This is a genomic window from Thiospirochaeta perfilievii (assembly GCF_008329945.1).
In the GTDB taxonomy this organism is placed as follows: Bacteria; Spirochaetota; Spirochaetia; order DSM-2461; family DSM-2461; genus Thiospirochaeta; species Thiospirochaeta perfilievii.
The window spans coordinates 57,672-173,014 of record NZ_CP035807.1; the positions used below are offsets into that span (position 1 = coordinate 57,672).

General features: G+C 31.8%; 103 protein-coding genes and 1 other RNA gene (2 of these 104 cut by a window edge). 24 read left to right on the forward strand and 80 right to left on the reverse strand.

What is annotated here, in order from left to right; translation table 11 throughout:
- Positions 1-418, forward strand: partial view of a motility associated factor glycosyltransferase family protein gene (locus EW093_RS00270; RefSeq protein ID WP_149566460.1) — the 3' end only. 1,139 nt of this gene lie to the left of the window's left edge; only the last 418 of its 1,557 coding nucleotides appear in the window; its start codon lies beyond the left edge, outside the window; the stop codon is at positions 416-418.
- On the opposite strand, the gene EW093_RS00275 is transcribed toward EW093_RS00270, so the two are convergent.
- Together EW093_RS00275 and EW093_RS00280 are read right to left on the reverse strand one after the other, a co-directional pair.
- Complete coding sequence (locus EW093_RS00275) at positions 407-682, reverse strand: NADH-quinone oxidoreductase subunit NuoE family protein (RefSeq protein ID WP_149566461.1); 276 nt, start codon at positions 680-682, stop codon at positions 407-409. The genes EW093_RS00270 and EW093_RS00275 overlap by 12 nt on opposite strands.
- Positions 683-765: 83 nt before the next feature.
- Entirely contained in the window at positions 766-2,280 is a 1,515-nt protein-coding gene (locus EW093_RS00280; RefSeq protein ID WP_149566462.1) for a YifB family Mg chelatase-like AAA ATPase, read from the reverse strand.
- Between the two features lie 86 nt (positions 2,281-2,366).
- Between EW093_RS00280 and EW093_RS00285 the strand changes: the two genes are divergently transcribed.
- Together EW093_RS00285 and EW093_RS00290 are read left to right on the forward strand one after the other, a co-directional pair.
- Positions 2,367-3,215, forward strand: coding sequence for an MYG1 family protein (locus tag EW093_RS00285; protein WP_149566463.1), 849 nt, complete (start codon positions 2,367-2,369; stop codon positions 3,213-3,215).
- On the forward strand, positions 3,212-3,589 hold the full coding sequence (locus EW093_RS00290; RefSeq protein ID WP_187759762.1) for a RidA family protein: 378 nt from the start codon (positions 3,212-3,214) through the stop codon (positions 3,587-3,589). The genes EW093_RS00285 and EW093_RS00290 overlap by 4 nt, the downstream gene beginning before the upstream one ends.
- Here EW093_RS00290 and EW093_RS00295 read toward each other — a convergent pair.
- The 11 genes from EW093_RS00295 to EW093_RS00345 form a co-directional block, all read right to left on the reverse strand.
- Positions 3,586-4,443, reverse strand: a complete 858-nt coding sequence (locus EW093_RS00295) for a hypothetical protein (RefSeq protein ID WP_149566464.1) — start codon at positions 4,441-4,443, stop codon at positions 3,586-3,588. The genes EW093_RS00290 and EW093_RS00295 overlap by 4 nt on opposite strands.
- Positions 4,440-5,807 (reverse strand): COG3014 family protein, encoded by a 1,368-nt coding sequence (locus EW093_RS00300; RefSeq protein WP_149566465.1) that lies wholly within the window; start codon positions 5,805-5,807, stop codon positions 4,440-4,442. Before EW093_RS00300 ends, EW093_RS00295 begins: the two co-directional genes overlap by 4 nt.
- Complete coding sequence (locus EW093_RS00305; protein WP_149566466.1) at positions 5,801-6,397, reverse strand: penicillin-binding protein activator LpoB; 597 nt, start codon at positions 6,395-6,397, stop codon at positions 5,801-5,803. Before EW093_RS00305 ends, EW093_RS00300 begins: the two co-directional genes overlap by 7 nt.
- Before the next feature lie 71 nt (positions 6,398-6,468).
- Positions 6,469-6,765 (reverse strand): hypothetical protein, encoded by a 297-nt coding sequence (locus EW093_RS00310; protein ID WP_149566467.1) that lies wholly within the window; start codon positions 6,763-6,765, stop codon positions 6,469-6,471.
- 16 nt (positions 6,766-6,781) lie between these two features.
- The gene (locus EW093_RS00315) at positions 6,782-7,399 is read right to left on the reverse strand and encodes a hypothetical protein (protein WP_149566468.1); all 618 of its coding nucleotides are present in this window, start codon (positions 7,397-7,399) and stop codon (positions 6,782-6,784) included.
- Between the two features lie 2 nt (positions 7,400-7,401).
- Positions 7,402-8,073, reverse strand: coding sequence for a tetratricopeptide repeat protein (locus EW093_RS00320; RefSeq protein WP_149566469.1), 672 nt, complete (start codon positions 8,071-8,073; stop codon positions 7,402-7,404).
- Between the two features lie 15 nt (positions 8,074-8,088).
- On the reverse strand, positions 8,089-9,003 hold the full coding sequence (locus tag EW093_RS00325) for a sigma 54-interacting transcriptional regulator (RefSeq protein WP_149566470.1): 915 nt from the start codon (positions 9,001-9,003) through the stop codon (positions 8,089-8,091).
- A 64-nt stretch (positions 9,004-9,067) separates the two neighbouring features.
- On the reverse strand, positions 9,068-11,407 hold the full coding sequence (locus EW093_RS00330) for a 30S ribosomal protein S1 (protein WP_149566471.1): 2,340 nt from the start codon (positions 11,405-11,407) through the stop codon (positions 9,068-9,070).
- Positions 11,407-12,567: a pseudouridine synthase gene (locus EW093_RS00335; RefSeq protein WP_149566472.1), complete on the reverse strand. Its 1,161-nt coding sequence runs from the start codon at positions 12,565-12,567 to the stop codon at positions 11,407-11,409. Before EW093_RS00335 ends, EW093_RS00330 begins: the two co-directional genes overlap by 1 nt.
- Entirely contained in the window at positions 12,560-13,090 is a 531-nt protein-coding gene (gene scpB / locus EW093_RS00340; RefSeq protein ID WP_149566473.1) for an SMC-Scp complex subunit ScpB, read from the reverse strand. The genes EW093_RS00335 and scpB overlap by 8 nt, the downstream gene beginning before the upstream one ends.
- 2 nt (positions 13,091-13,092) lie before the next feature.
- Entirely contained in the window at positions 13,093-13,803 is a 711-nt protein-coding gene (locus EW093_RS00345; RefSeq protein WP_149566474.1) for a segregation and condensation protein A, read from the reverse strand.
- A 134-nt stretch (positions 13,804-13,937) separates the two neighbouring features.
- Here EW093_RS00345 and EW093_RS00350 point away from each other — a divergent pair, with 134 nt between their 5' ends.
- Positions 13,938-15,962, forward strand: coding sequence for an elongation factor G (locus EW093_RS00350; RefSeq protein ID WP_149566475.1), 2,025 nt, complete (start codon positions 13,938-13,940; stop codon positions 15,960-15,962).
- 51 nt (positions 15,963-16,013) lie between these two features.
- On the opposite strand, the gene EW093_RS00355 is transcribed toward EW093_RS00350, so the two are convergent.
- The 3 genes from EW093_RS00355 to EW093_RS00365 are packed head-to-tail and all read right to left on the reverse strand — an operon-like array spanning position 16,014 to position 19,612.
- Complete coding sequence (locus tag EW093_RS00355; RefSeq protein ID WP_149566476.1) at positions 16,014-16,406, reverse strand: hypothetical protein; 393 nt, start codon at positions 16,404-16,406, stop codon at positions 16,014-16,016.
- Entirely contained in the window at positions 16,399-18,840 is a 2,442-nt protein-coding gene (locus EW093_RS00360; protein ID WP_149566477.1) for a helicase C-terminal domain-containing protein, read from the reverse strand. The genes EW093_RS00355 and EW093_RS00360 overlap by 8 nt, the downstream gene beginning before the upstream one ends.
- A gap of 13 nt (positions 18,841-18,853) precedes the next feature.
- Positions 18,854-19,612: a hypothetical protein gene (locus EW093_RS00365; RefSeq protein ID WP_149566478.1), complete on the reverse strand. Its 759-nt coding sequence runs from the start codon at positions 19,610-19,612 to the stop codon at positions 18,854-18,856.
- A gap of 142 nt (positions 19,613-19,754) precedes the next feature.
- Here EW093_RS00365 and asd point away from each other — a divergent pair, with 142 nt between their 5' ends.
- Complete coding sequence (gene asd / locus EW093_RS00370) at positions 19,755-20,792, forward strand: aspartate-semialdehyde dehydrogenase (protein ID WP_149566479.1); 1,038 nt, start codon at positions 19,755-19,757, stop codon at positions 20,790-20,792.
- A complete protein-coding gene (locus tag EW093_RS00375) occupies positions 20,792-22,126 on the forward strand; it encodes an aspartate kinase (protein ID WP_149566480.1) in 1,335 nt (444 codons plus the stop codon). Before asd ends, EW093_RS00375 begins: the two co-directional genes overlap by 1 nt.
- Here the strand turns inward: EW093_RS00375 and EW093_RS00380 are convergent.
- Genes EW093_RS00380 through EW093_RS00395 form a run of 4 tightly spaced genes read right to left on the reverse strand, consistent with a single transcriptional unit; the run spans position 22,123 to position 24,353 of the window.
- Positions 22,123-22,830, reverse strand: coding sequence for a VIT1/CCC1 transporter family protein (locus EW093_RS00380; protein WP_149566481.1), 708 nt, complete (start codon positions 22,828-22,830; stop codon positions 22,123-22,125). The genes EW093_RS00375 and EW093_RS00380 overlap by 4 nt on opposite strands.
- Positions 22,827-23,390 carry a rubrerythrin family protein gene (locus tag EW093_RS00385; protein WP_187759763.1) on the reverse strand — a complete coding sequence of 188 codons (564 nt, stop codon included), beginning with the start codon at positions 23,388-23,390 and terminating at the stop codon, positions 22,827-22,829. The genes EW093_RS00380 and EW093_RS00385 overlap by 4 nt, the downstream gene beginning before the upstream one ends.
- 17 nt (positions 23,391-23,407) lie before the next feature.
- Entirely contained in the window at positions 23,408-23,875 is a 468-nt protein-coding gene (locus EW093_RS00390) for a chemotaxis protein CheX (RefSeq protein ID WP_149566483.1), read from the reverse strand.
- Positions 23,876-23,888: 13 nt separating this feature from the next.
- Entirely contained in the window at positions 23,889-24,353 is a 465-nt protein-coding gene (locus tag EW093_RS00395; protein WP_149566484.1) for a chemotaxis protein CheX, read from the reverse strand.
- Positions 24,354-24,471: 118 nt separating this feature from the next.
- On the opposite strand from EW093_RS00395, the gene EW093_RS00400 reads away from it, so the two are divergent.
- On the forward strand, positions 24,472-25,992 hold the full coding sequence (locus EW093_RS00400) for a SulP family inorganic anion transporter (protein WP_149566485.1): 1,521 nt from the start codon (positions 24,472-24,474) through the stop codon (positions 25,990-25,992).
- A 52-nt stretch (positions 25,993-26,044) separates the two neighbouring features.
- On the opposite strand, the gene EW093_RS00405 is transcribed toward EW093_RS00400, so the two are convergent.
- The 3 genes from EW093_RS00405 to EW093_RS00415 are packed head-to-tail and all read right to left on the reverse strand — an operon-like array spanning position 26,045 to position 29,821.
- Positions 26,045-27,781, reverse strand: coding sequence for a phospho-sugar mutase (locus tag EW093_RS00405; RefSeq protein WP_149566486.1), 1,737 nt, complete (start codon positions 27,779-27,781; stop codon positions 26,045-26,047).
- A 55-nt stretch (positions 27,782-27,836) separates the two neighbouring features.
- The gene (locus tag EW093_RS00410) at positions 27,837-29,126 is read right to left on the reverse strand and encodes a M18 family aminopeptidase (protein WP_149566487.1); all 1,290 of its coding nucleotides are present in this window, start codon (positions 29,124-29,126) and stop codon (positions 27,837-27,839) included.
- Complete coding sequence (locus EW093_RS00415) at positions 29,126-29,821, reverse strand: Bax inhibitor-1/YccA family protein (RefSeq protein WP_149566488.1); 696 nt, start codon at positions 29,819-29,821, stop codon at positions 29,126-29,128. The genes EW093_RS00410 and EW093_RS00415 overlap by 1 nt, the downstream gene beginning before the upstream one ends.
- 129 nt (positions 29,822-29,950) lie before the next feature.
- On the opposite strand from EW093_RS00415, the gene EW093_RS00420 reads away from it, so the two are divergent.
- Genes EW093_RS00420 through EW093_RS00440 form a run of 5 tightly spaced genes read left to right on the forward strand, consistent with a single transcriptional unit; the run spans position 29,951 to position 34,700 of the window.
- The gene (locus EW093_RS00420; RefSeq protein WP_149566489.1) at positions 29,951-30,913 is read left to right on the forward strand and encodes an ABC transporter substrate-binding protein; all 963 of its coding nucleotides are present in this window, start codon (positions 29,951-29,953) and stop codon (positions 30,911-30,913) included.
- Between the two features lie 2 nt (positions 30,914-30,915).
- Positions 30,916-31,791, forward strand: a complete 876-nt coding sequence (locus tag EW093_RS00425) for an ABC transporter permease (RefSeq protein ID WP_149569545.1) — start codon at positions 30,916-30,918, stop codon at positions 31,789-31,791.
- Positions 31,784-32,575: an ABC transporter ATP-binding protein gene (locus EW093_RS00430; protein WP_149566490.1), complete on the forward strand. Its 792-nt coding sequence runs from the start codon at positions 31,784-31,786 to the stop codon at positions 32,573-32,575. Before EW093_RS00425 ends, EW093_RS00430 begins: the two co-directional genes overlap by 8 nt.
- Positions 32,576-32,614: 39 nt before the next feature.
- On the forward strand, positions 32,615-34,207 hold the full coding sequence (locus EW093_RS00435; RefSeq protein WP_149566491.1) for a lytic transglycosylase domain-containing protein: 1,593 nt from the start codon (positions 32,615-32,617) through the stop codon (positions 34,205-34,207).
- A gap of 46 nt (positions 34,208-34,253) precedes the next feature.
- A complete protein-coding gene (locus EW093_RS00440) occupies positions 34,254-34,700 on the forward strand; it encodes an RpiB/LacA/LacB family sugar-phosphate isomerase (protein ID WP_149566492.1) in 447 nt (148 codons plus the stop codon).
- A 65-nt stretch (positions 34,701-34,765) separates the two neighbouring features.
- Here the strand turns inward: EW093_RS00440 and EW093_RS00445 are convergent, their stop codons facing one another.
- The 8 genes from EW093_RS00445 to EW093_RS00480 form a co-directional block, all read right to left on the reverse strand.
- Positions 34,766-35,794 carry a flagellar filament outer layer protein FlaA gene (locus EW093_RS00445; protein ID WP_149566493.1) on the reverse strand — a complete coding sequence of 343 codons (1,029 nt, stop codon included), beginning with the start codon at positions 35,792-35,794 and terminating at the stop codon, positions 34,766-34,768.
- 97 nt (positions 35,795-35,891) lie between these two features.
- Positions 35,892-36,389, reverse strand: coding sequence for a GerMN domain-containing protein (locus EW093_RS00450; RefSeq protein ID WP_149566494.1), 498 nt, complete (start codon positions 36,387-36,389; stop codon positions 35,892-35,894).
- Between the two features lie 5 nt (positions 36,390-36,394).
- Positions 36,395-37,417 (reverse strand): N-acetylmuramoyl-L-alanine amidase, encoded by a 1,023-nt coding sequence (locus EW093_RS00455; protein ID WP_187759764.1) that lies wholly within the window; start codon positions 37,415-37,417, stop codon positions 36,395-36,397.
- Positions 37,398-38,912, reverse strand: a complete 1,515-nt coding sequence (locus EW093_RS00460) for an ATP-grasp domain-containing protein (protein WP_149566496.1) — start codon at positions 38,910-38,912, stop codon at positions 37,398-37,400. The genes EW093_RS00455 and EW093_RS00460 overlap by 20 nt, the downstream gene beginning before the upstream one ends.
- On the reverse strand, positions 38,909-40,585 hold the full coding sequence (locus tag EW093_RS00465; RefSeq protein WP_149566497.1) for a class I SAM-dependent methyltransferase: 1,677 nt from the start codon (positions 40,583-40,585) through the stop codon (positions 38,909-38,911). Before EW093_RS00465 ends, EW093_RS00460 begins: the two co-directional genes overlap by 4 nt.
- Positions 40,546-41,232: a cytidylyltransferase domain-containing protein gene (locus EW093_RS00470; RefSeq protein WP_149566498.1), complete on the reverse strand. Its 687-nt coding sequence runs from the start codon at positions 41,230-41,232 to the stop codon at positions 40,546-40,548. The genes EW093_RS00465 and EW093_RS00470 overlap by 40 nt, the downstream gene beginning before the upstream one ends.
- Positions 41,229-42,194 (reverse strand): hypothetical protein, encoded by a 966-nt coding sequence (locus EW093_RS00475; RefSeq protein ID WP_149566499.1) that lies wholly within the window; start codon positions 42,192-42,194, stop codon positions 41,229-41,231. Before EW093_RS00475 ends, EW093_RS00470 begins: the two co-directional genes overlap by 4 nt.
- Entirely contained in the window at positions 42,169-43,626 is a 1,458-nt protein-coding gene (locus EW093_RS00480) for a spiro-SPASM protein (RefSeq protein WP_149566500.1), read from the reverse strand. The genes EW093_RS00475 and EW093_RS00480 overlap by 26 nt, the downstream gene beginning before the upstream one ends.
- 65 nt (positions 43,627-43,691) lie before the next feature.
- Here EW093_RS00480 and EW093_RS00485 point away from each other — a divergent pair, with 65 nt between their 5' ends.
- From EW093_RS00485 to xseB, 3 genes are read left to right on the forward strand one after another with little or no spacing between them, the layout of a single operon-like run.
- Entirely contained in the window at positions 43,692-44,177 is a 486-nt protein-coding gene (locus tag EW093_RS00485) for a hypothetical protein (protein WP_149566501.1), read from the forward strand.
- Positions 44,178-44,192: 15 nt separating this feature from the next.
- On the forward strand, positions 44,193-45,386 hold the full coding sequence (gene xseA / locus EW093_RS00490) for an exodeoxyribonuclease VII large subunit (RefSeq protein WP_149566502.1): 1,194 nt from the start codon (positions 44,193-44,195) through the stop codon (positions 45,384-45,386).
- Positions 45,383-45,589, forward strand: coding sequence for an exodeoxyribonuclease VII small subunit (gene xseB, locus EW093_RS00495; RefSeq protein ID WP_149566503.1), 207 nt, complete (start codon positions 45,383-45,385; stop codon positions 45,587-45,589). The genes xseA and xseB overlap by 4 nt, the downstream gene beginning before the upstream one ends.
- Here xseB and EW093_RS00500 read toward each other — a convergent pair.
- On the reverse strand, positions 45,568-46,026 hold the full coding sequence (locus EW093_RS00500) for a DUF192 domain-containing protein (protein ID WP_149566504.1): 459 nt from the start codon (positions 46,024-46,026) through the stop codon (positions 45,568-45,570). The genes xseB and EW093_RS00500 overlap by 22 nt on opposite strands.
- Positions 46,016-46,372 carry a hypothetical protein gene (locus EW093_RS00505; protein ID WP_149566505.1) on the reverse strand — a complete coding sequence of 119 codons (357 nt, stop codon included), beginning with the start codon at positions 46,370-46,372 and terminating at the stop codon, positions 46,016-46,018. The genes EW093_RS00500 and EW093_RS00505 overlap by 11 nt, the downstream gene beginning before the upstream one ends.
- Positions 46,373-46,606: 234 nt before the next feature.
- Between EW093_RS00505 and EW093_RS00510 the strand changes: the two genes are divergently transcribed.
- Positions 46,607-48,121: a PEGA domain-containing protein gene (locus tag EW093_RS00510; protein ID WP_149566506.1), complete on the forward strand. Its 1,515-nt coding sequence runs from the start codon at positions 46,607-46,609 to the stop codon at positions 48,119-48,121.
- Here EW093_RS00510 and EW093_RS00515 read toward each other — a convergent pair.
- From EW093_RS00515 to EW093_RS00525, 3 genes are read right to left on the reverse strand one after another with little or no spacing between them, the layout of a single operon-like run.
- Positions 48,118-48,381 (reverse strand): zinc ribbon domain-containing protein, encoded by a 264-nt coding sequence (locus EW093_RS00515; RefSeq protein ID WP_149566507.1) that lies wholly within the window; start codon positions 48,379-48,381, stop codon positions 48,118-48,120. The genes EW093_RS00510 and EW093_RS00515 overlap by 4 nt on opposite strands.
- On the reverse strand, positions 48,381-53,180 hold the full coding sequence (locus tag EW093_RS00520; RefSeq protein ID WP_149566508.1) for a SpoIIE family protein phosphatase: 4,800 nt from the start codon (positions 53,178-53,180) through the stop codon (positions 48,381-48,383). Before EW093_RS00520 ends, EW093_RS00515 begins: the two co-directional genes overlap by 1 nt.
- A 2-nt stretch (positions 53,181-53,182) precedes the next feature.
- A complete protein-coding gene (locus EW093_RS00525) occupies positions 53,183-56,485 on the reverse strand; it encodes a hypothetical protein (RefSeq protein ID WP_149566509.1) in 3,303 nt (1,100 codons plus the stop codon).
- 112 nt (positions 56,486-56,597) lie between these two features.
- Between EW093_RS00525 and EW093_RS00530 the strand changes: the two genes are divergently transcribed.
- Positions 56,598-57,947 carry a UPF0164 family protein gene (locus EW093_RS00530; RefSeq protein WP_187759765.1) on the forward strand — a complete coding sequence of 450 codons (1,350 nt, stop codon included), beginning with the start codon at positions 56,598-56,600 and terminating at the stop codon, positions 57,945-57,947.
- Position 57,948: 1 nt separating this feature from the next.
- Here the strand turns inward: EW093_RS00530 and EW093_RS00535 are convergent, their stop codons facing one another.
- Complete coding sequence (locus EW093_RS00535) at positions 57,949-58,839, reverse strand: ankyrin repeat domain-containing protein (RefSeq protein WP_149566511.1); 891 nt, start codon at positions 58,837-58,839, stop codon at positions 57,949-57,951.
- A gap of 57 nt (positions 58,840-58,896) precedes the next feature.
- On the opposite strand from EW093_RS00535, the gene EW093_RS00540 reads away from it, so the two are divergent.
- Both EW093_RS00540 and EW093_RS00545 read left to right on the forward strand, forming a co-directional pair.
- On the forward strand, positions 58,897-60,141 hold the full coding sequence (locus EW093_RS00540; RefSeq protein ID WP_149566512.1) for a hypothetical protein: 1,245 nt from the start codon (positions 58,897-58,899) through the stop codon (positions 60,139-60,141).
- The gene (locus tag EW093_RS00545) at positions 60,138-60,635 is read left to right on the forward strand and encodes an 8-oxo-dGTP diphosphatase (protein ID WP_149566513.1); all 498 of its coding nucleotides are present in this window, start codon (positions 60,138-60,140) and stop codon (positions 60,633-60,635) included. Before EW093_RS00540 ends, EW093_RS00545 begins: the two co-directional genes overlap by 4 nt.
- Here EW093_RS00545 and EW093_RS00550 read toward each other — a convergent pair.
- The 19 genes from EW093_RS00550 to EW093_RS00640 form a co-directional block, all read right to left on the reverse strand.
- Positions 60,625-61,170: a hypothetical protein gene (locus EW093_RS00550; RefSeq protein ID WP_149566514.1), complete on the reverse strand. Its 546-nt coding sequence runs from the start codon at positions 61,168-61,170 to the stop codon at positions 60,625-60,627. The genes EW093_RS00545 and EW093_RS00550 overlap by 11 nt on opposite strands.
- Before the next feature lie 28 nt (positions 61,171-61,198).
- Positions 61,199-62,197, reverse strand: a complete 999-nt coding sequence (locus tag EW093_RS00555) for a hypothetical protein (protein ID WP_149566515.1) — start codon at positions 62,195-62,197, stop codon at positions 61,199-61,201.
- A gap of 42 nt (positions 62,198-62,239) precedes the next feature.
- Positions 62,240-62,539 carry a hypothetical protein gene (locus EW093_RS00560; RefSeq protein ID WP_149566516.1) on the reverse strand — a complete coding sequence of 100 codons (300 nt, stop codon included), beginning with the start codon at positions 62,537-62,539 and terminating at the stop codon, positions 62,240-62,242.
- On the reverse strand, positions 62,536-63,090 hold the full coding sequence (locus EW093_RS00565) for a hypothetical protein (protein ID WP_149566517.1): 555 nt from the start codon (positions 63,088-63,090) through the stop codon (positions 62,536-62,538). Before EW093_RS00565 ends, EW093_RS00560 begins: the two co-directional genes overlap by 4 nt.
- Before the next feature lie 2 nt (positions 63,091-63,092).
- Positions 63,093-63,533 (reverse strand): hypothetical protein, encoded by a 441-nt coding sequence (locus EW093_RS00570; RefSeq protein WP_149566518.1) that lies wholly within the window; start codon positions 63,531-63,533, stop codon positions 63,093-63,095.
- Positions 63,534-63,577: 44 nt separating this feature from the next.
- A complete protein-coding gene (gene carB, locus EW093_RS00575) occupies positions 63,578-66,805 on the reverse strand; it encodes a carbamoyl-phosphate synthase large subunit (protein ID WP_149566519.1) in 3,228 nt (1,075 codons plus the stop codon).
- The gene (gene carA, locus EW093_RS00580) at positions 66,805-67,956 is read right to left on the reverse strand and encodes a glutamine-hydrolyzing carbamoyl-phosphate synthase small subunit (RefSeq protein WP_149566520.1); all 1,152 of its coding nucleotides are present in this window, start codon (positions 67,954-67,956) and stop codon (positions 66,805-66,807) included. Before carA ends, carB begins: the two co-directional genes overlap by 1 nt.
- 87 nt (positions 67,957-68,043) lie before the next feature.
- Positions 68,044-68,580 (reverse strand): adenine phosphoribosyltransferase, encoded by a 537-nt coding sequence (locus EW093_RS00585; RefSeq protein WP_149566521.1) that lies wholly within the window; start codon positions 68,578-68,580, stop codon positions 68,044-68,046.
- A 61-nt stretch (positions 68,581-68,641) separates the two neighbouring features.
- Positions 68,642-69,655 (reverse strand): tRNA (adenosine(37)-N6)-threonylcarbamoyltransferase complex transferase subunit TsaD, encoded by a 1,014-nt coding sequence (tsaD, locus tag EW093_RS00590; protein ID WP_149566522.1) that lies wholly within the window; start codon positions 69,653-69,655, stop codon positions 68,642-68,644.
- Complete coding sequence (locus EW093_RS00595; RefSeq protein WP_149566523.1) at positions 69,649-69,828, reverse strand: hypothetical protein; 180 nt, start codon at positions 69,826-69,828, stop codon at positions 69,649-69,651. The genes tsaD and EW093_RS00595 overlap by 7 nt, the downstream gene beginning before the upstream one ends.
- Before the next feature lie 62 nt (positions 69,829-69,890).
- On the reverse strand, positions 69,891-70,208 hold the full coding sequence (locus EW093_RS00600; RefSeq protein WP_223111626.1) for a rod-binding protein: 318 nt from the start codon (positions 70,206-70,208) through the stop codon (positions 69,891-69,893).
- A 73-nt stretch (positions 70,209-70,281) separates the two neighbouring features.
- A complete protein-coding gene (locus tag EW093_RS00605; RefSeq protein WP_149566525.1) occupies positions 70,282-70,653 on the reverse strand; it encodes a BTB/POZ domain-containing protein in 372 nt (123 codons plus the stop codon).
- A gap of 10 nt (positions 70,654-70,663) precedes the next feature.
- Positions 70,664-71,173: an OmpH/Skp family outer membrane protein gene (locus EW093_RS00610; protein WP_149566526.1), complete on the reverse strand. Its 510-nt coding sequence runs from the start codon at positions 71,171-71,173 to the stop codon at positions 70,664-70,666.
- A gap of 8 nt (positions 71,174-71,181) precedes the next feature.
- Complete coding sequence (bamA, locus tag EW093_RS00615) at positions 71,182-73,689, reverse strand: outer membrane protein assembly factor BamA (RefSeq protein ID WP_149566527.1); 2,508 nt, start codon at positions 73,687-73,689, stop codon at positions 71,182-71,184.
- A 19-nt stretch (positions 73,690-73,708) separates the two neighbouring features.
- Positions 73,709-77,959 (reverse strand): translocation/assembly module TamB domain-containing protein, encoded by a 4,251-nt coding sequence (locus EW093_RS00620; RefSeq protein WP_149566528.1) that lies wholly within the window; start codon positions 77,957-77,959, stop codon positions 73,709-73,711.
- The gene (locus EW093_RS00625; protein WP_149566529.1) at positions 77,943-78,623 is read right to left on the reverse strand and encodes a hypothetical protein; all 681 of its coding nucleotides are present in this window, start codon (positions 78,621-78,623) and stop codon (positions 77,943-77,945) included. The genes EW093_RS00620 and EW093_RS00625 overlap by 17 nt, the downstream gene beginning before the upstream one ends.
- Positions 78,620-79,018 carry an ExbD/TolR family protein gene (locus EW093_RS00630; protein ID WP_149566530.1) on the reverse strand — a complete coding sequence of 133 codons (399 nt, stop codon included), beginning with the start codon at positions 79,016-79,018 and terminating at the stop codon, positions 78,620-78,622. The genes EW093_RS00625 and EW093_RS00630 overlap by 4 nt, the downstream gene beginning before the upstream one ends.
- Positions 79,019-79,621 (reverse strand): MotA/TolQ/ExbB proton channel family protein, encoded by a 603-nt coding sequence (locus EW093_RS00635; protein WP_149566531.1) that lies wholly within the window; start codon positions 79,619-79,621, stop codon positions 79,019-79,021.
- Positions 79,618-80,694, reverse strand: a complete 1,077-nt coding sequence (locus tag EW093_RS00640) for a hypothetical protein (RefSeq protein WP_149566532.1) — start codon at positions 80,692-80,694, stop codon at positions 79,618-79,620. Before EW093_RS00640 ends, EW093_RS00635 begins: the two co-directional genes overlap by 4 nt.
- A 30-nt stretch (positions 80,695-80,724) precedes the next feature.
- Here EW093_RS00640 and tmk point away from each other — a divergent pair, with 30 nt between their 5' ends.
- Both tmk and EW093_RS00650 read left to right on the forward strand, forming a co-directional pair.
- A complete protein-coding gene (gene tmk, locus EW093_RS00645) occupies positions 80,725-81,336 on the forward strand; it encodes a dTMP kinase (RefSeq protein WP_149566533.1) in 612 nt (203 codons plus the stop codon).
- 7 nt (positions 81,337-81,343) lie between these two features.
- A complete protein-coding gene (locus tag EW093_RS00650; protein ID WP_149566534.1) occupies positions 81,344-81,946 on the forward strand; it encodes a hypothetical protein in 603 nt (200 codons plus the stop codon).
- Positions 81,947-81,978: 32 nt separating this feature from the next.
- Here EW093_RS00650 and EW093_RS00655 read toward each other — a convergent pair whose 3' ends face one another.
- The 16 genes from EW093_RS00655 to EW093_RS00730 all read right to left on the reverse strand — a co-directional run bounded on the left by EW093_RS00655 (position 81,979) and on the right by EW093_RS00730 (position 100,126).
- Positions 81,979-83,163 carry a sugar ABC transporter permease gene (locus EW093_RS00655; RefSeq protein ID WP_149566535.1) on the reverse strand — a complete coding sequence of 395 codons (1,185 nt, stop codon included), beginning with the start codon at positions 83,161-83,163 and terminating at the stop codon, positions 81,979-81,981.
- Between the two features lie 11 nt (positions 83,164-83,174).
- Positions 83,175-84,695: a sugar ABC transporter ATP-binding protein gene (locus tag EW093_RS00660; RefSeq protein ID WP_149566536.1), complete on the reverse strand. Its 1,521-nt coding sequence runs from the start codon at positions 84,693-84,695 to the stop codon at positions 83,175-83,177.
- An 84-nt stretch (positions 84,696-84,779) separates the two neighbouring features.
- Positions 84,780-85,898, reverse strand: coding sequence for a sugar ABC transporter substrate-binding protein (locus tag EW093_RS00665; protein ID WP_149566537.1), 1,119 nt, complete (start codon positions 85,896-85,898; stop codon positions 84,780-84,782).
- Between the two features lie 146 nt (positions 85,899-86,044).
- Positions 86,045-87,067 carry a substrate-binding domain-containing protein gene (locus tag EW093_RS00670; protein WP_149566538.1) on the reverse strand — a complete coding sequence of 341 codons (1,023 nt, stop codon included), beginning with the start codon at positions 87,065-87,067 and terminating at the stop codon, positions 86,045-86,047.
- The gene (locus EW093_RS00675) at positions 87,060-88,556 is read right to left on the reverse strand and encodes a response regulator transcription factor (RefSeq protein WP_149566539.1); all 1,497 of its coding nucleotides are present in this window, start codon (positions 88,554-88,556) and stop codon (positions 87,060-87,062) included. Before EW093_RS00675 ends, EW093_RS00670 begins: the two co-directional genes overlap by 8 nt.
- Positions 88,541-90,034 (reverse strand): sensor histidine kinase, encoded by a 1,494-nt coding sequence (locus EW093_RS00680; protein ID WP_187759766.1) that lies wholly within the window; start codon positions 90,032-90,034, stop codon positions 88,541-88,543. The genes EW093_RS00675 and EW093_RS00680 overlap by 16 nt, the downstream gene beginning before the upstream one ends.
- Positions 90,027-91,001, reverse strand: a complete 975-nt coding sequence (locus EW093_RS00685) for a sugar ABC transporter substrate-binding protein (protein WP_149566541.1) — start codon at positions 90,999-91,001, stop codon at positions 90,027-90,029. Before EW093_RS00685 ends, EW093_RS00680 begins: the two co-directional genes overlap by 8 nt.
- A 31-nt stretch (positions 91,002-91,032) precedes the next feature.
- Complete coding sequence (gene queA / locus EW093_RS00690; RefSeq protein WP_149566542.1) at positions 91,033-92,055, reverse strand: tRNA preQ1(34) S-adenosylmethionine ribosyltransferase-isomerase QueA; 1,023 nt, start codon at positions 92,053-92,055, stop codon at positions 91,033-91,035.
- Positions 92,030-93,022: a Holliday junction branch migration DNA helicase RuvB gene (gene ruvB, locus EW093_RS00695; RefSeq protein ID WP_246745127.1), complete on the reverse strand. Its 993-nt coding sequence runs from the start codon at positions 93,020-93,022 to the stop codon at positions 92,030-92,032. Before ruvB ends, queA begins: the two co-directional genes overlap by 26 nt.
- A 52-nt stretch (positions 93,023-93,074) precedes the next feature.
- Complete coding sequence (ruvA, locus tag EW093_RS00700) at positions 93,075-93,656, reverse strand: Holliday junction branch migration protein RuvA (RefSeq protein ID WP_149566544.1); 582 nt, start codon at positions 93,654-93,656, stop codon at positions 93,075-93,077.
- On the reverse strand, positions 93,649-94,131 hold the full coding sequence (gene ruvC, locus EW093_RS00705) for a crossover junction endodeoxyribonuclease RuvC (RefSeq protein WP_149566545.1): 483 nt from the start codon (positions 94,129-94,131) through the stop codon (positions 93,649-93,651). Before ruvC ends, ruvA begins: the two co-directional genes overlap by 8 nt.
- Entirely contained in the window at positions 94,132-94,845 is a 714-nt protein-coding gene (locus EW093_RS00710) for a YebC/PmpR family DNA-binding transcriptional regulator (protein ID WP_149566546.1), read from the reverse strand.
- A gap of 67 nt (positions 94,846-94,912) precedes the next feature.
- Positions 94,913-96,892, reverse strand: coding sequence for an adenylate/guanylate cyclase domain-containing protein (locus EW093_RS00715; RefSeq protein ID WP_149566547.1), 1,980 nt, complete (start codon positions 96,890-96,892; stop codon positions 94,913-94,915).
- A complete protein-coding gene (locus EW093_RS00720) occupies positions 96,889-98,835 on the reverse strand; it encodes an adenylate/guanylate cyclase domain-containing protein (RefSeq protein WP_149566548.1) in 1,947 nt (648 codons plus the stop codon). The genes EW093_RS00715 and EW093_RS00720 overlap by 4 nt, the downstream gene beginning before the upstream one ends.
- Positions 98,835-99,410 carry a histidine phosphatase family protein gene (locus EW093_RS00725; RefSeq protein WP_187759767.1) on the reverse strand — a complete coding sequence of 192 codons (576 nt, stop codon included), beginning with the start codon at positions 99,408-99,410 and terminating at the stop codon, positions 98,835-98,837. Before EW093_RS00725 ends, EW093_RS00720 begins: the two co-directional genes overlap by 1 nt.
- Positions 99,404-100,126 (reverse strand): phosphatase, encoded by a 723-nt coding sequence (locus EW093_RS00730; protein WP_149566550.1) that lies wholly within the window; start codon positions 100,124-100,126, stop codon positions 99,404-99,406. The genes EW093_RS00725 and EW093_RS00730 overlap by 7 nt, the downstream gene beginning before the upstream one ends.
- Positions 100,127-100,332: 206 nt before the next feature.
- Here EW093_RS00730 and ssrA point away from each other — a divergent pair.
- From ssrA to EW093_RS00745, 3 genes are all read left to right on the forward strand, one after another.
- Positions 100,333-100,719: a transfer-messenger RNA gene (gene ssrA / locus EW093_RS00735) on the forward strand.
- 155 nt (positions 100,720-100,874) lie between these two features.
- Positions 100,875-101,756 carry a tyrosine-type recombinase/integrase gene (locus EW093_RS00740; RefSeq protein WP_149566551.1) on the forward strand — a complete coding sequence of 294 codons (882 nt, stop codon included), beginning with the start codon at positions 100,875-100,877 and terminating at the stop codon, positions 101,754-101,756.
- 29 nt (positions 101,757-101,785) lie between these two features.
- Positions 101,786-101,995, forward strand: coding sequence for a hypothetical protein (locus EW093_RS00745; RefSeq protein ID WP_149566552.1), 210 nt, complete (start codon positions 101,786-101,788; stop codon positions 101,993-101,995).
- A gap of 11 nt (positions 101,996-102,006) precedes the next feature.
- On the opposite strand, the gene EW093_RS00750 is transcribed toward EW093_RS00745, so the two are convergent.
- From EW093_RS00750 to EW093_RS00785, 8 genes are all read right to left on the reverse strand, one after another.
- On the reverse strand, positions 102,007-102,936 hold the full coding sequence (locus EW093_RS00750; protein WP_149566553.1) for a hypothetical protein: 930 nt from the start codon (positions 102,934-102,936) through the stop codon (positions 102,007-102,009).
- A gap of 10 nt (positions 102,937-102,946) precedes the next feature.
- Positions 102,947-103,420 (reverse strand): hypothetical protein, encoded by a 474-nt coding sequence (locus tag EW093_RS00755; protein WP_149566554.1) that lies wholly within the window; start codon positions 103,418-103,420, stop codon positions 102,947-102,949.
- Positions 103,417-103,902: a hypothetical protein gene (locus tag EW093_RS00760; RefSeq protein ID WP_149566555.1), complete on the reverse strand. Its 486-nt coding sequence runs from the start codon at positions 103,900-103,902 to the stop codon at positions 103,417-103,419. Before EW093_RS00760 ends, EW093_RS00755 begins: the two co-directional genes overlap by 4 nt.
- Positions 103,903-106,968, reverse strand: coding sequence for a UvrD-helicase domain-containing protein (locus EW093_RS00765; protein ID WP_149566556.1), 3,066 nt, complete (start codon positions 106,966-106,968; stop codon positions 103,903-103,905).
- A complete protein-coding gene (locus tag EW093_RS00770; protein WP_149566557.1) occupies positions 106,961-109,444 on the reverse strand; it encodes a PD-(D/E)XK nuclease family protein in 2,484 nt (827 codons plus the stop codon). The genes EW093_RS00765 and EW093_RS00770 overlap by 8 nt, the downstream gene beginning before the upstream one ends.
- A gap of 137 nt (positions 109,445-109,581) precedes the next feature.
- Positions 109,582-112,680 (reverse strand): helicase C-terminal domain-containing protein, encoded by a 3,099-nt coding sequence (locus EW093_RS00775; RefSeq protein ID WP_149566558.1) that lies wholly within the window; start codon positions 112,678-112,680, stop codon positions 109,582-109,584.
- The gene (locus EW093_RS00780; RefSeq protein WP_149566559.1) at positions 112,677-114,485 is read right to left on the reverse strand and encodes a phospholipase D family protein; all 1,809 of its coding nucleotides are present in this window, start codon (positions 114,483-114,485) and stop codon (positions 112,677-112,679) included. Before EW093_RS00780 ends, EW093_RS00775 begins: the two co-directional genes overlap by 4 nt.
- Positions 114,479-115,343, reverse strand: the 3' portion of a protein-coding gene (locus EW093_RS00785) for a DUF6361 family protein (protein WP_149566560.1). 344 nt of this gene lie beyond the right edge of the window; 865 of the gene's 1,209 nt are visible here — the last part of the coding sequence; its start codon lies beyond the right edge, outside the window; the stop codon is at positions 114,479-114,481. The genes EW093_RS00780 and EW093_RS00785 overlap by 7 nt, the downstream gene beginning before the upstream one ends.

Consider the following 115,343-nt stretch of genomic DNA (forward strand, 5'->3'; position numbering starts at 1 on the left):
AATTTTATATGAGTATTCTAAGCATGCAGAAGAGTTATTACTAGGCTCAAATAGAGTATATGATTTAACAACAACAGGTATGACTTTAGGAGTACAACATGCAGACAAGGCAATTGTTTATAATGAAATAAATAAGAAAAAAGCCCCTTTAATTAACAACTATAACTCTAATATAAAGCAGTTAAATTATGGGGATTTATACAGGGATGAAGTGAATAAAATCCTATTTGCATTTAAGAAATTAAAAAGTTATCTTAATGGCTCAACAAGCATTGAAAAGGCAATTGAAAGCTTAACTGATATAAGCTACCTATTTGAGCACTATCCTGAAACTGAGCCTATTAAAATTATTACAGAGGTAAGTATAAAAAGATTATACTTCACTATATCTAGATATATTCGTTCCCTAGGAATTTAATAGATCTGATAATATAACACCTAAATCCTCTGCGGTCTGCATTACAAGAACTTCTCCATTAACAACAACCTTTGGAGCACTATTACACTTACCCATACATGGGACTGTTTCGACTCTAAATCGCTTATCTGGGGTTGTCTCCCCAGGTCCTACTCCAAGAATTGTAGTTACCATTAATAATATATCATCTGAGTTTTTTGAAGAACATGTCTCACCAACACATATTCCAATAACGTTTGTTTCTTTATATTTTTCTTTATCCATATTAATAATATAATAGATGTTTTGATATAGCGCTATAATTATAATTTTAAAGTTATCCTTTAAGATACACAATAATATTACTCCTAGTTAAAATAATAATCCTCATCCCCATATCTCCTGTATGTAAAACCTTCTAAAATATGTTTTTCACAAATATTAGCAGAACCATCGAGATCAGCTATTGTCCTTGCAATTTTAAGTACTGAGTGGCACCCTCTAGATGATAGAGATAGTTTGTTAGCCCCAGAAATAAAAGCCTCCTTTGTACTATCTTTTAATAAACAGTAGTTATCTACATCTCCCGGAGTAATTCTTGCATTACAACTATACTCCTTATCCCTAAATCTCTCTCTTTGAATATTTACAGCCCTCTCTACATTCTCTCTAATCTCATTAGAGTCTCTTCCCTTTACACCTAACATTTCCTTTGTAGAGATGGCATTAACAGGTATTCTAATATCTATTCTATCCATAATCGCCCCTCCCATCTTTTTCCAATACCTTCTTATCTCTTTCTCAGAGCACATACAAATTCCATCCTCTTTCCCAAGATTAGCACAGGGGCAGGGATTGGAGGTTGCTATTAGTCTGAAATTTGCAGGAAACCATGTGGATAGGGAAGCTCTATTTAAACTTATTTTCTGCTCTTCTAATGGTTCTCTAAGGCTCTGGATAATTGTAGTTTTATATTCTGCTATTTCATCTAAAAATAGATATCCGTTATGAGCTAATGAAATCTCCCCTGGTCTATTAAGTTTTCCACCCCCCACCATTCCTTCTAAGGAAGCTCCATGGTGAGGTCTCCTTATTGGAGGGGTATCAATAATTGCATACTCTGTTTTAAGCTTACCTGCTAAAGACCATATTCTTGTTGTTTCTAAGGCTTCATTTTTTGTCAAAACTGGAAGTATTGATGGTATTCTAGATACAGCTAGAGACTTCCCTACTCCTGGAGGTCCAAATAAAAGAAGATTGTGACCTCCTGAGACTGCTATTTCTATCCCTCTTTTTACACTCTCTTGTCCCATAATGTCAGCAAAATCAAGATTATCAATGATTTCTTTTTTTTTAATAATAGTATCTTTAAAATAATCTAATTTACCTAATATAACATTGTATGCATCAATTAAGCTTTCTACAGGGTAGATCTCTCCCTTACCAAGGAGTATAGCCTCTTTTAAGTTATCCTTTGGAATTATAAATTTACGAATACCAAAATCAAATGCCTTAGTAATTCCAGATAAAACACCATTAACCTTCCGAACTCTACCATCTAGAGTTAACTCTCCTAATATCAAATAATCATTTGTATTATTTTTATCCAACTCTAGACTAATTACTCTACAAGCAAAGGGTAGATCAAAACACGCCCCCTCCTTTCTCTCCCCAGCTGGGGCCATGTTTATAATTACCCTCCCTTTTGGAAAATCAAAACCACTATTTAATATAGCTGAGCGAAATCTAACCTTAGACTCTTTAACAGCTCCACCAGGAAGGCCTACAATATCAATACCAGGAAGAGATCTGGTAAAAATATTAATCTCAATTTGTACTAATTCCCCATCATAACCTGAGGAGGAGTAACTAAATATTTTCATAACTACCTCCCCTTATCCATAATATATTTTTTTATATTGATTCACTTTTACTTCAATAATTTATATAATTAGTTAAGGAGTTTTTATTGTTCTATAAAGTCATTACTCATAATGGGAAAGCGCATATAGATGAGTTACTAGGAATATCTCTACTATCTATTCATTTAAATGAGTTACCAACAGATATAATAAGGATTCATCCTGATGAGGCCTCTTTAATGTTAAAGAAGGAGACTATAGAGGAAGATATCTATTTTATTGATTGTGGATTAGACTATAACGCTGAAAAGAGAATTTTTGATCATCATCAATCCAAAGATTTGATGTGTTCAGCAGCTCTTATTTTTAACGAATTTTTCCCACACCTTAAGGATAGTAAACTTTCAAAATATATAAATTTAGTCTCCCTTGTAGATACTAAGGGACCAAATGCGTTAGATGACTACAAATTCAAAAGTGATACTGTTGATTATTTCAGCTTTCCCCAGGGTGTTATGCTACGTGAATTTGAGAATAATCCACTGCTAATTACCAAAATATTCTCAGATGGATTATTATCTATGATCGAGTTTGAAAATAAAAAAAGATTAGCATTGGAGTGGATTAATTCAGAAGGAAGTATCAAATTTTCTAATATAAATGGTATAAATATCTTAGAATACTTAAAAGTTCCACCCTACGAATTATCAAGTGCTGTTAAGTCTGCTGACGCTGATATTGTTGATGAAAAAAATATACATGTAATATATAGTTTTGATAAGGATAATCCTGAAGTAAGAACACTTTTTAGAACATTAAAAGCTGATTCTATTCTTGATTTTACAAAATCTATGGTTGATTACTCTCTGTTTTGCCATAGAGGTGGTTTTTTATTAAAGTTTATACCTAAAGATAATAATGAATGGAAAAATATAATTAGGGAGTCAATATTATGATTAATTATGTAAGTACTAAAAATGCACCAATGGCTATAGGTCCCTACTCCCAAGGAGTAATTAATAATGGTCTATTGTATACTTCAGGTCAGATAGCAATAGACCCTAAAACCCAGAAGTTTATTAATGGATCTGTGGAAGAACAAACAGAACAGGTTATAAAAAACCTTAAAGGTATTTTAGAAGAGTGTAATACTTCCTTTGATAAGGTAATTAAAGTGACTATCTTTCTTACCAATTTGGATAACTTTGACTTAGTTAATACTATTTATGGAGAGTACTTTAAATCAAAACCTGCTAGATCAACTGTCGAGGTAAGTGCACTTCCTAAAAATGCATTAATTGAAATAGAGTGTATAGCTACAATTAGCTAAGGAAGTAATTGCTTCAACGATTGTCTGATTTTTTTAGTAACACTATCCAAAATTAATTGATTTAATCCCTCTTCAGATAATTGGCTGTCTCTACCTTTAAAGGTTACTGATTTTTTTGAATCACCATAATAGTCTTCTAAATACAAATTTAGAGTCCAATACTTATTTATATAGTCATTTTTCAAGTTTGCTTCTTTTAATATTAATTCACCTCTAATAATTATTGATGAGTTTTCTGAAGTCCCATAACCTAATTGATGTAAAGTACTCTCAACCTCAGTTTTAAGAATACCATCAATGTCTCCTTTAAAATTAACAGTAAATATTAACTCATTGGAAACTGCAGCAATTTTTTGATTTAACAATGATATTGACATATTGTTAATAACTTTAATATCTTCCTTCACTGCAATGTTAATAATATCCTCAACATGCCTAATAAATGTAAGTCCTAACTTATACTCAGAATATTTATCAAGAATATTTGAAGCTCTATCTCCAGTCCTAATCTGTTTCTCAATTTCATTATTTAGATACTCTAACTTATTATCGAATATGCTTTTTAATTCGCTTTTTTTAATAGTGTATAAAAGATAATGATTATTAGATTTATCAATAAAATGCTTCTCTTTAGTGGGAGTAATATACTGGGATAAGTAGGAAGACTGCTCTTCTATTAAACTCTCTGCAGCTTCTAAGGATTCTCCATTTGAAATAAAAACTATGACTTTATTTTCAGAATAGAATAGAGATGGGTCAGAAAACCATAGTGGAGGTTTTGAACTACTTGTATTTGTAGTTACACATGAATTTAAAATTAGTAGAATTGTTATTAACTTTATATATTTTTTCATCTCTTCCTCATTAATGTAGATTCAAATAGATTTAAACTACCTGTCTTGATATTTTGGTTATTAAAACTCTCTTCAAATATTTCAATAAAGTTAGAGTTATAATATACAACTGAAATGTCGTGGAAACCAGGCTCTACTAATATCTCTAACCCTCTAACCTTAGAAGGTAGGTAACGGGAGCTACGTAGGTCTGAATTCTCTGTTACTTGCATAAAGATATCACCTAGTAAACCACTTAGAAGTCCAAAACCCTCACCGTAATTTTCAGTAATTGTATCCTCAGATATTTCAGATATAACTGCCTTAGAAATTGCTCTTAAAATTGTTTTCCCAACAATAACTGGTTGTTTTACTTTAAATGTCTCAATAGCAATATTATCTATATTTTCAATTAGGTCTAAATACCCATAACTTATCCCATCAACAAAAACTTCTACATAGGATACTGGATCATATAAGCTTTCTAAACGGGGAAATTGTAGTTTAAGGGAAAGATCACTAGTAACTCCACTATGTCTTATTGAGTGAAATCCAAGATAACTACTATTACTACCTAAACTAAGATAACCACCAGAACCATAAATAGCTAGGGTATCTGCTACCTTTTCAGGAGAATAACCACTAAATGAGAGAACATTAATAATTGCCATATCACTACTCTCTGTAGGTAGAGATGGTAAATTAAAGTTATATATTGACTCTTGATAGTTAAATGCCTTTATTAAATACTCTCTCTCAATTCTCGAATCATCATCTAACCCCGTTAACCTATAGGCAATGATACCAAGATATCTAGCTAAAACATCGTTATGAAAATTAAAATCAGCTGTTGGTATATCAACATCTTCACTACTATTAAGCTCTTCTAAAACCCCTTTATACCTATTTTCGAGGTTATCTAGTTTAAGGTTAACCTTTCTGACTTCTACAAGAGCAGACTCGAACTCTTTTAAGTGAAAATAGTTTAGTGCCTTGAAAATATTTATATATATATCTTCATAATCCTCACCAGAGTATGGTAGAGCGTTATCGTTTAAAACATTTGATAATATTCCCTTAGAAATACTTTTTGTAAATAGATCTTCAATTGAGTTTTCAGCTAGAGTAAGGGAGTCATTACTTTTACGATACTCCCCTGCTAACCGATATAGAATACCCTCTTCAATATAGTATAAAACACGATCTTTCTCAGAATAAACTCTTTCTTTAGTCTGTAAAAACTCATCTAAAGCCTTCTGGTTTTCACCAATACTTAATTGATAATCAACTTCTCTATAATGGGTTTTGTTTGTATACAGAGAAGTACAGGATGAAAAAAGAAGTATCAAAAACCAAAACAGTAAAAGTTTGGCCTTCTTTACCATTTAACTCCACCTAACTGAATAACTTTTTTATGTTTTTTTGAACCTATCCAAAGTTTAGTATTAGTCTCTAAATCAATTAATTCTAAATCGACCTGATAATATACAACTCTTGTTTTATCTACTTGATCTGTTATTGTAACTAAGTTGCCTATTAACATAATATCAGCCCCTGTCTCTTGGGCTAATCTTTTAGTAGACTCAAGGGATGAGTTTGATTGCTGGTCTTCTTTCTCATTTCGAATCTCTTCCCTTTCGTAACTTGAAGCAACTAGAGTAAATTTTCCACTATTAACAAGTTCTCTTTCGATATCTTTTACAAAAGATGTAATATTTATATGTTCAGAACTTCTATTTCGAATTGTTCCTACTATAAGAACAGGGGTTTTACCATACCTATCAACTAAATTTGATGTTATTGGTCTGTTAAGTAAGTCATTAATCATAGATTCAGATATTAATCTTGAATCTGTATCATTCCATCTACCACTTAAATCAGTATCAATATCTGAATCGATTCTTGTAACTCTATTTGTTGTTTGGCAACCTAGTAGTAGAAATATAGAAAATAATAAGGTTATAATTTTGTTCATTTATAGTAACTCCTAAAAATATATTATCTTATATTTAAAACAATTTCTATTAGAAAAAGTGTTACTAAAATTTAAAAATAACTCTCTGATTTGCTACCTCTTACCCAAATAACAATAAATAATAGGGATAAAAGAATACCAGGGATTGTAAATATTATGTTTTTTACTAATAAAGAGTTATGGGTTATTAAATTTAAAGGGAAAAACATTGCTAAGGTACCACCTAGAAAAGTTCCAAATGATGATATGATAAAAATAAGAATTAAGTTTATCTTTCTTGCACTCTTGTTTGTTATATATATTATAGCTGTAATTGATACAGCTACAATAAAATTGATTAATAAAATTTGTAAGGATAGCAATTCCACCTGTGGGTCTCCATTATTAGTTAGTTTGAATTTCAAAAGTATTTATATATTTTGGTAAACTCTCTATAGATTGTATTGTTCCATTACTAAAACTCTTTCCTATATTTATTACACAAAACTCTATAAAAACAGTTGATAAAGAATCATCTTCAAACTCATCTAAGTATTTACTACCATTATCATCGTCATAATTACCTATAAAATGAGGATAATCTTTATCGTTAAATCTTAACTTGTAAATAATACCATCACTTTTACTAATACACAACAAATTTTCATCACTGCTAAAAAGTATATCAAAGGTACCTTCAAGACCTAAATCTAACTCAGTACTATTAACTAAATCATTCAAATTATGAATAGTTGTTTCAATAAAACCAAGACTTTCAACATAGGCTTCAGAGTTACTAGATACATCGGATATTGTTAAATCTGTAAATTTACTACTACTACTATCTTTATTCTTTAAATAATATCTTGAGTACAAAATAAAGCTTGAAGTATCAGGCCAACTATCTAAATCAATTCTGAAGGTACTACCACTAATAATAGCACCTCCAAGATAACTGTATGTAGGAATACCACAACTTGTAATGAAAATAAAAATGATAATAAAAAAAGTTTTTTTTATCATCCCTATTTAATTGTTAACAACCTTGTTTTAGCTAGATTAGAAAGATTGTAACTCTGGTACTCAGCTACTAAAAGTTCATAGTTCTCAATTGCTTTAGTTAGGTCTCCCTTAGATTCAAAAAGTCTACCTAGATTAAAAATAGCCTCTGGAACATCTGGAGAAAGGTCAGCACTCTCTAAATCATTACTCTTGTATGTCTTAACTAAGTTTGTAAGAACTTCAATAGCTTGATCAACATTTCCTAACTCTTCATTACACATAGCAGCATTAAACATATATACAGATGCGGCCATATCCTTTGGGAAGTTAACGTATGCTTTAGTATAATACTCTAAGGCTTTCTCAAAATTCTTTTCATCAAAGAAATATGATGCTAATCTAGAATAAGCTATTACTTCCGCCTTTGTACCTTTATACTCTTCTATAAGCTTATTACCATAGGATACAAAAGCTTCTTTATCTCCATTGCTATTTAAAACTTCATCGTACATATTGTCTAACTCAGTTGTTGAATTAATCATCTCATTTATTTTATTTTGTGAAACTGTTGAGTAAACTCCAAATGCTATAATTAATACTACAGCTACAGATAAGACAGTTAATAAAATCTTTTTATTATTAGACAAGAAGTCTGATATTATCTGGTTACTATTTTTTTTTGTTGTTTCTTTCATAAAGTAAAAATCCTCTCATTCGTTATATAATTCTTTTATTAGTCTTGAAAGATAAGTTCTTTGTATGCCTAATATTTTTGAACTCTTAGTTATATTCCAAAAGTTACTATCAAGTACTTCTTTTATGTACTCTTTTTTAAAGTTCTTAATAGCTTCTTTTAAAGTATTCTTGGATATATTAACGTTATTATCCGAAGAAAGCAATAAATATTCTGAAGTAATTTCTTTCTTATCTGTTAGGGTAATTGCCCTCTCAATGCAATTTTTAAGTTCCCTTATATTACCAGGCCAATTATAGGCTAATAACTTAGATAAACTCTCTCTACTTAGAGTTCTATTTTTTCCATTTACACAAAACTCATTTAATAAATCATGAGCTATTTCTGGTAGAAACTCTTTTCTTTCCCTTAAAGGAGGAATGTCTAGGGAGAGTACATTAAGTCTGTAAAACAGATCTTTCCGAAGAAGACCACCATCTAATAGTTCATTGACATCTCTATTGGTAACTCCAATTATTCTACAATTAACTTTAACAGTTCTATTACTACCTAGTGGTGTAATTACACCCCTTTCTATAGCAGATAGAAGTTTTCCCTGTATATGTAGGGGAATCTCTCCTATCTCATCTAATATCAAAGTAGTATTACTAGCTAAGTCGAACTTACCCTTATAATCTTCCTCTGAATCAGTAAATGCTCCCTTTATTGAACCAAAGAGTTCTTTTTCTAGAAGATCCTCAGGGAATGCTCCTATATTTATTGTTACAGGAGGATTGTCTCTACCCTTAGATAATATATGTATAAAATTTGCAACAACTTCTTTACCAACGCCAGTCTCTCCAGTAATTAAGAGGTTTGCACTAGATCTAGCTATATTTTCTAGCTGTTCACATAAACATTCAGGTAAGTAAAGTTTACAACTCTCATCCATGGGTAATTAAAATCCTCAAAAAAAAAAGAGAGACAAAGTCTCTCTTTTAAAAGCTTTAAAATGGTTATTTTAATAAGTCACCTAAAGTATATGTACCATCATCCTGTGTTTCACCATCAAGATATTTAGAAATTTCTTTTCTCTCTTCATGCATTGTAACTTCTCTTACAGATAAAGATACTTTCTGTTTAAAGATGTTTACATCTGTTACAGCAGCTTTTAGTTTATCACCTTTATTAACAGCTTCTAAAGCGTCTTCATAACTAACTTCTTTTGATGTAGCAAGGTTAGATTTATGAATTAATCCTTCAATATTATTTCCTAATGAAACAAACACACCAAACTCAGCTTTATTAGTTACTTCACCTTCAATTATTGAACCTATTGGGTGATTATTTGCAAAATCTTCCCATGGGTTATTGTGTAGTTGCTTAACACCAAGTCTAATTCTTCTAGAATCAGCATCAATACCAACAATACAACACTCCATTTTTTCCCCAACAGTAAATACTGCAGAAGGTTTAGGTGTTTTGTTATCCCAAGTTAAATCCTCAACATGTAAGAATCCATCAATACCCTCTTCAACTTCAAGGAAAGCTCCAGCATTTGTAACTTTTTTAACTTCAAGTTCATGCTTCTCTCCACAAGGATATCTATCAATAATATCATCCCAAGGATTAGGTAAAACATGTTTAACACCTAAGGATATTCGACCCTCTTCAACATCAAAGTCAAGAATCATAGCATCAACAGGATCACCAATAGAGAATAACTCTTTAGGATGTTTAACTCTCTTAACCCATGATAATTCAGAGATATGAGCTAAACCTTCAACACCTGGAACTATTTCAATGAAAGCACCAAAGTCTGTAAGTTTTGTAACTTTACCACTAATAACATCACCAGGATGGAACTTATCTTGAAAAGTAACCCAAGGATCTTCAGTAAAGTGTTTTAAAGATAGATTTATTCTTTTTTCAGCTTCATCTAATCTAATAATTTTTAGTTCAACTTCATCATTTTTCTTAACAAAATCTTTTGGTCTAGAAACATGTCCCCAACTCATATCATTGATATGTAGAAGACCATCAAAACCACCAAGGTCAATAAATGCTCCAAAGGAAGTAAAACTTTTTACTTTACCTTTAACAATATCTCCCTCTTTTTTAGTTTCAAAAAACTCTTTTCTATTAGCTTCCATTCTCTCTTCTAAAAGTTTTCTTCTAGAAACAACAACATTAGCTTTCTTTTCACCATATAATTTCTCTAAAGAGAAATCTGATTCAATACCGATATATTTTTCTGGCTTATCTACTTTTACTATATCTGCTTTAGATATTGGCATAAAAGCAATAACATCACCACCTAAATCAACCTCAAATCCACCTTTAATAGATTTAACAATCGTACCCTTAACAGGAGTGCCATCATTGAATGCATTTTTAAGTTCCTTCCAAACGACTTTTAAATCCGCTTTTTTCTTAGAAACTACAAGTTCGCCATGTCGTCCTTCTTTCTTTACAATAACAACTGATACAATATCACCTAATTCAGGTGTTTTACCCGCAAACTCATTTAATGGTATTCTTCCTTCGGATTTATACCCTACATCAATAAAAACGTGATCTGAATCTATGTGTATTACTTGTCCATCGACAAGTTGTCCCTCTTCCATAGTATCTAGGGCTTTAAGGTACTCCTCTTGTAGATTTGTTTGATCCGCTTTAGCATCCATTTCTGTCATAACCTGTTCTATTCTCCCGGTTCCAATTAATTCATTTATCTTAGTAAATACTTTCGCACAAACTCCACCTATCGTCAAGTATGTTGTGTCAATATATTCTGCAGAGTTTGAAATTTTTAAACTTCCAACACCTTTATTCCTATCAATTTCATCTCTTTCTAAAATTGACTGGGTTATTTCTTCCAGACTTAAGTCGCTTAAACCTTGATCAAATCTACGTTTAGCTCTTACTTTAGCATCTGCATCAAAATAAAATTTTGCTTCTGCATCTGGGAAAACAACTGTTGTTATATCTCTACCCTCAATAACTAGGTCAAGGGTATCTCCAATTTTCCTGATCATGTTATTAACAATATTCCTAATCTCAACAATTGAAGATATCTTCCCTACTAACTTATCAACATCTGAACTGTGTAATTCATCATCAATATTTACATTATTTACGAAAAAATTTTCATTTTTTATTTCTACTTTTAAACTCTTAGCAAGAGCTATTATTTTTACATCATCATCAGGATCAATACTCTCTTCAATAACCTTAAATGTTATTGCTCTATAAAAATTCCCACTATTAAGATGAAAATAGTTGAGTTCTTTTGCTATCATCTCAGCTATTGAACTCTTCCCAACTCCTGCTGGTCCATCTATTGCAACTACCACTACCTTCTATCCTTCTTTTTAAAATCTTTTTTACCAGAGATATCCCTTGAGGAACTATTCTTAAAAGTTTTTCCATCCCTAGGCTTTTTTGTATAGGGATTTTTAGAGTCTTCTCTTCTATTTAAACCTCTACTATCTGAAGTTCTTTTTTGATAAGGTTTTTTAGAATTTTCATCTTTATTAAAACTTCTACTATCCGATGACCTCTTTTGATAAGGTTTTTTAGAATTTTCATCTTTTCTATAATCCCTAGAGTCAGCCCTATCAAGACTTCTCTTACCTGATGATTTTTTTGGAGCTCTCTTTTTTGGTGCTCTTTTTACTATAATCTCTTCTTTTACACCGTTTTCAATATCTTTTTTATCCTGAATGGATTTTAGTTGCTTTTCAACAGTTTTAACATGACTAATGCTTTTCTTTTTTAAAGGTGTATTAGACTCACCCTTCTCATCAGCGTCTTTTATTAGACTTTTAACTTCTCTTTCTGTTAATTTTCTAAAATGCCCAGAGTGTATACCTTTAAGCTCAACACTACCAATTCTAATCCTGTGAACTTTTTTAACAGATACATTTCTTGATAAAAAGACTTTACGCAGTTCCCTGTTTTTACCCTCTTCTAAAATAATATGAACACAACGAGTACCTTTAAACTCATAATCCTTCATTTTAAATCTTTCACCTAGAACATAGATACCCTTTTTAAACTCTTCCATAAGTTCCATTGGTATCTCATCTTTTGTTGTAACTACATACTCTTTCTCGATATGGGTAGAGGGATGGGTCATTTTCTTTGAAAAATCCCCATCATTGGTAAAAAATATTAGACCTGAAGTTAGGTAATCCAATCGTCCAACATAGAATAATCTATGTTTTATAACAGGTGTTAATAGGTCTATTGCAAGAGGTCTATCGTCCGGATCTGTAGTTGAACATAAAAACTTACTAGGTTTATGTAGGGCTATATAGATCTTCTCTTTTGCAAGTCCAATCTTTCTGCCATCGTACATAACAACATCACCCTCTTCTACTTTTGAACCAGGTGTTATGATAACTTTTCCATTAACAGATACTCTCCCTTGGGAAATGATCTCTTCGCATTTTCTTCTTGATGCTATCCCGCACTTGGCTAGATAGACTTGTAATCTTAATTGATCAGGCATTTAATTCAAATTTTTCCTTATCTTCATCTTTTAATTTTGGTAGGTCAGAAATACTCTTGAGGTTGAATAGTTCTAGAAACTCTTTTGTAGTTCCAAACATTGGGGGTTTCCCAGGTATATCCTTCTTTCCAACAACTTTTATAAGTTTACGTTTTTGTAAAAGACGAATCATACCATCAGCTGATACTCCACGTAAAATATCAATTTCAGCTTTAGTCATAGGTTGAGAATAAGCAATAATAGAGAGAGTTTCAAGGGCTGCCTTACTTAATTTCTCGTCATATTTTTTCCCATAAACTGCTTTTAATACTTCCCAGCTCTCTTTAGAAGGGGTTAGTAATATTTTATCATCAACATTATATAGGGATAACCCAGATGATTGATTACTATACCTCTCTTTTAAAGAGTTTAAAGAACTCTTAACATCTTCTATATTAATATCTATCTTCCTAGCTAACTCTTCTATAGATATGGGATCACTCTCTAAAAAAAGTGCTGCTTCTATCACTGCAACTGCATTCATAACTAATCTTCACCTCTTTTAAGTAGGATAGTCCCATACTGTTTATTTTGAAAAACCAACAACACTCGATACTTGACAGAGTCTAAAATTGCTAAGAAAGCACAAACAAACTCTAGTAGAGAGTGTTCATTTATAATTAGATCTGTAAAATAAAACTCATCTTGTTTCGATAATAACTCATCAATAAGTGTCAACTTCTCATTTATTGTAACTTCTTCATCTAGATTAACTATCTTTTCCCTCTCATTCACTTTTTTTATAGATTTATATGTTGTAATTAAATCAGATATTTCAATCTCTTCAAAAACATCATCATTATACATTATCTGTCTTTTTGGTCTAATTAGATCCTCTGTAATAACTCGTTCCTCGAATCGACCCTTCATAAGTTCTGATATTTTTTTAAACTTTTGATAGTCGATTAATTTAGCTACTAGATCCGTTCTTGGATCTTCAGCCTCCTCTTCAACATCAACCTCTACAGGAAGTAACATCCTAGATTTTATAAAGAGTAGAGTTGTTGCTAATAAGTAGAATTCTGAAAGATTTTCTAAGGATGTAGTTTTATTACTTTCTAGAATTTCTAAATATTGAATAGTTATCTCTGTAATTGGAATATCATATATATTTATTTCGCTTTTCCTAATTAAAAAAAGCAGTAAATCCAGAGGGCCTTGAAATTGATCTAGATTAAAAATTTCTTTTTGACTCATATTGTTTGGATTTTACATCTATTTCCATCTACATTCAATCGCTAGATTCCATCTTTGTAAAATAAAATGTTTGACCTGTTAAGAATAGGGTCTTAACATTATAATAATTAGTAAGAAAAAATCGGGAGGAATAAATGAGTTATGATTCTGCATCCTTAAGGAATGTAACAATTTGTGGACATGGTGATACTGGAAAAACATCTCTTTGTGAACAAATTTTATACAATGCTGGTGTTATAAAAAAAGCTGAAAGTGTCGATACAGGTAGAACTGTAAATGACTTTACAGAAGAAGAGATAGAAAGAAAAATATCTATACATACTTCTATTAGTAACGTTAACTGGAAAGATAAAAAAATAAACATTTTTGATACTCCCGGTATTTCGGACTTTACAGGTGAAGTAATATCTGCTTTTAGAGCAACAGAGTCTGCTGTAGTTCTCTTTGGTAGTCGATCAGGGGTTCAAATTGAAACAATAAAACTTTGGAGACAATTAGATAAAAGGAAGATGCCTAGAATAGCGTTTATTACTAAAATGGATAAAAAAAGAGCAGACTATTTTTCAGTAATAGAACAGATAAAAGAGTTTGGTGTTACCTGTATTCCTATAACAATTCCAATAGGTGAAGGAGATAACTATAAAGGGGTTATTAACCTATTAAATATGAAAGCTTATTTAAATAGCAACAATGGTGATGAGAATAAAGCTATTGATATTCCTGAAGAGTATATAACAATCTCAAATGAGTACCACAATAAAATGATAGAAGCCGCAGCTGAGGGTGATGATACATTAACTGAGAAGTTTTTTGAAAATGGTACTTTAGAGTTAGAAGATGTAAAACTTGGGTTAAGGGAGGGACTGTTTGAAAATAAATTCATCCCGGTATTCTGTGGATCTGTAGCCCAGAATTCAGGAATTACGCCGTTAATGGATTTTATAGCTATGGAGTCTCCATGTCCATTTAGAGTTGAAGAGCCATGTATAACTGGGGAAAAATCAACAATGATTACGCCTGATGGTGAGTTCTCTGGCATAATATTTAAAACTTCTATTGATCAATTTAGTGGAAAACTAAGTTATATAAAAAATATTACAGGAACCCTGACTCCTAACAGTGAGTATTACAACTCTAGGGAAGAGAAGAAGATAAAAATTGGTAAAATATATACAACTGAAGGGAAGCGACTTATTGAGTGTAACTCTTTAACTGCAGGGGATATTGGGGTTATTACAAAACAAGATCTACTAAAGACAAACGATACCCTCTGTTCACAAAACCATATAATACATTTTAGACCACTACAACTTCCCCAACCTATATACTCCCTTGCTATAGAAGCAGAGAAAAAGAAGGATGAGGATAAACTATCGGAACTTCTACACAGAGAAGCAGAACAAGATAAAACTTTTAACGTTGAGTTTAATCCAGAAACAAAGGAGAGTGTAATCTCTGGAATGGGAGAGTTACATTTGGAAATAATATTAGAAAAAATTTATAAATCCTCTAATATTCATGTAATAAAAAAAGAGCCTAAGATACCATATAGGGAGGCTATTTTATCTGCAAGTAGTGGTGAATATACATATAAAAAACAGTCTGGAGGACATGGCCAATACGGGAAGTGTGAACTTAAAATCTATCCATTAAACAGAGGTGAAAATTTTGAATTTGTTAACTCAATAAAGGGTGGAGTGATTAGCAAGGGATATATGCAGGGTATAGAAAAGGGTATAAAAGAGGCTATGGAAGAGGGCTTTTTAGCAGGATACCCGATTGTTGATGTAAAAGCTGAAGTTGTTGATGGAAAGGAACACGCTGTTGACTCATCAGAACTAGCATTTAAAATGGCTGCAAAGAACGCCTTTAAAGTAGCATTAGAGAGAGCAAAGGTAACTCTTTTAGAACCCTACCACAATCTAACTGTTTTTATTCCTGAGAAGTATATAGGAGATGTCTTATCTGATTTATCATCTAAGAGGGCAAAGATACAGAATCAAGAGAGTATTGGAGGTGGAATACAATCGATAATTGCCCAAGTACCCCAGGCTGAGGTGCTTAAGTATGCTATTGATTTAAAATCAATAACAAGTGGTACTGGTGCCTTTGAATTAGAGTTTAGTCACTATGAAAAGAGTAATAAGAGGTTAAACTAATTTAATATTTATGGAGGATATTATTCCTCCATTTTTATAATTATTTACTTTTTAGCCCGCAAAACCACCCTTTGCCATCTCTCCAATTAGTTTTGCGGCATCACCCATTATAGTTTGTGTTGAAAGTAGTTCACCTGCTTCAATTATCATAGATATTACAACTTCTTTGTCCCCAGGTGCTACTACTAAGTAACTAAATGTCACACCAGGAAATGTCTCACTTAAAACTAATAACTCCCCTTTAACATCCTCCTCCTCAGTAAGAAACAGAAAGACAAATCCATCATCCACAGGTTTAAAGGATACGGATTCTAGCTCAGCTTCTACACCTATACAGTCAAAACCAAAGATATCATTCTCTGTTTCAACTGCAGACATAAACTCGTCAGCCTCCTCCTCCGATGAAAACTTCACCCCTAAAAGATTTATTAATATATCACTCAAAATGTTCTCCCTCTTCAAAAAACAGTTCAGAATACTCCAATGTACTATTCCCATTATCCGCTACAAATCTGCATTGGGGTAATGAATTTAAAAAAATTGGGCCGTACTGCTTTTTTACACATCTAGAATCTAAAATAAAAACCATTCCCCAGTCACTTTTCCTTCTCATCAACCTACCAAAGCCCTGTTTTAATCTGGTAACTGCATCAGGGATTGATAACTCCATAAAAGGGTTTCCATTTCTCTGTTTACACCTATCCATCCTGGCTTTAATAATAGGGTCTGTGGGAACTCTAAATGGTAACTTTGTAATTATTACAACCTTTAGAGTTTCTCCAGGGGAATCAACACCTTCCCAAAAGGATTCTGTAGCAAAAAGTACACTAGAGATATCGGTTTTAAAACTGTTTAGCAGACGACTTCTATCATCATCACCCTGCCTATATACGGTTACTCCTAACCCTTCAAAAAATAATTTAAGACTATCATAAACCTCTTTTAATAACATATAGGAAGTAAAAAGTATTAAAGCACTACCATTTGTTATAGTAACTATTTTTTTTATATAATCCTGTAGATATTCTAAATAACCATTCTCGTTTGGTAAAGGAATATCAGTAGGGACTCCTAAAAATACTCTTTTATGATACTCAAACGGAGAGTCATAGACCCTCTCTATGAATCTATCCTCTACTACATATTGTAAACCAACTCTATTTTTCCAGAATTTAAAATTATTATTAACAGTAAGAGTTGCTGAAGTACAGATTACAGAAGAGTATGGTTCAAAAACTGCCTTGTTCATTAGCTTAGAGATATCAATAGGGGTTATAGAGTAATTAACAAAGAAGTCTCCCTTAGATGTTTTACTTTTATCCACCCAAAAAATCTCATCATTGTAGTCTATATAGCTTCTAAATTTTTCAAAAAAAGTGGCATAGGATTCTAACCTTGATTTCAAACGTGCTGTTTCAATATAAGCATCTAAATCATGAAACTCTTCATCTACCGATTTAAGAGCAGTAGCCAACTCAGAAGTAAGGGATAGTATGGATTTTTGTAAATTTAATGCTGGATTTAATATACCAAATATAAGCGAGTCTTTAGGTTCACCCTCTATATGTAAACTACTCCCTCCAGTAAAATCTAAACATAACTGATCTAAAGTATCAGCTTTATCCTTAATCTCATCTATTATAGGGACAACATCAGATAGTTTTGCAGCCTCATCTATATACTTATCTAGTTTAACAAGGGAACCGTATCTTTTCCCCATTTTTTTTCCAAGAAGTCTATTTAAATACTTAATAAGTGAGTACTTATTATATCTTTCTGAGAAAAAGCTAGTAGCACTATCCTCTATATTATGAGCTTCATCAAAAATTATTTTATAAAATGGAGGTAATACAGCGCTACCTTCAAACCCAGCCCCGTCTAGTCTCATTGCTAGATCCGCAAATAAAAGATGGTGGTTGACAACTATTATACCTGCAGTGGAAGCCTCTTTTCTAGCCTTCATAGAGAAGCATTTATTAAAATGGGAACATTTTATCCCTGTGCATGTCTCAGCATCACTATTTATTGAGTTCCAAATATCCCTTTCAGGCATAAATGTTAGATCACTTAAGCTTCCTGTCTTTGTTACTTTAGTCCACTCTTTTATCTGGTTTAACTGATGATCCTCATCCCTAAAAAGAGAATCATCTTCTAAAGCAGAGTAGAGTCTCTTATGACAGAGATAGTTTCCTCTACCCTTTACTAATACAGTTTTTAAATTACTACCTAATATTTTTTTTGCTAGGGGGATATCTTTCTCTACTAGTTGTTGTTGTAGATTTATAGTTCCTGTAGAGATAACAATTCTATCTTTATTAACTTCTGCCCATTTAATTGCAGGAATTAAGTATGCAAAGGATTTCCCTACCCCTGTTCCCGCCTCTGCTGCTAAAACACAGTCATGATTAAGAGCATATGTAATATCATTTAGAAGCCTAGATTGAGACTCTCTATATTCGTAGTTAACGTCTAATTTACTTAAAGGACCATCAGGTTCTAAAATATTAGTTAAATCATCTAATAACTCCCTATCCTTTAAAATAATAGGTTCAACAACTACATATACTTTTTCAACATCGTTATCAATAATATAAAAACCTATTCCATCGTTACCTAACATTGAAGCTACATTTAAGTCTGGACTTGAGGGTTTTAGCCCCCCTGAGGGATGATTATGTATAACAACATCTCCCTTCATCATATGAGGGAAAATAGCTGGAACAGAGTTTTCATCTCCCCTTGCTCCAACTTCAATTAGAGAGATTATCCCATCTTCATCAATTTTTCCTAGAAATAGGACCTCATTCCCCTGGGCATCTAAAATTGTCACTCTCATTATATCTATAACTGTATTTGTAAATTTATCTATGGTATTCACAAGAAGATGATATCTAATCTAGGATTAAATGTATATGTTTTTTACTCCACTCCTCAGTAAATCCAACAACAAAAACCATTTCCCCACTGCTATTTGTAGTCTCTATCTTGAATTTCCCACTACCCCATGCCTCATCATCTCCAACTTCTAATGGATTAAATAAGTTACCGGTATCCATGTCAAATATATCATTCTGAGCTAAAGTAGGACCAGAAACCCAGTAGATAGTATACTTATAGATTTTAAAAGTAGCATCAGGAATATTTGATGAGACTTGAAAAGTTAGATCAACAGGGTCTAAAACTGAAGTCTCATCAGTAGATATTTCCACTGAGAATGTTTCGTATTCTAACCCCTCAAAAACAATATCCGTTACTCTATTTAAATATACACATGGTGTACTTGAGAATACTCCATCAGTTGAGATTGAAAACCCTGTAGAATTATTAATATCCCCCTCATCTAATATGTAGGTTAATTGATTATTTGAACTTATTGTAAAATCCAAAAACTTATACTCAGCCCCTGTTAAAAGTGAAAGGTTAATTGCATAAGTACCTCCACTTTCTACTAATGGTATATCTACAGCATTAAGATACTCCTCTCCATCTTTTGTCAGAGTATAACTAACTGTAGGTGTATCTAAACCGGATATAAAGACCCTAGAAACATCTGATATAGTTATGTAACTATCTACAAGTTCATTACGAGTCTCCACATTACACCCTAATACAATTAAAATAATAAATGTGTAAAATACTCTATTTTTCATATAAACTCCTTCTTGCATTTTATAATATTTATTTTTTTATTGATTCAAAACCAAATCTAAATCGGATTATTGACAAAAGATATTTTAAAATGTAATTATTACTAATAAATTCTTGGGAAAAGAATCTTATTTGGAGTTAAATATGGAAAAAATACCTGTTGCTATTTTAGGAGCTACTGGAACAGTTGGACAAAAATTTATCTATCTACTAGAGAATCATCCAACCTTTGAAATTATTGAATTAGTTGCATCACCAAGATCCGCAGGAAACAGATATGTTGATGCATGTAACTGGAAACAGGATAGTCCAGTTAATGAGAAAATTGGTAACCTTGTTGTCAAAACAATAGATGACAGACTAGAGAGTAAAATTCTTTTTTCCGGTATGGATGCAAGTATTGCAGGGGAAGCTGAAACAAACTATGCAAATTTGGGACATATTGTTATTAGTAACTCTAAAAACCACAGAATGGATAAGGATGTACCGTTAATAATTCCAGAAGTAAATCCAGATCATTTTGATTTAGTTAAATCACAACCATATAAGGGTGGTATTATTACTAATTCCAACTGCTCGTCGATGTTTATAGCCATGGTTTTAGCACCTTTATATAAAAAGCTTGGTATAGAGTGGGTTCAAGTTTCCACTATGCAAGCTATTAGTGGCGCAGGATACCCTGGAGTATCTGCAATGGATATTTTAGGAAATATTGTTCCATTTATTGGTGGAGAAGAGGATAAAGTAGAGACTGAGTCCCAAAAAATATTAGGAAAACTAGTTAATAATCAGATAGAGGATGCGGAGTTTGTAATTTCTGCCCACTGTAATAGAGTACCTGTTTTTGATGGTCACACAGAAAATTTAACTATTAAGTTTAAAAAAGAGACTACTGTAGAAGAAGTAAAGGATATTTTATCTAACTTTAAAGGTATTCCACAGGAGAAAAATCTACCATTCGCACCTAAAAACCCAATTAAAGTTTTTGAGGAGAACGATCGCCCTCAACCAGCTAGGGATGCCCTATTTGATAAGGGAATGGTTACATCTGTTGGTCGGATTAGAGTAGACTCTATTGGTGATATAAAAATGACTATTATGGGACACAATACAATTAGGGGTGCTGCTGGAGCAGCAATCCTAAATGCAGAAACATATGTAGCTCTAGGTTACCTAGATTAATGATAGTTTTAAAATTTGGGGGTACTTCTGTAGGAAGTGCTCCTATGATTGATAACGCTATTGATATTACAGTAGATCAAATAAATAAATCCCCTGTTATAGTATCATCTGCTATGTCTAAGGTTACAAATTGGATTTTAGAGATGATAGATTACGCAAAAGTTAGTGATACTTCAAGGTGTTTTGAGATTTTTAATACTCTTAAAAAGAAACACTTAGATACATGTAACAGTTTTTTAACTAAAGATAACCTTAACAATGCTGTTGATAAACTGGACTTTTTATTTGATGAGATTGATTCTCTATTAAATAGTTTAATAATGTTAAAAGAGTGCTCTCCTAGAACTAAGGACACACTACTCTCCTTTGGAGAGAGACTTTCAACAACAATTATCTATTATAGATGTTTAGAACGAGGTATTAATACTGAACTTCTTGACTCAAGGGATTTTATCAAAACAGATAATAATTTTAATTCTGCACAGATAATTTTAGAAGAGTGTAATGCTCTTATTCCTAAATATATATTACCAGAACCTAATAAAATAGTTATTAGCCAGGGTTTTATTAGTTCAACATTAGACGGGGCAACATCAACCCTAGGTCGTGGTGGGTCTGATTATACATCAACAATTATTGGTTCAGCATTAAATGCTACTGAGGTTCAGATATGGACTGATGTTACAGGAATAAAAACCAGTGATCCTAGAATAATTAGTGGAACAAAAACAATTGAGCATTTAACATATACCGAAGCTGCTGAGCTGGCATATTTTGGAGCCAAGGTTGTTCATCCGGCAACAATTCAACCAGCTGTGAAAAAATCTATCCCTGTATGGGTTAGAAATACAAACGATAGACACTCATCTGGTACTAAGATAACAGAGAGTGTATTTGAAACTGGCTTAAAAGCCATCTCTGGTAAAAAAGAGGTGACAGTTGTAAATATTACATCATCTAAAATGTTAAATGCCTATGGTTTTTTAAGAAGATTATTTTCAGTTTTTGAAAAATATCAAACTCCTGTAGATCTTATATCCACATCTGAAGTATCAGTTACAATTACAATTGAGGATAAAAAGAATTTAGATTCTATTGTAGATGAACTATGTCAACTAGGAAAGGTTAAAGTTGAAGAGGATAAAAGTATAATCTGTTTAGTAGGACAGGAGTTATGGAAGGATTCTCTATTTATATCAAGAGTATTTTCAGTATTAAAAGATACTCCAATAAGGATGATATCCCTTGGTTCAAGTGATACAAATCTATCATTTGTTGTACCTGGTAAGGCTACAGATTCAACAATTCAACTACTACATAATGAATTTTTTTAATAGGGTATAAATATCCCAATAACATAGGCTACAGAGAAGGCAAAAAAACCAACTGCTAACATCTCTAAACCTGACTTTATCCAGTTAACACCTGTAACAAATCTTTTTAATGCTCCAGCTAAAAAGAGGCCACCAACTGTTACACTAGTTGAAATTTTAAATAACAACATACTGTCTAGATCTAATTTTACAAGTAGAAGGTATGGTAGTGTTGGGAAACATGCTCCCATAATAAAAGCTATAAAGATGATAATCGATGATTTAAGTTCAACACTATGATCAAGTTCTGTGACACCTAACTCGTCAATAACCATCTCTCGAACCCATTGTTCTTTATTTTTAACTAGCTCATTAACTACATCATCTAATAGTTTTCCTGTAAAACCCTTAGCTTGATAGATTTTTCTTAGCTCTTCTTTCTCGATATCAGGACATAATTCTATCTCCAGACTCTCTTGTTCTACCTCATGATTAAAATAGTCTGCTTCACTTTTACTACTAATAAACTCTCCAGCAGCCATACTAAGGGCCCCTGCTATTGTAGCGGCAATAAGTGTAATTAGTATTGTTTTTGAATCCTGCCCCGCCCCTGCAAGTCCTGCAAGTAGGGCAAAAATACTTACTACTCCATCATTCATTCCAAATGTAATTTGTCTTATTAGTTCTCCACCTTGAAGATGGAACTTATCTGTATATGTCTTCAATTTTCATCCTCATAAATACTTTTGAAAAAGATATCATCGTGTCCACATACATCACAAACCTTTTGTGAGTTTTTATTAACAACTATATTTCCACAAACTTGACAAATAGAGATGGAATGTAATTTTATATCATTACCTTTTTTTAAGGACTTAAAAGCTTTTTTCAAGAGTTTGGCATGCTCTTTTTCAACGTTTTTTGCCCACATCATTGAAAGTTTAGCAACCTTTCCATACTGGGTATTAATATCTTTTTTAATACTTTTAATTAGTCTAGGATATAACTCTTTGTTCTCTCTAACTTCCCCTGTTAGGGCTGTATTTAAGTTTTCAAGGGTAGTTCCTATACTCTGGTTTTTACTCTTTTCAGGAATAAATTCCTCATCTAACGCACTGAAGTGATTTTTTATATGAATCTTCTCAGCCATAACAAGAGCCTCAAAAAGAAGTGCTATATTATGTAGATTTTCTTTTTTAGCCTGTTCGAAAAACTGTTTGTAAAGAGCAACGGCATCATTTTCACCTTTTATTAGTGTTCTAAGAGCCTCTTTTACACTGTTCACAATATTACTCCGATCTATTATTTATTTTCAACTAAACTATATTGTACTTCAAAAACGCCATAATCCATCTTAAATGGAATAGCTAATATAGGAGCCTCTTTTGGCCATTGTAAAATATGATTTTCACCTTGAATTGTTATTGGAACCGAGTGAGTAAACTCATTTTTAGAGATTTTACTTAATACATTTCCAGTTATATTATTAACTACTTCTCCAATCATATCATTTATTAAATTCCATCGAACTGAAATCTCCGGACTATCTACTCTTGATTTCTCAAGAAGCTTTGATGCTGATGTTTGAAGTAGTCTTATTGAAACAACACCTTCGTAGTCTCCAACAACTCCTACTACTCCAGAAATATCCCACTTGTGGTTTTTATTATCAACAGTATATATCTCTTCTTCCATAATTTCTGTACTAAATAATTTCTGAAATATATTTTTTGTAACTTCTATAAAACTCTCGTTTATTTTGCTATACATAACATAACCTTCCTTAGGATGTAATACTTATTTGAATCTCAAAATCACCCATTTCTGACGAAAAAGGAATTCCTATTTTGGGTGAATTGCTAGGCCACGATATAGTATGATTATCTCCTTGTATTACAATTGGAGGAGTTATATCTAACTTATTGGCTTTTAATAGTGGCAAAGCATTTCCTGAAATAACATTAGCAATCTCAGCGACTAAACCTCTTTTCATTTCACTACACTCTTCTTCATTATCGTAGTCCATACCTGTTTGGTTTAACAATTTTAATGCTAAATCCTGTGTTAACCTAATTACTAAAATACCTTCTATGTCGCCTACTATTCCAATAATACCAGATATACTCCATTGATGAGTTAGTTGCTGCTTAACTAAAAAAGGTTTCCCTAATACGGGCTGAACGTTAAACATCTGTGTAAAAGTGGTAATAGTAGTTTTAAGAAAAGGGTTAATTATTGTACTATCCATGTTAATATTATTACTTAAAAACAATAAATAATCAAATACAATTATATCTTTTAAAACCCTAGAAAAAATTTTTTGTATAATTTATGATTACAACTTCAAATATATATTGAGAGGTACAATGATTAAAACAAAACTTTTAAGTGATTATAAAACAGAAATATTATCTGGTCTAACAGTATCATTAGCACTTGTTCCGGAAGCTATCGCTTTTGCATTTGTTGCAGATTTAGATCCTTTAGTTGGTCTATATGCTGCTTTTATAATTGGATTAATTACATCAATTTTTGGTGGACGACCTGGAATGATCTCTGGAGCAACAGGGGCCCTTGCAGTTGTAATGGCTGAACTCTTTTTAGAACATCCTAGTGCTAAAGATTATCTTTTTATAATGGTTATTATAATGGGATGTTTTCAAATTCTTTTTGGATTATTAAAATTAGGGAAATTAGTAAGACTAATACCTGAGCCTGTTATGTTTGGTTTTGTAAATGGTTTAGCGATTGTAATATTTAAGGCACAATTTAGTTCCTTTAAAATCAAAGAGACAGGAGAGTTTCTACCTAAGGAGCAACTAATTATAATGGGGGCTCTTATTATTATAGTTATGTTAATAATTCAAATTCTTCCTAAACTAACCAGGGCAGTCCCACCAGCTCTAGCTGCAATAGTTGTTACAACTCTTATTGTAATATTTTTTAAATTAGATACAAAAACTGTTGGTGATGTGGCCTCTGTTTCAGGTGGATTCCCTATTCCTCATCTACCCAAAATTCCAAATAATATGGAAATGTGGGGATTAATAACTAAAACAGCCCTAGTATTAGCATCTGTTGGTCTAATTGAGTCTCTTATGACACTTACTTTAATTGATGAAAGAACAAAAACTAGAGGTAAGAGTAATAAAGAGTCTATAGCACAGGGTTTAGCTAATGTTATAACGGGTCTATTTGGCGGAATGGGTGGTTGCGCTATGATTGGACAAAGCATGATAAATATAGAGTCTGGTGGTAGAAAAAGAGCTTCTGGTATATCGGCTTCCCTATTTTTATTAAGTTTTATAATTTTTGGATCATCTATTATTGAGCAGATACCTGTAGCGTCCCTAGTTGGTGTAATGTTTATGGTTGTTATTGGAACATTTGAATGGGAGACTTTTAATGTATTAAAAAAAATACCAAAATCCGATGCTCTAGTAATTCTTGTTGTGACTATTGTTACAGTTCTTACCGACCTTGCCGTGGCTGTTTTTGTAGGGATAATAATTTCTGCATTGGTTTTTGCATGGGAAAGTGCTAAAAAAATTGGAGTTAAATCCTTTATAAGAGAAGATGGAGCCTTAGAATATGATCTACATGGAGCTATATTTTTTGCATCTACAACTGCTTTTAAAAGACTGTTTGATTTTAGTGTAAAGGAAGATGAAATTTATATAGATTTTAAAAATGCTAGGGTTTTTGATCACTCTGCGATTGAGTCTATAAACTGGTTAACTGAAGAGTATAAAAGTATAGGCAAAAAGCTTCACCTACTACACTTATCCTATGACTGTGTTAAGCTTTTAAAGAATGCAGCAGGAATGATAGAGGTTAATGTTGTTGAAGATCCTGAGTATAAGGTTTCTGATGACGAATTAGCATAAATTATAAATGATAATAAAAAAGGCTATTACAATTATTGTAATAGCCTTTTTTTTATTTTAAATATTTTTGTAGTGTATTTTCAATGGCCTTTACTTTAGCATCAACAACAGATTTTGCGCTATTTAAATCTAATCCACTCTCTGAGCAGCATGATGCATAAAACTTAATTTTAGGCTCTGTACCTGAAGGTCTTGCAGTAACAATGCTACCCTCTTCTAAAATAAACTGTAAAACATTAGATGAAGGTAGATCTATATCTTTTTTAACCTCACCTGTATCCATATTCTTTGTTGTACTATTTTTTAGATCAATAAATGATTTAACTTTAATTCCACCTAACTCCTTAGGTGTCTGGTTTCGTAATAGAGTCATCAAATCATCCATTATTTGAGCCCCTGAAATCCCTTTAAAGTATTTAGAAATTAGAGTCTCTTTGTAATATCCAAATTTTTCATAAATTTCATTTAGATGTTCTAGTACGGTTTTGCCTCTATTTAAGTTCCAAAGTGCCATTTCTGCAGCCATAGTTGCGGCAGATAATGCATCCTTATCCCGAACAGATGTTTCAATAAGAAAACCATAACTCTCTTCTCCACCAAAGACATAGTTAAAGCTACCACTCTCTTCAAACTCTTTCATTTTAGCTCCAATATATTTAAAGCCTGTTAAAACTTTAAAACAAGTAGCACCGTAACTCTCTGCTACTTTTACTTGTAGATTAGAGGTAACAATAGTATTTATAAATGCTGGGTTGTTAGGAAGAGTTCCTAACTCTTTTTTGGTTCTAAAAATGTAATCTGCTAATAGAGCTCCTAACTGATTTCCTGTAATTAATACATAATCATCCCCATCTGGTACTGCGATACCAATTCTATCTGCATCAGGGTCTGTTCCTATTACAAGGTTTGCTCTCTCTTTCTTAGCTAAATCTAGGGCTAAAGCCATAGCTGATGCTTCTTCAGGGTTAGGAAATGGAACTGTTGGAAAATTTCCATCTGGATCTCTTTGTTCCTTAACTGTTGTTATTGGTAGGCCTAATCTATTAAATAGTGTTTCAATTGCAAATGTTCCTGTACCATGCAGAGGTGTAAAAACAACTTTAAGATCCTTAGCCTTCTCTTTTATTAACTCTGGTCTTAAAGACTCATTTTGTACCATTTCAAAGTATGGTTCATCAATCTCTTTATCGATCATTATTAATAGACCCTGTTTAATAGCATCTTCTTTTGTAATTGTTTTTATATCAGTTGTAACCTTGTTAACTTCTTCAATGATTCCTGTATCATGGGGAGGGGTAACTTGGGCACCATCGTCCCAATATACTTTATACCCATTATACTCTGAAGGATTATGACTTGCTGTTACCACAATCCCTGTAGTTGTCTTTAAAGCTCTAACAGCATACGACAGCTCTGGAGTTGCTCTTAAAGATGTAAAAAGATAGGTTTTTATTCCATTTGCACATAAAACAAGAGCCGCTTCTAGACTAAAAAGATCAGAGTAGTTTCTAGAGTCATAGGCTATAACAGCACTCTTCTCTCCCTCTACACTTTTTACAACATAATTTGCTAAACCCTGGGTAGCTTTTTTTACAGTAAATGGATTCATTCTATTATATCCACCACCTATTACTCCACGTAAACCACCAGTACCAAAGGATAAATCCTTATAAAATCTCTCTTTTAACTCATCTTCATTATTGGTATCTAATAACTCCTGTACTTCAGATTTAAAAAAAGAGTGTTTTTCTAATACTAAATACTCCAAAGCTTTATCTTTAATGTCCATTGTCTCTCCTTAACATTAATCCTAAAATAATTTTATGATTAATCTAACTAATTTATCAACTACTATAAAATTCAGTTAATAGTTTAGTCATATAATAGTGATCTAACACCCCACAAGTCTCTCTTATACTGTGCATAGCTAACATAGGGTTTCCAATATCAACGGTTTCTATACCAAGATTAGCCGAGGACATAGGGCCTATAGTACTTCCTGATGGGATATCTGACCTATTAACCATTTTTTGATAAGGGATATCGTTTTTTTCACACATAGAGATAAACATAGAGCTACTATTTGCTGTTGTTGCATATCTAAAATTTGAACTGATTTTCAATACTGGGCCACAATTTAGTTTTGGTGCATAAAAAGAGTCATGTTTCTCACTAAAGTTAGGGTGTTGAGCATGGGCTCCATCTGCACTTATTAAAAAACTATTATATCTAGATCTTAAATTGTCTTCAAATGAACCACCTAAAGAGTATACTATACGATCTAGTGTAGATGATAAAAAGTTTGAGTCAGCCCCTTGCATGGTTCTACTTCCAACCTCTTCATTATCAAAAAACACACCAACCTTTGTACTTATGTTACTTTTAGACTCTTTTAATCCACATAGAATTGAGTGACACATTGCTAAATTATCAAGTTTCCCTACGGAGATAAAATCATTAGACAAACCATTAACAGACCCTGGTTGATTATCATATAAAAAAAGGTTCATATCTAAGATATCATCTTTATTAATGTTAAATTCCTTAGAAAGAACATCCTTTAAAGTAATTTTATCATCGGTGATATCTGTAGTTAAAAGAGCAGATAAATGGTTCTGTTTATTATACTCAAACCCCTTATTAACATCCCTATTTAGGTGTATTGCAAGGTTTGGAATTATAGCAATTGGTCTTTTAAAATCTACAAGTTGAGTAATAAAACCACTTCCCTCTTTAACTGTAACTCTACCTGCTATTGATAACTCTCTATCTAACCAAGTACTATTAATACCTCCACCATAGGCCTCAACATTAATTCGTACACATCCTGCTGATATATTTAAAGAGTCATTTTTAATCATTAGTAGTGGGCTATCTGTATGGGCACCTACTAATTTAAAACCTGATTCCCAAGGATAATCCTCCCCTATTTCAAATGCGATTATAGAGCTTAAGTTTCTCTCTATAAAAAACTTTCCTTTAAGCTTCAAACTCCATCTATCTCCCTCAAAGAGTTGCGTATAACCACTATTTAGAAGTTCGTCTTTAATCTGTTTTGATGCAAAAAATGATACTGGAGAGTTATCTATAAAGTTAACAAGATCATGGGCTAATTCTGAAGACTCTTTTACCACTATCTTCTCCTACCTAAAAATCTAAGTAGAAATAAAAATAGATTAATAAAATCTAAATACAGGTTTAATGCACCAATAATTGATACTTTCATAGCCATATCTCCACCTTCAGAACCTATTTCACGGCTTATTTTTGTGAATTTTTGTACATCATAAGCTGTTAATCCGGTAAATAAAACTACACCTGCTATGGAAATTATATAGTTTAAACCACTGCTTCTTATAAAAAAGTTTACAAGAGTTGCTATTACAACTCCAATTAGTCCCATAAACAAGTATGTCCCCATTTTTGTTAGATCTTTTTTTGTAGTAGATCCATAAAGAGCCATTGTTCCAAATAGAGCTGCAGTTATAAAAAACGTATTTGCGATTGATGAGTAGGTATATGCTAAAAATATAGAACTTAGGGTTACACCATTAATTGCTGAGTATAATAAAAAAAGTAAAATACCTGTGGTTGCTTTAAACTTCATAATATTTCTACTTATAATAAAAACAAGGGCAATTTCACCTATTAATAGGGGAAACATCATTCCGCTTCTAATAACTTGTACTACTAGACCACTTGTATATAAACCATTGGCAACAAAACCGGTTAATGCTAAACCAGCAGCCATCCATAAAAAAATATTTTTTATAACACTAGATTCATTAACTGCAGAACTCTCAAATCCATATGTATATTTTTCATTCATAAATATTATCTCCTTAATATTAATATAACTCTAACAAAAGATTGGGACAATAAATAATCAATTAATAATTTGTAATATATTGATTCTTTTTAAGATTCATGTTTCTATTAATAAGAACAAGGAGACAATATGAAAAAATTTATAACACTGATAACCTTATTATTTACTGTTTTTATGTTTAGCTGTAAAGAAGAGTCAACTAACTTAAAAATAGGTATATCAAAGATTGTAGCTCACCCAGCTTTAGATGCTATTGAACAGGGAATAATTGATACAATAAAAAAGGATTTTCCAAACGCAGAGTTTGACCTTCAAAATGCCAACGGGGATATGGGGACAGCAACTCAAATAGCTAACAAATTTAAGATGGATAAGGTAGACCTTGCAATAGGTATTGCTACTCCAACCGCAATGGCCTTAGTTGGAGTTTTAGAGGATATTCCTGTTGTTTATTCAGCTGTAACAGACCCTGTATCAGCAGGTATCGTAAGCTCATTAGATAAAGGAGAGATAGGTGTTGCCGGTGTCTCTGACATGACTCCTGTAGCTTCACAGATAGAACTTTTAAATAAAATTACTCCAATAAAAAGATTAGGACATATATACAACTCCGGAGAGGCAAATGGTGTTTCCCTAAAAGATATGGCAAAAAAATATTGTGAAGAGAGAGGTATTGAGTTTGTAGAAGCTGTTGTTACAAATACATCAGAAGTTAAACAAGCGGCCCTATCTATTATGGGTAAAGTAGATGGACTATACCTAAGTAATGACAATACAATTTTTGCAGCACTACCTGCAATTTTAGAGTTAGCAAATGAGAATAGAGTTCCTGTTATGACAGCAGATCCCCAGTCAGCACTAGATGGCGATGTATTTGCGGCTATGGGTTTTGATCAATACAAACTTGGTGTTGCCTCAGGTAAAGTTGCAGTTGAAGTACTTAATGGTAAAGATACAACAGATATGCCAACAGTATTTTTAACTAATACATCGGACTTAAATTTTATTTTAAACCTAGATGTTGCAAAAAAAATAGGTATTACTATTCCTAAAAATATTATAGAATTAGCAACTACAGTTATAGGAGAGTAATGATGTTAGAGGGAATTTTTGTTGAAGGATTAATTTACGGACTTTTAGCATTAGGTGTATTTATTACATTTAGAGTACTTGACTTTCCAGACCTTACAGTTGATGGGTCATTTCCACTAGGTGCTGCAGTAATGGCAAAGTCCCTTCTTACAGGAATCCCTCTACCAATAGCATTTTTATTAGCATTTATATCCGGGGGGTTAGCAGGTTTAACTACAGCTTTAATACATAATAAGTTAAAAGTCCCTAGCCTTTTAGCAAGTATTTTAACAATGATAATGCTCTACTCAATTAATATGCGAATAATGAAGGCTCCATTTATATCCTTAAATAGAGTACCTACACTTTTAACTAAATTTGTAGAACTAAATAAAAATTTTATAGACAATCGATCTATATCATATTTAATACTTTTCTTAATAATTATAATAATAACAATACTGCTACTTAATCAGTTTTTTCACACTGATATGGGGTTAACCCTAGGAGCCCTTGGGGATAATGAGCAGATGATAATAAACCAAGGAATGAACCCAGAACATCTTAAGATTATCGGTCTATCCCTATCTAATGGGTTAGTAGCCATTGCAGGGGGATTTATAGCTCAATACCAGAAGTTTGCCGATATAAATATGGGAATTGGTGTTGTAATAATTGGTCTTGCATCAGTAATGATCGGGGAATTAATTTTAAAGAGTAACAAGATTTTAATACTTCTTTTAAGGGTAGTTATTGGAGCTACTATTTATAGAGGAATACTATTTTTATCAAGACCACTATTAGTCTACCCAACTGACCATAAACTCTTTACTGGCATTCTAATTATAGTGATTCTAACTGTGACAAAGTTTAGAAAAAAAGGAGCGGAGAATGGTTAAACTAACAGATTTAAATAAGGTATTTTTTAAAGATACTGTCAATGAAAACCATGTATTAAAGGGTATCAATCTAGAGATAAAAAAAGGTGACTTTATAACTATAATTGGTAGTAATGGTGCTGGGAAATCGACTCTTTTTAATCTAATTTCTGGGAATTTAGAGTGTTCTAGTGGAACAGTACATCTAAAGAACAAGGATATTACAAAAATAAAGGAACATAAAAGAGCTAAGTATATAGGTAGAATATTCCAAAATCCACTACTTGGTACAGCTGGTAATATGAGCCTGGAAGACAACATGATAATAACTGGTTCAAAGGGCTTTAAAGGGCTTAAAATATCCTTAAACAACAAAAAAAGAGAACAATTTAAGACTGTACTTAGAGAACTAGATATGGGCCTTGAATATCGATTAAAGGATAATGTAGGGCTTTTATCTGGAGGTCAAAGACAGGCTCTTACTCTACTTATGATGGTTTTAAGCAGACCTGAACTTGTGTTACTAGATGAACATACCGCTGCACTTGATCCAAGAAATGCTGAAAAGGTTTTAAACCTTACAGATAATCTATTTAAAAAGTACGATCTAACAGGTATGATGATAACCCATAATATGGAACACGCTATTAAATATGGAAATCGTCTATTAATGATGGATAAGGGAGAGATTATACTAGATGTTTCCGGTAAAGAGAAGGATGAGTTAACAGTTAATTCCTTGGTTCAAAAGTTCCATGATATAAGATCTGAAAATTACATAAATGACGAGACACTTTTAAGCTAATTGATTTATAAAGCTTAGATAAAAGTCGATAATTATTTTATGAAGAGAATTATCTATTTAAGCTTAATTATATTTTTTTTATATTCCTGTAGAACAACAGATAAAAAGCCCATCAATAAAGATGTCTATAATTTAGAAACTGATCAAGTTTTTTTACCCCTGCAGGAGAGTCTAGAAAGTGAAGATAACCCTACTAAAGAGGAAGATTTAGTTACTGAAGAGAGTATAAGAGTTTACGATCTTACAGTTCTAAAGGGTGGTTCTTACCCAAAAATAAAAAACGATACTCCATTTACTCCTATAGAACTTGAAATATTACAAAATGAGAGTGGTATAGAGATAGTAGCGACTAATGAAATAGCCCACTATTTTAAATACTTTCTAAGAGATAAAAAAGAGTTAATAAATAAATGGATAATCAATTCTGAAAAATATATACCCGAAATACGAGAGCTATTTATTAGTAATGGACTACCTGTTGAGTTAATTTATCTACCCTTTCTAGAGAGTGGCTATAATACAAATGCCTATTCAAGGGCTGGAGCTGGAGGGATTTGGCAGTTTATGCCAGCTACTGCTAGAAGTTACGGTCTTGCTGTGAATTGGTGGACAGATGAGAGAAGAAGTCCATTCTTAACTACTCCTTATGCTATAAAACACCTAAAAAGGCTCTATAGTATATTTGGAGATTGGTATTTAACGTTAGCCGCTTACAATGCTGGGGAAGGTAGAATATCTAGAGCAATGGAAAAATCTTCATCTAATGATTACGAATCTCTAATCAGAAGTAAAACCCTATCAAATGAGACGATTAAATATGTTCCCCAGTTTATTGCAATTGTTAAGATAATGAAAAATTTGGAACAGTTAGGTCTTAAGCCTATAAACTGGAATATTGAGAGTAATTACACAAAGACAACAATACCAGGAGGTGTGGATTTAGTAGAGTTTTCTAACTCAATAGATCTGAAATGGAGTGATTTTATAAATTTAAATCCATCTTTTAGAAGGAAAGTTAGTGATCCCAATAGGGATTCCACTGTTTTAATTCCAAATAAATATTATGAAAAAGCTGATCAATACTTATCTACAGTAAACCCAATTACTAGTAATAAACTACACTATTACACTGTTAAAAGTGGTGATTCTTGGTGGTTTTTATCAAAACTTACAAGTACCAACATTTTAACCCTTAAACGATTAAACAACATTAATTCAAATAATTTGAAAATTGGACAACGCCTACTACTCCCCAAAACAGAACTAGTTACCACACAGTCTAATCAGTACAAAAAAAGTAACAATAAACTACAAGTACACACTGTAAGAAGTGGCGATACAATATCCAGTATTTCTATATATTACAATATTAAACTCAACTCACTATATAAGGAGAATAATTTAAACTCCTACTCTATCTTACATATAGGTCAAAAAATAAAACTTCCCGGTTATGAGTTAGAGGAACAGAAGAAATCTTTAGACTCAGATAAGTATTATACAGTTAAAAGTGGAGACTCAATCTGGTTAATTGCCCAAAAAACAAAAATACCTTACAAAAAATTATTGGAGATTAACAAACTAAATAGTAAAAGCAAGTTAAGTATTGGGGATCGGATATTACTTTATTAAATAATTAAATTGTTATATTATTCCCCAAGTAAAAGGAGGTATTTTTATGAAAAATGTTGTTATTGCTAATGATCATGGAGCAATTGAATTAAAAGATAGAGTTGTAAAACACCTAGTTTCATTAGGTTATACAGTTAATGATTTAGGTGTAAAAATGGATGAAGCTGCAGACTACCCTGATAAGGCTGTTGAGGCTTGTAATGAGTACTTAAATGGACAGTATGAGTTTGGAATAGTATGCTGTGGTACAGGCATTGGTATTTCCATTGCGGCTAATAAAGTACCAGGGATTAGATGTGCATTAGTTCACAATAATTATACTGCTGAAATGGCTAAAAATCACAATAATGCAAACTTTTTATCCTTTGGTGGTCGAATAGATTATGCAGACTCAATTGAAGATATGCTTAATACATTTATCAATACTGATTTTGGTGGTGATAGGCATCAAAGACGTATAAATAAAATAATGGATGTCGATAAATTAAAATAATTTAAATATTATAAAAGATAAAACCTCTCAAAAGAGAGGTTTTTTTATGAATTATATAATGAAGACTACTCAGCTGGAGTTTGTTCATCAGGTGTAGCTGTTGCTTCAGTAAGAGGGATTTGCTCTCTCTTATCAACGGCACTACCTAGCTGATCCATTTTCTTTTGTTCAAGATACTCAAGGATTTGTGAATTACCAAGAGTTCTAAGTTCATTATTTCTTCTTGCCTCTTCTCTATTTGCAAGAATACCCCATACAGCTTCATCATCAATATCAGATTCAATATCGTCTCTAATAGCCTTATCAAACGTTACATCAATGTTTTTAAAGTAGGATACAAAATCTCCACCTTTGTGATTAGCTGATTTCTTAACTAATAGACCTTTAAAAATCAAACTATTTGATGTTACAGGATATATAGGAGCTGTATTTAACTCTCTATATTTAACTTCTGTAATGTAGTTTGGATTATTCCATGTAAGTGTTCTCCAACCATTAAAGTTTAAGTCTCCAACTGGAACATACTTTTCATTTCCATCAGAATCTGAAAAAACTAAAATTAGTTTATGTGGGAAATTTCTACCATAAACATTAACAGAAATACTTTTTATAGCCCCAACATTTTTTAATACACCATAGTTATTAAATTTATTACCACTTCTAATCCCTTGTTCTAACTCTTCATCTGAAGGCATATACGCAGGAATATCGAAAGGAGGTTTTACAAGAGCATTGGATTCAAAGCTTTCAGGAAAATGCACCCTTACACCCATAACTTGTTCACCAGCAAATCTCTTTGCTGTCTCTTTTACGATAACAGATTGTGTGAAAGATAATCTATCATTTGTTACACTTTGTGCTGATTTGTTTAAAACAACATCCCAACTCTCAACAAATAGTGACTCTTTCATCTGAGCTTTTTCATCATCGGCATACGTTGTTCCTGCGACACTACTATAATCTATAATTGTAGCAGTATTCAGACCATCTTGATCAGCAGTTAAGTCAGCGAAATCAATAATAGTAGCAGTTTCAGCAAAAACTGTAGTTGTTAATAATAAGGTGAACCCTAGTAGAGCTAATAACCTTTTCATGCAGTACTCCTTTTGTCTTTATCTCTTTTATCTCTAAAAAAAAACTTATTTATATTGAAAATTATACTAAGGATGGAACGTTTGTCAACAATAATTATTATTTTTTCTCATCTAAGTCACCTGTAGGCAACTGACTTAAACTAGGTCCAGCCCCTAACAAATTACCATCCACAGTTATAATTACCTCATTGATACTAGAAATATTTCTTAATAAATTCTTTTTAATAAGATTAATAGCATCTTCTAATACTATACCACTATTTTCAGTATAAGTAACAGTACTTAGAGGTAAATCTAAATAAGCAGTTTTTCTATTTATATAAAATTTATTATATTTATATCCATAATTAAAAATCTTTTTATTAAAAACCGACATTGGACCTAGAAATAACTCATCTAAGATCATTTTAGCCTGATTTAACTTATCTCCATTTAGACGGATATATCTATCCTCGTATACAATTTTATCCTCTAATTCATAATTAAACATAAATGAAATCTTTGTATATCTATTTTGATTAATTAAAAACAGGGTTAAACTTAATACAAAACATGTGCCTAAAATAACTGTTGATATTATGTTTTTTCTACTCATTAATACTACCTTATATTTTTTTCATAGGATGAAATAAAATCTACTATCCCATTATAGATTCCATCTGCTACTTTCTGCAAGTATGCTGGATCTGATAATCTCTTACCCTCTACTTCATTAGTGACAAAACCAACTTCTATTAAAACTGATGCCATTCTTGCATTACGGACCACAAACCATATCTCTTCCTTAAGCCCTCTATTATCACTTACATCGTTAAGGTTTGCATCAAGCCCATCTAGTATCGATTTAGCAAGCTCCTGACCCTCTAGGGAGTACTCATCCTCTTTTAAAGCATTTACAATTGTTGTTAACTTCTCATTATTGTTAATATTACTATCTAAGACATTTCGTCTATAACCCTTAGGTAGATACCACACCTCAAAACCCTGGGCTTTTTTATTTAAAGATGCATTAGCGTGTATTGATATGTAGATAACAGCCTCTTTTTTACCAATATCAATATCATTAGCAAGCTCTACACGCTCCTCTAAAGTTAGAAATGTATCATCATTTCTAGTCATTAAAATTTTCTTTTGCAGTAGATTTTTTCTTAACTTATCCACAACAATGTTAGAGATAGATAGAACAACATCTTTCTCTTTAATATTAAAGTTATCATGATCTCCTATTGCACCCGAGTCCCGACCACCGTGACCTGGATCGATAATAATTACAGGAATATTATATAAATTCTCATCATTTACTATCTCTTCATGTTTTAAATCTACTTTTAAAATTCTATATAACAGTGCTGCAGTATCATTATTTATATATAAATCACCATCTTTATATTTAAAACCTACCCCTGTAATTACTCTATTATTATCAACTACAATAGAGGAACTTGAAACCATAAAGGATATCGTAGTCTCATTTTTAATAAGAAGACCTCGACTTCTGTAGGGATTCCATCTTACTTCAGCATCACTTTTTTCTAAAAAATCTCGTAATGATATAGTGTTACTAAAAATTCCAAAGGGTAAGATAAATATTAGTAGTAATAATCTATATTTCCAGTGAATCAAGATAGTATAAAACTCCTTGTAATGACCCATTTATTAATGATAGATAAAAATCATATCCACAGCTGCTATCATCTATAAACTCAACGTTATAATATTCGGACAACTTCTTTATTACACTATTTACAGTTCTATATTGTCTATCTTTTTTTCTTGATTTAAGAATTTTATCAATTTTTTTAACGTATATAGTTTTCCCATCTATCTCAACATCTTCGTCAAGACCTTTTAGAAGTTCTACTTCAAAGTCGTAGGCAGTTGTAGAATCTAGTTGATGGTTGAACAGGAATTTGTCTGTCTCCCACTTATTTGGTTCTAATCTAATTAGGATATCACTTACAGCCTGTTCTGCAGCCTTAATAGCTCCCTTTCTATCTTTACTTCTAGAGATAATATTACCACACTTCTCCACATTATTAATTGGAAAATTAACTTTGTCTCCAACTTCAACATTTATATAAGTATTCATAATATCTTTACTATTTTTTTTAGGTTGTTCTATGGACTTAATATAACCTGGTATTGAAATAACAGATCTCTCCGATGAAAACATACTAAGATTATCACCCTCTAAGATTGTTACATCCTGACCTAAAGATAGTTGAATACCACCTTTTATTAGATCAATCCCACTAGAGTATGGAAATGTCCACCCAGACATATATCCACCAGAGAGCCTGGCTGCTATCTCTCCTATTACAGGACCATTTTCACTTAGTTTCATATCACCTTTAGCACATCCATAATCTATACCCAGAGATTTTATACCCTTTGAAAAAACCTCTATTATACTCTTTTTATCCTCTTCGCTAATATTAGTAGGAATGTTATGTCCCATCTCAACAAAGTATGGAGGAAACTCTATTATCCTATCGGCAAAACCTAAAATATGAACTTCACCATTGATTATTAGAGCATCAAGGCTAAATTCAGGTCCATCAATATACTCCTCTATAATTGCCCTAGAGGTTCTAGAGAACTTAATTGCATTAAAAACATTATCTTTAAGTTCATTAATACTGTTTACTCTAACTACTCCCCTAGCCCCCATACTATCAACAGGTTTTACTACTAATGGAAAAGACAGCCCCTTAATTGACATCTCAATATCCATATCAGATGAGTACTCTACATAGGATGGAGATGGTATATTAGACTCCTTAAAGCAACTTCTCATTCTAATTTTATCTGTAGCATTAAGTGCACTTTGATATTTAATCCCAGGTAGGGATAAATTCTCTGTAATCCAAGCAACTGATGATGAAAAGTCTGTTCCTACTGTAAAAACACCATTTAACCCGTGTTTTTCGTGAAATTTAGTGGCAACCTCAAGTAACCCATTTTTATCTTTGATATCAATTGGATAAAAAACATCACAGTAATTTTTACCTATAGCATCTGGGTTTCCATCTGCGCATAAAACAAATAGCCCCATCTCTTTTGCTTTTTTTAAAGCAGGAATCTGCATAATTCCTGCGCCTAATATTAATATGTTCATATAGTTGTTTCCTTTATACAATATATTTCAAACGTATCTCCAAGTTTGAAAACATGACTGATGATCATAAAGAGTCTGTGTAGAAACTTACCCTTTACATATCGTCCAAATCTATTTGGGTGATGTCCAGTCATCTTGACTTTATATACTTTAAAACCGTACTCTTTCAATACTTTTTTAGCACTTTTAGGGGACCATATAGTAAAATGATCATCAGGACTATTTTTTAAAAAATTGTTATGACTTTTCTTTGAGCTAATACCTGCAGAGTTAGGAGTAGAAAATGCGAATACACCACCTGAATTTAATAAGTTATTAACCTGGGTTAAAACATCGTCAATATTTTTAAAGTGTTCAATTACATACCACATAGTTATACAGTCAAAACTACTATTAAAATCAAGGGGTTTAGAGAGGGGGAATGGGGAGTTTATAGCCTTAAGATCAAGCTCATTATTAATATAATCTACAGCATCCTTTGAGACATCTAACCCATAGGGGGTTAACCCCTTACTCTCAGCAGCCTTTAAAAAAGGACCATAGGCACAACCTATATCTAACAGGGTGCTTTCTGTTTTTACTTTTTTTAAAATATTATTTATTCTACCAAGGCCAAGGTTTGATATATGATCAAAATCTTCTAAATATGTTTTACCATACTGCTCTTTATAATCCTCAAAAAAGTAGTTATTTGAGTAAGTAACATCCTTTTGATGTGCAGCCATATAATCCACCGAACAGTGAAAACAGTGGTAATATGTTCTATTCTTAAACCTTTGAATAGAAGAGTTATTCTTCCTACCACAAATTGGACAGCCTAAGCTAGAGACCTCTAGATTATAAATAAAGTCTGTTAAACTCTCTTTTATACCAAACTCAATATTATTAAAAAGTTTTTTTGCCTTTTTATAATTTATATTAAACTTGTTATCAAGGGTGTAAAATCCAGCCTTATTACTTAAATCCTGATGATACTGGGTAGGATTGACTAAGGCTACTGGCACACCCTCAGCAGCTGCCTCGTAGGCTGTTAAACCGAAGGATGTAATAACTAGGTCGTAGTTAGAGAAAATATTTTTTAAATTACTAAGATTCTCTATCTTATTAACCCCAAAATCCTTTTTAGTAAAAAGTGGCCCAATTACAGTTGTAACACTGTACTTATCCTTTAATGCATCTACTGCTTTTCTAGTTAGTTGATAGGGGTCCTGTCCCCCAAAGGAGATAAGAATGTTTTTTAACTCCCTATCTATTGGTTCTTTTATATTTAAATCTAATAGACCAATATTGTTATAATTAGGTCTAGAATCTAATAGGTTTGGAAGAATATCAATAGTATAAGGGATAAGCTTTCTAGAATCTCCCCCCTCATCGATTGCAACAATAGGAGCTACATTCTTAAGTTTATCATAAAGATATCTATCACTCTCCCTATTATCTAAAACTATTAAATCGATATTATCCGGTATAGTTTTAATTTCACTAAGGGGAAAAACCCTCTCTGAATCAATATCAAACTTGTTAGAAATCTCTTTAACAAATTTTGGATTACGATGAATCACATAGACTTTAAATCTTACATCTGAAAAAAAAGGTAATAACCTTTTTATATGTCCTGTCCCAGCTTTAGGTCCTAAATGTGGATAGAGGACAACTGTTCTTCTTTCAGCCACTTAACTACTCTCTCTATTGGAATAATTTCACCATGATACAACTCATGAAATAACTTTACAATCCTATTGTAATCATCTGATGTATCAATTGTAACAGAACTACCAGGTAATAAATACTTCTGTGGAGAGTTTCCTTGAAAAACCTTATAGATATTTTTATTATTATAAATATATGGAGTTACATGCTCCCTATCATATTTCGAAGATGTTTTACTGTGAGCATCAATTAATACATTAGAATTAATAACTTCAACTCCTGTTCCTAATGGATTATTCAAAAAACCAGAGTAGTCATTACCCTCTTTATTATGTTTATCGATTAATATATTAGCAAGCTCATATGAAACAAGTGGGTTATCCCCTGTTGCTCTAACTACCTGAGTCAAGGCGTAATAATTTATTGCTTGGACAAATCTATCTAAGACATTATCTTTATCCCCTATAAAAATATCATATCCCTGTTTTACTGCTAGAGGTTTAAGATCCTTAAATGAGTCCTCTGTGGTTACTAAAACATACTTATTAGCAGTTATTTTTTTAGCAGCTTTCATAGCATGCTCTATTACTGTTAAGTTCTCTATCTTTAGTAGAGCTTTTTTAGGTAGTCTTGTAGAATCTAAGCGAACTTGTAGCAGTACTCCCCTCATAATTCATCCCAATTTGTTGTTAGATCAGGGGCACTGATTTTAAATCGAAACTTATTTATTTTCACCCACTTTCTAACGGACAAAAATATTTTAATAGCATCAAATATAGAGCTTCCGGATTTATCATAAAAGTTAAAAAATCGCTTAAGAGGGAGATATCCTATATCGTTTTTAATTTTTATAGAGAGGTTTTTTAAACTGTATAATCTATAATACTTATCAGGTGTTATATCCTCAATCTCTCCACCATTTGAATTTAAATATATTAAAAATGATGGATGAACCTTAATACTCTCCCCCCACATATTTGCCCTTAAACCAAAATCCAACTTCTGCCAATAGTTATTTTTTAGATCGATATCAAACCCACCTAACTGGATAAATTTAGTTTTATTATATAGACCTACATACATATAAGGATATAGAGTTCTTGAATTTTTATTATCAACTAAGGATATAACTTTTAGTTGCTCCTTATTAAAAAGAGGAGTCATTAGTGTTGGAATAACATCTTTCTTGTTATCCTTTATAATTGGGGTTGTACAAATTCTCTGCTCTTCTAGAATCTTCTCAAAAAGCCTATAGGATATATCCTTAGAGCTAATATTCATATCATCCCATATTACAAGAACTAACTCACTTAAACTCTCAGAGATTCCAATATTAACCATCTCTCCAACCGAGACTTCATCTTTTAAAATTAAAAACCTAAGCTCATCATTCTCTGAGCTCTCTTTCTCCAAGTCAAAGTGACTCTTAGCTCCTACTTGAATTGAGATAATTTCATGGATACCTAATTTTTTAAGCTCCCCATATAACTCCTTTCGGTAGGGCCTTCCACCTCTACTTAATAATAGTGCTGCAATGGTGTTTACAGACTCCTTCTTTTCCATCTGCTTTTTATTGCCAATTACCGTATAACTAGTATTAACTCTGTTAAAAGTTGAATGTATAGTACTCATCGCATTTCCTACAAAATTCAGAATATTCACAATTTATATGATCGTTATAATATTCTCTTTTTTTATCTATTATATTATCTATATCCCCATTAATAATTGACCCTAAGGGAGTTGAGTTATTTATATCATTAAAACATAACAGAACATCACCTGAGGTATTGATATGAAGATCTCTTTTTAAGTGCCAACATGGGAATCTTTTAAGTGGAGATAGATCTGCAACTTTTAATTCAGGTAGTGTTTTATTATAATCTGAGTATTTCTGTATTATAATATGTTCTGTGAACTCCTGCCAATACCTATAAAAGGGTTCCATATCAACTTCATTTAATTTCATTCTTGTGGCTTGAACCCAAACTCTATTTCCCACTGACTGTATCATTTTTTTAGCAAAATCGTAGGCTTCTAACTGTCCTTCACCCCGTAATTCTCTATATAAAGTAGGGTCTAAAGCGTCTAATAAAATTATTAAATGAACCCTAGAATTAGCCTCTAAACAACAGATTAAATCATCACTCCAGCCTATTCCACTTGTTTCAATATATAGGTCAAAACTATACTTATTTGTTATAAGCTCAACTATTTTAAGAAGATCTTTATGTTTTGTAGGTTCACTCTCTGGGGTAAACGCAACTGTTACATCATCTGAATATTTTTTTATTTTATCTAAAATAGTATCAATATTTTCCAGGCTTATATCCTGTGGCCCTCCGCTTCTTTTAGGTAGATAGGATATATCTTGTACCTGTCCTTTAGTTATTTCCATTGTTATATAACTTGGTTCCTGCATTAATATAATTGGATTATTTTGAAGTATTTTAATTACTGATTTAGAATCAACTCCACCTAAATCATATATACGTTTTAATTGATTAAAGTTTCTTTTACTGTCTGAAGTTAATGAGACTCTTAACAATCTTAGATCAGTTTCCGATATCTTTGTCTCTAATTCAAAAGAGTTTATATCTTTTTTGATTATATTAAAGATACTCTCCCTTGTTATATCGACCTTTGAATCCTTAGTTAAAATTTTTAAGGCACTAAAAATATTTGTATCTAAAATCTCTGGAGTTAAACCGTAGGGATATCCGTCTGCAAAGGTATACTCAGAATAAAATTCTATATGGTCGTTAAACATCTCTTTTGATAATTGGCTATCTAAAAGAGGACAGTCTCCATAAAAGTAAAATAGGTTATCGTACTTATTTGAATATGTATAAAATACATCTATTAAGCTCTCTTCATTCCATGTCTCTTTTATAATACCATTCTCTATATCACTATGTGGTTTTGATAGTAAAAACACTATTTTTTCCACATTTGGTAAACTACTTGAATAATCTAAAATGTTTTGAAGTTGAGTTTTACCATTAAATTCCTCTTCAAAGTAACTAGATATATCTATTAAGTTAATAATTGCAATATTCTTCATACTAAAAACATCGACAAAAATATAATTTTATTGACCTATTTCAAATATTAAAAAATAATACTTATATGAGATACTATCTTTTTCTAACTATTTTAATAGTCATAATTAATCCACTATTCACCCAATCTGATTATTCTTTAAAAAAAGTTATTCAATCTACAACTTTTAAATACTTTGAAGATACTGAGGGTGATTTTGTAATTAATTACAAAACAAGAACAGGCAGAGATCAGAAGGTTATAATAAGAAATGATACAAATACATTTCAGCAGGTAAATATTAGGGAGATACTCTCTATAGCTAAGATATTTAAAAGTAAACCTATTTCTGAGAACCTATCTAACTACCTACTTATCGATAACTACTCTACAAAGTACATAGGTAATTGGGCTATTCATAAAAAGGATGATATTATGACAATAATTTTTATTGTTAAACTTCCCTATAATAGTGGTATCGAGTTAATAGAAGCTGCTATTATTGAGTCTGCAGAAGCTGCTGATGCCCTAGAAAAAGCCCTAGAAGATGAGATTGAAAATAGTAAAAATTAGTGATATTTTACATATATGGAATTAGAAAATCACTTATTTACAGTTAGCGAGTTGAATCAAATAATTAAAGATGTATTAGAGAGTTCTTTCTATTCAATTCAATTAGAGGGTGAAATTTCCAATTTCAGACCAGCTTCAAGTGGTCATTGGTATTTTAGCTTAAAAGATAGTAGTTCAAATATCTCTGTAGTTATGTTTAAAAACAGCTCCTATGCTGTGGACTTTACCCCAAAGGATGGGATGAAGGTTAAGGTTACTGGAAAGTTATCCCTATATAGCCAAAGAGGGACATACCAAATTATATGCAGTAAAATGACCCAATTTGGAGAAGGACAACTCCTTTTAATGTTAGAGGAGAGAAAGAGAAAATTAGCCTCTTTAGGGCTTTTTGATCCATCAATAAAAAAACCCCTACCTAGGTATCCCAATAGAATAGGGATTATAACATCCCACACTGGTGCTGCACTCCAGGATATTTTAAGGGTTCTACACAGAAGACACTGCTTATCTAATATTTTAGTTCTACCTACAAGTGTTCAAGGTGTAGGAGCTGAAAAAACAATAGTTAAACAGTTAAAAAAAGCTAATAAAGATAGATTATGTGACTTAATAATACTATCTAGAGGAGGTGGAAGTGTTGAAGATTTACTACCCTTCTCTGAGGAGAGTGTTGTTAAGGAGATTTATAGATCTAATATACCTATTATAACAGGCATTGGACATGAGATTGACACAACATTAAGTGATTATGCTGCTGATGTTAGAGCTTCTACACCTTCAGCTGCTGGTGAAATTGCAACAGAGGGAGCAGAACAACTATATAATAGTGTTTTTAACTTAAAAATTAGCCTACATCAATCTATTAAGGTTAAGATCTCAAATATTAGGAGTAAAATTCAGATATTTGATAGGGATAGTGTAAAAAGGGTTCTAAACTCAAAGATTGAGAGTAGTATTATCTCTATTGATTATTTAAAAAAAGATATGTTAAATGGGATTACAACAAATATTAGCAGGGGAAAAAACAGCATAACTCAGTATATAAATACGATTGAAGCCCTATCACCATTTAAGTTATTTGAAAAAGGATACTCCTGGGTAACAAAAGATAATAGGTCTATATTAAACCAAAAGATTAACCCTGGGGATACATTAGAAGTGAAGTATAAATTAGGAACTATAAAAACAACAGTAAAGGAAAACAGATGAAATTTGAGGAAAAGTTAAATAGACTTGAAGAGATATCAAAAATAATGAGAGAAGAGAGTCTAGGATTAGATGAATCTATACAGTCCTATGAAGAGGGAATGAAGATAGCCTTAGAACTAGAAAAAGAGCTTACAATATTTGAAAAAAGAGTTCAGATTTTAACAGAAACTCCAGAAGGGGATCAAATAGAAGATTTTAAATAGTTATAAAGAGTCTCTAGTTCAACCCTATCTCCTACTTTTATTCCATTATCCTTAAAATAGCCCTCATTAACCTCTAAAGCGTATAATATAGAGCTCCTTTTTGATTGAATAGGCTCAGTGGAGAGGGGTTTCATACTATATATCTCTAGGATAACTCCCTTTTTATCTATATATGCAATAGAGAGGGGTATTAGAGTGTTTTTCATCCAAAAGGAGACTGCTCTCTCCTTATCAAAAACAAAAATCATTCCGTTATTTTTCCCTAAACTATCCCTATTCATTAAGCCTTGGGCTCTTTTAGTATCTGTGGCTGCAATTTCAACCTGTAAAATTTTTGAATTAATTTTAAGATCAATAGAATCTTCAACAGACTCCCTACTACAGGAGTAAAATAGTGTTAAAAATATTAGAAAAGATAAAACTCTTTTAAAATTCATTGATAAAATCCTCTCTTAGTCTTTCTTGAATCGCTTTTTCTGTAGTATCACTCTCTAATATTTCATTAAACTCAACTAAAGATACATACTTAATTGTTAATGGTTTTTCTAGTGTAATTTTAACTCTATCATCCTGCCAGGTAACGACCTTGGGATTAAGGGATGTATGTTTACCATACTTATCTGTAAATGTGGTATAAATTGTGTGGTAATCTATTTTCTTTGTATCTAGAATAAGGGTGATTGTATATAAAACATCTTTATAAAACTGGAAATAGCCATTGTCTATATATACACTTCCCTTAGACTCAATTATCGACCTATTATCGGTTAATAACATGCTCACATCAGGGTCACCTCTATAGTCAAAGTAACCATTTTTCTCTAAAAGGCTCTTTGTCTCATCTAATGTTAAACCTACTACAATATCCTGAAACCCTAGTGGTAGGGGGAGATTTCTACTTGAGCATATAACTTAATTGATATAATTAAAAATAGTATAAGATTCTGTTTCTTCATTAATTTAATTCCTATATAATGTATAATATCGTAATAATATATTAAATTTTAAGGAGAAACCATGAAAAAAAATCTAATTTTTACTTTATTACTACTTAGCCTTTCATCTTTATTTTCAGAGGATAACCTATTTTATATAAGTGATGAGAGTATATACAGGACATCGTTAAATGAAGCCCAGTATAATGAGAGTAAATATTATACAGAAGGGACTGCTTTTACCCAGGGTTTAGAAATTTATTCAAATACAGAAAACGTCTATATTTATTTTAACGGGAAAAAAAGCCTGGCATCAAATATTTCTTACAACAGTCTACCTAGTGGAACCTATAGTCTCCAGATTAAAAAGAGTGGTTATAAATCCATATACTTATTAGTAGATATAATTGATGGTAAACGTACGATTATTAATGTAACTCTAGCTAGAGAGTACGGGTTTTTAAGGGTAAATGTCGATGAACCTAATAGTGTAATATATCTAAACAATATTAAATTTGATAATAACAACCCAATACCTACAGGTTCTTATAGTTTAAAAGTTAAGAGTTTTGGTTATGAAGAGTTTAAAACTAATATTCTAATTATTGACAACTATACAAAGATAATTGACGTAAACCTTGAAAAGGCTCCATTTAAACTTACTAGTATAAAAACTAATAAAGATTATTTTAATCCTAATGCATATGAAGGTTTCTCATCCATTAATTTTTATATTAGTGTTAATGGCCCTGGGAATGGGAACCTCATAATATATAATGTTGATAATGAGATTATACATACTAGGAGTTTAAATTTTACTAATTGGACAACAAAAGTTAATTTTAATGGTGGGGATGTTAATAACTTGTTAGATGGTTTTTACACTGTGAAAGTAGAAACAGAAGATCAGGAAGTTTCAACTAATTTTAATGTAGATTCTACACTAATAAATCGAAACATAGGAATATATAATGGGTTTTCAGGTCTTTTAAACTGTCCAACAGCTGAAATAAATAGTAAACCAATACTCTATAACTCCATAGGACTTGGGTATAATGTTGGAAGCTCTACACTCTCCCTACCTATTTTCCTCTCAATTACAAAATCGGATAGTTTACAGTTTCATGGTGGTTTAGAGATTGATCTAAATACTGTTAATTCAGAAAGTGATGTAAATCTATCCCTAGGACTGCTATATAGTTATAAGTTAAGTAGTTCTAGAATTGGATTAAATTTAAACTACAACTTTGAGTCTAACCAGAGTGATGAAGTATATAATTATGGAAACTCATTAATAATTAATACACCTATAACCCTTAATAGAGATAGTATCTATTTTTCTATAACTCCAGAATATCATTATAATTTTAATGGTTTTGATAGTGTAAACCTTTCAGGTGGAGTACATTTTGATAACCAGAAGAGTAGAAGTGGAATATCGGTAAAAGTTAATAATATACTAGATAGAATTGACTATAACTATGGGATAGAACATACAATTTTACTAAAGAATAGCCAAAGCTATTTAGGATTATCCCTATTAAGTGATGATGATTTTAATATCTCTTTTCTACTATCCCTTTCTAATCTCTACTAAAACTTAGATAGTAAAAAAATAAGAGTAAATATAAGTGTAAAAAAGAGGCTTAAAAAGATTCTAAATGTGAATCTTTTTTTCCTCTTATTCACCCTTTTTAAGTAGCCACACTTTGGACAACCATCCTCAAAATCTAGAGAGTTACCTATAAATTTACACTTTGGACATAAGACAGAACTAAACTCACTATTACAGTTTGAACAATAATCCTGATTTAAAGGAACTTCTGCCCCACACTTCTGACAATAAAAAGTCCTCATTACTTCTTCTTTATTGCTAAGATTGTTAGGTCGTCGTATTGGTCATCCTCTTTTATATGGGAGAAAAAATCGTGTTGGGCATTCTCCCCCTTATCAACCTTAAACTTATAATAAGATGAGTATTGTTCAAAATGCTGCATTAAAAAGTTATTTACAACCTTATCAATTTTTATTGTATCCTCTTTATTGGCACTAGGGTCAGGATTTAATCTAAATACTTTCTCCACAGCAATTAGTCCAAGCACAGCGTCTTTAACCTCTCCTTTTAGTGTACTAAAGTTAAAATCAAAATTAGCCTCAGGTTGTGGATAGTGATACTTCTTAAGGGAGTAATTAGTTTTATGTATAACAGAGTGTAGTATCTCATTTATTCTAGGGACTCCTAACTCTTCAAACTCTTCATTAACTGCATGGGTATCATGTAACTCCCCCTCTTTAAGTCCTGGATGAGTACAAACTATCTCATTATACTTTTCATCTCTAAATAGATGTTTAGACTCCTCAACACCATCTGTAAATAGGAATAAGATGTCATTTTTCCCCAGGGTTGTTGTCTCAACTTTATACCCTCCCTGCATCTCTAACATGTCAGAGGAGAAGATACCAGCTGCTGGAACCTCGTGGAGAACCATAGTCTCCATCTCATGTTTTTTAGCTCTATAGATATGAACAAGATTATCCCCAGCATTACACATATAACACTTCCCTGTTTTAGTATTTAATATAACAACTATAAAGGCAGCAAAACGTCCTTTAAAACCCCTCTCTTCTAATAGATCATTCATTGAGTATACTAGTTCATCTATTTTATACCCCTGTTCCCTAACGGACCATTTTCTAAAATAAGATAAAAAGATGGTCGCTACTTCTACCATAATAAGGGAGGCAGGAACACCCTTTCCTGCAATATCACACTTGATCATAGCAAAGTGATCTTCATCTATCTGTCTATAGTCAAAGTAGTCACCAGAAACACCCTTAGCACCTTCATAATATCCAAAAACAGATATCTCTTTGTTATCAAACTGTCCTGTTGTTAACTTACCCTCTCCATTAGGGTTAAGCTCTAGGGGGATGAACATCTTCTGAATCTCTTTACCCATGGTTACGTCTTTAGACATAGCAGCAGCCTTAACTAACCCCTCTGTCATCTGATTAACAGTTGATGCAAGGGTGAATAACTCATCCTTGGATTTAACTACAATCTCATGATTTTTTAATTCTGATTTATCCTCTGTATCACGGATCATCTGAACCCCTGCTACAAGTTTTTTAATTGGATTTATCATAAATGTAGCTAAAAATAGAGCCCCTATTATTCCGATTAAAATTGCTACAATTGCTGTAATACCCACCCGAATAATAAGATTGTTTATAGAGTTCAAAATCTCCATATTAATTGTCTCTGTTGATACTTCAAGTCTAACTAGACCTTTGTAAAATGTATCAACCCCTGTTTCATTATATAAAATGGGTTTATAAAAAACGTAGGATGATTGATCCTGAACAGTCTCATAATTAACTATTGGAACTACTCCTGTATTTGATGACATTAGTGATAGGGCATCACTTATTTGTGTATTAAGAGTATTAATGATCTCAGAGAGCTCACTACCCCTAGCACCAGTTGCATTTATTCTCTCTGCACTTAGCCGTATAAGCTCCTCTTTTTTATCTAATAGCTCTTTAGTACCCTTATCCTCAATATCCTTAATAAGTAGCTCTACCTCTTCTGATAGGGAGTCTCTATACTGAGTTTGACCAATAACAATCTCCCTTGGATAACCAAGATCTGTAATAATTTTTCTAAGTTTAAGATCATCTTCTAAACTGTTATTTTCATTTAAAATATAGTATCCAGCCTCTATACTATAGAGTTTTAATAGTAGTTGAAGCTCATCTTCCCTAATAATATCAGCAAAGTTATCGTTAAAACTTTTAATCTCAATTCTATTTGGTAGTGGAACAAAATAGCCCGCTGTTTGTTGATCAGTATACGCCCATAATGCGTTTGTAACATTAGAGTCTGAAGATGATACACCTACAATAGTCCCCCACATTACTTCTGGCATAGCCTCAGTAGTTGAAATTAGGTTATTTAAGTCTAGAACGGACTTTCTTTCAATATAATCCTTTGCACCTGAAACAAGGGAATTTAGTAGTATTTCTGTTCTACTAACTAAACCGTCTGTCAAGTTTTTCTTCTGGGTATCTATCATGAAATTTGCAAGTGGTAGACTGATTAAAACGATTACCCCTATAATTAAACTGATTATTAGGGCTGTAAATTTAACCCTTAGTCCAAATCCTTTTTTCTTCATATCTCTAATCCTTAATATAACTTTTTCATCTAAAAATGGGGTACCATTAACTAAAGCTTTAGCATCATGATAGAGTCTACTTCTCTCTCTATTTATAACACTTAGTTTAAATATTGAGAATAATAACATTATTAATGCTGAAACTATAATTAGGGTGAATATTAGAAATTCGAAGGAGACATTTACCCTTTTTTGACTTATAGTTTGCCACACCTCTTCATAACCCTTGGTAAAATCTCCAAACTTAACAGTTCCAGTGGATTCAACTCTTATTACAGGACCACTAAAATATGTTCCCCTAACAGGATGGATGATTCCAACTCTATATGTTCCACCCTCTATATCGTCTAAGTTTGGTCCCTCAATTCTTCTATCTGTAACCACATTAAATACATTAGGGTCATTTTCAAACCTATAGTCCCATGGCTCAAGACCATCCCTATCTAAAATTACAACATCAACATCTCCATCAGCTTTAAAACCTCGCCCATGAATAGTTGTTACTAGTTCACCATTTGTATTTTGGCTATAGCTTATATAGGAGATGTAAGTTACCGGGATATACTTATTTAATCTAAAAATAAAGGCTTCAGGTCTACCTATATTACCTGCACTATCCAATGCCCTAACAGTTAGGGCATAAAACCCATTATCGAAGTTATTAAAAGAGACAGATTGAACATTAGTGAAATTATTAGATATTTTAACCCTGTTTATATTAAAGTTATTACTATCGTAGTTTGTACCAAGATAGGTTATAACATTAGAAAAGCCTACAACATCATCATCAAAAGTATCCCATTTTATTAACTCACTATTTGATAATAAAAATCCGTTTTCATCGGTTTTAGGCTCTGGGAAATAGACCTTATCAGGGGGAGTTTTGTCATATATATATCTATACGTTGATAAATCCGATAGGTTTCCTGCATTATCCTCAGCATAAATTGAGAAGATATACTCTCCATCTTCTGTGGCTTCTAGGAAACTAGATATTTCAACATTTGATAAGACTCTATTTTGGACTAGAACTTCCCCTTCACTATTTTCCCATGAGTAATAGAACCCCTTAATACCAGAGGAGTCATTAGGTTTACTCCATCTAAATCTAACATTTGTTTTGTTATCCCTCTTTTTATAGGATGATGAGATTATAGGTGCATCAACATCCCTATCCGGATTTAATGCCTGTATTCTAGACCTTGTACTGTTATAACTCTCTCTATTTATAGTTTGATCTTCCCAATAGACACGTAAGGAGTCCTTAAACTGAACAAAATCCCCAAATATAGAGAAGTAGTTTCTATCATCACTTACTATTTTTTCTATCCACAAACCTGATTGTTTATCCGGTATTGCCATAACTATATCATTAGAACCTAGCTGATTATCAAACCATAGAAGATAAAATTCCTCATTAAACTCAAAACCCCTTGGTCTACTACAACTTCTAGTACCACTTGTAACCTTTTCACTATTTATTAGGGTGTATCCATCACTATCTTTGGTTAGATAACTAAAATAAATCTTAGAAGCCTCATACCCATAACTTCTTTCCCATGTAAGACCTATCTGATTCTCCCTAATAACAAAGGATGGTCTTTGGTTATCAAAGGCACTAAAAGCCTGATTCCCAGAACCAGTTATAAACTCATCACTTCCTGTTAATAGTTTATCCTCACCCCAACTATCTTCATCTAGTTGTTTACTTTTAATAAATAGTTGGAAGTTATTATCCTCATTTGTTGATGTTACAACAGATTGATATACAACTAACTCTTCATTATTATAGTATTTGTATATAGGTAGACCACTTTGGTCAGAATTTCTATTTATAAATTCCCTATTTAAACTCCAATTTTCACCATCTTCACTTGTCCTTGAAAAGATAGATATGGCTCCAGACTCTAATGATATCTCACTATTATCCTCTTGAACCTCTGTTGTTAATACTTTTAATTGGGATACAAATAGGATATATCCTAGCTCACCATCAATACCCCTAAAATAGATAGATGGGGATAAAACAGCCCTATCATAATCTAGTGTGGTTAACTCTTCTAAATTTAGACTTCCTGACTTAAGATAGAAGATAGTTAGCCTATTAAAGGATGATTTACTACCAGATGATGAGACTAAAATTAAGTTTCCTTCCCTATCACTATCTATACTATAATATTTAGGTGGGGTTATACCATAAAACTCAACAGGGGCTACACTGTGTTTTACTTCCTCCCATAGATAACCGTCACTACTTCTTCTAATTACTAAATTTGAGACTCCTCCATCATTACCAGGAAAGTAATTAATCTCCTGCCACGCACTATAGAGATAGTTATCACTAGACTTAAAACTGGAGAAGAGGGAGATTCCTTCACTTATAACCTCCTTCTCAGCCCAAAAAAGAGTTTGTGGAAAGATAACTGAGCTTAAAAGAATAAAAATTGAGATTAGGAATAATCTAGAATAACTCTTCATATTTATATTGTAATTTCCACCTTAATCTTAATTTCGACTCTATTTATTAGTTCCTTTAACTTTGGATAATTTTTATTTTTATCATTAGCTCTTAATATAATTAAAATTTTGTCCCTAGCCTCGAAGTAGTTCCCCTCAATAAAATCTTTTTGTGCCTCTCTAAAGAGCCTATCCTCATTGGGAGCTAGTTGGAAGTTAGACTCCTCACCTAACATAACAAGGATATCATCAATTACAACTGGGATTTCCTGATTATTTGGGTTTAAACTTAGGGCTTTTTGTAAATCAGTTAATATTCCTCTTAATGAGTCGATATCTGTTTGATCAATACTTCTTAACTTATTCTGAGCATTTACAAAAATAGCATCACTCTCTCTAATATTAGATGTATCCACTGGGAGTCTTTTAAATCCTAGAGCAACTTCTGATAGATTAATAATCTGTTGAACCTGATTCTTTTGATCATCTTCAGCAATTTTAAGAAGATCCTTAAATCTTGTATAGGACTCATTAATAATTTTACGTTTATCCTCAATATCGCTCTTCTCCCGATCTATTTGAGTTTTACTCTTACCAACTGTTGATGTGGGAGTATAAAATCTCTCTAGAAGGACTCTACGTCTACTACCTGAATATCTTGGATTTAATCTATATGCATCTCTAACTATCTCTTCATAGGCTAGTAATATTGCCTCTTCATTATTCGGTTCAATAAAGTTTACATTTTCAATAGCTTTTAAAACATTACTTCTATATCTATTAAAATCATTTCTAAATATTACTTTAAAGGATTCTGGGTCCTTAGATTTTAAGACTTGTAACTGTAAAAATCTGGCTCTCTCATTTAGTGGTCTTACTTCTAACACTTTTAGTAGATAACTATCCGCAACTGCAAAGGATTTTAGCTTATTCACCTTATTTTCTTCCTTTACACCCTCCCTATATGCATTCTCTGCAAAACTTAAATATCCTGCTAAAATGCTGTATAGAGGCTCGGTAACACTTAAATAACGACCAGATTCAATAGCTAAGGCATCCCTAGTTAGTGCTAACCAGTATGGGATCTCAGGATGGGGTTCTGTATTTATCTCAGCCCACCTTAACTCAGCCTCTTTAAATAGATCCGATGCAGGAATATAGGCACCCTCTAAATACTGGGTTTTCCCAAGGGTGATTAATTGCCTTACATCCCTAATAACAATCCTTGCTTCCTCTTGTTTTATCTCATCATTTAGTCTATATAAAGATGGAATTAATTCATTAATTACATAACTATTGTTACTATAGCTAATAGCAGTTTCCGATATAGTTTTACCAGTCTCAATTAACTCCCTTGCAACGTTAAAGTCTTCTCTTTCAAAGGCGTTAAGGGCATTTTGGTAGGTTGTTACCCCTCTATTTTCAGACTCCTTTGAAAGTGTAATTTTATTTATGGCTTCATTTTTATATCTATTTAGAAGGTCCCGATTAACTGTTGCTAACTCAAGGGATTTTAAAGCACTATCAAACCTGGAGCTAAAACCTTTGTTTTCAAAAATATAGCTCTTTTCATTCTCAAACTTACTTATAAAACCCTCTAGTTTTGTAATATATTGGGAGTATTCAAGTTCAATATTTTCTAAATTCTCTAGGGCGGTTTCAGGATTATATGTTAAAAGCTCCCTCTCATCAGTATTGTTTATATCAAAAAAGACTTTAATATTTTGTGGACTATCTGTAGGTAATGCAGCCTTTCGTATTGCGTCCCCCATAGCATCACTTCCATCAACTATTTCATCAGAATCAACTTCAAAAATATCAATAAAATTCTCTCTACTTAAGTTACTTACAAGTGTTATCTCCTGGTCTATATATCTCTTTTCTAACTTTTCGATCTCTTTTTTAATATCTGCTATCCATAAAGGAGCTTTTTTATATTTTAATATTGTTCTTTTATTTATATTATCTTCTATTTTATTCCACTCACTAATTCTTGTTTTTGCAAGGATTAAATTTTCATTTATGTAGTTTCTATAAGTTGTATAATCCTCATTATCAAAACTCTCTAAATCAATTTTCAGCTGGGTAATAGTTTTAAAAGAGTCTATAACCTGTAATCCTACCTGGGAGTCTCCATAATAACTATACTTATCAACAAGAATATCCCTACCTGTTATATTTAAATTATCGTCAATATCTATAAAAATCTTCCAGAGTGAAGTTGTATCCCTTAAAGCCTTAAGGGATGATGAAATACTATTAAAAATAGGGGTAGATTCATCATATAAACCACTATCAAATTTATCTACAGCAATTTTATAGTCTGAATTAATTCTATTCTCAAGTTTGCTTACAATATCATTTATATAACGGGGGAATAGAGAATTAATAATATACAATATTCCCTCTTCTTCCTGGGATCTACCGTCTAGGGTTAATGTGGCATATGTTATAAAGTTACTTTTAGAACCCTCTATTGTTATTTTTGAAAAGAGTTCATTGTAATCAAAAAGCTTACTATTTATCTTAGTAAAATTGTCTATAATATCTGGGATTTCCTTAATAGATTCAAGGGTAGAAACAAGTCTTTCATTATTTATCTCCTCCTCTTCAATTAGAGTATTAACTATAGCCATATTATCCTGTAACAAGATAATATAATTTTTAAGAGACTCTACACTACTTTTAATTTGGTTAACTTCTAAATAGGAGCTATTTTTTAAGGTGTTATAATAACTATTTAGTGAAACATCCTCATCTATTACATTTAAATCAACATTTTCAATTGGGGATGTGGTTTCATTATCCTCCATTAAAAGATCAAACTCATCCCTATGAAAGTCTAAACATAACAGATATATATCTAATGCATTATTATACTCTTCTACTTTAAGGAACTCTAAAGCCTGATCCATTAGGGTTTTAAACTTCTTCCTATTAACAACAAAAGTTGCTGCATCCCTAGCATTACGCAGGAAGACTTTTGATAACTGATCAGGATTTGGGTTTAAATCCTTAATCTTATTAATTATAAGGTCACCCTTTTCAAAATCCTCTTCATCATATATGGCTGTTATAAGATCATCCATTAAAGTATTGATTTTTTCCCGTTCTACTCTAACTGTATCTAATAATTCTTGAACCTCATAAATAGATTTAGGATTCTCTATAGAGTATGTAGTTAATAGTTTAATAGCCTCATCATATTTTTTCTCTTCTATTAGCTGTTTTGCAATATCAATATCGCTTATTTCACTACTACCTTTGGAATAGACAAGAGTGGTAGAGAATAATATAATAAACAACATTATTATTATTTGCTTCATCTATATTAGAACTCCTGCCAAAATTTGTTTTATAATATATACTATAGGTGACGATAGAATCATTATATGTATTAACGGCAGATTGTGGAAGAGAATTTATTTTGGAGGATGTTTGAAGCGATATATTATATTATTAACCCTATTTTTCTTAACAAACACCCTTTTTTCCCAGGATGCCCTAGAGCTATACTCTAAGATTTACGATATTTTTGTAGACTCAAATGAGCAGAATGACAATAGTGGTTTAAACTCATTTCTTACTCTATATATTCCTCCAGGTGGCAAGTATGAAGGCATGGGTACAGCTTTTACTGGGGTATCAGACGATATAGGCTTTTTTAATGCAAATCCCTCTGTTAGTTCTAGATTAAACCTCTCTGAAGTATCATTTTTCCATAATGAGTTTATAGAAGATGTTGATATGGAGACTATTGCCTTTACAGGAAGATATAAAGATTTTGGTTATGGCTTTCAAGGAAAGTGGTTACATATAGGTTTTACAGCTGTAAATGAGTGGGCAGAGAGGGATAATAAGGGTATATATTCTGAATTTATATTAAAAAATAATATCTCTTGGAATCTACTTAGAGGTTTTGATTTTTCAGGTATTTCCATTGGATTAAATACAAATATTGGTTATAGAAGTGTGCCTATGGTATACAACAATCTTAATGTTCAGGATCAATCATCCTTTGCACTATTTTTTGATTTAGGATTATTAACAGAGTTCAATTTATTTAAATTTTACTCCTCAAGAAGTAGGAATTTTTCAATAGGCCTATCATTTTTAAATATTGGAAGAGAGTTTATAGATGGACCAGACCCACTTCCATCATCTATAAATATTGGATTTGCCTACTCCCTTATTGAACCATTAACAATATCCTATGATCTTTCTTATAAGTTTAATTTACATAACTATCCATCAAAAGATGAGAATGGAGACTTCTCCCCGGTAGTCTACGGTTTTAATGAAGGAGAGGGATTCTACCATGGGATAGGTTTTGATATTAGGATATTAGATATAGCCTCACTACATGGAGGTTTTTTATATAAACCAGATACACCAAGATTAACAATTGGTACAGAGATAAATTACAATAAATCTCCAGGGGAAGATGTTAATTTAGAGAAGGAGTATTTAGACTCTAAAAATGAGTTTATATTGGCAATTAACTACTCCCTAGACCTTATGCCAGAGACCCCTTTAAATAGAATAAGTGTTGAGTTAAAAATTAATTTAGGTGATTATCAAAGATTTGAAACAAGGGAGAAAATCCAAGAGTTATATGTTAAGGGCCTTCAAATTTATTCTAATGGTGAAATTGAAGAGGCTATAAAGATCTGGGAGAAGTGTATTGAATTAGATAGTAAATTTGATCCTGCTATTAGAATGAAAAGTTTAGCAGAACAGTCTATAGAATTACAGGTTAAAATAAAAGAGAAGAGTTCAATAGAGTAAACTACTGCATATTTACTAAAATTTCACTCTTATTAAAAAGTGTAGCGTAGGATTTACCAGACATTCCAAGAAAATCCTTAACTTCGTAATTTGCCCCTGCACTTAATAGGTAGTTAGAGACTTCCACATCACCATGTCCTACAGCTAAAATTAAAGCAGTCTGACCATTTTTACTCTGGGTTTCTAGATCAGCCCCTTGGGCAACTAAAATCTTTATCGATTCTAAGTCACCAACAGATGCTGCATCCATTATTGGAGTATTGTGCCTATCTTCACTTATAGCGTTAATATCTGCACCTATCTCTATTAGATATTGAACAATATCTAAATGGTTTGTTCTAACAGCTAAGCAGAGCATAGGAACACCTTTAGAGTTCCGTGATGAACTAGAGAAGCCTGCATCAATATATTTTTTTACTATCTCTAGTTGACCTGAAGAGATTGATTCCCCCATAGCGTCATTACTTAGGGCAAAACCAGTATCTATTAAGTGTTTTCTAGCACTCTCTTTACGTTGAATAGAGCTAAAACTCTTATATTCATAATCAGCATAAATTTCAACACTTTCATATCCATGTCCAAAATTATACATTTTTAATAGGGTATCAGCAGAATCTATTCCCTCTGTTAAGTAGAAGTAGTGTCCTTTATTTGACCCTGATATGTATCCTAACATTCCAGTTAACCATCTATTATCAAAATTTTCTTTAGAGAGAATTACAAAGATATGGGAATATGAGTCTAAAACACTATATAGTGCTGCTAATTGATTTATACTCCAATCTACATCTATCTTTGTAGCATCAATCTTTAGCCCCCTAGAGTTAAATATCTTAAATATTCTCTTAAGAACATATCTATCATTCTCAGGATACAAAATTATACTATTCAAACTTCCACCTATTTAGTAATTACTTTAATAACATTATAAAAAAGATTATAGTATGGTATGAGTAAAAAATCAAACAATCCTGATGCTATAAAAAAATATACAAGGGATTTAAGAGATAAGTTTGAAGCAGAAGAAATTCTTTCATCAAAGGAGATAGAGAATCTTCAAAAAAAATACAACTTATCACTAGAGGATCTTTCTATAATTAAGAAGTTAGCAGATGATTCCTATATTAAGGCAAAGGAAAATTTTGAGTTAGGAGATTGGGATAACTCAATTAGTAACATTGAGGAGTCTATATATAAGTGCCCTTTAGAGATTGAGTATTTAGAACTCTACTTTAACATACTTCTTGAAAAAAATAAGTTACTTGGGGATGATAAAACAGATAGTCAAAACATTGATTTAGTTTTAAAAAGAGTGGCTAATATAAGTAAATTACACTATTACAAATTAAAAAAGCAGACAAAGGAGAAGGTTAAATTTAATAAAAAAATTCTACTTTTTCTTATTATCCCTGTTGTTATTGTCCTATTTATACTATTTATATTATTTTCACCAACAAAAAAAGAGGATATTAAAACAGTTTTTAATAATAACTACCCAGAATTAAATCCAGATGAAGTAGTTACTGAAATAGATATAGTTCATCACAAATCAAAGTTACAGTTAGAAGTTATTAAATCAAAGCTAAGTGGAGATATAAACTCTTTCCTATATCAGCTGCAATTCTATGTTTTTTCAGAATTGGACAATATTACAGAAGTTAGTGGTCAAATAGAGATATACGACAGAAGCAGTATGATTTTATACACTGAAGATTTTCACTCTCCAAAGGATACAAACTACTTCTTAAATGAGAAGATCCCTTTTTCCATAAATGTTAACTCCCATAGAAATATACCTAATATTAAAAGTGTAAAAATTAAAGTTGATAAAATTGTTAGTACAAAGGGAGTAGAGAGAGAGGTTGGGGAGGTTGTAGATATAATTCTCCCTAATAATAGATTGTGGAAGTTAACACTAAATGAGACAGATTATAAAATTACTAAGGGTGTTGTTAATAACTACCTTACTATTGGACTTCTATTAACTAACAGTGATAGTAGTAAAATAAACTATATAGATGGAAGTTTACAGTGGTTAGATGAGTATAACTTAGTAACAGAAGAGGTAGATATAATACTTATTGACAACCAAGATATTCCCCTTGAAAGAAACAGTTCGAGATTAATAAAAAAAACAATTGAGATTAAAAATATAACATCCACTTACAGGGTTAAAATAGGAAATATAAAATGAAAAAATATGATAAAAGAACTTTTGAGAAACATGCTGTAGTATCGTATATATTTAATAAGGATCAGGTTTTATTAATTAAAAAAAAGCGAGGTTTAGGCGCAGGAAAAATTAATGTCCCTGGGGGGCATATAGAAGATGGAGAGAGTGCCTATTGTGCGGCTATTAGAGAGACTATAGAAGAGGTATCTTTAGTAACTGATGAGCTTAAACTAATGGGTTACCTGTTTTTCAAGTTTACAGATGGATTGACTATGAAGGGGTATGTTTACAGAACAGATAATTTTCAAGGTGAACCTAAAGAGAGTGATGAGGCGGTACCATTTTGGATGGATATAGAACAAATCCCCTATGACAGGATGTGGGCTGATGATATTATTTGGTTACCACAGATGATAAATGGTAGATATTTTCGAGGTTATTTTGAATTTGATGGGGATATAATGATAAAAAGAGAGGTTGAGTTTTACGACAGTCTAAGTGAGTTTAATCCATAGTTTTAGATATTTTTTTTAACTCTCTATAGAGAGCATCAATATCAATATCACTACTGTTGTAAGCAACAATTTCTCCAATAGCTAACATAAACACTCCTTCTAACTCTATTAGGCGATCATAAAACTGATTATCCCGAAGTGTCTCTATAACTATCTTATTTTTAAGTCTATTAACAAATGCAAGGGAATCTATAGCGTGTCTAAAATAGTAGTGTCCCTTATAAGCATCATAATAACCACTGTCTTGCCTAAGTACTAGATAAAAATCAAACCAGGAGTTTAAAATAGACTGGGACATAATTGCAATCTCTTTTTCTATTTTTAACCTCTTATTTATCTCTTCTATAGTAGAATCATCACTTAAATTATACCTATTACGACTCTCTTTTAATAATAAAAAACTACTCTCCTTATCTAAATAGGTTCTAGCACTTAATACAGTCTGCTGATCTAAAACAGGCTCTTCCTCCCAATTATCTACAGATTTACAACTGAATAATAAAATAAATAAAAATATAGAGACTAACTTCTTCATAACTTATTATACCTAGCAAAGCCATATATTACAAATCTTTTAAATAAATGGAGGATTTAGTTGAGTAGATAAGTAACCTATTTTGATATATATATGAGTTTAAAATGTCAATATCATCAACTATATTTTCACTTATAGGATTTCCATGTATGGAAAAAACCTTAAATATATTTTTACCACTATTTTTTAAGTGAACAGTAATAGTAGATTCTGTATGAGTAACTATGTCAGTTGCATAATAACCTTCTAGATCCCCTAATAGATTAAAACTCTTTATAATAATACCACTTTTATCAAATATATGGATTGAGTTTTTAAGTAGGACATAGAGGTAATTAGAGGTTGTATAAAGTTGGATAACATCATTTTCAAAGTTATATATACTCTCTGTCTCTAAACTATCTATACTTGTTTTTAAAAGCTGATTATCTACTGTATAAAAAATACTCCTATTATATAGGGTTAGATGCTCTGGATATAGGTCCCCTAGATCTATAAGCCCCTGACTCTTTATTATTAAGTCACTGTCTAAGATATAGTAGTTACACTTATAGTTTTTGATATAGTTACTAGGATTTAACTTGTGACCTCTTAGGTAGATAGATCTACTATTATCCCCTATATTAAAAAGGGAACCAATACTATTTTTGTCCCTACTAAACTCATTTTTAGTAACTAAGTTTATATCATTAAAGGTCTCAATTGTAATAGTAGTTCCCCTACTCTCATACAGAAGATATGTATTGGGTTTTGACTCAAACAATCTAATATAATCACTATTTACATCGACGTTCAGATACTTTTCCACAGGGTATATTCTTAGGATATCACCACTGCTTTTTATAAAACATAGTGTTATTATATTGTTAAAGTCCTTTAAATTACTTAGAAATAGGATATTGTGATTATTATCCTCCAGCAAGTCAGAAACACCGTTAAAAAAGTTTAAACCATCAATTAGTTCAACTTGCTTTTTACAAGAGAATAAAATAGTTATCATAAAGAGTATTACCAGTTTGAACTTCACATTTTTATGATATCATATAGATATGGTATTGAATATAAACTTTTAGTTAGCTATATCTTCTTCCTCTTTCCAGGTGTTAATAATAGATACAATCTCATCCTCTAGTAGGTTTTGTTCTTTTAATAATGAAGTAAAGTAGATCTCTAACTCCTTTAAGGATATGTCATATAGTTTTGAAATCTTACTTGTTTCATCAACTAAAAAACCACTCTCTTCTAAACTGATAATAACCCCTCCACACTCCTTTTGGATTTTAAGGGCTTCTTCGAAGCTCTCTACAGGGGGGAAATAGACAATACCCTTGGATTTAAGCATACCCTTTGGATCATAATCTCTTTTCATATAAGAACTCCTTTAAACTCATTTTTATCTTTTAATTTTTTATTTACTAAATAAGTTAATGAAACAAAAAACAGTATAAAGAATGGTAGTTGAAACATAAGTAATGGGGGAATAAAAAAGCTTAAAGCAAGAATAAGAGCCATTATACCCTGAAAAATTGTAGTTTTTCCATAGATCTTTTTTTGAATAAAAAGTGATATTGAAAATAGAATTAAGCTTAAAGTTAAAAGTATGTTAGGTATTAAAATAAAGAGGAAAGAGATACTACTAATTGATATAGAACGATCTAATAGCTCAACTATAACTAGTATAGGATAGGTAACTAAAAAAAAGATTGTAGATATTTTCAAAAAGATTCTCTCATTTAATAGGGAGTATTTTAAAAAACCGATTACTAAACCAATAAAATACAAAACCATAAAGATATAGGGAAGTACAAATATTATTATTATTGATGATTTAGGACTATATAGTACAATCTCTTTTAAGAAAAAGGATAATATAAAAAGGATTCCAGATGTAAAGGAGTATTTGTATGACCATTTATCCACTGTTACTCTTGCTCCAATAAAAAGTATGTAGCATCAATTGCACTTAAAGCCTTAGATAGTGTCTCTCCAATAGATTTAGCATTTTTCTTTAATTTCTCTTCATCTAATTTAATGTTGTTTAGTAAAAAATTCTCAATATTTGTAATTAAAACTTGGGTAGATTCTTGACTATTTTGGGCATCAAATCCAATAACCTTAGTTTTTATAGTAACTAGATCACCCTTAGTATGGGGTTTTAAAGTAAAAACTAAAATATTATCGCTCTTATCTACTATTTCAAAAAAGGTATAATCTGTAAAAGGTATTTTTACTAATTTAGAGACTTCACCTCTTACTGTTACCACTTCTCCCACATACTTACTTGGATTACTCTTTAGACTTTCTATATTTGTAGTACATGAAAACAGTGATACCATTAATATTATTGTTATTATTTTTTTCATAAAACCTCCAAAAGAAATAGGCTTATTAAATAAGCCTATTTTTATTATAGTTTAATTTCCACATTCATAGAAGGGAGTGGCCTTACAACAATTTCATTGTTAATAAGGTGTTCAATCCCGGCTACAGCAGCTTCAGCAGCACTAATTGTAGTTGTATATGGTACTTTTAATTTAACAGCCTCTGTTCTAATGTATGCATCATCAATTTCAGACTCACTACCCATAGGAGTATTTATTAGAAGGGAGATCTTTCCACTCGCTAAATAATCAACAGCGTGGGGATGTCCCTGTCTTAATTTCTGAATTACCTCAGCTAAAATACCATTTTGATATAAAAAGTTAGCTGTACCCTTAGTTGCAGCTATGTTAAAACCTAAATCATCAAGTTTTTTAGCAACTGGAAGAATTGACTCTTTATCCTTATCGTTTACAGAGATAAAAACTGTACCTGATGTTGGCAGTGTAGCACCAACAGATGCTTGGGCTTTACTAAATGCTTCCCCAAAACTATCACCTGTTCCAATAGCTTCCCCTGTTGATTTCATCTCTGGGCCTAATACAGGGTCTATCATATCGAATCGGTCAAAAGAGAATACAGCCTCTTTTACAGCCCAACCACAAGTACACTTACCAATAGCTACACCAGAGTCACCTACTAACCCCTGCTCTTTTAAGCTAATACCCTGCCAAACACTTACAGCAGCATCAACTAAGTTAATACTAGAAGCCTTAGATAGGAACGGAACTGTTCTACTCGCCCTAGGGTTAACCTCTATGAGGTATAAAACATCATTTTTAGCAGCAAATTGAATGTTTAAGAATCCTTTAACACCAATCTCTTGGGCTATTTTTACAGCTGCATCAACCATCTCCTGTTCTATTTTTGGATTAGCCTTATATGGAGGGAATACACAAGCTGAGTCTCCAGAGTGAATACCTGCTGCTTCAATATGCTGCATAATTCCACCAACATATACACTCTCTCCGTCGGATACAGCATCTAGATCGTACTCAAAGGCATCTTCTAGGAACTGGTCAACTAAAACAGGTTTCTCTTCTGATATTTCAATACCCTTATTGATAAACTCTTCTAATTGCTCATCTGAGTAGGCTATAAACATACTTCTTCCACCAATAACAAATGATGGTCTTAAAAGTACAGGATATCCGATCTCTTTAGCGTACTTCTTAACAAGATCGAAGTTTCCAGCCATTCTATTCTCTGGTTGTCTTAATCCTAATTTTCTAACTAAAGCTGCAAATAACCCTCTATCCTCTGTATCAAATATACCCTTAACGTTAGTTCCTAGTATATTGGCACCGTGGGCCTCTAACTCCTTAGCCATATTTAGAGGAGTTTGCCCCCCTAGTTGTACAACTATATCCTTAACTCCCTCTTTATCCATTATAGATTTAACATACTCTGGTGTTAGTGGTTCCATATATAGTCTATCTGATATTTTAAAATCTGTAGAAACAGTCTCTGGGTTAGAGTTTACAATAATTGTTTTTCTACCCTTCTCTTTATAAGAGAGAGTACTCATTGTACAACAAGTATCAAACTCTAAACCTTGACCAATCCTATTTGGTCCAGAGGCTAAAATCATAACTGAGTTATCAGATAGTTGCCCCCCCTCATTGATCTCTCCATAGGTTGAGTAGAAAAATGGTGTTTTAGCTGTGAACTCTCCAGCACAGGTATCTACAAAGTGGTAACTAGGAACAATTCCACTCTCTATTCTTGATTTTTCAACCTCTATCTTTGTTTTTTTAGATAAGAATGCAATTCTCTCATCGGACAAACCAGCTTTCTTAGCCTCCTCTAAAAGATCAAAGGTTAACTCTTCAGCTTCAATTCTATTCTCAAGATCTAATAGTTGGCACATCATAAATAGGAACCATCTATCATAACCTGTAATTTTATTTAATTCTGTTACAGCGTCAGGGCCCTTTTGTTTTAATACGGTGTATATTGCAAAGATTCTTCTTGGATGGGCAGATCTTAGGATTGTCTGTATTTCAGGATCAGTTAACCCCTCCATCTCTACTAGACCATCAAAACCAAACTCTGCTGCTCGTATAGCCTTATTAACAGCCTCTAATGCTGTTCTACCCAGGGCTAGAGACTCTCCAACACTCTTCATTTGAGTTCCAAGTGCCGAGTATGCTGTTGGGAATTTCTCCATTTCAAACCTTGGTACTTTTACAGCACAGTAGTCTAATGCAGGTTCAAAACAGGATGCTGTAACACCGGTAATCTCATTTAATACTTCATCTAATGTGTAACCTACAGCAAGTTTTGCTGAACATTTAGCTATAGGGAACCCTGTAGCCTTAGAAGCTAGGGCTGAGGATCTTGAAACCCTTGGATTCATCTCTATTACAATCATTCTATCTGAGTCTGGTTTAGTTGCAAATTGTACATTTGAACCACCACAGTCAACACCAACTTCCCGTAATATATCGATGGAACCAGTTCTCATTCTCTGGTACTCTTTATCGGATAGGGTTTGAGCTGGAGCTATAGTTATACTATCCCCTGTGTGAACTCCCATAGGATCTATATTTTCAATGGAGCAGACAATTATAGCGTTATCATTTTTATCCCGCATAACTTCCATCTCATACTCTTTCCACCCTATTAGAGACTCCTCTACTAAAGCTGACCCAACAGGGGATTCTGCTATTGCCCTAGTCATAATTCTTTCTAACTCTTCTATGGAAAAAGCGATATTTCCACCCATACCACCTAGGGTATATGATGGTCTAATAACTAAAGGAAAACCGATCTCTTTTTGAAACTCTACAGCCTCTTTAACTGATGTAGCAACTATAGAGTATGGGGAGTCTAAACCAACCTTCTCTACAACTTTTTTAAACTCACCACGATCTTCAGCCTTTTGAATTGATTCTATTCCTGCTCCAATAATCTCTACACCATACTTTTTAAGGATTCCCTTATCATTTAAGTCTAAAGTTAGGTTTAAAGCAGTCTGTCCACCCATAGTTGATAAAATTGCATCTGGCCTCTCTTTTTTAATAATTGCTTCTACATACTCTGCTCTTAGTGGCTCTACGTATATTGCGTCTGCAATTCCTGGGGATGTCATAACTGTTGCAGGATTAGGGTTAACTAAAATTACATTATACCCCTCCTCCTTTAAAGCTGTAACAGCTTGAGTTCCTGAGTAGTCAAACTCACAAGCTTGACCTATAACAATTGGTCCTGATCCTATAACTAATATTTTCTTTATTTCTGTTCGTGCTGGCATTATTTTAACCCCTTAATAAACGCATCAAAAATCCACGCTGAGTCCTCTGGACCAGGTGCTGCTTCTGGGTGGAATTGACAAGACTGAATATTTAACTCTCTATTTACAATTCCTTCTATTGAATTATCATTTGCATTAACTAGCCATACATCTACACCACTTGGTAGAGTATCACCATCCACTGCAAAACCGTGATTTTGTGATGTTACAAAAACTTTTTTTGTAAACTCATCCCTTACAGGATGGTTACATCCATGGTGTCCAAACTTCATTTTAAATGTTTTAGCACCTAGTGCTAAAGATACAATTTGATGACCTAAACAGATTCCTGTTAACTGCACTTTACCAATTAAATCCTTAACAGTTTCTATCTGGTTAGTTAACATTGCCGGGTCTCCAGGACCGTTTGATAACATTACTAAGTCTGGATTAAATGATAAAATCTCTTTAGAAGTTGTAGAGGATGGTACAATTGTAACCTTACAGTCTCGTTTTACAAACTCTCTAACTATATTAGCTTTTACACCACAGTCATATAAGACTACATGTTTTTTACCCTTTGGATTCTCTATAACAACTTTATCTGTTCCTACCTCTTCAACTAAATTCCGACCAGCCATATCTGGAAACTGATCTAAGTAGGCTAAAATATTTTTAATCTCATTATCACTAAGTTTAGACCCATTTTCAGGTGTAACTATTACACCATTTAAACTACCTTCATCCCTTAGTTTAAGTGTTAATGCCCTAGTATCTAAATCTGTGATACCAAACCTATTGTTGACCTTTAGAAAGTCAGAGAGAGACTCTCTTCCTGGACCTATTGGGCCCTCATAATAGCTTCTTGCTATAAATCCACTAGGCTTAACCCCAGGTCTACAGCTGCTATCCTCTGGACCTATTTCTGACCACTCGTCTAAACACCCATAATTACCTAGGTGTGGGTAGGTCATTAAAACTAACTGTCCAGTATATGAAGGGTCAGTTAATATTTCATGATACCCTGTCATCCCTGTATTAAATACTACTTCACCAGCTGCTGAAGATATCTCACCTGGGATTAATTCTGTAGAAAGTGGTGTTTTGGCACCAAAACTCTTTCCTTTTAACACTGTACCGTCTTTTAGAACGAGAAAGCATATACTTAACATTTAGTCTCCTTAATATTTATACAGTTATTTTGCATATATATGCATCATAACCTATTTTTATTTAAAAAAAAACCACCTAAAGGTGGTTTAATTAATTTTTTCGTTATGATAATCGATCAAAGTGGTAACTTCAATCCCCTTAAATTTTTCTTTAAAATTTAGAAACGGTAAACCTATTACAGAAAAAATATCCGTAACATCAGCACCGGCCTCATGGAACATATGGGCTGCGGCTTGCAGGGTTCCCCCCGTAGCTAACAAATCATCTACTAATAAAACCTTATCACCCTTATTAATATCAGACTTCTGTACTTCTATAACAGCTTCCCCATACTCAAGCTTATAAGATCTATTATATAGATCTCCAGGAAGCTTCCCGGCTTTTCTTACTAAAACTATAGGTAAACCTAACTCCTTAGCTAGAGGAGCTCCAAAAATAAAACCTCTGGACTCTACACAGGCAACTGAAGAGAAGTTCTTATCCTTATAAAGCTCTACCATTTTTTCAATTACATAACTAAATGCTTCAGGGTTCATAAGAATCCCTGTTATATCGTAAAACAGTATACCTTCTTTAGGAAAGTTCGGAACTTTCTTGACTGCAGAATCTAAATCGTAACTCATTATATCATCCTTTGTGATTTGCTTAAATCCTTAAAGATAATATAGATTATTCTCTTTAAAATCAAGGGTAACCCCGTCGAAAAGCCATAACTCTTGAAATTGCTGTTAAAGAGAGGTCATCACTAATACCTCTTTTTAAAAATTCACTTCCATAAGAAGCTATCATAGCACCGTTGTCTGTACAGAGGGATAGGGATGGAAAATATGAGTTCACACCTCTTAATTCTAAAAGCCTCTCCCTTAAGTAGCTATTTGCAGTAACTCCACCTCCAGCTACAACACGTTTAATACCTGTATCTTTAATCGCCTTTTGTACACGTTTAATTAAGACATCTATAGCTATATGCTGAAAACTAGCCGCAATATTCTCTGGTGACTTTTCGCTTACTCCATCCCAAAACTGATCTATTTGATTAATAACAGCAGTTTTTAAACCTGAATAGGATACATCATATTTATGATCACCCTTGTGTAGACTTGATCTTGGGAAATTAAAAGCCTTTGGATCTCCTTTTTTTGCCAAGTCATCAATTATTTTTCCACCTGGATATCCAAAATTGTAAAATTTAGCGACTTTATCAAAGGCTTCCCCACAGGCATCATCGATAGTAGATCCCATTATCTCCATCTGATCAAAACCTGTAACTTTCGCAATAACTGTATGTCCACCTGAAACTAATAGACCTATATATGGATACTCAATATCATACTCTAAATGGGGGGCATAGAGGTGGGCTTTTACATGATCAACCCCAATAATTGGAATACCAAGGGAGTAAGCTAACCCCTTTGCAAAGGAAACACCAACTAAAAGAGAGCCTGATAATCCTGGTCTATTTGCAACAGCAATTCCATCTAACTCTGTAGCTTCTATTCCTGCAATTTCTAAAGACTCTTTAACTACTCCAGATATCCACTGTGTGTGGATTCTTGAAGCTATTTCAGGAACAACTCCCATATATATTTTATGATCTTCGATTTGTGTTGCAATAACGTTGCTTAATATTATTTTTCCATCTTTAATTACAGATGCAGCACACTCATCACAGGAGCTCTCTATTCCTAAAACTAGCACTGTTTACCCCATAACATTGTTGATATTTGATTTAGAGAAGTTCCGTGTTCCAATAGAGATGGTAACATCTCTGCAATAGCTTCACCGAGTTCTCTACTAAGAATACCATCAACTCTTGTAGCTGGGACCCTTTTCTGTTTTTTTATATTTATTAATTCTACACGAATTGCCACTTATAAACTCCTAGGTATATATAATACAAAGGTAATTTATTAATGACAAGGATTTGAAATGATTATTGATATTTCTGAACAGCTAATTGTTTATACATCATATCAGCTATTCCAAAACTTGATGTTTGAGCCATGCTTTTTGAATACTCATCACTTAGCATGTCATCAAATATTTTTTCACCCATATTCTCTTTAATTAGCCCTGATTTGTTAACTGTTTTTTTCATAGAGCTTAACATCTGCTTAATAAACATAGCTTCAAACTCTTTACAACTCTCTTTTAACTTTTGGTCATCCTTAGAGTTAGTAATAGACTTTTGTAAGTTAACAGCCTTACTGTTTCCCACTATTTGGTTTGGATCTAAATTTAAATTATTCATATATAATACCTCGGTATAAATTTAAAATTGATTAAAAAAAAACCGAAATATTTATAATATTTCGGTTTTATACCTAGATTAGACCTAAATCTAGCATAACCTGCATCATATATTTAACTAGATCAAGCCCAAATTCATCGGTACTATCATTTATTACTAATTTAATATATTCCCACTCTTCTTTAGTAAATGGATCATTTTCTACATCATAATTCTCTTCAAATAACTCAAGCAGATTAGTTAGATTATATAGAGCATCTTTAAACTCTCTATCTGAATATGTAACAAATCTAGCAAATATCTCACTGGAAATATCCGCAGGAAGAACCTTACAACACTCTATGAAAATAGGTTCAAACTCATTTTTAAATGAGGATAAGTCCTTATCATAATTTTTTTTATACACTTTACCAATATTTTTAGTGTAAACTCTAGATGTCTCCATTATAACTCTCCTAGTTCATCAGTTCCTGAATAACAAGCTCAGTAATTTCTACATCTGGTTGGAACCATAATAGATTTGGATCAGTCTTCTGAAAAATAACTGAGTAACCATTTTTAAGGCCTACTGATTGTATCGCCTCTTGTAACTTATCTGCAAAATCTGACTTAGTAGCATCAGAAGATATCCTAGCATTTAAATCCCGATTTTTATACTTAGTGTACTCTTGTAAGTTTATCTTTTTTATCTGTAGCTCACTCTCAAGTTCTACTACTAACTCTTGATTATCATCATCCCTTGCTTCAATTAACTCTTTATCTATTTGATCGATCTCAATTTTTCTTTTTGATATCTCTTCTTGAATAGATCTTTTAAGCTCATCGAATTTTCTAACATCAGCGGACTCTTTTATAAATCTTGTATAAACCTCATTAACATTAACAATACCTACCTTTGTAATGTCATTTGCACTAATATTAAAAGAGATTAAAATTAAAATTGTAATAAAAACTCTATTTTTCATAACTCCCCCTATTGTAATAAGTAGTTCATATTAAACGAAATACCCCAGGTTGCAAACCCACCAAATACTTTATTATAATCACTCTCAGGACTCCAAACAATACTACCACTATCTGTATAGAAAGTCTTTGCCATGTAGAATGAAATTGGCATTATCTGGTTTGTTATACCTAAACTACCACCAATGGAAAATTTAAAATCATCAATATTAAAATCTGACTCATTTTCATCTCCATTCCATAGGTTCGCACCTTCAACAAAAAGTGATGCACCAAACATCCCAGGAACAATAGGAACATTAAGCTCCATTTTTAAATCCAATAGTGCAGTACCATCTCGCTCTTGCTGCCAACCACGACCAACAAACATTCCATCTATCATCGCAGTTTTGTCTCCTTCTGGTAGGGCCATTCCAGGTTTATTAAAAATTCTTGTATAAGCTGCATGGAGGTTTAAAGATAGAACTAAGTTCCACGCTTCATTTACTGGTGTATCTAATAGTTTAAAATAGAAGTCAACGTTTGATATACTTTTAATATAGTCTGATTCCCGCTTAAAAGGAAGAATACCACCAATTGATATATTTTGAGAGAACCCGTAACCTGTTGTAGTACCAATAGGTGTATCCCTTGCATCTAAAATAAACCTTGTCCATACTCTATCTGAGAATACCCACTCTCCTACTGTCCTATCCCTATAAATAGAATTAAAAGGGGTTATATTCTCATCATAAAATAGAGTATCCATGGAAGATGTAAAACCTGCAGAAGCTCTTAAACGACCTAGATCTGTGTACCAAAGATGTCCACCTGAGAGGGCAAGGGAGATATCATAAGTTGTTAAGTCAGGTTCACTAGAACTAATAGAAGAACCATCTGAAATCCATTTATCATAATCAGCATAGGAGTCAACTCCACTTAGAAGTGGATACTCTTTACCATCATTACCTTCACCGTCTAACCCATCATCAGTTCCACCTAGTTGTAGAATATCACTTTTTGAGTGGGAGAATGATAGAGAACCACCCCCAAAGAACTCTGAGTTTAGAATTCTTGGTTCACTATACTCTAGGGAGAAGGATTGAGTATCAACACCTAGATTTAAAGATCCACCAAATGTTCTTCCCATACCCATAAAATTAGTATCTTTTAAACTAAAGGATAGTGCTGGTTCAAAGTCGGCTCCAGAGACAGTAATCCCACCCATAAGGTTTAAGGTTCTAGCTTCTTCAACTTCAAAAACCAGATCCATATTTCCACTCTCATTTTTATTAAGCTGGGGAATAGTATTTGTAAAAATTGCTGTACTCATAATATTACTCATGGCTTCCCAAACTTTTTGCCTACTAAAAACATCTCCAGACTCAATTTGAATCTCTCTTAGAATAACAATATCCTTTGTTTTTGTATTACCTGTAACAGAGATGGTACCAATGTGTGCAACACCCCTTTCTACAATAGTAATAACATGGGAGATTATTTTATTCTCTTCATCTATCTCTACTTCATCATGAAAACTATTCTCAATATAACCGTTGTCATAATAGAGACTCTGTATATTAACAAACCTTCTCTCATGAAGACTCTTATTATAAACTTCTCCATACTTTAAAAATTCAAACTTATCAAACTGTGCATCTGTGTATATCTCATTACCCTTATACGTTATACCACCATATGTATAGACATCACCCTCTTCAATAAAAAAATCAATGGTCATATTTTTTACATTTTCTTTGCTCTCATCATCCTTTAGAGTTGTTTTTACATCTACAACCCTTGCCTTTATATAACCGTTATTATGATAAAGCCCTTCAATTTTAAGAATATCACTTTGAATAACATCCTCTTTATATACACCATCTTTAAACAGAGACTTTTTCTTTGTATCTATTAAAGATCTAAGTTTACTATCCGTTGTAAAAATATTATTACCATGAAAGTTTATCTCTTTAATAAGAGTTTGATCACCTTCATTTATATTAAAGGTTATTAATAATGAGTTATCTTCAGGGATACTCTCCTTTTCTACCTCAACACTTACATTAGGATAACCCTTTCCATTATAGAGTTTTATAATAGAGTCTTGGGCTCTTTTAACTTTAAAATCTGAGTATATATCCTTGGCTTTTATCATTATAGAACCAAACAGCTCTGTTTTCCCAAGGGAGTTTCCTGTAAAAGTAATTTTTGAGATAGATGGGGACTCTTGAACTTGAAACACGATAACCACACTATTATTATTTTCATCCCCTGGTTTTGCACTAGGAACAATAATTTCAAAATAGTCTAACTCATACATTAGAGTTTGTAGTTCTAAAAAGAGTTCATCTGAAAACTCTTGTCCTATATATTTACTAACCACACCGTTTAGTTCATTTTTATCAATATTGTTTAAGCCCTCGAACTCAACATCTACTATAGTTTTGCCCTGGACCCAATTGTTATCTTCCTGTGAAAATAAAAACATTCCTGTTGAAATAAAAAACAGAGATACTATTAAACCTATTTTACTCATTAATTCTCCTTAATTAACCCTATTGGGGATTATAAATCCACTCTATAGATAAACCTAATTCTGGTTCAAATATGTAGTTATCAGACATTTTGGGCTCCATACTTAAACCTAATTGAAAATAGGGAGTATATAGTGTTAAACCTAAATTTACTCCTAAGTTTAACTCCTCATTTTCATATATAGAACTTATAGAACCCTTTACAAATAAATCATCTGTAATAAAATTTCCAATTGTTAAACTAGTATTATTTAACATTTGTGATAGATTATATACGGATTCACTACCTTCATCAAATGAATTATTTGTAATGTTGAAGATGTTTGGGAAGGTTGTTGTTAATAGTGAGGATATAAAACCTGACTTTATTTTAACATCATCTACCCCAATTAGGTCTTTTATTCCCTCTTCCACTGAAGTAGTTATATATGATGTTAAAATTTCATCAACTACATCAGCTCCTAATAGAGATAGACTATCTCCTACAAATGCAAGTCCTACTAAACTGCTTATATCCTCTTCTGTTTTAGTTGGATCATTTGATGAAAATGTTGGTTTAAAATCTGAGAAGAAACCACCTTCAAAGGTTAGAAGGACCTCAACCTGTCTCTCATTATCATCTAATACAGTTTTAGAACCAATTATTTTTAAGTAGGGGTTAATCTGATCTTTTGATAAGTTCAAAATAACCTCTCCCTCTTTTAAAACAAAGGGTTTACCAGAGTAGTCAACTTCCCCATTAATAATTGAAATTCGACCTAATACATTAAACTCCCCTGAAACTGAGTTATATTTTACACTCATTTTATCCCCAGGCTTTAATGTTGCATCTAATATAGGGAAGTTTTTATTTGGCCAATACAATTTATTATTTGCTCCAATTTCAACATTTAAGTCTAACTCAATACCTGAACTACTCTCTTTAACACTCTTAGAATCATCTTCTGTTACATTAATTATCTTTGTATAAAACTCACTATTTTGTATATAGGCATCGCCAGTTATTATAGAGCCTGAATTATCCCAGAAATAGGATATTTTTGGAGTATATAGCCCAACTTCTGTTACAATATTTCCGTAGGGATAGAGTATAGGAATGCTTCTATTTTTATCTATCTTCAGCTCAAAAAGCATGGATTCTGGTACTAACTCCCTTAAAACAACCTCACCGGAGAGAGAAATACCACCCCCACCTTCAAGCTCTACACTACTTGGCAACAGAGATATAACGTTATCTACGAAACGTAGATTTATCCTTGTCTCCCTAATTTCATCAGGAATATAGGAGAGATTAAACTTAGTATCAGCCCATAATAGACCATTTATTACCGGGTCATTTACTGGGCCATGGAGGTTAAACTGTCCATATAGATATAGGGACTGTAAATCTACAATATTAGGAAGAAAGTTATTAATAAATCCCCCATCAAGAACAATATCCTTAAATGAAAGGTCTATATCTCCATCATTTACGTAACCGGACATGCTAAGATCTGCAAAATACGGATTACTAATTTTTAGGTTTGTTAAACCTGTTTTATGGGAGTGGATAAACTTTAGGTTTCGATCTATGGAGTAGATTTGAAGTGCGGAGATATTGTTAAAAATACGAAGGTTTTTATTACTAAAGAGAGTGCTATCATTAACTACAAAATCAAGTAGTGTTATACTCCCATTAATATCCTCAATTATATTACTATCAAAGGAGAATATATCCTTAACAGGCTTTATAGAGAGGTCAATAGCTATATCCGATGACAGGTTTAAATTACTACTCGTATTACTAAAATTAGCCTTTCCTAAAATATCCCCTGTAAAGAAGTTATACGTAATTAGAGGGATACTTAAATTATTATTATTAAATTTACCTGTTAAATTTAATAATGTAATTAACTCCTCGCTAAGTTTAAACTCTACACCTAAGCTAGATATACTTGAGTTATAAAAAAACTCTTTTGCATTAATTGATCCATCACCACTAAATTTATTATCTTTTTTCTCCAAATTAACATTAAGATCACTTCTACCCTTTAAACCTTGAATTCCTAATCTGTCTAATAAAAAGTTTTTAATATTTAAATCGATAAAGAGATCCTTAAGATCAGGGGTTATTAGGGAGTTAAGGTTGTATTCCTCACTATTTTCCCCTTTTAAGTTACCTAAAATGGAGATGTAACCACTCTCTGTAAAATCTATATTAAATCCACCTCTTAACGTGGAAATATTATCCGTTATAGAGAAGTTAGATATATTTAAGTTTTTATTTGAACCATCTAAGGAGAGATTAACAATTGGATTAAAGGGTAAAATATCACTTTTAAACTCTCCAGAGAAAGTTGGTACCGATATTAAAAAACTATCATCCTCTAAAAGAGCTAATTTACCAGTTAAAGATGTTTCAAGATCATAGTTCCTATACTTAATAGGGAAATTATCAAGGCTTAAGTTTATAAATTTCGAATCCTCAAACCAGTACTCAAAATTAAGCCCATAGGAACCTGTTGCTTTTATATTATTAGGATTTATACTTACATCTACTTTATACTTATTATCATTAATTAGGGAGTCAACTTTTAAAAAGAGAGTATCATCTATTTTTTTACCATCTATTCTTCCAACAAAACCGATATCATCTAATCGAATATCTAAACTATCTAGACTAAAGTTACTATTATTCCCCCTTACTTCTCCAGATAGAATTGGTGAGTTATCATAGTCTTCTAATATAATATCTTTTACATTATAACTAATATTATTATCCCTAATATTAAAATCACCGGTTAAGGATAATTTGTTATTTAAAAACTTATCAAATCCTTTAAGAATATCAATATTTTTAAAAAGATCTAGGTTTAGATCCTCTATGCTTAATGATGATGTAATACTCTTGTCCATTTTATTATAGTTTCCAGATATGTATAGTTTCTGCTTAGAATCTTCCTTGAGTGCCTGAAAACTAATATCAGTATCGTCAATATATATAACAGAAGAGATATTACTTATTTTAATACCTTCTGTAAGGATATAGTCAAACTGGGCATTTATAAAGTTATTATTAACAACATCTAACTTTATATTTGAGTCAAATAATACCCCTTGACCTAAATTAATACCCCTAAGATATACCCTACCATTAGGGAACATATTTGTTAAATTTAAACCACCATTAAACCCTAGGTAACCTAAATGGGTGTAGAGATTAAGGGTTTTAAATGTAACATAGCTTAGGTCTCCAATAAGATTAACCTGGGCCCTAAGAGGTTTACCATCTACAATATCTGGTGTATTTAATTCACCCTTACCACTATAGATAAAAGTTTCATTTATAAGATCGTATGCACCCTTTACACTACCGGAGAAGTTACTATTCATTATTTGGGGAGGAATTAACTCTTTATCATAGGGTTTAAATACATCATTTATATTAAATTTATCAACATCAACTTTAAAAAACATCTCAGACTTTGGATAGTCGTAGATAAAACTATTTTGTGATCCCTTTAAATCCTTAATATAGATGACTAAACTATCAATATTAATTCCAAGGTCTAAATCTTCAATTACACCTATATCAGAAGATGTGTTTCTAAGTTTTAATTTTGAGTCTAGATTAACTATACTATTCTCTAAAAAACCTGAAATAGAGATATCACTATATATATACTTAAAAGGAGTATTTAAATCTGAATTAAAGGTACAGTTTGTTTTTAAATTGAGATAGTATCTTTTATCTCTAGCAGATATTGAGCCCTTAATATTTGAGAGATCTAAATTAAAATCTCCCCATGTTAATAATCCATCAATATTTTTTAAAAATAGTTTGGTTGTTATTATTGGATCACTAATGTCACCACCTTTAAAAAGAGAATATATCCACTCATCCCCAAAATTTAACCCTACATTTCCATCCCTTAAATCAATAGAGGAGATAAAGTCACTATTTCTACTTTTTAAAAGAACACTTCGTAAAATAGTAAATAGATTAAGCTTAACTGTAAATTTTGAGACATTTACAAAGTTATCCCCTTTTATGTTATTTATTTTAACGTTATTAAGGACAATGGAGTCAAATATTAGGGGGGACATACTATCATACTTTATCTCTAACCCGCTATTATGTTCTAAACTCTCTATCAAACTATCCTTTTGGGAGGAGATCTCATCCTGTATTTTATTTAAACCTGGTTTAAAAACAAACAGGGTAAAAAATATTACAAATAGTAGGGAAAAAATCTGTATTATATGATTTAAAAGACTATTTTTTATAGACAATAAATATTTCCCCTCTACTTATATCACTACTAGCACTAAATTTAAATTTTGTTACGTATTGAATAATTAGTATATCAAACTCTACAGAACCAGAACCAGGCGGTATGATATTTGGACTATAGACTTCGCCCTTACTATTTACCATAAATTCGACCTTTACTCCAACACCTGTAAATGATTCTTTAGGGAATTGTGTAAAATCAATTACTGCATTATTAACTATCTCCCTATTATCACCATCCCAGGTTATATTTAGATCTTCACTCTTTTCATCCTCAAAAAACAAATCTAAGGGTTTTAATTCCTCTAAGGAGTTCTCAAAGTTTTTTATATCAAAACCAAAGTTTTCACTATCTAAATTATCAGTTATAGAGCTACTATTTATAACTAGATCTGGGCTAATATCTATGAATTCATCTAAATAGTCACTCTTCTTGGGTTTTGCAACAGTAGTTGTTATACTAGTATCAACCTCTTTAATATCGACTGATTCTTTATTAAACTCACTACTATCCTCTATAATTTCTTCTTCTTTTTTAATAAGTTCTATTTTTATTCTACTATCTTCCTCAACCTTATTATCCTGAGGCAGATTAAGTAGTAGGGCAAACAATAGTATAAGATGTAAAGAGAGGGAAATTATTAGAGGATATTTTAAATTCATAACTTATTTACAATTAGTGAAATATTATCAAAACCTAGGACTTTAACTCTATCCATTATGCTCATTAAAAAGTCATAGGAGATCCCCTTGTCACCCTCTATTATAATTATAGGGTTACTATTTGAACCTATACTTTGTAAAAGTGCTACGGAAAATTCAGACTTTGTTGTTTCAACTTCATTTATAAATATTCTATTCTCTATGGTCAACACTATATGGGACTCTATATCCCCTAGGGCTGAACCTGTAATTGTTTTAGGAATATCAACCTCAATAGCTCTGTTCTCTGTAAAACTACTATTAAGAACAAAAAAGATAAGAATTAAGAACATAATATCTATTAGGGGTGTAATTAATAAAACACTCTCATCACTTAGGGTTGAGTTAAGTTTCAACTATGACTCCTTAGCTGCTAATATTTCAGATGAAGAACTCTCCATAGAGCTTATATGCCTTTTTATTATGGATATGTAGATTGAGTAAAATAGAATTGCAGGAACTGCTGTTATTAAACCTGCAGCTGTTGTTATTAGGGCTTGGGAGATACCGCCTGCCAGAGTATAGGGGTCTGAACTCTCTGATATCATCATATCGTAAAATGTAAAAATCATCCCTATAACTGTTCCAAGAAGACCTAGTAGTGTAGCAACATTTGCAATAGATGATAGGTAGGGGACAAACTTCTCCATTTCAAATATTTTACGCTGACCAAAGGCTTCAACTTTATGGGAGAAAACTTCTCTATTGCCTTCACCAAGTAGTTTGCACTCATACCTAAGAATATCAGCAGTGGGGGATTTATCATCTTCTATGGTTTTTAAAGCTTTTATATAATCCCCTTTTAGTAGCTCATTTAGTGATTTATTTATCTTTTTTTGACTTTTAATTCGTATTGAGTAGAAGTAAATAGCCTTATATATAATTAGGGATAATGATATAACAGAAAGAGTTATAATAGGTATTAATGCAATGATGTTTTTTAAAAGTAATTCTTTCACTTATTTCCAACCTTATATTTAATATAAACCTCAAGGGAGTCATCTGTATGGTCTAAAGTATATCTTATATAACTACCAATGGCTAAATCCTTAATAGATAATTCAAAATTTAGATCGTACATATTTGGTTTATAGATGTTTAATGAAATTATAGATGTTAAATCATCTTTAATAAAGCTACAATTTAACCATATATAATCCAGGAGTAGATTATAACTTTTATTAACATTAATACTAATACCTGAACCAATAGAGAGTTCCCTATTAAAGTTAAAGTTAATAGATGGTTTATAGTTAAACTTTTTACTAATAATGTTAGTATTAAAAAGTAGTTGTAATTTATCAAGGTTATAATTTAAGTCTATATACAACATAGGATTAATGCCTATTAGGCTTAAACCTAATATTATATTTTTATTCCCTACTCCTAGGGAACCATAAAAGTTATTGTTAAGTGAGTAGCTCAAATCAGTATAACTATATAATCCATATTTTTTTTCATACTGCAAATTAACTATAGAGTCACCTTCTAGGAATGTATAATCTAAGCTCCAGTTCTGGTTAAAGTTACTGTTTTTACCATAGATTGAAAAAAACTTATCCTCTGTACTAAAATCAGCCCCAAGAGTAATTGGCAGCCTATAATCCACATAGTGACCTTTAGCATTAAAAAGAGGATCTATTATGGTATAATCTATATTTATATCTAAATAGTAGGGATTACTTAAATACTCTACTCCATAACCTATTTTGTAATCATCTATATTTATTGATAAAAGATAGGTTTGGTTTATTTTAAACTTATTAAAAAGATCAGTTCTAAGAAGCTCATTATAATAAACATAAGATATTTGTGATGGAGACTCATCCCTTATATATGGGGTTTCTAAAAGATTGGTATAATCTTTTACACTTAACTTATTTATAGCCTGTATAGGAAAAGGAGGTAGAGGGTAATCAAATGTATTAAATTCCTTAGGGATTGTTATTACTAACTCTTCCGTGTATATTTTTCCAATAGAGAATAGGTATATAATCAGTATTATAAAAATCTTGTTTCTAGCTATATTCACTATTTTTTATTCTACTTAAAAGAGGTCATAATGAAAACAGAAGTTCTTAAAAATTTTATAGTTCTAGAGGGTTTAGATGGAGCAGGGACAACAACTCAGCTTAACAGTCTAACAGCAAAGCTTATAGAGGATAATTTAACAGTTTTTAAGACATTTGAACCAACTGATCAAAACATTGGTCGACTAATACGAAGTGTTCTACAAAAAAAAATCTCTTTAGAGGCTAAAACTATTAGTAAACTCTTTGTAGCTGATAGGTATGAACATATATATGGTAAAGATGGTATAATAGAGCATCTAGATAATGGTGAGTATGTAATTTGTGACAGATACCTATTTAGCTCCCTAGCATACCAATCTCCAGATTGTGATTTTGACTTTGTATATAATATAAATAAGGATTACCCCCTACCTGAATATCTATTTTTTATATCAACTCCTGTGGAAGTTTGCCAAGAAAGATTAGATAAGAGGGGGGATGAGAAGGAACTATTTGATGCTAAAGAGTTTCAAAAACAAGTAGTATCTTTTTACAATAAAGCCTTAGAAATATATAAAGATTCTGGTATTAATATACAAATTATTGATGGAAACAAATCACCTAACGATATTACTAATGAGATCCTAAATATAATACGATAATAAATAGATGAAGAAACTACTGCTTTTTATATCTCTACTCTCAATTTCCGTATCTACTTATTCATATAATATTAAGTATTTAGAAGGATTTTACAACTTATATGTAGAGAGTTTCTATGGGTACCCCCATGATGTAAATAGAAATATATTCTACCTAAAGTCCGCACTTAGTGCTCCTTTTAGTAACCCTTTATACGCTATAGCTAAGATTGAAGATGAAATTCATTGGGAAAAATATAGGTACTTAATGTATATGCATATAAACCTTAAATTAGTAGACTCATTTTTACAACTAGCTAACAGTTTAGATAAACACAACGCCTATTTTTACAACGCTCCATGGAAAGAGTATAATATTAAAAGTCTAAATGAAGCCGAAAAGTACTATCTAGAGGCTAAAAAATATTGGGTAGATGCCCTAGAGTGGTCTAGTTTAGCCAATGCTGATAAGTTTATGTTTTTATATGTAGAGGATATTATAACCTTTGAAGATGAGTCATTTATGATAGAGAATGGGGATTTAGATTATAATAAGATAATTGATAAACACTTAAAAAGATTAAATGAAGTTAGAACAAAATTTGAAAATATGGATGAAAACACCTATTAAAAAAGCAGGTACAAAGGGTACCTGCTATATAATTATTTTTTAATATTTCTAGTAGCAACATCAAATATAACTGCACCAGCTAAAACAGCACCACGAACAATATATTGGGATGAGATATCAATTCCCATTAGATTCATACCACTAGTTAAAGATGTGTAAACAATAGCACCAATTAAAGAACCAACAACACTACCTACTCCACCAGCAGCTGATACACCACCAATATAGGCTGCAGCAATTGCATCAAGCTCTAATAGGGTACCTGCTGTTGTAGTTGCAGATTGCAGTCTAGAAGCAAATAACATCCCTGATAAACCAGATAACATACCCATAGAACCAAAAACTAAAAATGTAATTTTTTCAACATTTATACCACTTAGTTCTGCAGCTTCTGGATTTCCACCTACAGCGTAGATATGCCTACCGATAACAGTTTTTTTAGTTATAAAATTGTAGATTGCTACAACAACTAAAACTATAACAAGTGTCCATGAAAGACCATTATATCCAGCTAAAATCCATGTAACAATACCTAATATAAGAACAATAAAAGCTTGTTTTAATATAAATACATCTGTATTTACTACTTCAAAGTTATACTTAATTTTACTATTTCTTGCCTTAATTGAGCTATAAACTATAAAAACCATGGCTAATAGTCCTAAGAGAAGTGTAGTTTTATGCATTTCAGGGAGAAAAACATCCGATGCAAATAGATCTGGAATAAAACCATTACCAATAGCATTAAAAGCTTTATTAGGAATTATAATAGTACCTGTTTTTAGTGTTACTAATAGAAGAGCACCTCTATAAATTAACCAACCAGCTAGGGAAGCGACAAAGGCTGGTATTCCTAGCTTAGCCACAGGATAGGCTGTAAGTAGACCTGCAAGTAGACCCAAAATAAGAATGCTAGGTATTACTATAAATACAGGAATATTCCAAAATGCCATTGCTATAGCAGCAACTGCACCTAAGAATCCAGATAAAAACCCAACTGATAAATCTATATGCCTAATAACAATAACCAATGTCATACCTATTGCTATAATTGCTATATAACCTGTCTGATTTAGTAGATTACTAATATTCCTAGGAGATATAAAAATACCATCTGTTAAAAACGTAAATAATACAATTATTACGAAAAGTGCTATAAACATACCATAATCTTTTATATGCTTTCTTAAATCTGCTCCAAGACCTTTAAATATCATAAAAATACTCCTTAATTTGTTGCTAATTGCATTATGTTTTCCTGGTTAGCCTCAGATATAGGCTTCTCACCAGTAATTCGACCTTCAGAAACAACATAGATTCTGTCACTCATTCCTAAAACCTCAGGTAGTTCAGAAGATATCATAATTATGGACATCCCTTTTTCTACCAAATCATTCATAAGTGTATATATTTCAAACTTAGCTCCAACATCGATACCCCTTGTTGGTTCATCTAAAATCAATACATTTGGCTTAACAAATAACCACTTTCCTAATTGAACCTTTTGCTGATTACCACCACTTAAGTTATTAACCAGTTGCTCAATAGATGGAGTTTTAATTCTAAGAGACTCCTTATACTCTGTTGCGATCTTTATCTCTGCATTAGTATCAATAACTAGACTCTTTTCTAACTCTTTTAAGTTTGAAATAGATATATTTTCCATAACACTTTGCTGAAGTATTAGTCCATTGCCTTTTCTATCTTCAGAGACATAAGCTAGACCAGCTTCTATAGCATCCTTTGGATGTTTAGCCACAAGCTTAGCACCCTTTAAGATTAAGTCTCCATTTAGTTCATATTTGTCTGGGTTTCCAAAAATGCTTCTTGCAAACTCAGTACGCCCTGCCCCCATTAAGCCCGCAAGACCAATAATTTCACCCTCTTTAACATTTAGGCTCATATTATCTAAAACTTTTCGTCCATTTTTATCTGTTGCTGTCCAATTCTTTACTTCTAATAGTACTTTATCTGATATTTTATGGCTCCTAGGTGGATAGATATTATCAATTTCCCTTCCAACCATATTTTTGATTAATATATTTTCTGATATTTCTCCAGCCTTTGCATCTAGAGTACAGATTGTTTGACCATCCCTTAAAACAGTCACTGTATCTGATATAGCAGTAACCTCTTTTAATTTATGTGTTATCATAATTGATGTTACACCCTGTTTTTGAAGATCCTTTAATAACATTAATAGGTTATCACAATCATCTTCATTTAATGCAGCAGTTGGCTCATCTAAAATTAAGAGTTTAACATCACGACTTAGAGCCTTAGCAATCTCTACTAATTGCTGCTTTCCTACCCCTAACTCCTTTATTTGAGTCTCAGGGTTAATATCTAAGCCTACTTTTTTTAAAACATCTCCAGCCTGTTTAATTGTTTCATTCCAATTAAGCACACCATTATGATGTATTTCATGACCTAAAAAGATATTCTCATATACAGACAATTCAGGAATTAATGCCAACTCTTGGTAAATTATTGCAATTCCTGCCTCTTCACTATCATTAATATGTTTGAATTCCTGAACTTCACCATTAAATACAATATCTCCACTGTAATTTCCATGGGGATAAACACCACTTAATACTTTCATTAAGGTTGATTTACCGGCTCCATTTTCTCCAACTAGACAGTGAATTTCACCCTCTTCTACACTAAATGTTACATCATCTAATGCTTTAACACCTGGAAACGATTTACATATACCCCTCATCTCAAGGATTATTTTCTTTGACATATTGGTTCCTTTATATCTGCTGTAAAAAAAAGGCAGTAGAAGAAGCTACCACCCTTTTATTCAATTTAAATAATCGATAAAAAATTATAGTCCAGTAAAATCACTTGCTGGGTAGTAACCACTATCAACTATAACTGCTTTTACATTTTGTCGATCTACAGTAATAACCTCAGTTTGTATTGCAGGAACATCCTTAGCACCATTTGCATAAGAACCTGTAGCTGTTGGAGTATTACCTTCTAGGAACTTAATTGCAGCTTTAATAGCATCAGCAACTAGGATTCTAACATCTTTTAAAACTGTCATTGATTGCTTACCATCGATAATATATTGAACAGAAGCCTTCTCTGCATCTTGTCCAGTAATTAAGTACTCTGTAACATCACTATCTGCTGCAAATGCATCGGCAATTGATCTTGCAGTACCATCGTTTGGTGCAGCAATATAAACTTTTCCTTTAGCAGAAGCAGGAGCAACTGTTAAGTTCGCTTCAGCTAGGTTTTTAGCAACATTAAAGTCCCAGTTAGTTGTAACTTGACCAATAATTTTACCTAATTCAGCTCTGCTTAATTTTGGTTTATTTTTAAGTGCTACAGCCTCTGTTGAGTTTTGAACTACAAAAGTACCGTCAGCAATTTTTGGTTGTAATACTTGCCATGCACCGTCGAAGAAGATAAACGCATTGTTATCACTTGCAGCTCCAGCATATAAGTATAAGTTATTTCCAGTTCCAGTTGCGTTATCAACTAAGTACTGTCCAAAAGCCTTACCTACAGATAAACTATCAAAAGTTACATAAAAATCAACTGATTCAGTATTTGTAATTAGTCTATCGTATGAAATAACTTTAACACCTGCATTATGAGCTTCGTTTGCTGCTGCCGCTGCTGCTGCCCCGTCATGTGGTGTCATAATTAGAACTTCAACACCCTTTGCAACTAAAGCTTCAACATTTGCTCTCTCTCTTGCAGAGTCACCCTGGGAAAATAGGATCTCAACAGAGTATCCCGCTTTTTCTAAAGCATCTCTAAACCGCGCTTCATCTTGTAACCATCTAGGCTCATCTTTTGTTGGTAAAATAATACCTACTGATAACTTTTTAGCACCTGATTCCATTTTTGCTTCACCATTGTTAGATGCAAAAAGTCCAGTCATTGTCATGGATACAATTGCTAATAACGCAATTCTTAAAAATAACTTCATAAAATCTCCTTTTGTTTTTTGTTATCTTAATCATTGATCTCTTTCTACAATTTAGATATAGGAGTTTTTTGATAAAATCTGTTCAATTATGATAAATAAATAAAAAGTTTTAGCTAATATAGCAGTATTATGACCACAAAAAAATGCTAAAGTCCTACATAGATGTCATTTTCACTATGGAAACTATCCTGAACTATAACTTCCATCATATTCTCTTTTGTTACTGGAATAGGGTTTTCTATATAGTATGGGATGCTTTTTTCACTCTGATTATTAATATACATATCAGGTTCTACCTCTTGGTTCTTTCCAAGGGATACAGCAACCTGGGCAGCTCTTTTTGCTAACTTTTGTATAGGTTTGTAAACTGTCATCATTTGGGTTCCCGAGATTATACTTTGACATGCAGCTAAATCTGCATCTTGCCCAACAACAGTTATTTCACCGGCTAACCTTCTCTCGGATAAAACCTTGATTGCAGCCTGGGCCATCATGTCGTTAGCCCCAGAGATAGCATCAATATCAACCCGATTTTCAAATATATTATTTAATAACATAAATGCCTCATCGTAACTCCACTCATTTAGCCAGATCTCTTCAACAATTTTAATTTTTCCAGATTCAACCTGAGGGTCTAGAATTTTATGTATACCTAGATTGACCTCAAAACTATTGTTATCATAGATAGATCCATTAACTATAATGTAGTTACCTGTAGGGGCACTAGAGAGTAGTGCTTTAGCCATATACTTACCTACTTCCTGATTATCAAATGAGACATAACCTGCCAATGGAACCCCATTTATTAACCTATCATAGGACAAAACAGGTATCCCTTTATCATTGGCCTTTTTTATAACATCAACTAGATTATTTTTATCCCTGGGAATAACAACTAAAACATCAATATCTTGCTTAAGAAGGTATAATATTTCTGAAATTTGATCATTTCGATTGTCTGTAGACTTAGAGAATATAACATCTGCATCTAACTCGTTGGCACTACTAGTAAATATTGAGATATCCCTCTTCCATCTCTCTTGTAGGAAAATTTCTGAAGATGTTGAGAAACCAATTTTAACCCTATCTTTTAACTTCTCCTCTTTTTCACTACAGGAGTTTATAACTATGGATATTAAAAAAATGTAGTATAGATACTTTTTACTCATTTCTAAACCTTCTCTCAATTGATGATGGGGATACACCCATATATTTTCTAAAAATTCTACTAAAGTAGTTTGGATCCTGATAACCAACCCTAAAAGAGGCCTCTTTAATAGTTACTTGTTCCTCTTTTAAAAGAGATATAGCCCGATCAATCCTATACTGATTAACATAGTCAATAAATTTCTTATTCATATGCTCTGTAAATAGACGGCTAAGATAACTTGCAGATACATTACACTTCTTAGCTACAGTGGATAGCTGGATTGGTTTATCAAACTGCTCTGTTATAAACTTAATGGCAAGTTTTAGTATTTTAGGATATGTGTTATTTTTAACAACTTCCATTAAGTCATAATACCGATCAATTGCAAAGTTACTCCAGGATATCCAATCATCCATATTATTAAGGGGTATAATCTGCTCTGAAGGGTCTATATCAAAGTTGTTATCCCTTTGTATAGCAATGTCTATTCTTTGTAACATTAGTGTATAAAGTGCTACTAATTTCCCCTTTGCTACAATAAAATCATAACTGTTAAAAATTGATGTCCAAAAGTCATTATAGATAATCTTACCATTTTCCCTCTCTGCAGTGGAGATCTCCCTATATATTAGTAATATTCTCTCATTATCATGGTCTTTTTTAATCTCCCCCATACTGTTTTTTGAAAGCTGGTTATACGCCTCGTTATAAGACTCAGATAGTTTTGAATATATCTTTAATGAACCTATACCCATCTCAATTTTAACATTGGTAATCTCAAAAAATATCTTTTGTAGATCCTCTGTTAACCTGTGTAGAAATCTATCCTCTGGGAATAGGGTTATAAGTTTATCTCCTATTTGAGTAGAGATTAGGTTATATTTATACTCTACCTTCTTAACAATCTTCCCATAAATCTCTTTTTTTAATGATGAGTTTACATCATTATCTACTACAAATATGTAAATTTTTGCACTATCACTTTTTATTAAGGAGAGATCAGCAAATATGGTCCACTCATCAATTGTTGGACTTTTCCACATTAGGGAAGTTAAAAACTCTTTTTGAAACTTTTCTCTTTTTTTAATCTTCTTGTTAAAACCTTCTAACTCATTATCCTTAGCCTCTACATCCCGGTCTAACTGTATTTTAACCTTTATTAGTTCATCTAATATTTTATTTTTTGAAACAGGTTTTACAAGGTAACTAAAGACTCCTAATCTAATGGCTTTTTGGGCTATATCAAATCGCTCATAGGCAGTAGATAGAATAAAAATAGTTTTAGGAAAAAGTGGTCTTAACTGTTTAATTACCTCAATACCATTTAGTCCAGGCATCTGAATATCCATAAATACAAGGTCAGGAGCCTGCGCCTTTATAACATCTAAGGCTTCTGTCCCACTTCTGGCTTTTCCACATAGTTTAAAATCAGTAACATACTTATTAAAAATGAAAGTTAAACTCTCTAATACTGGTTCTTCGTCATCAACAATTACAACTCTATACATGGTTCTACCTCTGGATCTATTTTAATAATTATATTTGTCCCATTACCAGGATTACTAATAATCTCTACAATTTCCTCTCCTGGATAGAAAAAGAAACATCTTTGAATAACATTTTCTAGGCCCATTACCTTTGAGTTTGTTTTATACTCATGGGTATGGGGTATAAGTAGTTTATCAATAACATCTGAAGACATACCAATACCATTATCCTTTACAGATATCTCTAAAATATGATCAACAACCCTTATTGATATTAAAACAGAGCCTACATTGTCACTATCCTTAAAGGCGTGGATAATAGTATTTTCTACTAGAGGTTGAAGTATCATAGCTGGACACTCAAAATCATCTAATATCTTTTCATCAATATTCATCTTAATATCTAAGGTATGGGGAAATCTAATTTTTAGGATATTGATGTAGGATAACATCCCCTCATACTCCTTCCGCAGGGGAACAAAAAACCGCTTCTCTCTAATGTTATACCTAAAAAGATCTGCAAGATTCTCCATATAATCAGCAGTTCTCTCCGCCTCTTCTATAATTGCTAATTGGACCCCAGTATTAATTGTATTAAATAAGAAGTGGGGATTCATCTGGGCCTGCATGGTATATAACTCCATTCTTTTTAAAACCTGCTCCATTTTTAAATTACTTAATCTTTGAGCCATTATATCCTTCTCTAGATCTTTTTGATGGTTTAACTCATCAATATAGTGTCTAATTCCATTTTTCATCTTATTAAATGCGATAGAAACACTATTTATCTCATCCACAGAGTCTATATGAATATCATCAAGTCTAAAGTTACCCCCAGATATCTTATCAGCCATATCTGATAACCTATAAAGAGGATTAGATATAGAGTTTACGTTTGCCATTAAAACAGAGAATGCAAGGGTAACAACTAATAAAATTAAAATTAAACTATATATCTGGATCTTTTTAAAAAGGATTAAAAAGTTATTATACTCAGAGAGTTGATGTCTAAATCCTAATAGACTTAGAGAGTCTATCCTATCTAAAATATAGTTATATAGTGTGGTTAACTCTTCAAAACCCCTAGAGTACTCTTCAACCTTTCTCCCTCTTTTTTCCTCTACTATATTTTCAACAGAACCTAAATAGCTATCTATTAAAAAATAGATCTCCCTTTTAGTTAGCTCCAATTCATTATTATAAATTGGTCGTTCTTGGGGAATCATAGAGCTTATATGTTCACTATTTTTTAGGATTTTAGATAGGGATTGGGTTGAAAATAGGCTTAAATATGATATTAGAGGTGCCTGAATATCCTTTAGTACACCTTCAATCTCTATAAAATACTGTTCATCTGTAAATCTCTGATTCGCTATTGTCTGAAGCTTTAGAGTATTAATTAGACTAAATCCAAAGGAGAATAGAGTTAAAATAATAGAGATAATAAATGTATAAAAAAGCCTACCCTTTAAAGAGTTTCTAATTTTATCTCTAATCACTGTACTTTCCATTTAACAATGAGTTTTTAGATATTAAATTGATACCTGTATCAACATAGGCAGAGGTATAACCATTTTTTTCTATCTCATCTAAGGCTAATACAGCACTATAGCCAATACGATAGGGATTTCTTACAATAGTTCCTAATATAATATCCTTACTTATATACTCTAGGATTCTAGAGTCATCTCCAAAACCTATAATCTGAACTTTTCCCACAAGATTATTATCAATTATAGCTTGGACTGCAACTAGGGTATCATTAGGGTCGGATAAAACGATTAAATCTATCTCTGGTGAGTTTTTAACAATCTCATAAGCTAACCTCTCTGCATCTAGAGGGTTTAGGTCTGTCTTTCTTACATAGAGTTTATCAACCTTATCTTCTAATACGGATTTTAATCCCATCTCAACTAAGGATCGTCCTGATAAAAGACCTGGATTTTTATCACTATAGATTAAAACAATATTGTATAGGTCTTTATTTGCTAATTGGGCTATTTTCCCAATAGCCTTTCCTGAGTCAAAATTATTTGTACCAATAAAAAAAGTAGTCTCATTTCTTACAATCTCATTCTCTAATTGTATTAGGGGAATCCCATAATTTGAAATTTTGTTAATTGAATCTTTTACCTTATCATCCATTCCATAGGGATAAAGGCAGATACCGTCAAAACCTAAATAGGGAACCATACCTAAACTTATTGGATCATCATCTATTGAAAAAAAGGAGATAGAACAGTCTAGGGTTTCACTTGCCCTAACAGCCCCCTCTTTAATCTGTTTAAAAAAAGAGTAGTCTTCTACCGGAAGGAAAAAAGCGTAGTGGGAGCTCTTTTCCTCCAAGGAAATTACACCACTATCTCTATAAAAGGGGCTTGATACCATAACTTTTATGGATAAAATTAACACTATTAAAAATAGTGATACAATAAATAGTGGAGCGTATTTTAAAAATAAATTCACATGTTATCTTAAATGCAGATTTTGTAATTGTCTACATAATTAACATTGCATCACCATAGCTAAAAAACATATAGTCACTATCTACTGCCTCTTTATAAGCCTTATCAATTAGTGTTTTAGTTGCAAAAGTAGAGACTAAAACTAGTAGAGTTGATTCAGGGGTATGGAAATTAGTAAACATCCTATCTACAACCTTAAACTCATAACCTGGTTTAATAAATAGATTTGTACTCCTTGTTCCTCTTAATAGTTTACCATCAACCCATGAAGACTCTAGGGTTCTTACTGAAGTTGTTCCTACAGCTAATATTTTTTTACCAGCTTTTTTAGCATTTTCAATTATAGTAGCACTCTCATCTGAAATATAGAAATCTTCATAGTGCATATCATGATCATCTAAATACTCTGTTCTAACAGGGGCAAAAGTCCCAAGCCCAACATGAAGTGTAACAAAGGCTATATCTGCCCCCTTCTCTTTAATTTTATCTAAAATATCCTGGGTAAAATGTAGGGATGCAGTAGGAGCAGCACAGGATCCTATCTCCTTTGAGAAAACAGTTTGATAACGTTCCGAGTCCGCATTATCATCACCTCTTTTAATATATGGAGGCAGGGGGATATGGGCGTATTGATCTAGATAGTCATCGTTAATATCAGTATCAAACTCAACAATACGATGATTTGTAGAGATAATCCTAGTTATTCTACCCTTAGCGCCACCTTCAAAGGTATAAGATCGCCCAACAACCTGTTTTTTAGCCTTGGAAACCATAACCTCCCACTGATTCTTTTCTGTTTTTGATAACATAAAGAATTCAACCTTACCACCACTATCATCTGTTGTAGCAAAAAGCCTTGCTTTTCTTACCCTTGAATTATTAAATACAACAACTGTATTATCATCAATATAATCTGTAAAATTCTGCATATTTTTATGCTCTATAGAACCATCTAATCGATCTATAACCATTAAATTAGCAGTACCCCTCTCCTCTGGGGGATATTGTGCTATCTGTTCTTTTGGTAAATCAAAAGAGTAATCGCTGATTTTCATGTAACTCCAATCCTAAATGTTTATATGCTAAAGGTGTTGCAACCCTGCCCCTTGCGGTACGTTTAATAAAGCCTTGCTGAATTAGGTAGGGCTCATAAAAGTCTTCTAATGAGTCTATTCCTTCTCCAACACTTATTGCCAATGTTTCAGCACCTACAGGTCCACCATTATATTTTGTAATTATAGTCTTTAAGATCTCCCTATCGTGTCTTTCTAGACCGTAGGAGTCTATCTCTAATCTCTTTAAACCCTGTTCTACAACCTTTGTTGTAATTATTCCATCACCAACAACTTGGGCAAAATCCCTCATACGTCTTAGAAGTCTATTTGCAACCCTAGGGGTTCCCCTTGAACACTTAGCCAGTGAAAAAGAAGCGTCTTTATCAATTTTTATATCTAAAATTCCGGCACTTCTTACAATTATATCCCTTAACTCTTCCTGGGTATAAAAGTTCATTCTAACATTTATTCCAAAACGGGTAAAAAGTGGACTTGAAACCTTTCCAGGTTTAGTTGTTGCTCCAACTAGGGTAAATTTTGGAATAGGTATCCGTATAGTTCTAGCTGATGGCCCCTGACCAATTATCCAGTCAAGTTCGTAATCCTCCATTGCCACATACAACATCTCTTCCACTGTTGGTTTTAGTCTATGTATCTCATCAATAAAAAAAACACTATTCTCACTTATTGTGGTTAAGAGCCCTGCTAAATCCTTAGGTTTATCCATAGCTGGAGCTGATGTAACCCTGGTTTCAACACCTAACTCATTGGCCATAATATTTGCAAGAGTGGTTTTCCCGAGTCCAGGGGGGCCATTTAAAAATACATGGTCTAAGGCTTCGCCCCTCTCTCTAGCTGCAGTTATAAATATATTTAGGTTATCTTTTATATCTTCCTGTCCTTGAAAATCCTCTAATAATTTAGGTCTTATTGGATTATCAAGTCGTTCAGTATCCTCATTAAACATAGCCTCACCAGAGAGTAAGTTTTCATCTGAAAATTCATCCATTTTATTACTCCTAGGTACTTAATTTTATTATTGAAAGACGAAGGATCTCCCCCTCATCACTGGTTTTTGAGTTTGTTATTATATCAACTAAAACGGCTTTTGCCTTTTTCTTGTCAAAACCCATAGCAACTAGTGAGTCTAAAATCTCTTTATCAACACTATCCCTTGAGCTCTCTTTTACTACGTTGTCTTCTAATTTAAGTTTACCCTTAAGGGCTAAAACAATCTTCTGGGCAGTTTTTTTACCAAGCCCGGGAATTTTACAAAGTCTATCTACATCCTCATCATCTAAACACTGTATTAATTCCATTGGTTTAATTCCAGATAGTATTTTTTGGGCAGCCTTTGCACCAACACCGTTAACCTTTATTAGGTCTAAAAAAAGGAAGCGTTCATCTTTAGTTGCAAAACCAAAAAGGGTCATACTGTCCTCTTTATGTTGTAGATATGTAAAAAGTCGTTTCTCTTCACCTACATTGCAACTGTCTAGGGTATTTAATGAGGTTAATAAAATCCACTCGGTACCACCTACTTGCAAACATAACTGACTTAAACCTTTCTCTGTAATTTTACCTGTTAAACTATTATACATTTCCCCTCACACTATGAACATGACATATTGCTGCTGCTAATGCATCTGCAGCATGATCCGGCTTTGGAACAGTTTTTAACTTTAAAAGCAGTTTTACCATATCTTGAACCTGTTTTTTTGTTGCTCTTCCATTCCCAACAACTGCTTGTTTTATTTGTATAGGTGTATATTCACCTGTTTTTATACCCATATTACCTAGGGCTAAAAGCTGAACTCCCCTTGCCTGGGCAACTGGAAGTGCAGAGGATACATTCTTAGCAAAATAGAGGGTTTCAATCCCTGCATTACTAGGTTTATACTCTTTTATAACTTCTGATAACTTATTATATAAATCTTTTAGTCTTAAATTTGATGGTAATTCAGTTGTAGTTGTAATAGTTCCATGATTAATATACTTAAATCTTATACCATCGGTCTCTATAATACCCCAACCTGTATTTGCCAGGCCAGGGTCTATACCTATAACTCTTACCACTTAGGCAAGGTTTGAAGAAACACTTTGAACATCTTCATGATCTTCTAACTTATCAATTAAATTTAAAAGTTTCTCTGTCTTCTCTTCATCCAGTTCAATTGTATTATCAGGAACCATTGTAATTTCAGCACCTAAATGCTCATATCCAGCAGCCTCTAATGCATTTAAAACAGCTTCAAAATCAGAAGGCTCACAAATAACTTCAATAACATTATCATTTGTTACATCCTCAGCTCCTGCTTCTAATGCAGTCTCAAAGATCGCTTCAAAATCATTACCTTCTAAATCGTATGTAATAACACCCTTTCTATTGAATTGGTATGAAACAGCACCTGTAGCAGCTAATGAACCACCACCCTTATTTAAAATGGATTTTACATCGGCACTTGTTCTATTTTTATTATCTGTTAGGGCTTCAATTATTAAACCAACTCCCCCCTGGCCATAACCTTCATAAACAAGCTCCATAAAGATTGCACCATCTGTCTCTCCACAACCTTTTTTTATAGCTCTTGTAATATTATCTTTAGGCATATTTGCAGCTTTAGCTTTAAGTAAAGAAGTTCTTAACCTAGGGTTGGTCTCTTCATCTCCTCCCCCCATTCTAGCTGCAACTGTTATCTCTTTAATTATTTTACAAAATATTTTACCACGTTTTGCATCTAGAGCACCTTTTTTGTGTTTTATTGTTGCCCATTTACTATGACCTGACATGAAGTCTCCTTTATATATAACAATTGTTTCAAAAGTTTACACAGTTCGATTTTATCTGTCAACATAACTATACCTTTAGGTTGAATGTTATACACCTTAATTTAAAAAATATTTCTAACTCTTTTAAGTAATATTTAGTTAAAATATGGCTGTTATTATAATTTGCTGCTAGAGAGAAATATCCATAAGCCTTAGGGTAGTTTTTCAAGGCTATACTTTTAACACCATTTTCAAATGCTTCTTTAAATAGAGGATCTAAAATATAGGTCTTTGGAATAACCTGGTATAGAGTTATTGGCTCATCCTCCCCCTTTAATATAATATCTCCTAGGGTTAAAATATCTTCCTTTTTTAATGATGATAGTGCATATACAGATTTTGTAATTAGTATCTCTATCCCCATCTTCGAATTAAAACTATCCATATAACCAAGGACTCTTGTAACTTCCGATACAGCAGTTGCCTGTACCCTATTTTTAGATCCAATAGTACCTAAAACAACTCTACCAAAGTGTAGAGACATTCCAATTCTTATACCTGTTGTAGAAGCTACCTTATCACTTATTTTTAGGGTTGCCTTTACTGCATAGTCTGGGGGACATTCAAATATGGCTCTTACTCCATCACCACCATAGGACTCAATATATCCACCAAAATTTACGACTTCATTTCCAACAATATCATAAAAATCATTAATCATTGTAAAGTTCTCTTTTGGTGTTAAGCTCTCTGATAGTTTAGTAAAATCCCTAATATCTATATAAACCATAGTTACAGGTTCTACAATAAATTCCCCGGCATCTCTATCCTCTAATTTCATATTTCCCAGTTTTTTTAGAATTGTTATTGGTACAAATTTTGAGAATAGAACCCTTGTATTTGCATTAATTCTCTCCTTATCTTTAATAAAATTTGTTGACTCTACTCTTTTTTGACCAATCATAATAAACATTGTAATAACAACAATAAAAACAAACTGGGCACTATAATAATCAAAAGCTATAAATAGTGTATTTGAAACTATGTCAAAAACTATGGATAAAAAGAACAAAACTATAGAGGTTAGAGCCAGTAGAGAGTATTTTCTCCTTTTTTTTACTGTTCTAACTAATTTTGAAATAATGTAAGTACCAGCAATAAGGACCTCTATATGCATAATTGTTAAAATATTAAACTTATTAAATATATTTAAAGGAAGAAATGCTAAAAATGATGAAGCAAGGGATATTATTGTAAAAAACAGAGAGAAACGGGTCTTAAACTCCAATGGGTAGAGGGATGTAAAAAAAAGAAGTATAAAAGTCAATGCCCATAACTCACTAGCCTTGTTAAATTGAAACTCCATAGCCCATGTTACCCATGGGATAATATCCTGTATTGTTGTATTTTTTATTAAGTATGATCTTATTCCATAGGATAAGGTAAAGAGTGAAAAATATAGGTTATATTTGTTTTTTATATTAATTAAAAACATTAATATAAATAGGACAGAACAGATTAAAAGTAGTCCTGTTGTAAAATAGTCCTTACTTTGACTTTTAATATAGATATCAATTACATCCTCGCTTTTTCCATATAACATCCACTTAAATAACCATTTATTTTTAAAATGAAAGTTTGAGAACTCTATAACAATATGAGCCTTATCACTTTTGGGGACAAAGTTCATTAGAGCTCTTTTAATAACAGGAGTACTATCTTTCATACTATCTGAGACTTCCCCAAACTGCCCAACTAAAACATCATCTATCCAGATCCTAGATGAGGAGAAAAACCCGGAGGTGTAAAGGGTGTAATTTTCCCCTACAGTAACATCTATTTCAGTTGAAACTGTTCCGTATAAATATTCGTAGTCCTGTAGTTTATCTATGCTACTTCCAGATAGATAAAGATTATAATCGGGTTTATTATTCTCAATTTTTTCAGTTTTTATAAACTTATTTTTATATAAGTCCCACTTACCATCTATCTCTATTAAATTATGGTTTAAATTACAAGAGGTTAAAAAAAGAGTTATAATTGGTAATAAGATTATATTTTTAATCACTTATCTAAGTCCTCTAAACATTTATTTTTTTTAATTAGATTTAAAAAATATTTTGATGGTTTATGATTATGTTCAATCTTTAAGATATTCATTAAAACATGTTCTATTTTCTCTAATGGACTATCCTCAAGTTTTTTCATTGTTATACTAAAAAGACGATCACTCTCTTGGATACTTTTTGTATAAAGAGAGTATATACCAATAAAATTTTGTTTACCCTTTAGCTTAACTCTCCCCATAAAGAGGGTACTGTAAAGTGATGGATTTTCCAATTTATTATAAACATCCTCACTTATTAAAATATCCCTTGATATTTTCTCGGTAAATGAGTTAATTCTACTAGCTGTATTAACAACCTTTGATATTACAGTTGCATCAACCCTTTTTTCATCCCCAACTAAACCTATTGTTTGTGAACCAATATGGATTCCTGTTCTCATCTTAAGTGGCTTTCCAAAGGAGTTTGAACTATTAAATTTCTCTAATCTCTTGTTTATCTCAATTACAGCTTTTATTGCATCCTCAGGTCTACCAGGGAAAAGAGCCATTACCGTCTCATCAATAAATTTATCAATAAAGCCACCGTTATCACTAATAATAGGGGCTATAAGTGAGTAACACCTATTTAGAAGACCTATAGTCTCCTCCGCCTTATATAGTTTTAACTCTTTTTTGAAACCTATAATACTTGTAAATATTATAGTCATATCCTTATCTACACCATCACCCCGTTTAATTGAAGAGATATTACCCATACCAACAGTTTTAACAAAGGCGTTAGGAACAAATTTACTTAAATACCTAATTACCTTAATATTTTCTAGGGTTAGATTTTCAATTTTTTTAATTTTTCTAATCTCTCTTTGTGAAACAATATAGGACATAGATAAAATAAATACGATCATAGAACTTGGTAATATCTGAAAATCGAAGTAGTTAAAAAATAGATTAAAGGAGTCAAATACCGCTGCTATAAATAGGGTTATAATACTTACTAATATTCTTAAAGAGTCCTCTTTTTTTTGTTTAATACAGAAACTTAGGTTAATAATTATAAATAGACTACTTAGCCCTATAAAAGAGTAAAACAGATAGAGGAAGGATATATAAATTTTAGGTGGAGTAAAAATTAATATTAAGGGGAAAAAAGTACTAATTCCTATCATAACCAGTGAGATTCTAGGGAGTACACTCTTTTTATAATAATGAAAAATAAAAAGCAGAGTTAACAATGGTATAATATATATGGAAATATACTCTAATTTATTTAACCAGAAGTATGATAAGTTGGGAATAAAATTAAAAATAATTTTATCATTTGTAACTACACCTCTAATTGCTAGAAACAGGCATATAAGGGCAAAAAAAAGTGTTGATTTATCGTTTCTAAAATTTAAAAAGAGAACTAAAAAGAATAAAAACATAATTATAGATGCTCCAGAAATTAGAGTATCTCGTAGTATATTTTTCTCGTATCTTTTAAGGACTTTATTAAAATCTCCTAAATACGGGGTACTTCTAAAACCTCCGAATTTTTCCGTGTTATTTGTTATATAAAACTCTAAAAGATTGTCCCCTTTTTTAAGAGTAAGTGGAATATACATGGATCTATTTTGTCTATCTGATGCTATTAATTCAGAGTTTAAATAGAAAGTGAATTGTGTGTTTATTTGGGATAGAGAAAATAAAAGATTACCCACCCCTGAGCTTTTTACAACTAAAGAGTATTTAACTGTTCCTAAATTCCCCCTCCAGCTACCTGGAACCTGGGAAAACTCGGTTAAGCCATTTTTATAACTAACCTTCCAATCCCCAGCAAGGGATATAGGATCATTACCTTTAAAACTGTAATATCTAAGATCAATCTCTCCCTTATCCACATTTGAGAAGAGTGGAATCGAAATTGAGATAAATATTAGAATAAGAAGAGATTTATACCCCATTAGCAGCTAATTTTATTAATATCTAGAGCATGGGAGTTAATAAAATCTATCTCCCAATTTTGTGAGTATTTTAATCCTGTTAAAGAGCAGTTCTTTATTGGGGTATTTTCCCAATTTATTTTATTAGAGCTTAAGTGACTTAATAGTGAAATAATAACACCTCCATGGGTAAAAACAAGGTAACGACCACTCTCAAGTTTACTACAATCCCCTAAAAAGTCTAACAATTTATTTGTAAAGTCTTTAATGGTTTCTACACCATAATCCTTTGTTGACTCCCTCATTGTTTTTACAAAAGAAGCCTCTTGTCCTGCAAGTTCACCAAAATTTCGCTCCATTATCCTCTCTTCTAACTCTATAGGAATATTTAGATTGTTATTAACTATTTGGGCTGTTTTTAGTGCTCTATCAAGGGGTGAAGAGATGATCTTTTTAAACTCTTTATCAATTTTTGAGGATAGAAGAATTGCTTCTTCCACACCCCTATCATTAAGAGGAATATCTATTATACCCTGTAGTTTACCCTCTAGATTCCAGTTAGTCTGTCCATGTCTAATAAAAACAAGTTCTACCACTTTATATCCCTTGAAATATAATTTAGAAATTCATCTGAATCTTGATTAATTACAAGTTCCTTGGGAAATCCAATCTCATCTATAAGTTTTATAGCCATATCAAATCGGCCTACACTGGAAGTGTGATGGGAGTCGCTACCTAGAACAATTTTAGCACCTTCATTTCCACAGATCTCTAAAATTTTAATTAATCCCTCCCTACTGTTTTCCCTAAAGGTAGTTGGTAGAAGAGAACTGTTATTTAGCTCTAGAAGTGTTTTACTCTCTTTTGCTTTTTTTACAACATTGACATAATCAAACCTATACCTACTATCTTCAGGGTGGCCAATAATATCTACATTTTTATTTTCCATTAAATTAATAAGGGCTTCTGTAGTTTTAATAGGTGTGGAGGGCTCTATACAAGGGCCGTGGAAACTAGCTACAACTAACTCCATTTCTGACAAAATATCAGTTGGAATATCTAAACGACCAGTATAATCAATAATATTGGCCTCTACCCCACGGAGGATTCTAACACCTGAAATTAACTTTGGAATTACACGTAAATTATGAAAATGATAAATATGGGCTCCACCAGGCATAGCCGGACCATGATCTGTTGTTGCCATAATTTTAAGTCCCTTTTGGGAAGCGGCCAATGCCATCTCATTTAATGATGAGTAGGCATGACCAGATGCTACTGTATGTGTGTGTGTATCTAATTCTAAATTCATAATTAAATAATATCAGATTAAATATTTAATTGGAATGAGTATTCCCTACTCTTAAGGGTAAAAAGCCATCTAAAACCGGGGTTATAATTCTTGTTAAAAATCTCAGGGGATGTGGATACACCTAGTATTAATCCACGGTTATTAAAATATACAACTTGAGTAGTATTGACTATAATATTTCTATCTGTATAATTTAAATCAGAACCGGGGGTGCCCTGGATTCGACTGGCGGACTGTAGTTTAATAGGCTGCAGGTAGAGCGTCTAACTCTTAAAACTGGTCAACAATTTAAATGCTAAAAAAGAAGACGAAGTTATTATCGCTTTAGGTGATAACGTGTCATTAGCACTAGCAGCATAGTTCTGCTAGCGGGAATATTGAGTCGCTGTTCCTAGGCTCCTTGGACCCGTAAGAAATAGGGACTTACCGGTTTTTTTGTTAAGAGTCTAACTGGGAAAATTATATCTTAACTGGATTAGGGAACGGTTGCCTCTTCTTGTACCCCTAATTGAGACTTAAACGAAGGGACTAAACCTGTAGAGGTTTATTAAACACCCGTTAGGACGAGGGTTCGATTCCCTCCACCTCCATTGAATTTGACTTCTGTAAATCGTTATAGTATAATGATTTATAGAAGTCTTTTTTTTGCTCAAATGGTCAAAGTGACCAGAGTGTGACCAAAACGAATTTCAGTCCCTGGTCGTAATCTAAAGATTACTGCTCGGGTTTGCAGCCTAGGAGATATGATATGGGACGACCTAAAGAACAATTTACACTCTATAAAAGAGAAACCCAAAATGGTAAAGGTATCTGGTATTACAGAACATATGATGCTTTTGGTAAAAGAACCACAAAAAAATCTACTGGACAAACTAACAAAACAGCAGCACATAACTATTGTTTACAACTATTTAAAGACAATTTATTAATATCAGATTCATCTATCAAAATAAATGATTATATAAAAAATAAAAAGTTTTATGTGTGGGGAGAGTGTACATATTGTGCTGAAAATGAAGTTACACAATCCTATGCAAACCAATGCCTAGCTCGATATAAAAATCACATTAAACCATATATCGGTAAGATGTCATTTGATGATATTACATATAATACAATAAACCAGTGGCAAGCAAAACTATTAACTGATAAAAAGCTTTCCCCTAAAACTGTAAGAGATACAAGAACTGTACTTTATACTGTTTTAGATTATGCTAAAGTTGATGGATTCTTAACTAAAGATCTCAAAATAGGGATCAAAAAACTCCCTAGAAACCACAAAAAGGTACGAGGGATATTAACAGAGACAGAAATTAGAAAACTTTTTGATAAAGAAAATTACACTGAATACTGGGGAGATAACTTCCTATACTATACAGCATCTTTAGTTGCGTGCTTTACAGGAATGAGACAGGGAGAAATTCTAGCTTTAACCCCTGATAAAATATTTGAGAACCATATCTATGTCTGTCATAGTTACAATAAGTTTGGACTTGGTCCAACTAAAACAAAAGAAACCAGACAGGTCTATATGAATAAAATAGTAAAACAACAACTAATAGAAATAATGCCGGAATCAGGATTCATATTCTCAATTAATAAAAAGAAACCCCTAACCCTCAAAGATTAACAGAAGCATTCTACAGAGCAATTGAAAAGATGGGTATAAATACAGAACTCAGAGAACAAAGAAACTTAACATTCCACTCCTTCAGACACTTCCTAGTAACATACCTAAGAGGAAAAGGTGTTACTGATGCTGAAATAACATCAATAACAGGGCAAAAGACTATAAAGGTAATTGATGATTATACAAGGTTTGATAAATTATCTAATCATAATGTGGTTGCTGCTTTGGATTCTATATAACAATAAAAATCCTAATTAGATAAATCTAAAAGAAATCCTATTAGTCCTCCATTTATACACAATTCCGAAAGTTTTGAATCGTCATAAATAATGATATCTTTTTCTAACTTGGAATCAATATAATTTCTTAAATCATTTGCAGGTGAGTGAACAATAAAAAAATATTTATCATACTCATTCATATTCAAAAAATCTGTTTTATAATCATTAAATGTTTTTAAAGAGCTCTCAGACTTTATCTGAACAATCGCCCTCTCATCTGTCACTGGAGCAAGAAGTTCAAGATCAATTGTTTTAGCTGTTTTACCTGCAATACCTACTCTGGACCAACCAGCTGACCGAAATATCAAGTCAATAAAAATTTCAAAGTCTTTCCAGTTTAATTTTTTTATTATGAGTTTTAAATTCTTTTTTAATTCAACCAAAGATTTTTCTACTGCAATTACTTCTTTACTTTGCTTACCATTGATTTTGTTTAGGAGATACTCTTTTTCTTTTACATCACATATTGTACCTCTAAAACCTTGAACTTTGGTTAATCTTCCACTTAATTCTTGTATAAATAGTTGTTTTCCATTTATATCTATATTTTTCCAACCACCAACAGTGTTCCTAACTTTACTACCGTCATCATTAACTTGTATACCTGGTTGTGCAAAACAGTACCATAATGAATTATTATAAAATGTAACCCACATAGCCGATTCAGGTTCTTCATAGAATTTCTTTATTTGATTTTTATGACTTGTTGTTGCGCTCTGGACAGTACTATATTCTTTTGTAATTAAATCAGATACTTTCTCCCATTGCCCAGACATGCATAATTGATGGTCTATTTCGTTATACCCAAGTTTTATTGTTCCATTGGTCTCAATACATTCTTTCTCAAAATCCCCTTTGACTCCAAGTTTTATGAAATTAATTCTTTCTGGTGTATACATTCTTAACTCCTTATTGCTTAATTAATTCTTTATATTGTATTGGTTTCTCTAGAAATATATTTATAAATGGATCTAGGCTAATTTCCTCATATCTATATTGCATAAATTCCATTTTAACATTTTTAAATATACCCCTTAGAGGTTCAGTTATATCTATTTCATAATCCCACATAACGGAAATATCAGTTGGGTTAACTAACTGATAATGATAGTCTCCATTTAAATTTATATTTAATCCAATAATTTCTCCATTTTCTTCTCGACCGGGAATGACCCTTTGGCAAATAGGAAAAAAGTCCTCTAAAAAAAGACTGAAATTGTGATCTTCATGAAAAATTAGTTTAATATTCATAGTCTCTTCTAAAAAGTTAGACATATCTTCTAATGTTTCTCGTTTCTTCCGTAAAGTTTCAATAAAGTCATACAGGTCTGGTATCTCTATAGGAAAATAACTGTCTAAATCTTCTATATTAAATTTACTCATCTTACAATCTCCTCAATATTAGTTTTTGCAAAAGAAAATAGTTCTTCTGACTTAATTGGGTCACCAAAAAACTTTTGTAAAGGCAACCAACATTCCCAGTTATTTATTTTTTCTTCAACTGTATGCTGAAAGTGAAGTACTATTAAATCCCTTAACATTTCAGAAAAAGTTTTATATTTATTTGTAATAATTTCATCCCGATCGTTAAAAAGCGCATACTCAATATATATAGCTCCAAGACCATCTAAACGTTTCAGAAACCCTACCTGATGCATTTGAGATTTACAATAACATCTTCGTGCAAAGGGGTAAAAGTTATCTGGTAGTTTCTCATTTCTATAAGTATCCAGTCTTATACCAATATTTTCTTCTAGGTATTTATTTACATCGTATTCAGACTTTTCATCTACAAGTTTTATTAAAAAAGTTTCTAACTCCCTTGGAACATAACCTAGTTCTTTTATTACATTATCTATCTCCATTTATTTCTCCTCACTAAATAGGTATATACATTCTCCAGTAACTATTTTATCTACATAAGAATTTTTTACAGCATTTGTATAATAATCCATCTGCTTGTTGTAATGCTCTTTTATTTCAGCAGCATTGCCACCTAAGATATCAGACTTAAAGTCTACAATTTTTATGATGTTACCCTTCTCTAAAAATAAATCCATTATACCATGGTAGTTTTCAGCCCCACTAAACATAAGTTCTGTCTGAATATTGTCAGCAGTGATAATTTCGGAAACAAGATCACTTTTTATGAACCTCTGCAACATCTCTTTTATTTCATCTATATAATTAGTAAATTTAAATTCATTAGTAGAGTGTAACTTCTCAAGAATAGTATCTATATCCATATCTTTAGACTTGTTGTGGAATATTAATGTACAGATATTCTCCATAATTCGATGTACAAATGTACCAAATTCTAGGCCATTTTTACGCCCTGATACATTTGCAAAAATATCCTTGTCCTCTATTAGTGTTGTGACAGCAACTGAACTACTATTTTCACCAATGAGTTCACCTATGGAGCTTAAATTTTCACCAAATGAATAATCATTGTTATCTGTTTGTTGGTACCTATCAATAGATTGGTATTCTTCATTATAATCACTAAAGTTTTTAGAAATGGCTTCATAACCAGTTCCATTTATTAGAGGATCTATAAAACTATAGTTTCCACTCTCCTTGCATAATAAAACAAACCTACTCTTAGCTCTTGTCACAGCAACATAGAGAAGTCTTCTATCCTCTGCCTTTTTTATGGTTTCAGCTTTCTCATATAGAATGGTTAGATCATTTAGGTTAAGGTTTTCACTTCCAGTTTTGGATATAAAAGGACTTGGTGGTAATATACTGTTATCCTTTCGATTAACATATTTATCTGCTTTAAAAGATTTTCCACTGTGGGCACATAAAAAAACAACTTTTGCTTCTAATCCTTTAGCGGAATGTATTGTCATTAGTCTAACAGAATTAGGTTTTACACTCTCTATGTAGAGTGATTCATCTGCAATCCCCTCTTCTCCCCAGGGCATATCGTTAAAAGCTTTTTCAAATAGTTTAGAAATCGTTAGGTTTAAGTTGTAATCACTAGCTGTTAGTTCACGACTTGTAATAACAATCAGATTCTCAATAAAATTAATGTAATCCGGTTTATTACTGTTAATAGCTAATGCAACTAAACCGGACTTCCCAGTTAAGCTCCGGAACTTAGATATAAATGAACAGTTCGATGATAAAACAGTATCTAGATCACTATTTTCGATATTATATAGGTAAGAATTTTTTACTGCGAATCTAAAATATCGATCTGTAGGATAAGCACATAGAGCTAATATATTTAGCAGTTCTATAATCTCAGACTGGTTTAGGAATCCTTTACTTTTTGTATTTATTACTGGGATATCTAATAAATTTAAAGCATCTTCATACTTAGCCATATGAGAACCTGATCTAAAAAGTATTAAAAAGTCACCTGGTTTGAATTCTCCGGAACTAATACTCTCTTCTATATCCTTTGCAACTATAAAAGCTTCTCTTTCATGGATTAGATCTGAACCACAACTATCCTCACCTTCTAATTTTGGATAAGTAATCCACTTTTCAATAGTAGATGATAAATCTCTGTTCTTAGCTGCTAAATTCATATTCTTATAGTCAAGGCCGGACAGAATAGTAGAGAAATTATTATTGATGAAATTAAGTAATCCCTCTGAACTTCTAAAGTTAGTTGTTAGATTAAGGATCTCGCCCCCTTGAATCTTTTCTACTCTTTTCATAACTTCTATATAGACAGAGATATCTGCTCTAGCAAAACTATATATACTCTGTTTTGGGTCACCAACAAAGAACAGTTTATTTGGGTTATCTCCAGCTAAGTGAAAGGCGATATCGGCCTGCATTGGATCACTATCCTGGAATTCATCAATAATAACAGTATCAAATCTTTTCTGAACCAAATCTCGTAGTAGATCATTTTCATCTAATGCTTTTTTGACTAGATTGAGACAATCGAAGAAATCTATTACTCCACTAGCCTTTTTATACCTATCTACTACATCATTAAAATATTTAAAAAGATCGATAGATCTATTGTAATTATGAATACTGGCTATTGCATCCCTTTCTATTTTTAAATCATGGGAAGCCTTTGTACACGTCTTAAAACTGGTAACAAGATCACCATCTTTAAAAGCTGGCTTACGTCCCATATTTCCTGCTCTTTGAACATGATCTCTTTCTAAAATTGTTGTTAAATATTCATCTTCTGATAGTACAGAAATCTCACTGTACATATCATCCATAATAAACCTGTACAACTTATCATCTTCGTTTCCAGGTTTAATATTTTTTATAAGTTCATGGGCTAAATTGTAGTATTCTCTTATGTTGCTCTCTATATCTGTCTTAATATGCGATGAATCTCTTAGGCTACTGCAATTGATACGATACGGGGTTAGATCTCTATTCTGGTACAGAACAAGTAGTGTCTTTTTTAACTTATTCAGATCTTCTGGTTTAAGCTTCTCTAAGGTTTCTAGGTATAGCTCTTTTTCAGTAGAAAACAGATCAGCTGCTACAGCAGCATCTTCAACTAGTTGTGAATCCTCTTCCATAGTATGAAAGCAGTTCTCTAACATTATTTGGGTGGTCCCCTCATCTGCTAGCTCAAGATCAGGATCTAATCCAAACTCAATTGGGTATTCTCTTAAAAGATCATAACAAAAGGAGTGGAAAGTTGAAATTTTAGCATGGGGTAGTTTTTCTAAAGCCTCTCTCTCCCCTTGTTTTTCTAACTCTTCACGGATTCTAGTTAATAGTTCATTTGCAGCTTTAGTTGTATATGTAATTATAACCATTCGCTCAGGATCAATTTTTAGTTTTCTCACAAGGTTTAGTACCCTATGTTTTATAGAGTATGTTTTTCCAGCTCCTGCACCAGCTTTTACAAACTGTGCTCTTTTAAGATCTTGATCTGAGGTTTCCCCAGTAATTTTATTACGAATATCCTGGTCTTTTAGCACTGTATTAGACATTTTCTTCTCCTAAAACTGAGATAAGAGTATTAATTCTATCCTCTAGAATACCTTCTCTTTTTTTCTGATTATTAGAGCAGATAGATTTATAATCACAGAACTTACAACTCTTTGGATTTTTGTAGTAACGCCCACCGTTACACTCATATACATAGGTTTTTAATATCTCTATCTGTTTCTCTATAGGATCTGGACCTTGATAAGTAACCTTTGCCCAATTACCTCTATCTGAAGTGTAATAATACCCAGCTTCAACAGATAGAATATCACTAAATTCGTCCATATCTTTTAACGCTTTTAGGTAAAGTGCATGTTGAAGGTTAATTTTTGGACCATAGGGGGTATCAATACAAAAAAGATAACCCTTTTTAAAGTCGAATGGGTTTCCACCGGTTTTAAAGTCCCAGATACGATAATTCCCATTACCATCAGTATCTATTCTATCAATTACTCCTTTTAAAGTGATAATTTCACAATCTATATTCCAGTCTGATATAAATTTTGACTCGGCTTTAATAGGATAAAAATCATCAATAATGTTTAATTCATTATCGATATATTTACTAAAGATTTCTTTAATCTCTTCTAACTCTTTTCGCTTAATATATTCTGGAACATCGTTATCCAATTTATTTTCTTGAATAAAAGCCTTAGAGGATTTTTCAAATTGAGTATTAAACTTATCTTCATTATTAAATTTCTGAAGAAATGCCCCATAATCATTTTCATCTTCTAAAATAAATAGATTGATAAAATCCTCGTATATTTTGTGGATAAATTGTCCTCTTAAACTAGAGTCTAACCACTGGGTTAAGTCTGTCATTCCTAAATCAGGAAAGTAGATTTTATTATTATACTGAAGGTTAAATTTGTAAGGACATTCAAAAAATGTTGTTAAAGAAGTTGCTGATAGTTCTCTATTTAGAGTTTCAAACAGCCCATAATCACTCTCGATCTCTTCTCTGCTGTATAAAGACTTTTTATAGCTTATTATTTTATCATTCTGGGTGCCAATAGACCTAATATCTAAGTAATCTTTCTGATCAAGTAAATCAGAAAGGTATCCCTCTTTTACTCCACAGAGTTTGTATATCTCTTCAACTTCTATTGGTTTCTTGTTCTCTGCTAATATGTGGTTAAAAAATATTGATGGAACAGTTAACTTCCCTTCTTGATGACTGATGTAACTTAAAAAAGTGTTGTTTCTTACTGATGATAATAACTTCTCTAACATCTGATTATTTTTATTATCAATTAGATTAATTTCACCATTAGTTGTTTGGTTTATAGCTTCTCTTTCATCCTCTTTTAATATTGGATCTAGTTTGACTTTTTTAGGGTAGTTACCATGAACTAATCCCATAACAGCGACATTATCAAATTCCAGGGTATATACATCTTCCAAGGTTGTTATATGCAGACCTTTTTTCTCTAGTCCTAACTCTTCCTGTGTTAGATATATTCCCTCAATTTCAGAGAGTAGTTCCCCTAATATGTCTATTTTAATTCCATTTTCTATATAGTTACATAGAGACTTCTTAATTTTTATTACAATTGCTAATACTTTCTCATAAAATATTTTTTTTACTTCAACAGACTCTTTTAGTTCATTACGTAACCGCCACTCAACTCTATCTAGGAAAGTAGTATCATCTTTAACTTTTGATCTAGTATGTGAAATTCCGGTCATTAACGGTTCAAACAGGGATAAGGCAGTACATTTAAATCCCCTGGTAAAGTAGATAGGTATACGATCGATCATGTTATAAAACTCAGCTGCTGTAGAATCATAATCCAAAGCTACAACAATAGTATTATTAGTCTTTAATTTATTTTCCATCATCCACACAAACAGATGATTTATATTCCCACTTTTAGTAATACTGCTTTTGCATGTAGTATGACAAAAATTAAGATTAACCATTGAAGAATGTACATTAGAATCAACTCTATCAACAAGTAGATCGAACAGTATATTCTCTATACCTAGAAGTTCAGGTCTATCAAGAACAACTAATTCGATACTTCCAAAAAAAGAATCATACTCTCCAGATTCAATCCTACTAATAACCTTTTTAACAGCCATAGAGTAATCAAAAAAACCTGTATAAAAACTATTATAAATATCTTTTAAAGAGTCACTTTTACTTTTAATAGGGAGTTCTAAACTATCTACACAAGAACAACTTAACCTAATTTCATGAAGAGCATTACCAATTAACTTTCTACTCCCTAAATAGTCCCTAGAATCAAAAAAGTAGTTATTTAAACCAATAGAGTTATAGATTTTAATATCAGATTGATAAAAATCAGAATCAACCACAACCTCAGAATCAAACAAAAACAGAGGATTATTATACAGTTCCATAACCAACTGCCTAAAAGTAACAGGAGTAAACCCAACTCCCTTACAATTACTGGCATATCGTCTAGACATTAAAATACTAGAACTAATAACATACTTTCTTTTAATCAATTTAATCTCCTACTTTTTTAAATAATATCATTGCTATGCGAAAGGTTGGTTCGTATGCAATCCAGTTTCTTATAAAAAACGAAGACATGAACCAAACTCTCTTGTTAGTACCACATAAATATTAACATAAAACTTTTTCATTGTTCCTTAATTTTTTTAACATTTATATCTTTTAAAATTGGTGATAATGTAATAGAAACACTATTAAGTATTATACGTAATTCATCCTCTGTTAAATCCATTTTATTTGTGAAAGTTGATAAAAACTGTTCCTGATTGGGTTGACCAAAACTTAACCTATAAATTGCTAAAACTTTCAAGAAGTATTCATACTTATCATTATCTTTGCTAAAGTAATGGAGTGGTGTATACCTATTAATCTTATATTTATTTGCGCTATTTATATGCCACATAGGTTCTAAATCGCATAACTTACTGCCAAGAGTAATCTTTTTAACTTCTTCCAAAACATCATTCCAATTATCAAAAGATTTGTTACCAATCAATTCTTTAAAATTAAGTCTTATTGCATGGGATAAATATCTATTAACCCGTCCTTCTCGCTGTTCTATATCTATTGGGTTATTAGGTAGATTCCAATGATATATATTTCTACAATAGTGATGAAAATCCAATCCTTCTTGACCTACCGACGTTGTTGTAAGAACAAATGGACGAAAAGGTGAGTTAAAAACATCTCTTATGGATATCATTCTATCCCGCCCCTTATCTGTTTCAATTTTTTGTGTTCCATATTCCATCGCAAAGTGGCATCTTACTTTAACCTTTTCTTCTTTATCAAAGTCAACTTCTACAGTATTTGACCTTATTGTTAATGATGTGATAAATTGCTCACATATCTCATCAATAATTTTATCATCTTCAATAGAACCACTATTACTTTTTAAAAGAAATAAATACTCATCAATCATTGCCTGTATATTATTCTCTGTGCAATAATATAAGCACTTCTTCCAATATGGTTCATTCTTTTCTTTGAATAACCTATCAATTACTAAAATAGATTCAGATTTATTGAATAGTGTAAAAAATCCTAAAGCAATCTTAGTTGCATAATCTTGTAAAACATACAAATCAAATTCAGGGAATAACTTAATAAGGGTTCTATAAACACATACAGCTGGTGAACCTAATGAAATTAAAGATAAAGTATCATAAATATCAGAAGGTGCATCAGTATTAAAATTATTAGTTTCTGATATATTGCTCTTAAGATGCTCTAAGAACTGCCTTTTACCTTTTTGCTTAGTAGATTCAATATCTTCAACTTCTTCATCAGAGATACTATCTAACCAGGCACCTTCTAACCATTGTTCAATACTAAAACTATGTTCTTCACATGAATCTAATTGAAAGAGAGAATCCCAATACCAATGCTTAGAGAGATTAGAGTATGATTTATTATTTAAGGGGAGCTCTTTTTTTATTTCATTCTTAATTTTACAAATGAAGTCTTTTAATTTTACATTTCTAATATCATTAAAATTGAGAAGATAGACCAAATATTTACATGGATATAATAAAGTAGCATTACTAAATGAGTTAATACTATCATCAGAATTATTTTTAACAGTCCTAAAAACTAATCTTGGACCAGGTTGCTTTTTATTATTCTCTTTTTTAAAATATTTATAATTACTATTGGTAGGAATAAATTTATGTTCAGCTTCATAAGACAATAAAGCAGAAATTGCTCTTGGTACCATTTTCCATGAAGAAAAAATTAGAGACTTACTATAACATTTAGTGTTTCTATTGATATAGTCTGTTTCATAATATGGTATTGAAGCTGGAATCCATAAAAGGTTATCACTATCTTCACTAAAAACATTATCACTTAAAAGATCGAATTTACTATTTTGTCCTGCAAATGAATAAGTATAGTTATTCCATTTTTTGTATCCTAAATAGAATGAATCGAGACCTCTTTTTGTATCTTTCAACTTGTAACCATGTAAGAAAGAAAAAGGAAATGGTACTGATTTACAAAACTCAATTAATTGATGAGAAAATTTACTAGTTTTATGTTCTTTATTTAACCATTTTGAAATTTCTATACTATTAAAAACTTCGTTATTAGTAGGAATCAACTTTTTACTACTATCTTCATTAATAAGAGGTGTATTTACCACTATAGATCTTTCTGTTCTAGTTAAACATTTTAAATATTCACCAATTAATAAGTTACGTACATTTTGAAAATCATCATTTTCTAATAAAGGATTCAAATCATCTCTATTTTTACTTAGATATTCAAAATACTTATTCCTTAATTCAACTATTCTATAACCAATCTCTTTTTCTGAATTTTCTAATATAAAATCTAGAACTTTCTGAAAAGCTTCAAAATGATCATCTCCATTTTCTTTATCCAGTTGAGTACTAAAACTTTTAAATGGTGTAGCAGAAAGTAGTAAAATCTTTTTATCTGAACTGAAAACCTTCATTGCTGTCTGCTGAATCTCAGATATTCTAGAATTATCACCATCTTTACTGGTTATTAATTCATTAAACTTCTGAAACTCATCTAATATAAATATATCAGCATTTAGACATTCCTCAATAGCCACATCAGTTACTACCTTTCTTAATTCAACAACATAATTTCTAGATAAACTATTATCATATTCATCTAGAAATTTTAAAATGGTTCTCATAAGTTTTGAATCAATGATTTTTTGTAAAATAATGTTTTTTAACCCTGGTTTTAAATGTATTTCAGTTTTTAAATGAATTTTCCAGTTTTTCTTATCACAATCACCTTGGAGTAATTTACAAAGATTTATCATTCTACTATTTGAATGTTTTATACAGCTGTATGTTGATAAAATCTTATATAACAGAACTCTCTCATTAGCAATACCAAATGATTTAGTCATTCTAAGAGAAGTATTAGGCGTCAATGTACTTATTTGTAGACCGCTAACCTTCTCTTGTTTACAAACCATTAACATCAGACGGTTATACATGTTGGAAGTTTTGGAATTAGTAAAATCTAATTTCTTAATATTTTGCTGGGCTAAAACCTGATTAGAACAAATATATACAACATGTAAATTACCATCAGCTTTTTTTTCATAAAGTTGTTGTAGGATACCCCTTGCAACTACAGTTTTACCTAGACCAACCTCATCGGCAATTAGATACCTTTTACTTCTTTCTAAATGGATAAGGGCTTCTTTAACCGTTGAATTCTGGAAATCTGTTAAAGTCATTTTATTCCTTTTATATATTTTTTAAATGGTTTCCAAAATTGTTCAATTATTTTAAGTTCGTCTTCTGGAATATTATTATTCGACTCTAAAATAGAAATAACATGATCTATTTTCTGTAATTTCTTAGGTTCTTTGGCAGCAACTAATATCAAACTTTCATAAAGTGGAATATTAAACTCAACACCATTCTTAGAACCGAATCCTTCTGATGTTTCAACAAAAATTGGTAAGTCATTTGAAGATTCAGGATCACACTGAAGTAACCATGTTATATAGTTTATTAATTTATTTGTACTGTTAAATATTTCTGAAACTATTCGATTTTCCATTTTAGAGAAATAATCTGAATAATTTTTATATTCAACCTTTACAAGATATCTATATTTATTATAATCTTTATTTTTAATTGATATAATTATGAAGGATGTTAGAGAATCAAGCTCTAAGTTATCAAACAACACTTGTTTATCTAAAATCTTCTTTACAGACTTATTAGTAACCAAAGCAACTTCTACACACCAATTAGAGTATTTATCAGGAATTGATAAATTACTAGTAAATTCAATAGTATAAGAATCACTTTCCTTATCTTTTGTTATTATACCGGATAAAGGAGATACTTCTAGTAACCTACGAATCTGATCTGCCTGCTTAATATTCTCACTATCATCTTTAATGATTTCATCACTTCTAATATACGGTGAAAATAGTTTTATTTCTTCTTCTTTATCCTTATAATCATTAATTTTATAAACTGTATTGTCTATTAGTGTTTCTAGTATGTTTTCAATTTTAATTTTGTCTCTATGAGCAACCATTTCTATTGCTGCTTCCTGATTTTGACTAAAAGCAGAATTAGTACAGTTATTTGATCCGAGAATAATGTGAGTATGACTTCCTTTTTCCCACAGGTAACACTTTGCATGTAAATCCATTTTTATAAGATTGTTTATATCATTATTTGTAATTTCATCTAGCAATGATAGACCATCAATAATTTCATCTTTCAATGTATAACATTTAAATTTATCTAGAGTATTTGTATTTATTTTATTTAATGCGTCATCTTTTGAAAGTAAGTAAATAACACCATCTGAACAGTTTTTTATTTCTGTTAGTTTTTCTTCAGATAAGAAAGGAGATATTATTACAGTATTTTGCATTTTATTTGGAAAAGAGAAGTTATCATTAGGAAAGCCATGAAACAATACTTTTGATATATCATCAGGATTTTTAAATTGAACTTGTTCTAGCTCTTTAACTATATTACTTATAAATTTTTTATCTTTACTATCATGTGTGAAAGAGTTTAAAAAAGTTATTAAAGATTCATTATAATTTCCTGTTTTAATCTTACCATCTGCATGATAAGTTACATCCCAATTATTAGTATCTGTGATATTTTTACTCATGACAATAAGTCTATATATTTTTTCATTTGAGTTCTTACAATTAAATTTTATTAACCAGACCTTTGGATGAAAGCTACCTTTTTTATTACGAACGGACTTAATACAAGGCTCTAAAAGTGTAAAAACTGGGCTAAAAGTTTCTGGAACTTTTATTCTTCCATAATGTCCATAAATACGTAATTTCTCCTTAGCCTCGCTTAAAGCTGTAATAACATCATAACGTTCACCTTTAATATCTTCTAATATTTCCTTACTTAAAAAGAGTGAAACTGCGCATGCTAAAACCATTGTAAGATCCATACTGAATGTTAAACCCAATGCTTGTTCAGTTTCATATCCTTCAGGGGGAGTTAAAATATCTGTATATGTTGTAATATTACTACTTCTTAGCATAGGTCCAACCCCTTATAGATATCTGTTAGAATATTTTTTACTTGGTTAAATCTATAATCTTGATATTTCATTCCATACCAAACTCTATTAAAAACTTCAGGAGGAAGTTTACTTTTCTTTAGTCTTGCTCTTCCTGTTTTACTTTTGAATTCTTGCTCTTCAATAAGTTTCTTTAAAATATCCATAGATTTACCACTTTTAATTGATGAAACCCAATCTTCTACAAACTTATTTGCCTTACTTTTAACTTCTTGTAAACTTTCTAAATGATTTATATGGTCATATTTAACATTCTTAATATCAAGTAACCACAACCTAAACTTTTCTGTATACTCTTCAAGTATCTGTGAATCTTCAATTTTTTCTTGTAGTAAAAGATTATATAATAGATGTGCTCCATACATATAATATGAGAAGTTGTATGCATTTATAACTCTTTTCTTAAGATTTTCATTAGAAATATCATCTATATATTCTTTATAAAATTCATAAAATGAGTCACAGCTTAAGAATTTCCTTCCTAACTCATAATCCACTAGTAAGTTAAGAAATAGACAATCTTTATTATCATCTACTAACTTCAATTTCATAGTTTCTATCAAGTATTTTGCTTCACTATCCGTTAAGTTAATATTTTTAGGGTCAAAACTAACTATTATCTTTTCTTCTAGTGATATTCCAGATTTATCTGTAGATGAATCTGGTACATCTTCTTCAGAATAATGGTCTGGATTCACTTTATTACGATTTTGCTCAAAATAGTGTCTCAAGCTTCTATTATGTAAATTATTTCTAATAATTCCTAATACTTGCTGACCATTCCAATATATAGAAGAAGGTTTTCTTTGAAGTGATTTA

Bases quoted from the DNA above. Each gene is read 5' to 3' on its own strand.
- EW093_RS00275 (WP_149566461.1), bottom strand. From the start codon at position 682: ATGGATAAAGAAAAATATAAAGAAACAAACGTTATTGGAATATGTGTT.
- EW093_RS00280 (WP_149566462.1), bottom strand. From the start codon at position 2,280: ATGAAAATATTTAGTTACTCCTCCTCAGGTTATGATGGGGAATTAGTA.
- EW093_RS00290 (WP_187759762.1), top strand. From the start codon at position 3,212: ATGATTAATTATGTAAGTACTAAAAATGCACCAATGGCTATAGGTCCC.
- EW093_RS00295 (WP_149566464.1), bottom strand. From the start codon at position 4,443: ATGAAAAAATATATAAAGTTAATAACAATTCTACTAATTTTAAATTCA.
- EW093_RS00300 (WP_149566465.1), bottom strand. From the start codon at position 5,807: ATGGTAAAGAAGGCCAAACTTTTACTGTTTTGGTTTTTGATACTTCTT.
- EW093_RS00305 (WP_149566466.1), bottom strand. From the start codon at position 6,397: ATGAACAAAATTATAACCTTATTATTTTCTATATTTCTACTACTAGGT.
- EW093_RS00315 (WP_149566468.1), bottom strand. From the start codon at position 7,399: ATGATAAAAAAAACTTTTTTTATTATCATTTTTATTTTCATTACAAGT.
- EW093_RS00320 (WP_149566469.1), bottom strand. From the start codon at position 8,073: ATGAAAGAAACAACAAAAAAAAATAGTAACCAGATAATATCAGACTTC.
- EW093_RS00325 (WP_149566470.1), bottom strand. From the start codon at position 9,003: ATGGATGAGAGTTGTAAACTTTACTTACCTGAATGTTTATGTGAACAG.
- EW093_RS00335 (WP_149566472.1), bottom strand. From the start codon at position 12,567: ATGCCTGATCAATTAAGATTACAAGTCTATCTAGCCAAGTGCGGGATA.
- scpB (WP_149566473.1), bottom strand. From the start codon at position 13,090: ATGAATGCAGTTGCAGTGATAGAAGCAGCACTTTTTTTAGAGAGTGAT.
- EW093_RS00345 (WP_149566474.1), bottom strand. From the start codon at position 13,803: ATGAGTCAAAAAGAAATTTTTAATCTAGATCAATTTCAAGGCCCTCTG.
- EW093_RS00350 (WP_149566475.1), top strand. From the start codon at position 13,938: ATGAGTTATGATTCTGCATCCTTAAGGAATGTAACAATTTGTGGACAT.
- EW093_RS00365 (WP_149566478.1), bottom strand. From the start codon at position 19,612: ATGAAAAATAGAGTATTTTACACATTTATTATTTTAATTGTATTAGGG.
- asd (WP_149566479.1), top strand. From the start codon at position 19,755: ATGGAAAAAATACCTGTTGCTATTTTAGGAGCTACTGGAACAGTTGGA.
- EW093_RS00375 (WP_149566480.1), top strand. From the start codon at position 20,792: ATGATAGTTTTAAAATTTGGGGGTACTTCTGTAGGAAGTGCTCCTATG.
- EW093_RS00390 (WP_149566483.1), bottom strand. From the start codon at position 23,875: ATGTATAGCAAAATAAACGAGAGTTTTATAGAAGTTACAAAAAATATA.
- EW093_RS00395 (WP_149566484.1), bottom strand. From the start codon at position 24,353: ATGGATAGTACAATAATTAACCCTTTTCTTAAAACTACTATTACCACT.
- EW093_RS00400 (WP_149566485.1), top strand. From the start codon at position 24,472: ATGATTAAAACAAAACTTTTAAGTGATTATAAAACAGAAATATTATCT.
- EW093_RS00405 (WP_149566486.1), bottom strand. From the start codon at position 27,781: ATGGACATTAAAGATAAAGCTTTGGAGTATTTAGTATTAGAAAAACAC.
- EW093_RS00415 (WP_149566488.1), bottom strand. From the start codon at position 29,821: ATGAATGAAAAATATACATATGGATTTGAGAGTTCTGCAGTTAATGAA.
- EW093_RS00420 (WP_149566489.1), top strand. From the start codon at position 29,951: ATGAAAAAATTTATAACACTGATAACCTTATTATTTACTGTTTTTATG.
- EW093_RS00425 (WP_149569545.1), top strand. From the start codon at position 30,916: ATGTTAGAGGGAATTTTTGTTGAAGGATTAATTTACGGACTTTTAGCA.
- EW093_RS00430 (WP_149566490.1), top strand. From the start codon at position 31,784: ATGGTTAAACTAACAGATTTAAATAAGGTATTTTTTAAAGATACTGTC.
- EW093_RS00435 (WP_149566491.1), top strand. From the start codon at position 32,615: ATGAAGAGAATTATCTATTTAAGCTTAATTATATTTTTTTTATATTCC.
- EW093_RS00440 (WP_149566492.1), top strand. From the start codon at position 34,254: ATGAAAAATGTTGTTATTGCTAATGATCATGGAGCAATTGAATTAAAA.
- EW093_RS00445 (WP_149566493.1), bottom strand. From the start codon at position 35,794: ATGAAAAGGTTATTAGCTCTACTAGGGTTCACCTTATTATTAACAACT.
- EW093_RS00450 (WP_149566494.1), bottom strand. From the start codon at position 36,389: ATGAGTAGAAAAAACATAATATCAACAGTTATTTTAGGCACATGTTTT.
- EW093_RS00460 (WP_149566496.1), bottom strand. From the start codon at position 38,912: ATGAACATATTAATATTAGGCGCAGGAATTATGCAGATTCCTGCTTTA.
- EW093_RS00470 (WP_149566498.1), bottom strand. From the start codon at position 41,232: ATGAGGGGAGTACTGCTACAAGTTCGCTTAGATTCTACAAGACTACCT.
- EW093_RS00475 (WP_149566499.1), bottom strand. From the start codon at position 42,194: ATGAGTACTATACATTCAACTTTTAACAGAGTTAATACTAGTTATACG.
- EW093_RS00480 (WP_149566500.1), bottom strand. From the start codon at position 43,626: ATGAAGAATATTGCAATTATTAACTTAATAGATATATCTAGTTACTTT.
- EW093_RS00485 (WP_149566501.1), top strand. From the start codon at position 43,692: ATGAGATACTATCTTTTTCTAACTATTTTAATAGTCATAATTAATCCA.
- xseA (WP_149566502.1), top strand. From the start codon at position 44,193: ATGGAATTAGAAAATCACTTATTTACAGTTAGCGAGTTGAATCAAATA.
- xseB (WP_149566503.1), top strand. From the start codon at position 45,383: ATGAAATTTGAGGAAAAGTTAAATAGACTTGAAGAGATATCAAAAATA.
- EW093_RS00500 (WP_149566504.1), bottom strand. From the start codon at position 46,026: ATGAATTTTAAAAGAGTTTTATCTTTTCTAATATTTTTAACACTATTT.
- EW093_RS00510 (WP_149566506.1), top strand. From the start codon at position 46,607: ATGAAAAAAAATCTAATTTTTACTTTATTACTACTTAGCCTTTCATCT.
- EW093_RS00515 (WP_149566507.1), bottom strand. From the start codon at position 48,381: ATGAGGACTTTTTATTGTCAGAAGTGTGGGGCAGAAGTTCCTTTAAAT.
- EW093_RS00520 (WP_149566508.1), bottom strand. From the start codon at position 53,180: ATGAAGAGTTATTCTAGATTATTCCTAATCTCAATTTTTATTCTTTTA.
- EW093_RS00525 (WP_149566509.1), bottom strand. From the start codon at position 56,485: ATGAAGCAAATAATAATAATGTTGTTTATTATATTATTCTCTACCACT.
- EW093_RS00540 (WP_149566512.1), top strand. From the start codon at position 58,897: ATGAGTAAAAAATCAAACAATCCTGATGCTATAAAAAAATATACAAGG.
- EW093_RS00545 (WP_149566513.1), top strand. From the start codon at position 60,138: ATGAAAAAATATGATAAAAGAACTTTTGAGAAACATGCTGTAGTATCG.
- EW093_RS00550 (WP_149566514.1), bottom strand. From the start codon at position 61,170: ATGAAGAAGTTAGTCTCTATATTTTTATTTATTTTATTATTCAGTTGT.
- EW093_RS00560 (WP_149566516.1), bottom strand. From the start codon at position 62,539: ATGAAAAGAGATTATGATCCAAAGGGTATGCTTAAATCCAAGGGTATT.
- EW093_RS00570 (WP_149566518.1), bottom strand. From the start codon at position 63,533: ATGAAAAAAATAATAACAATAATATTAATGGTATCACTGTTTTCATGT.
- carB (WP_149566519.1), bottom strand. From the start codon at position 66,805: ATGCCAGCACGAACAGAAATAAAGAAAATATTAGTTATAGGATCAGGA.
- carA (WP_149566520.1), bottom strand. From the start codon at position 67,956: ATGTTAAGTATATGCTTTCTCGTTCTAAAAGACGGTACAGTGTTAAAA.
- EW093_RS00585 (WP_149566521.1), bottom strand. From the start codon at position 68,580: ATGAGTTACGATTTAGATTCTGCAGTCAAGAAAGTTCCGAACTTTCCT.
- EW093_RS00600 (WP_223111626.1), bottom strand. From the start codon at position 70,208: ATGAATAATTTAAATTTAGATCCAAACCAAATAGTGGGAAACAGTAAG.
- EW093_RS00605 (WP_149566525.1), bottom strand. From the start codon at position 70,653: ATGGAGACATCTAGAGTTTACACTAAAAATATTGGTAAAGTGTATAAA.
- EW093_RS00610 (WP_149566526.1), bottom strand. From the start codon at position 71,173: ATGAAAAATAGAGTTTTTATTACAATTTTAATTTTAATCTCTTTTAAT.
- bamA (WP_149566527.1), bottom strand. From the start codon at position 73,689: ATGAGTAAAATAGGTTTAATAGTATCTCTGTTTTTTATTTCAACAGGA.
- EW093_RS00625 (WP_149566529.1), bottom strand. From the start codon at position 78,623: ATGAATTTAAAATATCCTCTAATAATTTCCCTCTCTTTACATCTTATA.
- tmk (WP_149566533.1), top strand. From the start codon at position 80,725: ATGAAAACAGAAGTTCTTAAAAATTTTATAGTTCTAGAGGGTTTAGAT.
- EW093_RS00650 (WP_149566534.1), top strand. From the start codon at position 81,344: ATGAAGAAACTACTGCTTTTTATATCTCTACTCTCAATTTCCGTATCT.
- EW093_RS00655 (WP_149566535.1), bottom strand. From the start codon at position 83,163: ATGATATTTAAAGGTCTTGGAGCAGATTTAAGAAAGCATATAAAAGAT.
- EW093_RS00660 (WP_149566536.1), bottom strand. From the start codon at position 84,695: ATGTCAAAGAAAATAATCCTTGAGATGAGGGGTATATGTAAATCGTTT.
- EW093_RS00665 (WP_149566537.1), bottom strand. From the start codon at position 85,898: ATGAAGTTATTTTTAAGAATTGCGTTATTAGCAATTGTATCCATGACA.
- EW093_RS00670 (WP_149566538.1), bottom strand. From the start codon at position 87,067: ATGAGTAAAAAGTATCTATACTACATTTTTTTAATATCCATAGTTATA.
- EW093_RS00675 (WP_149566539.1), bottom strand. From the start codon at position 88,556: ATGTATAGAGTTGTAATTGTTGATGACGAAGAACCAGTATTAGAGAGT.
- queA (WP_149566542.1), bottom strand. From the start codon at position 92,055: ATGAAAATCAGCGATTACTCTTTTGATTTACCAAAAGAACAGATAGCA.
- ruvB (WP_246745127.1), bottom strand. From the start codon at position 93,022: ATGTTTAATGAGGATACTGAACGACTTGATAATCCAATAAGACCTAAA.
- ruvA (WP_149566544.1), bottom strand. From the start codon at position 93,656: ATGTATAATAGTTTAACAGGTAAAATTACAGAGAAAGGTTTAAGTCAG.
- EW093_RS00710 (WP_149566546.1), bottom strand. From the start codon at position 94,845: ATGTCAGGTCATAGTAAATGGGCAACAATAAAACACAAAAAAGGTGCT.
- EW093_RS00720 (WP_149566548.1), bottom strand. From the start codon at position 98,835: ATGGGGTATAAATCTCTTCTTATTCTAATATTTATCTCAATTTCGATT.
- EW093_RS00730 (WP_149566550.1), bottom strand. From the start codon at position 100,126: ATGAATTTAGAATTAGATACACACACACATACAGTAGCATCTGGTCAT.
- EW093_RS00740 (WP_149566551.1), top strand. From the start codon at position 100,875: ATGGGACGACCTAAAGAACAATTTACACTCTATAAAAGAGAAACCCAA.
- EW093_RS00745 (WP_149566552.1), top strand. From the start codon at position 101,786: ATGGGTATAAATACAGAACTCAGAGAACAAAGAAACTTAACATTCCAC.
- EW093_RS00750 (WP_149566553.1), bottom strand. From the start codon at position 102,936: ATGTATACACCAGAAAGAATTAATTTCATAAAACTTGGAGTCAAAGGG.
- EW093_RS00755 (WP_149566554.1), bottom strand. From the start codon at position 103,420: ATGAGTAAATTTAATATAGAAGATTTAGACAGTTATTTTCCTATAGAG.
- EW093_RS00760 (WP_149566555.1), bottom strand. From the start codon at position 103,902: ATGGAGATAGATAATGTAATAAAAGAACTAGGTTATGTTCCAAGGGAG.
- EW093_RS00765 (WP_149566556.1), bottom strand. From the start codon at position 106,968: ATGTCTAATACAGTGCTAAAAGACCAGGATATTCGTAATAAAATTACT.
- EW093_RS00775 (WP_149566558.1), bottom strand. From the start codon at position 112,680: ATGACTTTAACAGATTTCCAGAATTCAACGGTTAAAGAAGCCCTTATC.
- EW093_RS00780 (WP_149566559.1), bottom strand. From the start codon at position 114,485: ATGCTAAGAAGTAGTAATATTACAACATATACAGATATTTTAACTCCC.